The organism is Pseudonocardia lutea (genome assembly GCF_042658055.1).
GTDB classification, from domain to species: Bacteria; Actinomycetota; Actinomycetes; order Mycobacteriales; family Pseudonocardiaceae; genus Pseudonocardia; species Pseudonocardia lutea.
Map to the genome: position 1 here is coordinate 56709 of NZ_JBHSQK010000019.1, position 102996 is coordinate 159704.

Sequence of the window (102996 nt, forward strand, 5' to 3'; positions counted from 1 at the left end):
TGCAGGTCGGCGACCGGTTGGAGGTGGAGGCCCCGTTCGGGACCTTCACCCTGCGCGAGGCGCGGACCTCCGATCTGATCTTCGTGGGCGGCGGGGCCGGCATGGCCCCGGTGCTCGGCCTGCTGCGGTCCATGGCCGAACGCGGGGTCGACCGCAAGGCGACCTTCTACTACGGCGCCCGCACCGCCCGCGACCTGTGCTTCGAGCCCGAGCTCCACGGGCTCGCCGAGAAGCTCCCGAACTTCCGCTACGTGCCCGCCCTGTCCGAGCCGGCGGAGGGCGAGCCGTGGGAGGGCCACACCGGTCTCATCACCGAGGTGGTCAAGACGTTGGAGACGAACCTGGAAGGAGCAGATGCCTACGTCTGCGGTCCGCCGCCCATGGTCGACGCGGCGATCGCGACGCTGACCGCACTGGGCGTGCGCGAGCAGAACATCTTCTACGACAAGTTCACCACGACCGGTGAGCAGGAAGGCCAGGACGGGCAGTGACCACCACAGAGAGCAATCCCTCCGCCCCGACCGAACGCAGCGTCCCGAAGCCCGTGTTCACGGACGCCGAGGCGGGCGCGAAGGAATTCCCCGACTCGAGCCCCGCCGCACGGCGCTACAACTACTTCAAGCCGGCGAAGCGCAAGCAGACCCACTACGAGGACGTGACGGTCGAGGTCCAGCCCGACCCGCGGCACTACCTCACCCAGGGCTGGATCTACGGCTTCGCCAACGGCGAGGGCGGCTACCCGCTGCACTGGACCAAGCTCAAGGCCTGGGGTGTGGACAACCCCGAGCCCCAGCGCGGGCCCGGCACGGGCGGCATGCCCGTCAAGGAGTGGCCGGCGCACGGCTGGCACGAGTTCCGCGACCCGAACGAGGAGTGGGAGCAGAGCCTCTACCGGTACAACGCCAACGTCGTCCGCCAGCTCACCCAGAACGTCGACAACGCCCGCAACAGCAAGGCGTTCGACCTGTGGACGCCGAACTGGATCCGCTTCGTCGAGCGCAACGTCGGCGCCTGGATGCACATCGAGCACATCCTCGGCCTCTACGTCTTCGCCGCGAACGAGCGGTCGGCGCCGACGAACATGCACAACACCGCGTTGGCGGCCAACAGCACGCGCAAGATCCGGTTCGCGCAGGACCTCGCGCTCTACAACCTGACGCTCACCGAGGAGATCGACGGCTTCGACGGCTCGGCCCACCTCGAGGCCTGGAACTCCGACTCGGAGTGGCAGGGTGCGCGCAAGGTCTGCGAGGCCCTGACGGCGGTGCAGGACGACTGGGGCGAGGCCGTCTTCGCCGCGAACGTCGTGTTCGAGCCGCTCATCGGTGAGCTCTTCCGGAGCAACCTGGTCATGCAGTCGGCTGCCGGGAACGGCGACTTCGTCACCCCGACGGTCATGGGTGCGGGCGAGTTCGACTACGCCCAGCGCGACCTGCGCTGGACGATCGCCTGCTTCGCACCGCTCACCCAGGACCGGGAGTTCGCCGACCACAACAAGGGCCTCATGCAGGGCTGGCTCTCCCACTGGGTGCCGCAGGCGCTCGAGGCCGCCCGCACCATGCAGCCGATGTGGTCACAGCCCGACGCCAAGCCCCCGAGGTTCGAGGACAGCCTCGACAAGGCCAAGAACCGCTTCGCCGGGATCTGCCGCGATCTCGGCCTGGAGACCCCCGAGGAGCTGAAGCAGTGACCGCCTTCAAGACCTCCGAGAGCCCCTTCAAGTCGGACAACTCCGCCTCGAACATGTGCGGGTTCACGCTGATGAACAACCAGATCGGCGCGATCATGGCGAACGTCCTCGACCGGCAGGAGAACGTCACCGTCCAGCACCTGCCCTCCATGATCCGTGTCGACGGGAAGGGCAGCTTCGAGGTCAACTACGCCGAGATGGACGAGGAGGCCGGCGAGGAGGAGGGCTGGTTCGACGCCGCCGAGTTCGAGGAGAACATGTCCACGCACTACGGCCGCATGGTCCACCTCGACGACAAGACGATCATGTTCGCCAACCCCGAGGACGCGGCCGAGTACATCGACTTCGACCTGAAGCCGATCCAGCAGTAGGACCGCCGCTCCTCACGCACCCGCCGGTGGCGGCGGTCGCGGCAGAGCCTCGCGCTCGCCCGCGCCGCCGCCACCGACGGACCGTTGATCCGCACCCGCGCCGCAGACCAACGCAGTTCTGATACTCCGGGAGGACCCCGATCATGGCCAAGGAACTCCGATTCGGCGAAGAGGGCCGCCGCCTGTTGCAGGCCGGCGTCGACCAGCTCGCCGAGGCCGTCAAGAGCACGCTCGGGCCCAAGGGCCGCAACGTCATCCTGGAGAAGATCACGGGTTCGCCCGAGGTCACGAACGACGGCGTCACCATCGCCCGCGAGATCCACCTGCGCGACCCGTTCGAGAACATGGGCGCCCAGCTGGTCAAGGAAGCCGCCGTCCAGACCAACGACACGGTCGGCGACGGCACCACCACCGCCACCGTGCTCGCCCAGGCGATCGTCCGCCAGGGCATGAAGGCCATCGCCAACGGCGGCAACCCCGTGCTGGTCAAGCGCGGGATCGACCTCGCCGTCCGCGCGCTCGTCGAGCACCTGCAGACCGTGTCGCACCCCGTCTCGACGGAGGACGACTACGCCCGCGTCGCCTCCATCTCCGCGAACGACGACGAGTCCATCGGCCGCGTCGTGGCCAAGGCCCTGCACACCGTCGGGGACGACGGCGTGGTCACCGTCGAGGACGCGCCGTTCCCGAGCATCTCGGTCGACTTCGTGGAGGACTTCCAGTTCGACAACGGCTACGTCACGCCGTACATGGTGACGAACCCCGGCACGCTCGAGGCGATCGTCGACGACCCCTACATCCTCTTCTCCGCGGAGAAGATCAAGGACGTCCAGTCCCTGATGCCGGTGCTGGACGCGATCATGCGCGGCGAGCGCCGGCCGCTCGTCGTGGTCGCCGAGACGGTCGAGGGCACCGCGCTGCAGATGCTGGTGCACAACCACGTCAACGGGAACTTCCAGGCCGTCGCGATCAAGGCGCCCGGCTTCGGCGAGAAGCGCATCCACCTGCTGGAGGACATGGCGGCGCTGTGCGGCGGGAAGGTGCACAGCAAGAGCTCGTCCTTCTCCCTCGACCAGATCCGCACCGAGCACCTCGGCCGGGCCTCGCAGGTCATCGTGACCAGCGAGAGCACGACGATCATCGGCGGCAAGGGCGACCGGTCGGCGCTGGAGACCCGGCTGGCGCAGCTGCGCGCCGAGCTGGCCCGGGCGACCATCGGCACGGACGAGGACTTCTTCTCCGAGCGCATCGCCCGGCTGTCCGGCAAGGCCGCGATCATCCGCGTCGGCGCCGCGACCAACGCCGAGGCCAAGGAGATCCGGCACCGCGTCGACGACTCGCTCCAGGCGACCCGCGCGGCCGTGGCGGAGGGCATCGTCGCCGGCGGCGGCGCGGCGCTGCTGCACGCCGAGCCGGTGCTGGACGAGCTGGACGTGTCCGGGGACTACGAGATCGGCGTCTCGATCGTGCGGGCGGCGCTCACGGAGCCGGCCCACCTGATCGCGACCAACGCGGGCTACGACGGCGACGACGTCGTCAAGCAGATGACCGCGCTGGACGTCGACTCCGGCTTCGACGCCCTGGAGGGCCGCTTCGGGAACATGGTCGAGATGGGCATCATCGACCCGCTGCGGGTGGTGCGCTCCGCGCTGCAGGCGGGTGCGTCGGTGGCCGGCCTGGTGCTCACCACGAACTCGCTGGTGGCCGAGGAGGTCACGCCCTGGAACAAGGCGCTGATGACCGAGTTCGGCCAGCTCGACGAGGGCATCCCGCAGCCCAGCCCGGACTCGTCCACGCCGCAGTCCCTGGGCCTCGGCCCGTCCGTGGGCTGACCCGGACGACCGCATCGGGGAACCCTGATGCGCGACAGCGACGGGCTGGAGCGCATCACGGTTCCCTGACGCGGACGAGCCGGGCTGAATCGCATCATGGTTCCCTGACGCGACGGGAGAGGCGCGGTGTACGAGGTCGGCGGGGAGCGCTACGTCGTCGTCGACGCCCACGTGCACGCGTGGGACGGCAGCCCGCACAACCAGGCGGGCCCGGCGGGCGAGCAGTTCGTCGCCGACCTCCACCACCGGCACCGCGTCCTCGACCGCACGCCGCGGCCGATCCCGTTCGACGAGTTCGCCGCGGTCGGCGAGCGCTCCCTGGTCACCGACCTGCTGGGCCGGGGGCACGTGGACCGGGCGGTGCTGCAGCCGCTCGGGCTGGGGTCGCTGTTCGTCCTCGGGTTCGCGCCCTCGGCCTGGTCCGCCGAGCTCGCGGAGGGGCTCGCCGGCCGGTTCGCCGTGACCGGCGAGCTCGACCCTGCCGACGAGGGCGGCCGCCGCGGCATCGCCGCCCGGGTGCGCCGGGAGGACCTGCGCGGGCTGTCCCTGACCTCCGGGACCCGCCCCGAGGTCCGCCTCGGACTCGACGACCCGGCCCTGCGCCGGGCGCTGGGGCGGGCCGAGCAGGCGGGCGCCGCCGTGGTGCACCTGGGGGTCGGGGCGGTCGCGCACCCGGCCGCCGGGGCCCCCGTCTGGAGCCACGGCGGCGTCCCGGACCGGCCCACCGGCTCCGGGCGGATCCGCGCACGCTGGCCGAGCTGGGCCGAACCGGTGCGTTCCGGGTCGGCCCTGCCCGTCCGGGAGCGCGACACCCGGCCGGCACCGGCCGGGCGCATCGACCCCGGGCAGGTCCGGGCGCTGGTCGCCGCGCTGCCGCGGGTGCGGTTCGTGCTGGGCGCGGGCTGGCTGCCGACGCCGGTGCTGACCCGGCTGGCCCAGCTGCCCGGGGTGCACGTGCTGCTCACCGACGTCCTCGCCGGACTGCGGACGCATCCGCGGGAGGCGGGGGAGGCGCTCGACGCGCTGCTGGCCGCGTTCGGCCCCGAGCGGCTGCTGTTCGGCAGCGGCTACCCGCTCGTACGGCCGGAGCGGCTCGTCGGGGAGACGGCCGCGGCCCTGCTGGCGCGCGGGCTCGGGCCCTCCGCGGTGCAGGCCGTGCTGGGGGCCAACGCGGCCCGGCTCTACCGGCTGCCGGTCCCGGAGGCGCTCGTCGCGCGGGACTCGGTCGCCCGCGCCCGCTGACGGCCCGGCACGTCGGGGAAGAGCCCCTCGACACAGGCGGACGGCCCGGAGCCCTGCCGGACCCCGGGCCGTCGTGCGGCGGTTCTCGGCCGGTCGTCAGCCGGCCGACCGGCCCTCGCCCGCGGCCAGCGCGGGCTCCCGTTCCGGCACGTAGTTGTCGGTGCCCGGGATGCGGGTCGGGTGGGAGATGTCGAGGCCGGCCGTCTCGGGCATCTTGACCAGCGGCACGATGGCCACGGCGGCGGAGAGCATCAGGTAGAAGGCCGGGATGTAGGTGTTGCCGGTGGCCGCGATCAGGCTCTCGTTGATCAGCGGTGCCGTGCCGCCGAAGGCCGCGGTCGAGGTGGCGTAGCCGATCGAGAAGCCGCCGTACCGGTTCCGCGTCGGGAACATGGCCGGCAGCGCCGAGCCGATCACACCGAGCATCATGACCAGCTGCAGGCCGAGGATCGCGATGCCGATCGTGACGGGCAGCCAGCTCTTCAGGCTGATCAGCCAGAACGCCGGGATCGCGAGCACCAGCGTGCTGATCGCCGAGCCGAGCAGCAGCGGCTTGCGGCCGATCCGGTCCGACAGCCGCCCGATCGGGGTGATGATCACCATCATGATCAGCATGACGCCGATGAGCACGAACAGCGCCTCGGTCTCGTCGATGTCGATCGTGTCGGTCAGATAGCTCGGCATGTACGTCAGCAGCGTGTAGTTGGCGACGTTGAGCAGCATGACGAAGCCGACGAGGTGCAGGATCTGCGGCCAGACGTTCCGGCAGACCTCGCGGAAGGGCGCCGAGGTGGTGGTGTGGTCCTGCTCGGCGGCGCGGAAGGCCGGGGTGTCCTCGAGCTTGGACCGCAGGTAGAAACCGACCAGGCCGAGCGGGCCGGCGACGAGGAACGGGATGCGCCAGCCCCAGCTGTTGAGGGCCTGCTCGGACAGGCCCAGCTGCACGGCGGTGGCCAGGATGGCGCCCAGCACGGTGCCGGCGAGGGTGCCGAACTCGAGGAACGACCCGAAGAAGCCCCGCCGCTTGTACGGCGCGTACTCGGCGATGAAGGTCGCGGCGCCGCCGTACTCGCCGCCGGTGGAGAAGCCCTGCACCAGTCGGAAGGTCAGCAGCAGGATCGGCGCGGCCAGACCGATGACGTTGAAGCTCGGGAGCAGGCCGATGAGGAAGGTCGCGCCCGCCATCAGCACGATCGTCACGGCCAGCACCTGGCGGCGGCCGTAGCGGTCCCCGAGCGGGCCCAGGATGATCCCGCCCAGCGGCCGGAGCACGAACGGGATCGCGATGCCGGCGAACACGAAGATCGACTGGGCGGTGGGGCTGAACTCGGGGAAGAAGTTCAACCCGATCTGTGTGGTCAGGTAGGCGTAGACGGCGTAGTCGAACCATTCGACGCCGTTCCCGATGGCCGCCCCGGCCACCGCCTTCTTCACGGTCGCCGGGTCGGCCTCCTGGACCTCGTGCCGGTTCCCGTGACCGTGCGCGTTGGATTCGCTCATCACGTCCCCCGTCTCGGTTGTCGGACCACGCTAGGTGAGCCCCGCGCTTCCCGCAGGGCGTGGCCGCCGGACGACCACCGCGTAAACCCGCTCTCCGGGGCCGGTGTCGAGGGATTTCGCCCGTCCTGAGAGGCCGGTCACGGGGCGACGCGGGGTCACGCCGGGTGAGGCGTGCACCACCGTCCGAGGGTCCGGAAGCCCCGGGTGGGGCCGGTCCACACGTACGTCCAACACGCTCGTCCGTCCGCGGTCGAGAGACGGACGCGGGTGTAACCCGGGCCCTCGTAGCGGTCGAGCCGGGGCAGCAGGGCGGCCGGGTCCCGCAGCGGGACGACGTGCCCGGGCACGCCGGGCCCGGGGTCGCGGAGCATGGCCGGGTGGCCGAGGCCGGTGTCGAGCAGCGTCCCGGGAACCGTGGCCGGCTCGGCGGGACCGGCGGCGGCGCCGGCGAGCAGGGGCCAGGCGCGCTCGCCGGGCTGGAGGGTGCCGTAGACGAACAGCCGAGCGGGCCAGGCGTCCGGGTCCGGCGCCCCGGCGAGGGTGGTCGCGTCCAGCCCGTCCGACGGCGCCCGCTCGCCGTGCAGCGCCCGGGCCGCGGTCTGCGGCAGGTCGGTGCAGCGGATCATCTCGCCGTCGACCAGCAGCGGCCGGCGGATGCCGGCCCGCCCGACGTACGCCAGGACGTCGTCGAGCAGGGTCCCGTCCTCGGTGCGCACCTCGCCGGTGTGCACGCGGGCCAGGCGGTAGCGGCCGGAGGCGCGGCCCTCGCAGCGGTCGAGCACCGCGACCTGCTCCGGGGTCGCGAACCACACGGAGTGCTCCTCGACCAGGCCCGGGGCGGCGGCCAGCACCGCCGGCCGCTGGTCGTCGACCACGCGCCGGCCGTGCGCCCACACGGCGGTCAGCCCGGTCGTCCGGGCCCTGAGGACGACGACGGGGCCAGCCAGCCCCAGCTCGCGGCGCAACCAGCCGATCTTGGCCGGGTTGCGGTTGGAGCCGTAGGTGAGCAGCGGGACGCGCGCGGCCAGCGGCGGTGCCTCCCGGTCGGCGAGCCAGGCGTCGAGGTCGGGGCCGTGCCCGGGACCGTGCTCCGGACCGCAGACGCGCCAGGAGGAGCGGGCGGACGGATCGGCGTCCAGCGCGAGCCCGCCGCCCTCGACGTGCACGAACGAGCGGTCCGGCACGACCCCCGGGTACGGCGCGTCGGGATACGCGGCGTCGGGGAAGTCGAGGGACATCCCCCGCAGTATGGATCCACAACGCGTTCCGCGGGCGGCTGCGGCCGCAGGAGGGATCCATGACGCGTTCCCGGGGGCGGCTCCGGCCGCAGTGGGGATCCCCTGCGCGCTCGGCAGGGCTCCCGAGGTGCGTCAGGGGGCCAGGGCGCGCTGCCGGCGGGTGCGGAGGAGGCGGGCGACCGCGCCGCGGGGCGAGGCGATCAGCGCCACGACGAAGCAGCCCGTGCACACCAGCCCCATCGCCCCGGCGATCGAGCTGTCGAAGGTGAGCGCGAGGACGTGTCCCGCCACCGCGCCCACCCACCCCACGGCGACGGCCACGGCCACCATCGCGGCCAGGCTGCGGGTCACGAGGAAGGCCGTCGCGGCGGGGACGATCAGCATCGTGACGACCAGGATCGCGCCCACGGCCTCGAAGGCCGAGACCGCGGTGATCGCCACCGCGACCAGCAGCAGCCGCGAGAGCAGCCGCGGCCGCAGCCCGGTGACCGCGCCGAAGTGCGGGTCGAAGGTCGTGGCCCGCAGCTCCTTCCACAGCGCCGTGACCAACACGAGGTCGAGCAGCACGACCCCGGCGAGGACCACGCCGGACCGCGCCAGGGCGACGCCGCCGATGGTCACGACGTCGAACGGGGTGAACGCGATCTCGCCGTAGATCGTGGAGTCCAGGTCGAGGTGGATGTCCGAGGCGTAGCGGGTGATCCCGAGGACGCCGAGCGAGAACAGCGCGGGGAAGACGAGCGCGATCGCCGCGTCCGAGGCCACCAGCCCGGTGGCGCGCACGGCGTCGATCCCGAGCACGCAGAGCACGGCGAACGCGGCGGCGCCCGCGACCACCGGCACCGGCGCCCGGGTCTCCGCGATGAGCCACACGGCCACGATCCCCGGCAGCACCGCGTGGCTGACGGCGTCGGCGAGCAGGGCCATCCGGCGCAGCACCAGGAACGGGCCGAGCAGCCCGCAGGCCGTCGCGGTCAGGCCCGCGACCAGCACGATCGTGAGGTCGTCGGCCGTCACCGGACGCCCCCGTCCAGCCCGGCGCGCTCCCGCAGCTCGGCGAGCGCCTCCGGGTCGAGGGTGCCGACGAGGTCGAGGGGGTCGGGCTCGCGGGCGTCCCGCAGCCTGATCTGCGGGCCGTGGTCGAGCCAGGCCCGCCAGAGCGCCAGGTGCTCCGCGACCTCGGCCCGCGCGGCCTCGCCGGCGCCGGTCAGCGTGCCCTCCGCGGTGAGCAGCCCGGCCGACACCAGCCGCCGGCGGGTCCGCGGGTCGGCGGAGGCCGGGTCCTGCAGGGCGGTGGCGCGGCGGGCGGCGCGGCGGCGCCGTCCGAGCCGCAGCCGCCGGGAAAGCACCCCGCGACCCGGGGCCAGGACCACCGCGAGCAGCGCGACGACCACCCCCACCAGCACGACGACGGGCCCGGTCGGCAGCTGCCCGCGCGTGGCGAGCAGCGCCCCCGTCACGCCGACGACCGCGCCCACCACCCCGGCCAGCACGAGCACCCGTGGGAAGCGGTCGGCCAGCTGCCGTGCGGTCACCGTCGGGACGGCGAGCATGGCGACCATGAGGATCGCGCCGACCAGCCGCACCCCGATCACCACGGCCGCGACGAGGAAGCCCGTGACCGCGATCTCCATCGCCCGCGTCGGCAGCCCGATCACGGCCGCGTAGGCCCGGTCGAACAGCGTGGCGGCGAGCGCGCGGCGCAGCAGCACGACCGCGGCCACGCCGACGGCGCCGACCGCGGCCATCACGGCGACGTCGCGTTCGAGCAGGCCCGCGGCCTGCCCGAACAGGAAGCTCTCCAGGCCGGCCTGCTGGGCGTTGCCGCCCGCGGTGATGTGGGTGAGCAGCACGATGCCGAGCGAGAAGAAGCCGGACAGCACCACGCCGATCGCGGTGTCCGGCCGCAGCCGGGACCGTTCGACGGCCACCATGAGCAGGGCCGCGACCAGCCCCGCGACCGCCGCGCCCGCGAGCAGCCCGGCGACCTCCTTGGTGCCGAGCACGAGGAAGGCCACGCAGACCCCGGGCAGCGTGGAGTGCGCGATCGCGTCGCCGACCAGCGAGCGGCCGCGGAGCACCGCGAACGAACCCAGGACCCCGCTCGTCACGCCGAGGACCAGCGCGCCCGCGACGACGACGGTGTCGGTGTAGGGCAGGCCCAGCAGCGCGCCCAGGGAGTCCAGGCTCAGCCGGTCCACACCGGCGTCCCCTCGGGCAGGCCGGCCCCGTAGGCGCGCCGCACGGCCTCCTCGGTGAGCACCTCCGCCGTCGGCCCGCAGCCCAGCGCGCGGACGTTGAGCAGCAGCACCCAGTCGAAGGCGCTACGGACCTGCGCGAGGTCGTGGTGCACGACGACGGTGGAGCCGCCCTCGTCGGACAGCGTGCGGAGCAGCTCGAGCAGGTCGGCCTGGGTGCGGGCGTCGACGCCCGCGAACGGCTCGTCCATCACCAGCACCTCCGCCCGCTGGGCCAGGGCGCGGGCGAGGAACACGCGCTGCCGCTGGCCGCCGGAGAGCTGGCCGATCTGCCGCCGGGCGAGCGGCGCCATGCCCACCCGGTCCAGGCACTCCTCGGCGATCCGCCGGTCGCCGCGGCCGATCCGGCGGAACCAGCCGGCCGCCCGGTAGCGGCCCATCGCAACGACCTCGGCCACGGTGATCGGGAAGTCCCAGTCCACGGACTCCGCCTGCGGGACGTACGCGAGGTTCTCCAGCGCCGCCCGGCCCTGCACGCCGGCGATCCGCACGGTGCCGGAGTCCGCCGGCACCAGCCCGAGAGCGGCCTTGAGCAGGGTGGACTTGCCCGCACCGTTCGGGCCGACGATCGCCGACAGGGCTCCCCGAGGGAAGCTCGCGTCGACCTGCCAGAGCGCGGGTGCCGCCCGGTAGGACACGGTCAGCGCGGAGATCTCCAGAGCGTGCATGCTCACCCTTCCCGGCCCGGCGCCCCGAGGGCGCTCGCGATCAGCTCGGCGTTCGTGCGGACCATGCCCGGGTAGGTCCCCTCGGGCGTCCCGGGCTCCCCGGCGGAGTCGGTGTACAGCTCCCCGCCGATGTGCGCCCCGAACCCCCGCTCGGCGGTCGCGGCGAGCAGCGCGTCGACCGTCCGGCGCGGGACCGAGGTCTCGATGAAGGCGGCGGGGACCCGGCGGGAGGCGAGCAGCTCGGCCACGCGCTCCACGTCGGCCGTCGTGGCCTCGGCGGCCGTGGAGATGCCCTGGATCGCGGCGACCTCGATGCCGTACCGGCGGCCGAAGTAGGCGAAGGCGTCGTGCGAGGTCACGAGCAGCCGCTGGGCCGGCGGGATCGCGGCGATCCGGGCGCGGACCTCCGTGTCGAGCGCGCTCAGCTCGGCCAGGTAGGAGTCGAGGTTGACCCGGTAGACGTCCGCGTGCTGCGGGTCGAGCGTGGCCAGCCGGTCGGCGATCGTGCGGGCGCAGTCCTCCCACAGCGCGACGTCGAACCAGACGTGCGGGTCCGGCTCGGGCGAGCCGGGGTGGGTCAGCAGCGCGGCGCGTGGGATCCCGTCGGTGACGGCGGCGGTGGGCTGTCGCGCGGCCAGGTCGGCCAGCAGGTCGCCCATCTTCCCCTCCAGGCCCAGCCCGCCGTAGAGGATCAGGTCGGCGTCCCGCAGCGAGCGGACGTCCCGCGCGCTCGCCTTGAACAGGTGCGGATCCACGCCGGGCCCCATCAGCCCCGTGACCTGCACCCGGTCGCCGCCGATCCGGCGCACCGCGTCGGTGATCATCGTGGTCGTGGTGGTGACCCGGACCTGCCGCGCGGCCACCGGCTCCCGGTCCGCGGTCACACTCCGGGCGGCGCAGCCACCGAGCAGGAGGACGCACAGGACGAGCAGAGGTATCGCCCGCCACCTGCGCCGATCCGTCATGTAGACCCGCCTACACCATCGATGGAGATCACTCTAAGGGCTCGGCGAGCATAGGGTGCGGTGACGGCCCGTGCCGTCTCGTTCTGAGAAGGTTCACGCGTGTGCTCCACCACCGGTCCCCGGGACCTGCCGCCGACGATCACCTGGGAGCGCGACCGGATCGTGCTGCTCGACCAGACCCGGCTGCCCGAGGTGCACCGGGTGGAGATCCGGGAGGTCGACGGGCTGGTCGACGCCATCCGGCGGCTCGTCGTGCGCGGGGCGCCCGCGCTGGGGGTCGCAGGGGCGTACGGGGTGGCGCTCGCCGCGCGCAGCGGGGGCGATCTGGCGGCCGACGCCGAGCGCATCGCCTCGGCCCGGCCCACCGCCGTGAACCTGCGGCGGGGCGTGGAGCGGGCGCTCGCGGCCCCCGATCCCCTGGCCGCGGCGCACGCCTTCCGGGACGAGGACGTCGCCGCCTGCCGGGCGATCGGCGCGCGCGGCGCCGCCCTGCTGGAGGAGCTGTGCGGGGAGCGCCCGCTGCGGCTGCACACGCACTGCAACGCGGGGGCGCTGGCCTGCGTGGAGTGGGGGACGGCGCTCGGGGTCGTGCGGTCGCTGCACGCCTCGGGCCGGGTGGAGCTGGTGGTCGCCGACGAGACGCGCCCGCTGCTGCAGGGCGCGCGGATCACCGCCGTCGAGCTGCAGGCGCTCGGCGTGCCGCACCGGGTCGTCGTCGACGGCGCGGCCGCGTCGGTGATCGCCCGCGGGCTGGTCGACGCCGTGGTGGTCGGGGCGGACCGGATCGCCGCGAACGGCGACGTCGCCAACAAGATCGGGACCTATCCCCTGGCCCTCGCGGCGGCGCGGGCCGGGATCCCGTTCGTCGTCGCGGCGCCGGAGACCACCGTCGACCCGGCGACCCCGGACGGGGCCGCCGTCGAGATCGAGGAGCGGGACCCGGGGGAGGTCGTGGCCGGGGCCGACGCCTGGAACCCGGCCTTCGACGTCACGCCGGCGGAGCTGGTCACGGCGATCGTGACCGACACCCGCACCTGGCGACCCTGAGGCCCCCGGTGAGGACCGCCGCCTTCCGGCTGATGCTGGTCGTGACCGTGCTCGGCTTCGGCGGGCACGCGCTGCTGCTGCCGGTGCTGCCGCTGTGGGTCAGCCGTGGCGGCGCGGGCGAGTTCGGCGCCGGGACGACGACCGGGGTGCTGATGGCCACCACCGTCGCCACCCAGCTCGCGGTGCCGGCCCTGCTCCGGCGGCTCGGCTACCGGGTGGTGCTCTGTGCCGGGCTGGTGCTGCTGGGAGCGCCGGCGCCGTTCCTGCTGCTCACCGCGGAGCTCGGGCCGGTGCTCCTGGTCTGCGCGATCCGCGGGATCGGCTTCGGCCTGCTCACCGTGGCCGGGAGCGCGCTGGTGGCCGAGCTGGTGCCGCCCGCCGAGCACGGGCGGGCGTCGGCGCGGTACGGGTACGCGATCGGGATCCCCCAGCTGATCCTGCTGCCCCTCGGGGTGGCGACCGTCGACCTGCTCGGGTTCCCGGGCGTGTTCCTCGCCGCCGGGATCGCGCCGCTGCTCGGGGCGGCGGCCACGCCCTTCCTGCGGGCCGCGCGCCCGCTGCCCGCGCGGCCGCGGGGCGACGACCCCGCGGAGCTCGGCGCCGCCGTCGTCCGGGGGTGGTGTGGGGGCACGGGGCCGATGGTGGCGATGCTCGCCTGCTCGCTGGCGCAGGGCGGGCTGGTCACCTTCCTGCCGCTGGCCGCGCCGGCCGCGACCGCCGTCGCCCCCGTCGCGCTGTTCGCGGTCGCCCTCGGCGGCGTCGTCGGGCGCGGTCTCGCGGGCGGGCTGGTCGACCGGCGCGGGCCCGGCCGGCTGCTGCTGCCGGGCACGCTGCTCGCGGCGGCGGGGATGGGTCTGGAGGTGCTGGCGGTCGGGGGCGCGCCCTGGCTGCTCGTCGTCGGCGGGCTCGCGGTGGGCGCCGGCTTCGGGTTCGTCCAGAACGACTCGCTGGTCTCGCTGTTCGCCGTCGCCGGGCCGGCCCGCTACGGGGCCGCGAGCGCGGCGTGGAACATCGGGTTCGACGCCGGCACGGGCGCCGGGTCGAGCGGCCTCGGCGCCATCGCCGAGCCCTTCGGCTTCCGCGCCGCCTTCGGCGCCGCCGCCCTCCTGCTCCTCGCCGTGCTGCCCCTCACCCGCCGCCCCAGGACCTGACCGCCCCAGGACCTGACCGCCCCAGGACCTGACCGCCCAGAACCTGGCTGCCGCAGAAGCCCGAACGGCACTCTCGCTCACCGGGAACGAGCGACAGTGCCGTTCGTGCCTCTCAAGGGGTCAGTGGCCCCGGGCGATCCACTCCTCGAGGTGCGGGGCCTCGGAGCCGATGGTGGTGGAGTCGCCGTGCCCGGTCCGGACGGTGGTGTCGCCGGGCAGGGGCAGCAGGGTGCCGCGGATCGAGTCGATGATCGTGTCGAAGCTCGAGTACGAGCGCCCGGTGGCCCCGGGCCCGCCGTTGAACAGGGTGTCGCCGGTGAACACCGTGGTCAGCTCGGGCGCGTAGAGGCAGGTCGAGCCGGGGGAGTGCCCCGGGGTGACCAGCGCGCGGAGCTCGATCCCACCGGCCTTGATCACCTGGCCGTCGGCGATCTCCCGGTCCGGGGTGCGGTTGGGGTGGGTCATCTCCCACAGCGGCGCCTCGGCCGGGTTGAGCAGGATCGGCGCGTTGAACGTGTCGGCCAGCCGCGGGGCCTGGTTGACGTGGTCGTCGTGGGCGTGCGTGCACACCACCGCCACCACGCGGCGTCCGGCGATGATCGCGCCGATGGCCTCCGGGTCGTGCGCGGCGTCGATCACGACGACCTCGTTCTCGTCGCCGACCACCCAGACGTTGTTGTCCACCTCCCACGTGCCCCCGTCCAGGGAGAACGTGCCGTGCGTGACGACGTGGTCGATCGGGCCCTTGTGCAGGCCCTCCGGCGCGGTCATCAGAGGACCACCACCGAGCGCAGCACGTCGCCGTGGTGCATCTTCTCGAAGGCGGTCTCGATGTCGTCCAGCCCGATCTCCTCGCTGACGAACTTGTCCAGCGGCAGCCGGCCCTGCAGGTGCAGGTCGACCAGCATCGGGAAGTCCCGGGAGGGCAGGCAGTCGCCGTACCAGGAGGACTTGAGCGAACCGCCGCGGCCGAAGTACTCGATCAGCGGGATCTCCGGCGCCTTCAGGTCCGGGGTCGGCACCCCCACCAGCACCACGGTGCCGGCCAGGTCGCGGGCGAAGAAGGCCTGCTTCCAGGTCTCCGGGCGGCCGACCGCGTCGACCACGACGTCCGCGCCGAAGCCGTCCGTGGCCTCCTTGATGGCCTCGACGGCGTCCGTCGACCTGGCGTTGACGGTGTGGGTGGCGCCGAAGCCCTTGGCCCACTCCAGCTTCCGGTCGTCGGTGTCCACGGCGATGATCGTGGTCGCGCCGGCCAGGGTGGCCCCGGCGATGGCCGCGTCGCCCACGCCGCCGCAGCCGATGACCGCGATGGAGTCGCCGCGGCCCACGCCGCCGGTGTTGATGGCCGCGCCGATGCCGGCCATGACCCCACAGCCCAGCAGGCCGGCCACCTGCGGCGTCACCGCCGGGTTGACCTTGGTGCACTGGCCGGCCGCGACGAGGGTCTTCTCCACGAACGCGCCGATGCCCAGCGCCGGCGACAGCTCCTGGCCGCTCGTCAGCGTCATCTTCTGCTTCGCGTTGTGCGTGTTGAAGCAGTACCAGGGCTTGCCCTTGCGACACGCCCGGCACTCGCCGCACACCGCGCGCCAGTTCAGGATCACGAAATCGCCCGGGGCGACCTCGGTCACGCCCTCACCGACCGACTCCACGACCCCTGCGGCCTCGTGCCCGAGCAGGAACGGGAACTCGTCGTTGATCCCGCCCTCCCGGTAGTGCAGGTCGGTGTGGCAGACCCCGCACGCCTGGATCTGCACGACCGCCTCGCCGGGACCCGGGTCCGGGACCACGATCGTCTCGACGGAGACCGGCTTGCCCTTCTCGAGGGAGACGACCCCACGGACCTCTTGCGCCATGCTTCTCACTCCTGTGTCGGTCCACGCCGCGCCGGATGCGCGCATCGTGACCCTTTCATGCGTCGCGCGCGTGCCGCCCCGGCATCCCTCGCCCCGGAGGCCCCCGTGGGCCGGGCCCGCTCAGCCTGCGAGGTCGAGCGCGCGCAGCCAGATGCCGTTCTTCGTCTGCACCATGTCCAGCCCGCGGGGGTCGGTGCACGCACCCTTCGGCCGGTGCGCGTCGAAGAGCCTCGCGTCGTCGAACACCGCACCGCAACCCCCGAATCGGCGGCAGCAGTGCGCGCGGTCCGCCCCGACCCACGACGAGCCGCAACAGGTCACCCGGATCAGGTCGGTGGACGCCACGGCCGCGAGGGTACGTGCCGGCACCGACAGAATCCGTCGCGGTGATCACCACCGTGTCGCGCGCAACCCGGAACACCCACGGGCCCGCGCTCCGGCCGATCCGTGCACGGGAGGGGGAACCGCGCATCCGGGGTAGCGTGCCCGCATGACGCGGACGGCCGCCGACCTGCTCCCGCCGGACCCGCCGCTGGGCACCGCGCTCGGCGTCGTGGCCGGGTCGGGCCGCCCCGGGCCCTCCCGGATCGTGGCGCCCGCCGGCACGGCCTACATCGACGTCGGGACGCTGGCCGCCGCCCAGGACGGCCCGCACCCCGGCCTCCTCGCCGAGCCCACGCTCGACGGCCTGCTCGCGGCCGGGCGACCCGCCTGGCGCGAGGTCCGCGAGTGGCTGGCCTCGTGGCTGGGCGATCCCGAGCGGCTGGCGCCGTACGCCCTGCCGCACGCCGGCGTCGTCCCGGTGCTGCCCTTCACCGTGGCCGACTACGTCGACTTCTTCGCCTGCGAGCAGCACGCGGCCAACGCGGCCGCCATCGCCAAGCCGGGCGCGGGGGTCCCCCCGAACTGGAAGCACCTCCCGGTCGGGTACCACGGCCGCGCCGGCACGGTGTACGTCAGCGGCAGTCCCGTCGTCCGGCCCGTGGGCCAGCGCGGTCCCGGCGACCTGGGCCCGACGAGGGCGCTGGACTTCGAGGCCGAGCTGGGCCTCGTGCTCGGCGGCACGACCACCGGGCCGGTGGCGCTGGAGGAGGCGCTCGACCACGTCTTCGGCGTGGTCCTGCTCAACGACTGGTCGGCGCGCGACATCCAGTCCTGGGAGTCCCGCCCGCTCGGCCCGCTGCTGGGCAAGTCCTTCGCCACCTCCGTCTCCGCCTGGGTCACCCCGCTCGACGAGCTGGCCGGGGCCTGGACCGAGCCGCCCGCCCGGGACCCGCAGCCGTTGCCGTACCTGCTGGGCAAGGCCGACCGCGGCCTCGACGTGACCTTCGAGGTGCGGCTCAACGGCGAGCGGATCTCGACCCCGCCGGGCGGGGACCTGTACTGGACGCCGGCCCAGCTCGTCACGCACCTGACCACGAACGGCGCCCCGATCCGGCCCGGCGACCTGCTCGGCTCCGGCACCGTGTCCGGGCCCCGCCGCGACCAGCGCGGCTGCCTGCTCGAGCTGACCTGGGGCGGCCGCGACGAGTTCGCCCTGTCGGACGGCACGACCCGGCACTACCTCCACGACGGCGACGAGGTCTCGATCGTCGCCAGCGCCCCGCGCCCGGACGGCGGCCGGTTCTCCCTCGGTGAGGTGCGCGGCACCGTCCTCCCCGCGTACTGACGCGGCTCCCCCGACGGGCGCAACGGGTAACGACACGCGGCGTATCAGCGAGCGTGTGGTGACGGTCATACCGACGGCCGGGATCACCCGGTCGCGCCCACGAGGACGGAGACCGGAGATGCCGGACTTCAAGAGCTCGCACGACAAGAGCCACCACGGCGACAAGCACCACGACAAGCACGAGCACCACGACAAGCACGACAAGCACGACGAGCACGACGAGCACCACGACCACGACTGGAAGCACGACGACCAGGACTGGAAGCACGACGACCAGGACTGGAAGCACGACGAGCACGACTGGAAGCACGACGACCACGACTGGAAGAACCGCGACCACGAGGACCACGGGCACCAGCACCACGAGCACTCCGGGCACGACCACGGCGGCGGCGTGGTCCACTGACCCCGCCACCGACGGCGCACGGGGCGCGGGTCNCACGACTGGAAGCACGACGACCACGACTGGAAGAACCGCGACCACGAGGACCACGGGCACCAGCACCACGAGCACTCCGGGCACGACCACGGCGGCGGCGTGGTCCACTGACCCCGCCACCGACGGCGCACGGGGCGCGGGTCTCCCGCGCCGCCGACGGCCGGGACGCCCACGCGCCCCGGCCGTCACGCACGTTCCCCGCGGGCCCTGCGCGGCCCGTTCCCGCCCCAGGAGGAGCCCGGTCGTGGCCACGCCGGAACCCGCCCGCAACCCCGTCGACGAGGCGCTCGACCTGCTCGGCGCCACCCTCGCCGGCGCGGAGGCCAACGACCGCGAGGACCTGGCCCGCCGACTGCGCGCGGCCCGCGACGAGCTGACGAGCGCCACGACCGCCGGGCGCCGGGTCGCCGCGATGCGCCGGGCCTCCCAGGAGCTCCTCCGGGCCCTCGACTCGCTCCGCTCCGACCTGCGCTACCGGCGCGCCGCGCTGTCCGACCCCGCCCGCGCCGCCCGGCTGCGCGCCGAGCTGGGCGCGCTGCGCACGCGCTCCGCGCGGCTGCGCGGCGTGTCGCGGGAGTGGTCGCAGATCCTCGGCGACGGCTTCGCCGGCCTGACCTCGGACGTCGAGTTCTCCCTGCGCACCCGCACGCGGGCGGTGGTCGTGGACACCGAGCGGGACATCGGCGAGCACGACCCGGGCAAGGAGCGGGCCGAGATCATGGGGCGGTTCCGCGGGCGGCTGGCCGCCGAGGCCGATCGGCTCCGCGTGGAGCTGGACTACGGCGTCCGGGTCGTCGCGGACCGGCTGACCGAGGGCACGGAGCTGACCGAGCGGCTCCCGATGCCGGCGATCCCGGTCCCGCCGGGCGCGGAGACCGTGGCCGCGATCGAGGAGCCGCCCGCGGGCGACGCGGGGCGGACCCCGATCCCCGCTCGCCTGCTCACCGTGGTCATGCCCTCGTACGGCGGGATCATGATGGCCTTCGTGCTCACCCGCTTCCTCGGCGTCGCCGTGCCGGTGTGGATGCTGGTCACCGGCGCGTGCCTGGGCGCGATCGGGCTCGGCGGCGCCGCGCTGAGCGGGGAGCGCAAGCGCGGCCTCGACCGTCGGCGGGCGGAGGTGCGCACCGCGGTGCGGAGCATGGTCGACGAGTTCCAGCTGACCGTCGGCAAGCAGGTCCGGGACGCCGCGCGCTCGGCCAACGCCGAGCTGCGCCGCGCGGTCACGGCCGCGCTCACCCGCCGGGACGACGAGCTCGACGCGCGCCTCGGGGCGGCGCTCTCCGCCGTCGAGGGGCTGGAGAAGGTGGCAGCGGACCTGAAGGACATCGACGAGGACCTGGCGACGATCGACGGGCTGCGCCGCCGCGCCGGCACCCTCATGCCGCACTTCCCGGGCTGACCACGGCCTCGACGACCGCGCGGAACACCGCGTCGTGCCGTCCGTGCCTCGGTCGGACCCTCGGCGTCGGCGGCGGGCTGACCACGAGCCGAGGGGCCGGCCCGGTGCCGTCAGGTGGGGCGGACCCGGGTCGAGGCCCGCACGACCAGCTCGGGGGCGAACACCACCTGGCGGTGCTCGTGGTCCGGGCCGCCGCGGGACTCCTCGAGCAGCAGCTCGGTGGCGGTCCGGCCGAGCAGGTGCCGGGGCTGGCTGACCGAGGTCAGCGGGACGGCCGCGGCCTCGGCGAACTCGATGTCGTCGTAGCCGACGATCGCGAGGTCGTCGGGCACCCGCAGGCCGTGCCGGACCATCTGCTGGAGCAGGCCGAGCGCGAGCAGGTCGTTGGCGCAGAAGGCCGCGGTGGGGCGGCGGGCGGCGGGCAGGCCGAGCAGGCGTTCCCCGGCGCGCCGGCCCTCGGCGACGTTGAGCGCCGCGGTCTCCAGCACGGTCGGCGGCGCGGCGCCCGCCCGCTCGAGCGCCCTGCGGGCACCGGCGAGGCGGTCGGTGACCTGGCCGATCGACATCGGCCCGCCGACGTAGGCGATCCGCCGGTGCCCGGTGTCGAGCAGGTGGGTGACCGCGAGATCGCCGCCGAGCTCGTCGTCGACCGTGGCCGAGCAGCGGTTCGGCCCCGCGCCCCGGTCGACCACCACCACCGGCGTGCCGCGGCGGGGGAGGAGGTCGAGCAGGGGGTCCTGCGGGTCGATCGGGGTGACCAGCACGCCCTCCACCCGCTGCTGTTCGAGCAGCTCCAGGTAGGCGGTCTGGCGACCGGCGTCCTCGTCGCTGTTGCAGAGGTAGACCGCCAGGCCGGCGGCGTCGGCCGCGTCCTGCACGCCCCGGGCGACGTCGGCGAAGAACGGGTTGGCCGCGTCGAGCACCACGTAGGCGAGCGTGCGGCTGCGGCCGGACCGCAGCTGGCGGGCGGACTCGTTGCGCACGAAGCCGAGCGCGTCGATGGCGGCGTGCACCCGCGCCCGGGTGCGCTCGCTGACCTGGGCGGGCCGGTTGAGCACGTTGGACACGGTGCCGAGGGAGACGCCGGCGGCCGCCGCCACGTCCTTCATGCTCGGGGCCCCGTTGGGTCCGGACACCGCGCCCTCCCGACCGCGCTCTGAAACGTCACAGGAACCCGTGCCCCACCGCGTGGTCGCGCTGGCCCCCGCCGCGTTCACCGTACGGCATCACGCCTCGGTCACGGGCGCGAACTCGCCCTTGACGGTGCCGTCGAGGGCACCCTACTGTCGCCCGCACCACGTTATGAAACCTTTCATAGCGCCTTTCACCAACGAGGCTGGAGGAGGATCCATGGCTGTTCCTGACAGCCGGGACCCGGAGCGGCCGCTGCTGCACGTGCGCTCCGTCGCGAAGTCCTTCGGGGCCGTCGCGGCGGTCCGGGACGTCTCGTTCCCGCTCCACGCGGGCGAGGTGCACGCGCTGGTCGGCGAGAACGGCGCCGGCAAGTCCACGATCGTGAAGATGCTGGCCGGGGTGCACCGTCCCGACGCCGGCACGCTCGAGCTGGACGGGGAGCCGGTCGCGCTGGACTCGCCCGCCGATGCGCTGGCCGCCGGCATCGCGGTGATCTACCAGGAGCCCACGCTCTTCCCCGACCTGTCCGTCGCGGAGAACATCGCGATGGGCCGCCAGCCGCTGAAGTCCCTGCGGCGCATCGACCGGGCCGCGGTCAACGCCCGGGCCGAGGCCCTCTTCGCCCGGCTCGGCGTGCCGATCGACCCGGAGCGCCCGGCGCGCGGGCTGTCCATCGCCGACCAGCAGATCGTCGAGATCGCCAAGGCCATCTCGCGCGACGCCCGGGTCATCGTGATGGACGAGCCGACGGCCGCGCTGACCGGCGTCGAGGTCGAGCGGCTGTTCACCGTGGCCCGCGGCCTCCAGGCCGACGGCGCCGCCCTGCTGTTCATCTCGCACCGCTTCGAGGAGATCACGGCGCTGTGCCAGCGCGTGACGATCATGCGGGACGGGACGCACGTCTCGACCGACCCGATCGCCGACCTGACCGTCGACGAGATGGTCAGACGGATGGTCGGCCGGCCGCTGGAGCAGCTGTTCGCGCACCGGGACACCACCCCGGGCGAGGTCGTGCTGAGTGTCGAGGGCCTCGGCCGCGCCGGCGTGTTCACCGACGTCGGCTTCGAGGTCCGGGCCGGTGAGGTGGTGGCGCTGGCGGGGCTGGTGGGCGCGGGCCGCTCCGAGGTCGTGCAGGCGGTGTTCGGGGTCGACCCGCGCGACACCGGCGAGGTCCGGGTCCACGGCCGGCGGCTGAAGCCGCACTCGCCCACGGCGGCGATGCGGGCCGGGATCGCGCTGGTGCCCGAGGACCGCCGCCAGCAGGGGCTCGTGCTCGAGGCCTCGATCGCCCGGAACGTCGCGTCCACCCGGCTGCGGGCGCTGTCCCGGTTCGGCCTGCTCACCGGCGGTGCCGAGCGGCGGCTGGCGGCGGACTGGACGGCCCGGCTGCGCACGAAGTACGAGCGGCTGACCGATCCGGTCGGGCGGCTGTCCGGCGGCAACCAGCAGAAGGTCGTGCTGGCGAAGTGGCTGTCCACCAGCCCCTCGGTGCTGATCGTCGACGAGCCCACCCGCGGCATCGACGTCGGCACCAAGGCCGAGGTGCACCGACTGCTCGCCGAGCTGGCCGCGGAAGGGGTGGCGGTGGTGATGGTGTCCTCGGAGCTGCCCGAGGTGCTGGGGATGGCCGACCGGGTCCTGGTGATGCGGGAGGGGCGGCTGGTCGCCGAGATCCCGCGCGCCGAGGCGACCGAGGAGACGGTGATGCGGGCGGCGACCGGCGCGGGGGTGGCGGCATGACGCTGCTGTCGGAGAACGGGGCCCCGGCCACGGACCGGCCCGCCGCGGACCGGGCCGCCCGCTCCCGCACGCGGACGCTGCTGCGGGCCCGCGAGCTGGGCATCGTGCTCGCCCTGGTCGCGCTCGTCGCCGTGACCGCCGTGGCGAACCCGCGCTTCCTGTCCGGGCAGAGCGTCCGGGACCTGCTGCTGGGCGCGTCGATCATGGTGGTGCTCGCCGTCGGCCAGGCGGTCGTGGTGATCACCCGCAACATCGACCTGTCCGTCGGCTCGGTGCTCGGGCTCTCCGCGTTCGCGGTGGGCACCCTGCTGCAGGCCGCGCCGGGCACGCCGGTGGTCGTCGCGCTGCTCGTCGGGATCGGCTTCGGCGCCGGCTGCGGCCTGGTCAACGGGGCGCTGGTCCGGTTCGGCAACGTACCCGCGCTGGTGGTCACGCTCGGCACCCTGTACATCTTCCGCGGCGTCGGCTTCTTCTGGGCCGGCGGCCAGCAGATCAACGCCGACGAGCTGCCGGGCCACTTCCTGGCCTTCGGCACCGCGTCGGTCCTCGGCGTGCCGTGGCTGATCCTCATCGGGCTGGTGGTGCTGGTCGCCGCCGGGATCGTGCTGCGCAGCTACCGGTCCGGGCGCGAGCTCTACGCGATGGGCTCCAACCCCGAGGCGGCCCGGCTGGCGGGCATCCCGACCGGCCGGCGCGCGCTGGCGGCGTTCGTGGTCAGCGGGGCCGCCGCCGGGCTGGCGGGCGTGTTGTTCGCGGCCCGGTTCGGCACGATCGACGCCGCCGCGGGCACCGGCTACGAGCTCGACGTCGTCGCCGCCGTCGTGGTCGGCGGGGTGGCGGTGTTCGGCGGCAGCGGCACCGTCTGGGGCGCGGCCCTGGGCGCGCTGCTGCTCACCACGATCGGCAGCGCGCTGCCGGTCCTGGGCATCGACCAGTTCTGGCAGCAGGCGATCGTGGGCGCGCTGATCCTGCTGGCCATCGGCATCGACCGGCTGCTCGCCCTGCGGGTGGCCGCCGTGCTGCGCCGCGACGCCGCGCGCAGCCGGACGGGAGGCACCTCGTGAAGCACGGCGCTCGCGACCTGTTCGGCCGGCTCACCGGCTGGGACGCGGCCGTCATCGGCCTCCTCGTCCTCTTCCTGGTGGTCGCCTCGCTGGTGGTGGACAACTTCGGGACCGGGCGCAACGTCTCGTTCCTGGTCCTCGACCTGGCCCCGATCGCGCTGATCGCGCTGCCGATGACCTTCATCGTGGCCACCGGCGAGATCGACCTCTCCGTCGCCAGCACGCTCGGCCTGTCCAGCGCGCTCATGGGCGCGATGTGGGAGGGCGGGCTGCCGATCGAGACGATCATCCCGGTGTGCCTGGTGGTCGGCGCCGTGCTCGGCGCCGTCAACGGCACCTTCGTGACGATCTTCGGGCTGCCCTCGCTGGCCGTCACGATCGGCACGCTGGCGCTCTACCGCGGGCTCGCGTTCGTGGTCCTCGGCGACCGCGCGGTCGCCCAGTTCCCCGCCGCGTACACCAGCTGGGTCACCGGCACGATCCCCGGCACCCCGATCCCGAACCTGCTGATCCCGCTGGTGGTCCTCGGCCTGGTGTTCGGCGTGGTCCTGCACGCCACGCCGACGGGCCGGCGGGTCTTCGCGACGGGGGCCAACGCGGAGGCGGCCCGGTTCGCCGGGACCCGCGTGACCACCCTGAAGTTCTGGCTCTACGTCGTGTCCGGTGCGGTGTGCGCGCTGGCCGGCGTGCTGTGGACGCTGCGCTACTCCTCGGCCCGCGCCGACAACGGCGCCGGCCTGGAGCTCGCCGTCGTCGCGGCGGTGCTGCTCGGCGGCGTCTCCATCTTCGGCGGCACCGGGACGCTCTGGGGCGTCCTCGCCGGCGTCGCCCTCCTGGCCTCGCTGCAGAACGCCCTGCGCCTGGCCGACGTCACCAACGAGGCGCTCTCCGTGGTCACCGGCGTGCTGCTGGTGGTCTCGGTGCTCGCGCCGAACGTCGTCGCGCGGATCCGCGCGGCGACCCGGCGGGCCGGCCCACCCTCCGCGGCACCGCCGCCCGCCCCGCAGACCCCTCCGTCACCGATGCCGGTCGCCCGGTCCTCCTGAGAGGAAGCACTCCATGTCCCTGCGCAGATTCGCGCCCGTCGCCCTCGGGCTCGTCCTGGCCGTGGGTCTCACGGCCTGCGGCGGCACGACGAAGGACTCGGCCGCCTCGGGCTCGGGCTCCACGGGCGGCTCCGCGGTCGCCGACCCGAACGCGGCGATGAAGGAGGGCGTCAAGATGGCCTTCCTGCCCAAGCAGCTCAACAACCCCTACAGCGACATCGAGGTCGGCGGCGGGCAGAACGCGCTGACCGAGCTCAAGGGCGAGTACAAGCTGGTCGGGCCGAACGACGCCAGCGCCTCCTCGCAGGTCAGCTACATCAACACGCTGATCCAGCAGCAGCAGGACGTCATCGGGATCGCCGCGAACGACGCCAACGCCGTCTGCCCCTCGCTGCAGCAGGCCCGGCAGGCCGGGATCAAGGTCGTCTCCTTCGACTCCGACGCGGCGAAGGAGTGCCGCGACGTGTTCGTCAACCAGGCGACCACCGAGGGCATCGGCCGGAAGCTGGTCGAGATGACCCGCAACCTGACCGGCGGCCAGGGCGAGATCGCCATCCTGTCGGCCACCCCGAACGCCACCAACCAGAACGCCTGGATCGCGGTCGTCGACGAGGAGCTCAAGAAGCCGGAGAACGCCGGCCTGAAGCTCGTCGCCACCGTGTACGGCAACGACGACGACCAGAAGTCCTTCCAGGAGGCCCAGGGCCTGCTGCAGACCTACCCGAACCTCAAGGCGATCGTCTCGCCGACCACCGTCGGCATCGCCGCGACCGCGCGGTACGTCAGCAGCTCCAGCTACAAGGGCAAGGTCGCGGTGACCGGGCTCGGGACGCCGAACCAGATGCGCGAGTACGTCAAGGACGGCACCGTCAGCCAGTTCGCGCTGTGGAACCCGGCCGACATCGGCTACCTCGCCGGGTACGCCGGCGTCGCCCTGTCCTCCGGCAAGATCACCGGCAAGGAGGGCGAGACCTTCTCCGCCGGCAAGCTCGGCGACTACACCATCGGCGCCGGCGGCGAGATCGTCCTCGGCCCGCCGACGGTGTTCGACTCCGCCAACATCGACCAGTTCGACTTCTGACGTGCCCGGCCGGGGCGGGCCCGTCGCCCGCCCCGGCCCGGGGGGAGGTGCGGCGATGCCGCGCTACTGCTTCCTGCTCCGGGTCCGGCCCGACCGCGTGGCCGAGTACCGCGAGCGCCACCGGGCGGTGTGGCCGGACATGCTCCGGGCCCTGCGCGACAGCGGCTGGCGCAACTACTCCCTGCACCTGCGCGAGTCCGACGGCCTGCTCGTCGGCTACGTCGAGGCCGACGACCTCGCCGCCGCGCAGGCCGCGATGGCCGCCACCGGGGTGAACGCCCGGTGGCAGGCCGCCATGGCCCCGTTCTTCGACGGTGCCCGACCCGACGAGACCTTCCAGGTCCTCGACGAGGTGTTCCACCTCGAGGACCAGCTGTCCGAAGTGGAGACCGTGTGATGCGAGACGTGGCGGAGGTCCGCCGGCTGCGGATCGAGACCCCCTCCTGGGCGTACGCCAACTCCGGCACCCGGTTCAAGGTGTTCGCGCAGGCCGGGGTGCCGCGCGACCCCTGGGAGAAGATCGCCGACGCGGCCGTCGTGCACCGGCTCACCGGCGCCGCGCCGACCGTGGCGCTGCACATCCCGTGGGACCGCGTCGACGACTACGCCGCGCTGGCCAAGCACGCCGCGGACCTGGGGCTCGGCATCGGCGCGATCAACGCCAACGTCTTCCAGGACGACGACTACAAGCTCGGCTCGGTCACCAACCCCGATCCGGCGGTGCGCCGCAAGGCGGTCGCGCACCTGCTCGAGTGCGTGGACATCATGGACGCGACCGGGTCGAAGGACCTCAAGCTCTGGTTCGCCGACGGCACCAACTACCCCGGCCAGGACTCGATCCGGGCCCGGCAGGACCGGTTGGGCGAGGCGCTGCACCAGGTGTACGACCGGCTCGGCCCGGACCAGCGGATGCTGCTGGAGTACAAGCTCTTCGAGCCCGCCTTCTACACCACGGACGTGCCGGACTGGGGCACCTCGTACGCGCACTGCCTCGAGCTGGGCGAGAAGGCCGCGGTGTGCATCGACACCGGCCACCACGCGCCCGGCACCAACATCGAGTTCATCGTCGCGTTCCTGCTGCGCGCGGGCCGGCTCGGTGCCTTCGACTTCAACTCCCGCTTCTACGCCGACGACGACCTGATGGTCGGCGCCGCGGACCCCTTCCAGCTGTTCCGGATCCTGCACGAGATCGTCTCCGCCGACGCCCTGGCCGACGCGGGCATCGCCTTCATGCTCGACCAGTGCCACAACATCGAGGCGAAGATCCCCGCGATCATCCGCTCGGTGCTCAACGTGCAGGAGGCCGCCGCCAAGGCGCTGCTCGTCGACGCCGACGCGCTCGCCGCCGCCCAGTCCGCCGGCGACGTGCTGGCCGCCAACGCGGTGCTGATGGACGCCTACTCCACCGACGTCCGGCCGCGGCTGCGCGAGCTGCGCGCCGAGCAGGGCCTCGACCCCGATCCCGTCGCCGCCTACCACGCCTCCGGCCACCAGCAGGAGATCGAGGCCGCCCGGGTGGGCGGCGTGCAGGCCGGCTGGGGCGCCTGACCCGCCCCGTCCCCCTCCCGCAGCCCCGTCCCGTCCGTGACCCGAGAGGACACCATGACCCCGCAGGCCGTCCGCGACCTGATCGCCCGCAGCAACCGGTTGGGCGCCGACCCGACCACGACCAACTACGCCGGGGGCAACACCTCGGCGAAGGGCACCGGGACCGACCCGGTGACCGGCGGCCCGGTGGACCTGCTGTGGGTCAAGGGCTCCGGCGGCGACCTCGGCACGCTCACCGAGACGGGCCTGGCCGTGCTGCGGCTGGACCGGCTGCGCGCGCTGGCCGACGTGTACCCGGGCGTCGAGCGCGAGGACGAGATGGTCGCCGCGTTCGACTACTGCCTGCACGGGCGGGGCGGGGCGGCGCCGTCGATCGACACCGCGATGCACGGGCTGGTCGAGGCGCCGCACGTCGACCACCTGCACCCCGACGCCGGCATCGCGATCGCCTGCGCGGCCGACGGCGAGGCGCTGACCAAGGAGATCTTCGGCGACCGGGTGGTCTGGGTGCCGTGGCGGCGCCCGGGCTTCCAGCTCGGTCTCGACATCGCGGCGGTGCGGGCGGCCGACCCGCAGGCCGTCGGCGTGATCCTCGGCGGACACGGCATCACCGCGTGGGGCGCGACCAGCGAGGAGTGCGAGCGGAACTCCCGGGAGATCATCGCGACGGCCCAGGCCGCCATCGGCTCCCGGGGTGCGGCGGAGCCCTTCGGCCCGGTGCGCCCCGGCTTCGAGCCGCTGCCCGGGGCCGAGCGCCGGTCCCGGGCGGCGGCGCTCGCCCCGGTGATCCGCGGGCTGGCCTCCACCGACCGCCGGCAGGTCGGGCACTGGACCGACTCCGACGTCGTGCTGGACTTCCTGTCCCGGGACAAGCTCGAGGCGCTGGCGGCGCTCGGCACCTCCTGCCCGGACCACTTCCTGCGCACGAAGGTCCGCCCGCTCGTGCTGGACCTGCCGCCCGCGGCCCCGCTGGAGGACGCGGTGGCCCGGCTGCGCGAGCTGCACGCGGCCTACCGGGAGGACTACCGCGCCTACTACGAGCGGCACGCCACCCCGGACTCGCCGGCGATGCGCGGCGCGGACCCGGCGATCGTGCTGGTCCCGGGCGTCGGCATGTTCTCCTTCGGCGCGAACGCGCAGACCGCGCGCGTGGCGGGGGAGTTCTACGTCAACGCGATCAACGTCATGCGCGGCGCCGAGGCGCTCTCCACCTACGCCCCGATCCCGGAGTCGGAGAAGTTCCGCATCGAGTACTGGGCGCTGGAGGAGGCCAAGCTCGCCCGGATGCCGAAGCCGAAGCCGCTGGCCGCGCGGATCGCACTGGTCACGGGCGGCGGGTCGGGCATCGGGCGGGCGATCGCGCACCGCCTGGCCGCGGAGGGGGCCTGCGTCGTCGTCGCCGACCGGGACGCCGGGGCCGCGGCGACCGTCGCGGCGGAGCTGGGCAGCGCCGACGTCGCGGTGCCGGTGACCGTCGACGTGACCGACCCCGGGGCGGTCGCCGCCGCCGTGGACGCCGCCGCCCTGGCCTTCGGCGGGGTGGACCTGGTCGTCAACAACGCCGGGCTGTCCGTCTCCAAGCCGCTGCTGGAGACCACCGACGCCGACTGGGACCTGCAGCACGACGTCATGGCGAAGGGCTCGTTCCTCGTCTCCCGGGCCGCGGCCCGGGTCATGATCGCGCAGGGGCTCGGCGGCGACCTCGTCTACATCGCCTCGAAGAACGGCGTGTTCGCCGGCCCCAACAACGTCGCCTACGGCGCGGCGAAGGCCGACCAGGCCCACCAGGTCCGGCTGCTCGCCGCCGAGCTCGGCGAGCACGGGATCCGGGTCAACGGGGTCAACCCGGACGGCGTCGTCCGCGGCTCGGGGATCTTCGCCGGCGGCTGGGGCGCCCAGCGCGCGGCCGTCTACGGCGTGGCCGAGGAGGACCTCGGCGCCTTCTACGCCCGGCGCACCCTGCTCAAGCGCGAGGTGCTGCCCGAGCACGTCGCCGCCGCGGTCTTCGTGCTGACCGCCGGGGAGCTGTCGCACACCACCGGCCTGCACGTGCCCGTCGACGCCGGCGTGGCCGCCGCCTTCCTCCGCTGAGAAAGGGAGAGACGATGACGTCCACCCTCGAGACCCCCTCCCTCACCCGGATCACCGCACGCCCCACGAAGGTCGGCCTGGTCGCGGGCGGCCTGGGCGCCTACTGGCCGCAGTTCCCCGAGCTGCTCCCGCAGCTGCGGCGCTCGGCCGCGCGGGTGTCCGAGCGGATGCGGGCCCTCGGCGACGTCGAGGTCGTCGACGTCGGGTTCGTCTCCGACGCGCAGGAGGGCGCGGCGGGCGCCGAGCGGCTCCGGGTGGCCGGCTGCGACCTGATCGTCGGCTTCCTCACCACCTACATGACGGCGTCGATGCTGGTCCCGGTCGCGCAGCGCAGCGGCGCACCCGTACTGCTGATCAACCTGCAGCCGACGGAGCGGATGGACCACGCGACGTTCGACACCGGGGCGTGGCTGGCCTACTGCGGCGCCTGCCCGCTGCCGGAGATGGCCAACGCCTTCCGCCGGGCCGGCGTCGGGTTCCGCAGCGTGTCCGGGCACCTGGAGGACGAGCGGGCCTGGGCCCGGATCGCACGCTGGGTCCGCGCCGCCGGCGTGCGCGGGGCGCTGCGGCACGGCCGGCACGGGCTCATGGGGCACCTCTACCCGGGGATGCTCGACGTCTCCACCGACCTCACCTCGGTGTCCGCCCAGCTCGGCGGGCACGTCGAGGTGCTCGAGCTCGACGACCTCCGGGTGCGCGTCGCGCGGGTGACCGACCGCGAGGTCGCCGAGCGGATGGACCTGGCCCGCGAGGTCTTCGAGATCGACCCGTCGGTGGTGGAGGAGGACTTCGCCTGGGGCGCGCGGGTGTCGGTGGGGCTGGACCGGCTCGTCGACGAGTTCGCGCTGGACTCGCTCGCCTACTACCACCGCGGGCTGGAGGGCGAGCAGCACGAGCGCCTGGGCGCCGGGATGATCCTCGGCGCCTCCCTGCTCACCGCCCGCGGGATCCCGGTCGCGGGGGAGTACGAGCTGCGCAACTCGCTGGCGATGCTGGTCATGGACCGGCTCGGCGCGGGCGGCTCGTTCACCGAGCTGCAGGCGCTGGACTTCACCGCCGGCGTCGTGGAGATGGGTCACGACGGGCCTGCCCACCTCGCCATCAGCGCGCGGCGGCCGCTGCTGCGCGGGCTGGGCGTCTACCACGGCAAGCGCGGGTGGGGCGTGTCCGTGGAGTTCGACGTCCGGCACGGGCCGGTCACCCTGTTCGGCGTCGGGCAGGAACGCGACGGCCGGTACGTCATGGTCGCCGCCGAGGGCACCGTCGTCGACGGACCGCTGCTGCGGATCGGCAACACCACCTCCCGGGTCGACTTCGGCTGCGACCCCGGCGAGTGGACGGACGCGTGGAGCGCCTCCGGCGTCGACCACCACTGGGCGCTCGGCACGGGGCACCGCACCGCCGAGCTCCGGGCCGTCGCCGAGCTGGTCGGGTGCGAGTTCCGCGAGGTGCGGCCGTGACCACCGCCCGGACCGAGGTCGCGGCCGTCGACCTCGGGGCCTCGAGCGGGCGCGTGATGCGCGGGACCGTCGAGGCCGGGCGGGTCGCGCTGACCGAGGTGCACCGCTTCCCGAACGGGCCGGTCCGCCTGGGGGACACGCTGCACTGGGACGTGCTGCGGCTCCACCGCGGCGTGCTCGACGGGCTGCGCGCGGCGGGGCCGGTCGCCGCGATCGGCCTCGACTCGTGGGCCGTGGACTACGGGCTGCTCGACGCCACCGGCGCGCTGCTCGGCAACCCGGTGCACTACCGCGACGCCCGCACGGACGGGGTCGCGCCGCGGGTGCACCGGACCCTGCCGCCGGCCGAGCTGTACGCCGCGAACGGGCTGCAGGAGCTGCCGTTCACCACGCTGTACCAGCTCGCGGCGGCCGCGGGGACCCCGCAGCTCGGCGCGGCCCGGCAGCTGCTGCTGATCCCGGACCTGCTCGGGTACTGGCTCACCGGCGCGCGCGTCGCCGAGGTGACCAACGCGTCGACCACCGGGCTGCTCGACGTCCGTGCCCGGACCTGGCACACCCGGCTCATGGGGCGCGCCGGGATCGACCCGGCGCTGTTCCCGCCGGTGGTCGAGCCGGGGACGACGATCGGGGCCCTGCTCCCGCACGTCGTCGAGGAGATCGGGTACGCCGCGCCGGTGCTCGCCGTCGGCTCGCACGACACGGCGTCGGCGGTCGTCGGCGTCCCGGCCACCGAGCCGGGGTTCGCGTACGTCTCCTGCGGGACCTGGTCGCTGGTCGGCGTGGAGCTCACCGCTCCGGTGCTCACCGAGGAGAGCCGCGCCGCCAACTTCACCAACGAGCTCGGGGTGGACGGCACGGTCCGCTACCTCCGCAACGTGATGGGGCTGTGGCTGCTGCAGGAGTGCCTGCGCACCTGGGAGAACCCGGACCTCGGCGAGCTGCTCGCCGGCGCGGCGCGCGAACCGGCCTTCGCCGCGGTCGTCGACGCCGACGATCCCGCCTTCCTCCCGCCCGGCGACATGCCGGCCCGGATCGCCGAGGCCTGCCGGCGGACCGGGCAGGAGCCTCCCGCGACGCGTGCCGGCGTGGTCCGGTGCGTGCTCGACAGCCTCGCGCTCGCGCACCGCCGCGCCGTTCGGGACGCCGCCGCGCTGTCCGGGCAGGAGGTCCGGGTCGTGCACGTCGTCGGGGGCGGGGCGCGCAACGAGCTGCTGTGCCGGCTCACCGCCGACGCCTGCGGCCTGCCCGTCGTCGCCGGGCCGGTCGAGGCCGCGGCCCTGGGCAACGTCCTGGTCCAGGCCCGCGGGCTGGGCGCGCTGTCCGGCACCCTGACCGAGCTGCGCGGCCTGCTGACCGGCCACACGCTGCGGACGTACGAGCCCGGCGGGGACGCCGCGGCCTGGGACGAGGCCGAGCGGCGGATCGCGCCCGAGGTCCCCGCGCTGCCGTAGTCCCGCGCTCAGGCCGGTCTGCGTGCCAGGCGGTACAGCGTGACGCCCTCCTGCGCGGTCGGCCGGCTGGTGACCGACCAGGCCGGCCGGGCGGCGGCCAGGAACTCCGGGGCCAGCGGGCGGCCGGGGTCGGTCAACCACACCTGCGGGGCGAGCCGGGGGAGGACCTCCCCCAGCTCGACGACGTTGCGGTGCCCGTAGAGCAGGTCCGCGCCGAGCACCAGGTCGACGGGCTCCAGCGCCGGATCGGACCAGGAGCGCGCCTCGGCCCGCAGCGTCAGCCCGTTGCGCCCCGCGCTGCGCCGGACCAGGTCGATCGCGGTCGTCGACAGGTCCGTGGCGAGCACCTCGGCGCCGGCCCGGGCCGCCGCCAGGGCCGGGAGCCCGAGCCCGCAGCCGATCTCGAGCACCCGGGTGCCGGGCGGGATCGCCTCGGCGGCCTGTGCCAACGCGATCCCGCTCGGCCACGGCTCGGCCCAGTGCGGGGGCAGCAGCTCGTCGCCCACCTCGTCGAACGGCACCTCCACCCCGGGCGCGGGTCGCAGCACGACGAGCTCGCCGCCGGGCAGCGACACCCGCTCCGGCACCAGTTCGATCACGCCGCGACGCTGCCCGCCGGCCCCGGCTCGCGCAAGTGGTGCCCCGGAGCCCGCCTACCGCACCACCCGCAGCGTGCGCGGCTGGATCACCTCGTCGATCAGGCCGTACTCCGCGGCCTCCTCGGCGGTGAGGATCCGGTCGCGCTCGATGTCGTCGTGCACCTGCTCGGTGGTCCGTCCGGTGTGCCGGGCGAGGACCGTCTCCATCTGCGCCCGGATCCGGGCGACCTCGGCGGCGTGGATCTCCAGGTCGGACACCTGCCCCTGGAACCCGCCGGTCGACGGCTGGTGGATCAGCACGCGGGCGTTGGGCACGGCAAGCCGGCGACCGGGAGACCCCGCGGCGAGCAGCACCGCGGCCGCCGAGGCGGCCTGCCCGAGGCACACCGTCCGGATGCTCGGCCGGATGAACTGCATGGTGTCGTAGACGGCCATCAGCGCGGTGAAGGAGCCCCCGGGCGAGTTGAGGTACAGCGAGATCTCGCGGTCCGGGTCGGCCGACTCCAGGTAGAGCAGCTGGGCCATCACGTCGTCGGCCGACGCGTCGTCGATCGGCACGCCGAGGAACACGATCCGCTCCTCGAACAGCTTGTCGTACGGGTTGGACTCCTTGACGCCGTAGCTCGTGCGCTCGACGAACGACGGCAGCGTGTACCGCATCTGCACGGTCAGGCCACCTCCCGGGCCCGGGCCACCACGTGGTCGACGAAGCCGTACTCGCGGGCCTCCTCGGCGGTGAACCAGCGGTCGCGGTCGAAGTCCGCGGTGATCCGTTCGACGGTCTGGCCGGTGTGCTCGGCTATCAGCCGGGCCATCTCCTGCTTGTTGCGCCGCAACAGCTCCGCGCGGATCCGGATGTCGGTCTCCGCGCCGCCGACCCCACCCAGGGGCTGGTGCATCAGCACCGTGGCGTGCGGCAGCACGTACCGCTTCCCGCGGGTCCCGGCCGACAGCAGGACCTGGCCCATGGACGCGGCGAGACCGATCCCGTAGGTCGCGACGTCGCACGGGATGAACCGCATGGTGTCGAGGATGGCGAGCCCGTCCTGCACCGAACCGCCGGGCGAGTTGATGTACAGGGAGATGTCGGCCTCGGGGTCCTCGGCCGCGAGCAGCAGCATCTGGCCGGCGATGCGGTTGGCGATGTCGGCGTCGACCTCCTGCCCGAGCACGACGATCCGGTGGGTGAGCAGCCGCTCGAACACCGAGTCGGCGAGCCCGGGCGCAGAGGCGGGGGCGCTCATCCGGGCCGGGGCCGGCGGGCCGGACAGCGGCGTGGCGGGCAGGGAGAACGGCGGGTTCGGGGACGGGATCGGGACGGGCACGGCTGCCTCCTCGCGGGACGACGACGCGGGTCCGACGTGCGGTGCGCCGGCGGGCGGGACCTGACGCGGCCGACGCTAGGCCCGGCCGGGCCCGCCGGAACGGCACTTCGCCCACGGCGAATCCGCGACCTGGGGGTTTCGCCCACCGTGAACGTCCACCGTGAACACCGGCCGGGGAACCCCCTGCTCAAGCCCGGCGCCGGCGCACGACCAGGACCGCACCCGCTCCCGCGCCGAGCAGGACGGCGGCGAACCCGGCAAGGGTCGTCGCGTCGGGCGCCACGATCGACTGTCCGCGCAACGCCTGCCAGGTCAGCAGCACCAGCAGGCCGGCGTAGGCCGCCGCGGCCACGCCCAGCAGCCCGCTGCGCACCGCGGCGGCCCGCAGCACCGTGACCCGCGCGGCCAGCAGCTCCAGCCCGAGGAGCAGGAGCGGCAGCACCTGCAACGCGTGCATGCCCACGAAGTGCGGGATCCGCAGGTCGCCCGCCACGGTGCTCCAGCCGAGCAGCGGCAGCCCGGCGCCGCCGTCGGGCAGCCCGACGGTGTGCGCGCCGGTGATCCCGGCCGCGCCGGTCGGCCCGGCGACGCCCGGCAGCGTCATCAGCACCCCCAGCCCCATCCCGACGACGGCGAGCACCGCGCCCGCGCGGACCGCCCGGCCGCGGGCGGGGTCGAGCCCGCGGACCCGGAACAGCTGGGCCGCGGCGTAGAGCGAGGCGAGCCAGACGGCGACGACGGACACCGCCATGATCGTGAAGAGCGTGGAGTTCAGCGGGGTCGTGCGGTTGAAGTGGCTGGTGGTGCCGCGGACGACCTGCAGGACGATGATCACCAGCTCCACCCCGAGCAGCAGGGCGGCGAGGGTGCCGGCGCGGTGCGTCCAGCGGGCCTCCGCCGGCCGGTGCTCCCGGACGAGGGCGACGAGCCAGGCCCACGTCACGGCGTAGGCCAGGGTGGAGAGGGCGAACTTGGTGGGCTTGGCCCAGATCGGCAGCCCGGTGAGCACCCGGTCGTCGGTGACGAGCCCGACGAGCCCGACCAGGGTCAGCGCGGCCATCGCGACCGCGAGGACCATCAGCGGCCGGTGCCAGCGGAAGGCGGCGCGGAGGGCGGCGCGGAGGGCGGCGCGGAGGGTCGGGGACGGGACGGGTCCTGGGCGGACGGCGACGGACATGGCGTCTCCGATGGTGGTGGGAACCGTTGGGCGGACACGTGCTCCTGCGCGAGCCGGCGCAGCGCGGCGAGCAGCCGTTCGCCGAGGACCGTGCCGACCAGCGCGGTCTCCACGCGGGTCGCGCGGTCCCCGACGGCGGTGACCGTGTCGAGGTCGGCCTCGGCGATCCGGTCGACGGCCTCGGCGTAGACGTCCGCGATGCCGGTGAGCCGGTCGCCGGTCACGCGCTGCATCGTGGCGAGGACGTCGATCGCGGCCCGGCGCGCGACCGGGTCCGGCGAGAGTTGCCAGCCGCGCTCCGCGATGATCGCGTCGATCCGCTCGGCGGCGGCGGCGTGCAGGGGGTCGTCGACGGCCGGCGCGGGCGCGTCGGCGGCGTCGATGGTGAGGCCGAGGGTGTGGTGCAGCGGGACGGCCGGATCGTCGACCGCGGCGAGGACCGCCCGCACCGAGGCGATGGACAGGCCGCCGACCTCGACCAGCGACCGGACGAGCGCGAGCCTGCGGACGTGCTCCTCGCCGTACCGCGCCTGGTTCGGCGAGGTCGTGACCTCCCCGCGGGGCAGGAGTCCCTCTCGGAGGTAGTACTTGATCGTCGCGACCGGGACCCCGGTCACGCGGCTCAGCTCGGCCATGCGCACGATCGATACTTTAGCTATCCGATAGCTCTGCTGTCCACTCGGGTGCCGAGCCGGCGCCGACCGGCCGGGCCGGGGATCGTTCGCGGCGGGTGATGCCCCGCCGGGGCCCTCCGGCGACCGTGGCCCGACCAGGCCGACGCCGAGGAGGAGCCATGCCCGAGACCGCGATCGCCGACCACGGCCTGGTCGGTGACCTGCACACCTCCGCCCTGGTGAGCACCGAGGGAACGGTCGACTGGTTCTGCCTCCCGCGCGTCGACTCGCCCAGTGTGTTCGGTGCCCTGCTCGACGACGAGCGTGGCGGCCACTTCCGGCTCGCTCCGGTGGACCCGCACGAGTCCCGGCAGATGTACTTCCCGGACTCGGCCGTGCTGGTCACGCGCTTCTTCACCGAGGCCGGCGTCGGCGAGGTCGTCGACTTCATGCCCGTGCTGGGCCGGCAGGACCGCGGGAGCCGGCTGGTCCGCATGGTGCGCTGCGTGCGCGGGAAGATGCGGTTCGCCGGGCACGTCGCGCCGCGCTTCGACTACGGCCGGCGCGCCCACCGCACCGAGCTAACCGACAGCGGCGCGGTGTTCGCCACGGACGCGCTCACGTTGACCGTGCACGTCGTCCGCGAGCCGGAGGACCCGCGGATCGCGCAGGTGAAGGTCGACGAGGGCGACGTCGGCTTCACCCTGGAGCTCGACGCCGGCGAGCTGCGCGGCGTCGTCCTCGAGGCGGCCGCCGACGGCCCGCCCCGCGAGATCCGGGTCGCCGAGATCGACCGGCTGTTCGACGACACCGTGGCCTTCTGGCACACCTGGCTCGCCCGCTCGACCTACCGCGGACGCTGGCGCGAGATGGTGAACCGCTCGGCGATCACGCTGAAGCTGCTGACCTACGACCCCTCGGGCGGGCTGGTCGCGGCGCCCACCGCCGCCCTGCCCGAGCAGGTCGGCGGCGAGCGCAACTGGGACTACCGCTACACCTGGGTGCGCGACGCGTCCTTCTCGGTGTTCTCACTGCTCAAGCTGGGTTTCATCGAGGAGGCGTCGCGCTTCGGCGGCTGGCTCGGCGACCGCGTGCGCGAGCGCGTCGGCGGCGAGGGCGGCCCGCTCAACATCATGTACCGCGTCGACGGCTCCTCGGACCTCAAGGAGGAGATCCTCGAGCACTGGCGCGGGTACCGCGGCTCCTCTCCCGTGCGGATCGGCAACGGCGCCGCCGAGCAGCTCCAGCTCGACATCTACGGCGAGGCCGCGGACAGCATCGCGGCGCTGGACCGGGCCGGGCTCCGCGCCCCGCACCGCGGGTGGACGGCGATGACCGAGGTCCTCGACTGGCTCTGCGAACACTGGGACCAGCCCGAGGAGGGCATCTGGGAGACGCGCGGCGGCCGGCAGTCCTTCACCTACGGCCGGGTGATGAGCTGGGTCGCGCTCGACCGCGGCATCCGGCAGGCCCTCGAGACGGGCCGCCCGGCGCCGCTGGAGCGGTGGCGCGAGGAACGCGACCGGATCTACCGGCAGGTCATGGAGCGCGGCTGGAACGCCCGCCGCGGCGCCTTCGTGCAGCACTACGACACGGAGGTCCTCGACTCCTCCCTGCTGCGCATGGCCACCGTCGGCTTCCTCACCCCGGACGACCCGATGTGGGCCTCGACGCTCGACGCGATGGAGGCCGAGCTCGTGACCGACAGCCTCGTGTACCGCTACGACCCGGCCGCCTCGCCGGACGGGCTGCAGGGCTCCGAGGGCACGTTCTCGTTGTGCTCCTTCGCGTGGGTCGACGCGCTGGCCCGGGCCGGCCGGCTCGACCAGGCCCGGCAGGCGTTCGAGAAGATGCTCACCTACGCCAACCACCTGGGCCTCTACTCCGAGGAGATCGCCCTGACCGGCGAGCAGATCGGCAACTTCCCGCAGGCGTTCACCCACCTCGCGCTGATCGACGCGGCCACCACGCTCGACGCCGCGCTGGACCGCCGCCGCTGAGCGGAGCGGACATCACCGCCGAGCGGAGCCGGACATCGTCGCCGAGCGGAGCGGACATCGCTCCTGAGGGGAGGACACCGTGTGCCTGTTCTTCGGACTGCTGCTGTTCGGGCCGCGGGTGGTCGACGTGCTGTGGTGGCTGGTCGACCCCGTGCGCTGGAACGCGACCTTCGACTCCGTCCTGTGGCCGATCCTCGGCATCGTGTTCCTTCCGCTCACGACGTTGGTCTACGTCCTCGTCGCGCCGGGCGGGATCCACGGCTTCGACGCCGTCTGGCTGGCCCTGGCCTTCCTCGTCGACCTGTCGGGCTACGCCGGCAGCCGGCGCTACGGCCGCCGGCGGAGGGTGCCCGCCTGAGGGGCGTCCTCCTGGGTGATTCACCTGCGCGAGGTGATGCGCCCGGCCGCTGTCGGCCGGACGATGGACGGCGCCTGGGGCAGGCTCGGGGGAGGCGCGGCCGCGGCGTGGGGCGGTCGCGCGGGAGGGGGATCCACGTGCTGCTCGTCCTGCTGGCGGTCGCGCTCGGCCTGCCGGTGCTGCTCATGCTCGCCGTCCTGATGCTCGCGAGGCTCGAGGCGACCCTGCTCGCGCCCGTCCCGCGCCCGACCGCGCCCGGAGCGGCACGGGATCCCCGGGCGCGGGCCGCGGCGGTCGCCCGGCCCCGGGCCCGTCCCGCCCGTGAGGTGCCGCGCCCGGCGCCCGGCCCGACGCTCGCGTCCTGCCGCCCGGCGCGGCTGCGGGTCCGGCGGTCCTGACCGGCGGCGGTGGAGCCGCCTACCCGTCCTTCGTCGTGGCCCGCTGCACGGCGCCGAGCAGCAGCTTGGCCACCACGCCGACTGCGAGCAGCCCGGTGACCATCTGCGTCGTGACGACGACCCGGGCGACCTGGGTGACCGGGGTGATGTCGCCGAACCCGACCGTCGCGAAGACGGTGACGGCGAAGTAGAGCGCGTCCGTGCGGCCCATGGGCTGTGTGAAGGAGGCGGGCGCGGCCGTGGACATGACGGTGTAGACGGACGCGTAGAGCAGCAGGAGCGCGGGCAGGCCGATCATCGCGGTCTCGGCCGCCCGCAGCCGGGGCACGTCCGACCGGAGGATGGCCCGGGTCTGCCCGACGACGGCGATCGCGAGGGCGGCCAGACCGACCACGAACCAGACCAGGGTTCCCGGATTGATCCCCCGGTCGAGCGGAGCCCGGTAGTACACGACGAACAGCAGCACGGTGGTCAGCGCCGACCGGGCCACGGAGGTCGCAACCTGGCGTCGCCGGGACCTCCGCCGCTCCGGGCGCCCGTTCACGCGGCCCGTCCGGCCGGTCCCCGTCCGCCTCCCACCCGGTCCCCCTTCCGCGCCGGCCCCCGGCCAGTCTCGCGGGCGGGCCCGGGCGGCGGGTCACCCGCCGGAGGTGGCCCCGCGCCGGGGGGACCGGTCCCGCGACGACCGGGCGGGCGGGTGCTCCGCGCGCTCGCGGATCGTCCGGTTGACCGCCCGCCCGAACGCGGTGACCACGCCCTGCACCGTGACCGGCTTGAGCCGGGAGAGCGCCGCGGCCAGCCGGGAACGCTGGTCGGCGGGCCGGCCCGCGTCCCGGTACGGCTGCAGGACCTCCTCCTGGAACAGCGTCATCAGGTCGTCGGCCAGCGCGGAGGTGTGCCGGTCGATGATCTCCCGGGAGCGGCGCCAGAACTCGGCGGGCAGGCCGAAGTCCAGCGCGTCGAGCCCCGCGCTCAGCGCGATCGGGCCCTGCACGCGGTAGTGGCCGCCGTCGACCGGTTCGACGGCGCCGTACGCGACCAGCTTGTCGACGGCCTCCTCGTCGAGCGGCCGCCCGGCCCGTTCCTCCAGCCCTGCGCGGTCGACCTCGTCGAGCTGCTCGGGGGCCCACGGCGTGAGCAGGGCGAGCTGCAGGGCGAGGTCCTCGGGCCCGGCCGAGTGCGGGAGCCGCTCGAGGTGCCGCTCGATCGCGGTCAGGGTGAAGCCGAGCTCGGACAGCTCCGTGACCAGCAGCAACCGTGCGACGTGGTCGGGCCCGTACAGCCCGGTGCGCCCGCGCAGCCGTGGCGGGGGCAGCAGCCCACGACCGGCGTAGTAGCGGATCGTCCGCACCGTGGTGCCGGTGCGCGCGGCCAGCTGGTCGACCGTGAGGAGCTCGGGACCGGGTTCGGCAGGCGCTGGTGCAGCCATGGCGGCAGGTTACGGCACGGGTTGACCTATGTGACAGTTCTGCTGTAACAATTCTGCTGTCACGATCGGACGCGGGGCGGCGCCACCGCCTGCGCGCCGCTGCTGGACAGACTTCTTCACGAGAGGGTTCGCATGAGCGAGATCGCCCCATCGATCCCACAGGCGTACGTCTACGACGCGATCCGCACCCCGCGGGGACGCGGCAAGGCCTCCGGTTCGCTGCACGAGGTGAAGCCGGTCTCCCTGGTGATCGGCCTGATCCAGGAGATCCGCGCCCGCTACCCCGAGCTGGACCCCGCCACGATCGACGACGTCGTGCTCGGCGTCGTGTCCCCGATCGGCGACCAGGGCGGCGACATCGCCAAGACCGCCGCGATCGCGGCCGGCCTGCCGCACACCGTCGCCGGCGTGCAGCTCAACCGCTTCTGCGCCTCGGGCCTGGAGGCGGTGAACACCGCCGCGCAGAAGATCCGCTCGGGCATGGAGGAGATGGTCCTCGCCGGCGGCGTCGAGGCGATGAGCCGCGTGCCGATGGGCTCGGACGGCGGCGCCTGGGCCATGGACCCGGACACCAGCTACGAGACCGGCTTCGTGCCGCAGGGCATCGGCGCCGACCTGATCGCGACGATCGAGGGCTTCTCCCGCGAGGACGTCGACGCGTTCGCGGTGGAGTCGCAGACCCGCGCCGCCAAGGCCTGGGCCAACGGCTACTTCGCCCGGTCGGTCGTGCCGGTGAAGGACCGCAACGGGCTGACCGTGCTGGACCGCGACGAGCACGTCCGGGGCGGCGCGACGCTGGAGAGCCTGGCGGGCCTCAAGCCCTCGTTCGAGATGATGGGCGCCGACGGCGGCTTCGACGCCGTCGCGCTCCAGCGCTACCACTGGGTCGAGAAGATCGACCACGTGCACCACGCCGGCAACAGCTCCGGCATCGTCGACGGCGCGTCGCTCTGCCTGATCGGCACCGAGGCCGCCGGCAAGGCCGCCGGGATCACCCCGCGCGCCCGGATCGTCGCCACCGCGCTCTCCGGCGCCGACCCGACGATCATGCTGACCGGGCCCGCCCCGGCCAGCCGCAAGGCCCTCGCCAAGGCCGGTCTCACGGTCGACGACATCGACCTGTACGAGATCAACGAGGCCTTCGCCGCGGTGGCCCTGCGCTACATGCGGGACATGGACATCCCGCACGACAGGACCAACGTCAACGGCGGCGCCATCGCCATGGGCCACCCGCTGGGTGCCACCGGCGCCATGATCCTCGGCACCCTGCTCGACGAGCTGGAGCGCCGGGACCTGCAGCGCGGCCTCGCCACGCTGTGTGTCGGCGGCGGCATGGGTATCGCGACCATCATCGAGCGAGTCTGAGGGGATCGACGGCAGTGACCGACCAGAAGGCCGTGCGCTGGGAGTCCGACGCCGACGGCGTCGCGATCGTCACGCTCGACGACCCGAACGCCAGCGCCAACACCATGAACGACGCCTACAAGCAGGCGATGGGCGAGGTGATCACCGAGCTCGAGGCCGCGCGGGACGAGATCACCGGCGTCGTGGTCACCTCGGCGAAGAAGACCTTCTTCGCCGGCGGCAACCTCGACGACCTCATCGCCGCCGGGCCGAACGACGGTCCGGCCGTGTTCGAGAACGTCACCGAGGTCAAGGCGCAGCTGCGGCGCCTGGAGAAGCTGGGCCGCCCCGTCGTCGCTGCGATGAACGGCACCGCCCTCGGCGGCGGCCTGGAGATCGGCCTCGCCTGCCACCACCGGATCGGGCTCGACGCGAAGGGCGTGGTCTTCGGCCTGCCCGAGGTCACGCTGGGCCTGCTGCCCGGGGGCGGCGGCGTCACCCGCATCACCCGGCTGCTCGGCATCGCGGGCGGGTTCATGAACGTGCTCGCGCAGGGCCAGCGACTCACGCCGGGGAAGGCGCTGGAGCTGGGGGTCGTCCACGAGCTCGCCTCCTCGAAGGAGGAGATGCTCGAGAAGGCCAAGGCCTGGATCGCCGCGAACCCCGAGGCGAGGCAGCCCTGGGACACCCCGGGCTACAAGATCCCCGGCGGCACCCCGTCGAACCCGAAGCTCGCCGCGATCCTGCCGGCCTTCCCGGCGAACCTGCGCAAGCAGCTCAAGGGCGCCCCGATGCCGGCCCCGCGCAACATCCTCTCGGCGGCCGTCGAGGGCGCCCAGGTGGACTTCGACACCGCGCTGCGGATCGAGAGCCGCTACTTCGTGGACCTGGTCGTCGGCCAGGTGTCGAAGAACATGACCAAGGCGTTCTTCTTCGACCTGAACGCCATCAACGGCGGCAGGTCCCGCCCGGACGGGTACGAGAAGTACACGCCGCGCAAGGTCGCCGTGCTCGGCGCCGGGATGATGGGCGCGGGCATCGCCTACGTCTGCGCCCAGGCCGGGTGGGAGGTCGTCCTCAAGGACGTCGCGCTGGAGAACGCGCAGAAGGGGAAGGCCTACTCCGAGGGCCTGGTCGCGAAGGGCGTCGAGCGGGGCAAGGTCACGCAGGAGAAGGGCGAGGCCCTGCTCGCCCGGATCACCCCGACCGCCGACTACGCCGACCTGGCCGGCTGCGACCTCGTGATCGAGGCCGTCTTCGAGTCGGTGGCGCTCAAGCAGGAGGTCTTCCGCGAGGCGATGAAGGTCGTCGAGCCGGACGCCCTGCTCTGCTCGAACACCTCGACGCTGCCGATCACCGAGCTCGCCCGGGGCGTCGACCGCCCGGCGGACTTCATCGGCCTGCACTTCTTCTCGCCGGTCGACAAGATGCCGCTGGTCGAGATCATCAAGGGCGAGCAGACCTCGGACGCCGCCCTGGCCAAGGCCTTCGACGTCACGCTCGGCATCCGGAAGACCCCGATCGTCGTCAACGACTCCCGCGGGTTCTTCACCAGCCGCGTGATCGGGACCTTCGTCAACGAGGGCATCTCGATGCTCGCCGAGGGCATCGACCCGCAGACGATCGAGCAGGCGTCGTCCCAGGCCGGCTACCCCGCGCCCGTCCTCCAGCTGATGGACGAGCTCACCCTCACCCTGCCGCAGAAGATCCGCAAGGAGACCCAGGCGGCGGTCGAGGCGGCCGGGCAGACCTGGACCCCGCACCCGGCCGACGCGATCGTGGACCGGATGGTCGACGAGTTCGGGCGCAAGGGGAAGAGCTCCGGCGCCGGGTTCTACGAGTACGAGAACGGCCGGCGCGTCCGGCTCTGGCCGGGCCTGCGGGAGACCTTCGGCGCCACGAACCACGACGTGGACCTGCACGAGCTCGGGGAGCGCATGCTGGTGATCGAGTCGCTCGAGACGGTGCGCTGCTTCGACGAGGGCGTGCTCGAGACCGTGCCCGACGCCAACATCGGCTCGATCTTCGGCATCGGGTACCCGGCCTGGACCGGCGGCGTGATGCAGTACATCGAGGGCTACCCGGGCGGCGTCGCCGGCTTCGTGAAGCGGGCGGACGAGTTCGCGGCCAAGTACGGCCCGCGCTTCGAGGTCCCCGAGAGCCTGCGCAAACGGGCCCAGGAGACCGCCGCGGCCTGATCGCGGCCTGATCGCGGCCTGATCGCGGCCCGGTCGCGACCCGGCCGGGAGCACCGGCGAACGGCACTTCCGCGCACACCTGGTGAGCGCGGAAGTGCCGTTCGTGCATCGGGCTCAGCGTGCTTTCAGGCAAATCGGGCACCCTGGGTACGTGGCCGACTGGGTGTTCTCGATCGTCGACCGTCTCGGAGCCGCCGGGGTGGGGCTCCTGATCTTCCTCGAGAACGTGATCCCCCCGATCCCGTCCGAGGTGATCCTGCCGCTCGCGGGCTTCCGGGCCCGCGTCGGTGCGATCGACGCCCTGTGGGTCTGGCCGGCCGCGACCGCGGGTTCGGTGCTCGGGGCGCTGGTGCTCTACGGGCTCGGCGCGTGGCTGGGCTACGAGAGGCTCTCCGAGCTGGCGGGCCGGCGCTGGTTCGTCCTGTCGAGCCGGAAGGACCTCGAGCGCGGGTACGCGCTGTTCGAGAAGTACGGCGGCCCCGTCGTGCTGCTGGCCCGCTGCGTGCCGCTGATCCGCAGCGTGGTGTCCGTCCCGGCCGGCCTCGCCCGCATGCCGCTGTGGCGGTTCACCCTCCTCACGGCCATCGGCAGCGGGATCTGGAACGCCGTGTTCCTCGGCCTCGGCTGGCTGCTGGGGGAGAACTGGGAGCAGGTCGAGGGCTTTCTCGCGCCGGTGTCCAAGGCCATGCTGGTCCTGGTCGCCCTGGGTGTCGTCTGGCTGGTGGTGCGGCGGCTGCGCAGCCGCGGCGGGCGACGGCGAGGTGGGGCACACCGGGCGCGGTGAGGTTGCCTCCGCGGGCACTTCGGGACACGATCGCTGCTCCGGACGCGGAGGTGACGGGTGACCACGGAGCAGGACTGGGCGGAGGACCGGCGGCGCTTCGCCACCCCCGCGGAGCAGGGCGCGGGCCCGCTCGCCCTCGAGTTCGTCGCGCTCGCCTCGGCCCTGCTCGAGGCGACCACGGTCGCGGACGTCCTGGAGCGGGTCGTGCGGGCGGCCAAGGCCGTCGTGCCCGGGGCCGACCTGGTGAGCGTGACCGTCCGGGACCCGGACGACGGCTTCCGCACGCCGGTCGAGACGGACCTGCTGGCCTCCCGCCTGGACGAGCTGCAGTACCGGCTCGACGAGGGCCCGTGCGTCGCCGCCACCCGCCGCCGGGGAGGGGGCGCGGTCCACGAGGCCGACCTGGCCGCCGCGGAGCAGTTCCCCCGGTTCGGCCCGGCCGCGGTGGAGCTCGGCGTCCGCTGTGTGCTCGCCGTCGGCCTGTTCCCCGACGGCGACGCCCCGCGGATGGGTGCGCTCAACCTGTACTCGCGCCGGGTCGGCGGGATCAGTGCGGCCGAGCGGGACGTGGCACTGGTGCTCGCCGCCCACGCGTCGACCGCGCTGGCCGCCACCCGGGCGTGCGCGGCGGCCGACCTGGAGACCGCGCAGCTGCGCCAGGCGCTGCAGAGCCGGGACGTCATCGGCCAGGCGAAGGGCATCCTCATGGAGCGCCGCGGCATCTCCGCGGAGGAGGCCTTCGACATCCTGCGACGCACCTCGCAGAGCCTGAACGTCAAGCTCGCGCAGGTCGCCGAGACCCTCGCGACGCGCCGGGCCGAGCTGTGACCCGGCCCGTCGCCGGCAGGTGACCCGCGACCACCGCCGCCGGGTGCGGGGTCGGCGCGACGGGGGCGCGAGGTCGGCGCGGGTGTGACAGATCGACCCCGATCTCCGAGCACGTCGACCGGATCCGGTTCCGCCTTCCCGACGAGGAACCCGGGCGCCGGCACCCGGGTCGAGGTGCCGCGTCCCCGCCGTCCCTGCTGCCCTTGACACCAGTACTGCACTGGCTGCATGGTTACCTACATGAGTAACGAACCAATGGACTGGGACCGGGTGGGGCGGTCGCCGTGAAGGACGACGGGCGTCCCCTCTTCCTGCAGATCGCGGAGCAGATCGAGGCGTCGGTCATCGACGGTTCGCTGCCGGAGGAGGGCCAGGTCCCGTCGACCAACGAGCTGGCCGCGTTCCACCGGATCAACCCGGCGACGGCGGCGAAGGGCGTGAACCAGCTCGTCGCCGACGGGGTGCTGTACAAGCGGAGGGGGATCGGGATGTTCGTCAGCACCGGCGCGCGTACCCGGCTGCTGGAGCGGCGCCGCGAGGAGTTCGCGAAGCAGTACGTCGCGCCGCTGCTGGCGGAGGCCCGAAGGCTCGGCATGGACGCCGAGCAGATCAAGAAGATGATCGACGTCTGGGGGGACGACGAATGACCGCGGTACGGATGCGCGGGGTCGTGAAGCGCTACGGCAGCTTCACCGCGCTCGACGACGTGAGTCTCGAGCTCAGGGAGAACACCGTGCACGGCCTGCTCGGCCGCAACGGTGCCGGCAAGACCACCGTCATGCAGATCCTGACGGGGCAGGGGTTCGCGACGGCGGGCGAGGTCGAGGTCTTCGGCCTGCACCCCTACGAGAACCCGGTCGTGCTCGACCGGGTCTGCTTCATCCGCGAGGCGCAGAAGTACCCGGACAACTTCCGGGTGCGCGACGCGCTGAGCACGGCGTCGTTCCTCTACCCGAACTGGGACGCCGGCTTCGCCGCCTCGCTGGTCGACGAGTTCCACCTGCGGCCGAAGCAGGGGATCAAGAAGCTCTCGCGCGGCCAGCTCTCGGCCGTCGGGGTGATCATCGGGCTCGCCTCGCGGGCCCCGCTGACCTTCTTCGACGAGCCCTACCTGGGCCTCGACGCGGTCGCGCGCCAGCTGTTCTACGACCGGCTGCTCGCCGACTACGCCGAGCACCCACGCACGATCGTGCTGAGCACGCATCTGATCGACGAGGTCTCGGACCTGATCGAGCACGTCGTCGTCATCGACAGGGGCCGGATCCTCATGGACGAGGACGCCGACGTGCTGCGCGGGCGGGCCGTCACGGTCACCGGGCCGGCGGCCGCGGTGAAGGCCTTCGCCGCCGGCCACACCGAGCTGCACCGCGAGGAGCTGGGGGGCTTCCTGCGGGTGACGCTCGAGGGCGCCGACCCGGACACCCGGCTGCGGTCCGAGGGGCTGGAGTTCGAGCCCGTCTCGCTGCAGCAGCTCGTGGTCCGCACGACCCGGCTCGCGACGGAGCCCCGCCGCGAGAACCACGACGGCCGGGAGGTGGCCGCGCGATGACCGTCCCGACCGCCCGCGCACCCGGCTCGGCCCCGTCCGCCCTCGACACGCCGGGTCGGCGCCGCCGCCCGCTCGCCGTCGCCCGGATGCAGCTGGTGAACCTGCCGGTGCAGCTGGGCATGCCCTGGCTGATCCTCTTCCTCGCCTTCGCGGTCAACCTCGTGATCTTCGCGCTGGTGCCGGACCCGCCGGCGGGCGAGCCGAAGGTCACGGGCGGGCTGCTGTCGATCTACATCTTCGTGGTCGTGGCCCACCTGGTCACGATGACCCAGGTCTTCCCGTTCGCCCTCGGGCTCTCGGTGACCCGGCGGGACTTCTTCACCGGCACGGCGCTGTTCGTGGTGGCGCAGTCGCTGGTGCAGGGCCTGCTGCTGACCCTGCTGCTCGGCCTCGAGGAGCTCACCGGCGGCTGGGGGATGGGGCTGCACTTCTTCGGGGTGCCGTTCCTGGTGCAGGAGAACTGGCTGCTGCAGTGGCTGGTCTACACCGTGCCCTTCCTGATGTTCTCCTTCGTGAGCATCCTGGCCGGCACGGTCCACAAGCGGTTCGGCCAGCTCGGGATGTGGGTCGCGTCCCTCGGCCTGCTGCTGCTCGGGGGGCTCGCCGCGGTGCTGGTCACCTGGCAGCAGGCCTGGCCGGCCGTGGGTCGGTTCTTCACCGGGACGCCCACCGTGGTCCTGTTCGCCGGCTACCCGGCGATCGTCGCCGCCCTCGCGGCAGGCGCCGCCTACCTGTTCCTGCGCCGCGCCACGGTGTAGCCCGAGCACGGCGGTGGGGGACCGCCGCCGAGGGGGGAGCCGTCGTCCCGGATCGGGGGGTCCGGGACGACGGCCGTTCTCAGCCCCGCACGACGAGGTCGGGTTCCGGGGCGGTGGCGAAGTACCGGCGCTCCTGGGCGAGGAAGCGGGCGCGGTGCGGGGCGTAGCCCGGCCAGTCGGCGCGGGCGCGCAGCCGGCGCTCCCGTTCCGCCGGCGGGCAGTCCACCCGGATCGCCGTGCTCGTGAAGGGCCGCAGTGCCGCCGCGCCGGAACCGCAGCCCTCCAGCAGCACGACGGGCACGCAGGGCTGGGTCCGCGGGTGCGACGAGCGCTCGTCGCGCTCCCAGACCCACGGCCACCAGCGCGGCGCGGCCGTGGAAGAGCGGCTCGGCGACCCACTCGCGGGCCAGCGGGATCGCGGCGGCGAGCCCCTCCCAGCCGGGGTAGAGCTCCTCGATCGAGAGCACCGGGGCGTCGAGAGCCCGGCCGAGTCGCCCGGCGAGCACGCTCTTGCCCGAGCCGGACCAGCCGTCGACGGTGACGAGCCGGCACCCGCCCGGCCCGGGAGGGCGCTCCCGGACGAGGTCGGGCAGGGCGCCGGCCGCGGTGCTCACCGCGCCAGACTGCTCCCACCCGCGGTGGCCGCGCTCACGGCGTCCCGACGTCCCCGCCGGTCGGGGCGCCGGCACGGGTTGTTCACCGCGAATTGGGTCGACCCCGCGGCGCCCACCCACCAGACTCGCCGCCGTGACCGTCACGCTGCGCGCCCTCGACGAGCCGTTGCTCGTCGCCCTGCTCGACGCCGCCGTCGCGGGTGCCGAGCCGGGCGAGGTGATGCCGCCGGTGGTCGGTGCCCCGGGCTGGACCGACGCCGCGCGCGCCGCCTTCCTCACCTTCCACCGCAGCCGCTCGGTCGGCGCGGTCGCGCCGGTGGAGCGCACCTGGGCGGTCCTCGACGGCGACACGGTCGTCGGGGCGGGCCGCCTCGAACCGGTCGCCGACGGGCTGGAGGTCGGCCTCTGGCTCGCCCGTGGCGCGCGCGGTCGCGGGATCGGGCGCGCCGCCGTCCGCGAGCTGGTCGCCCGAGCGGGAGGCCGGCCCGTCGTCGCCGAGACGACCGCGGACAACGCGGCCGCCGTCGCGGTGCTGCGCGAGCTCGGCGCGGTGCTGGTCGAGAGCGGCGACGCGGTGCACGCCGTCCTGCCCGGTGGGCGGGTCCCCGCCGGCACGGCCGGGCGGACGAAGGCCTGAACGTGGTGCCGACGCCGCCGGCAGGGTAGGCCTGTCCCATGAGGGCAGCGTCATGAGAGCAGCGTTCTACGACCGCACCGGCCCTGCGCGGGAGGTCCTGCGGGTCGGCGAGGTCGACACCCCCGGGCCCGGGCCGGGGCAGGTCCGCGTCCGGGTCCGGCTGTCGGCGGTCAACCCGACGGACGTGAAGACCCGGGACGGCACGACCGCCCGGCCCTTCGACGGAGTCCGGATCCCGCACCAGGACGGCGTCGGGGAGATCGACGCCGTCGGCGACGGCGTGGACCCGGGCCGCGTCGGGCAGCGGGTGTGGCTCTGGCTCGCCTCCCCGGGCGGCCCGGGCGGGGCCCCGCTGGCGGAGTGGGGCACGGCGGCCGAGTGCTGCGTGGTGCCGCAGGAGCAGGCCGTCCCGCTTCCCGAGTCGGCGTCGGACGAGCTCGGCGCGTGTCTCGGGGTGCCGGCCATGACCGCGTACCACTGCCTGTTCGCCGGCGGCTCCCCGCACGGCACGAACGTGCTGGTCGCGGGCGGTGCGGGCGCCGTCGGCCACTTCGCGGTCGAGATCGGCGGCTGGGCCGGCGCCACGGTCGTCACGACGGTCTCCGGCCCGGAGAAGGCGGAGCTGGCGAAGCAGGCCGGCGCCGATCTCGTCGTCAACTACCGGGAACCCGACGCGGAGCAGCAGATCCGTGCGCTGGTCCCGCAGGTGGACCGGGTGGTCGAGGTGGCGCTCGGCGCGAACCTCGACCTCGACCTGGCGTTGCTGGCGAACGGCGGCACCGTCGTCACCTACGCCGCCGCCCCCCAGGATCCCACGATCCCGGTGCGCCGGCTGATGACGGCCAACGCCGCGCTGCGGTTCGTGCTGCTCTACGGCGTGCCGCGGGCGGAGCTGGCCGCCGCCGCGCGCGAGCTCACGGTCGCGGTGGCGGAGGGGGCGTTGAGCCCGCTGCCGGTGCACCGCTTCGCGCTCGACGACATCGCGGCCGCCCACGAGGCCGTCGAGTCCGGGACCACGGGGAAGGTGCTGGTCGACATCGGGTGATCCTCGGCGGTCGCACGAACCCCGACGTGTCGGGCGGAGCGGGTCGGGTACAGCCCGGCATGCTCCGGATCGTCGAGGTGCTCGTGTGGTGGGCGGTGCTCACCGGTGTCTGGGTCGCGACCGTGTCCACCGTGACCACGCCCGATCTCGTCGTCGGCGCGGTGTGCGCGGTGCCCTGCGCGGTCGTCGCCCTGCTCGCCCGGCGGGCGCTCCGCTCGCGCTGGCGGGTGCACCCGGCGGCGCTGCGCCGGCTGCCCGCGGTGGTGGTCGGCGCGGTGACCGACACCGTCCGCGTGCTCCTGGGCCGGACCGACCACCCCCGAGTGCGGGAGGTGGTGCTTCCCGAGGTCGGCGGCGGCCGGGACCCCGCCGCCCAGGAGACGTATCGCGCGCTCGCGACGATCGCGGTCGCCGCGACGCCGGGCAGCGTGGTGCTCGACGAGCGGGGCCGGCGCGCGCTCGTCGTGCACGCGCTCGGCAGCGGCCGCCCGGACGCGTCGGAGGTGGTGCGGTCGTGATCGTCTGGTACGTCGCCGGGCTGGCGCTGCTCGCCGGCGGGCTCCTCCCCGCGGCCTGGCTCGGCATGCGGGGCGGCCCCGTGGAACGGCTGGTCGGGCTCGAGCTGGTCGCCGCGGTGACGACGTTGCTGCTGCTCGTGCTCGCCCAGGCGGGCGGGCAGTCCTCGCTGCTCGTCGTGCCGCTGGTGCTGGTGGTGCTCTCCTTCGCCGGGACGCTGGTCTTCACCCGGCTGCTCCGGCAGGACCCGTGAACGTGACGCAGGTGGTCTCGGCGGTGTCGACCGGGGCCGGGGTGCTGGTCGTGGTGCTCGCCGCCGTGCGGGCGCTCCTCACGCGGGACGTCCTGGTCCGGCTGCACCTGATCACACCGGTGACCTCCGTCGGCGGCCCGCTCGTCGGCCTCGGCCTGGCGATCTCGAACGGCTGGACGACGTCGACCGCCCAGATCCTCGTCACCGTGTGCCTGCTCGCCCTCACGGGGCCGGTGCTGGGCAGCGCCACCGGCCGCCTGCTGGCGCGGACCGCCGGGGCCGGCGCGGAGGGGGACCGATGAGTGGCGTGGCACTGGCGACCGTGCTGGTCGCCCTGACGCTCGTCGCCGTGTCCGGTGCCGCGGTGGTGGTGACCATGGACCCCGCCCGCCAGGCGGTGACCCTGTCGGTGTTCGGGCTGGCGCTCGCCGTGCTGTTCTTCGTGCTCCAGGCCCCGACGTGGCGCTCGCCCAGATCACCGTCGGCGCCGCCGTCGTCCCCCTGATGGTGATGCTGGCCCTGCGCCGGGCGCGGCGGCATCGATGACCCGCCGCGCCCGCCTGGTCGTCTTCGCCGTCGCGGCGGCGGCCGTCGGCGTGCTCCTGGTGGTCACGGTCGTCGGCATGCCGCCCTTCGGCAACACCTTCCACCCCTACCGGGACGCGGCCGTGGCCGCCGCGCTCGCCCACGGCACCGCCAACGTCGTGTCCGGTGTCAACTACGACCTGCGCGCCCTGGACACCCTCGGGGAGGAGACGATCCTGCTCGGATCGGTCGTCGGCGCGGCGGTGCTGCTGCGGCCCGGCCGCGAGGAGCGCGAACGGACGGAGGTGCCCGAGGGCGGACCGCCGCTGCAGGCGGTCCGGCTGGTCGGGTACCTGCTGCTGCCGGTCACCCTGGTGCTCGGCCTCGACCTCGTCGCCCACGGGCACCTCACCCCGGGCGGCGGGTTCCAGGGCGGCGTGGTGCTCGGCACCGGGCTGCACCTGCTCTACCTGGCCGGCGGGTTCCGGGCGCTGGAGCGGCTGCGGACCTTCTCGCCGTTCGAGGTGGGGGAGGCGGTCGGGACCACGGCCTTCGTCGCGGTCGGCCTCGCCGGGCTCGTGGCCGCCGGCTCCTTCCTCGCGAACGTGCTGCCCCTCGGCACGTTCGGGTCCCTGGCGTCCGGCGGCATCGTGTCGCTGCTGAACGTGGCCGTCGGCCTGGAGGTGGCCTCCGGGGTGGTCGTGCTGCTCGGCCACTTTCTCGACCAGGCGCTGCGGGTGGAGCGCCGGTGAGCCTCCTGCACGTGTACGCCTACCTCGTCGCGGCCTGGCTGTTGCTCGCCGGCGCCTTCGGCATCGCGCGCAGCCGGAACCTGGTGCACGCGGTGGTGTGCCTGTCGATCGCCCAGTCCGGGACGTACGTGCTGCTCATCGCGATCGGTTACCAGTCGGGAGCGTCCCCTCCGGTGTTCGACGGCACCACCCCGCCGGACGTCGCGGCCCGCAGCCCCGTCGTCGATCCGGTGGTGCACGCCATGACGCTGACCGACGTCGTCGTCGCGGCCACCGTGACCGCGCTGCTGCTCGCGCTGGCCGTCCAGGTGGCGAAGCGGCACGGCACGCTCGATCCCGACGAGCTGACCTCGCTGCGGGGTTGACCATGGCGCCGTCCGACCCCGTGTCCGCGCTGGCCCCGCTCGCGGTCGGTGTCCCGGTCGTCGGGGCGTGCCTGCTCCTCTCGGTCGGGCGGTGGGTGCCCCGCCCCCTGGCCGACGGGACCGCGGTCGCGGTCGCCGCCGTGGTCCTGGCCCTCGACGTGCTGCTGCTCGTGCGCACTGCGGGGGATCCGGCGGGACACCTCGCGACCTGGATCGGGGGCTGGGGCCCCGGTGGCCCCGCGCTCGGCATCGCCCTGGTGGCCGACCCGCTCGCGGCCGGGGCGGCCGTGATCGCGGCGGCCCTCACGGTCGCCGCCCTGGTCTACACCTGGCGCTACCTCGACTCCGCCCGCGCGCACTTCCAGGCCCTCGTCCTGCTCTTCCTGGCCGGCACGACGGGGTTCGTGCTCAGCGGCGACCTGTTCGACATGTTCGTGTTCTTCGAGCTCATGGGCGCGGTCGCCTACGCGCTGACCGGGTTCAAGGTCGAGGACCCGACCGCGGTGCAGGGGGCGCTCGCCTTCGGCGTCGTGAACTCCTTCGGAGCGTACCTCACACTCACCGGCATCGGGGTGCTGTACGCGGCGACCGGGCAGCTCGGCCTGGCCCCGCTCGCGGTCGCGCTGGCGGGCAGGTCGCCGTCGGCCCTGGTCGTCGGCGGGTTCGTGCTCGTCCTGACCGGGTTCTGCGTGAAGGCCGCGCTCGTCCCCTTCCACTTCTGGCTCGACGACGCCCACGCCGTCGCGCCCACGCCGGTGTGCGTCCTGTTCTCCGGGATCATGGTCGAGCTGGGGCTCTACGGGGTGTTCCGGGTGACGACCGTGGTATTCGGGCCGGTGCTGCCGGCGGCGGACCTGCACCGGACCTTCCTGGTGCTGGGCACGGCCACCGCGCTGCTCGGGGCCCTGCTGTGCTTCCTGCAGCGCCACCTCAAGCGCCTGCTGGCGTACTCGACGATCGCGCACGTCGGGCTGTTCGCGATCGCGCTCGGCACCCTCGGCCCGGCGGGCACCTCCGGGGCCGCGCTCTACATGGTCGGCCACGCCGGGGTCAAGGCGTCGCTCTTCCTGATCGCCGGGGTGATCCTCGACCGCTACGGCAGCGTCGACGAGATCGACCTGCACGGCCGGGGCCGCCGCGCCCGGGTGCTGCCGTGGCTGATGCTGCTGGCCGGGCTGGCCCTCGCCGGTCTGCCGCCCTTCGGGGTCGGGCTCGGCAAGACCGTCGCCGAGGAGGCGGTCGCCGAGACCGGGGTGCCGTGGGCCCCCGCGCTGTTCGTGCTCGTGTCCGCCGTGACGGGCGCGGCGGTGCTCCGGGCCGCGTGCCGCATCTACTTCGGCGCGGGCGCCGCGCCGGACAAGCGAACCGGGGAGGAGGACACGAGCGGCCGCGAGGAGGCCGAGGTGGGGGGCCTGCTGACGCGGGCACCGCTGACGATGCTCGGGCCGATCGTCGCGCTGCTCGCGGGCGGGCTCCTGCTCGGCGTGCTGCCGGCGGTACCGCAGGCCTTCGCCGGGGCCGCCGACCACTTCCTGGACCGAGCGGGTTATCTCGGCGCCGCGCTCGGCGTCCCCGCCCACCCGGCACCGCCGTCCCACCCCTCCGGCTGGACGACCTCCGGGGTGGTGCTCGGGATCGTCTCGGCGCTGCTCGCGGTGCTGCTCGCGGCCGCCGCGCTGTTCCGCCACCGGATCCCGCTGCCGGCGTCGGGTCCGGCGGTGCGGCCCCTCACGGCCGCCGTCGCGCGGCTGCGGGCCCTGCACTCCGGCCACATCGGCGACTACGTCGCCTGGCTGCTCGTCGGGGTCGCCGTGCTCGGCGCGCTGGTCGGGCTGCCCCTGCTCGCCCGGTGAACGGGGCGTGCAACGGGCCGGGTGGCCGGGTAGCCCTTCCGTATGCCGGACGAGCCCATCCCCGATCCCGACGCCCGGCCCGTCACCGTCGTCGGCCTGCTGGCCGACCCGAACCTGCCCGGTGAGCTGGCCGCCCGCCTCGCCGAGGGCCTGCCGCAGGTCCTCGCCGCGCGACTGGACGCGCCGCGCACCTGGCGGGTCGAGACCGTGGTCGAGCCGTTCGAGGCGAACGACCGCGGGGAGCGCGCCCTCGACCGCGCACGCGAGCGGGTCCGCCGCACCCGGTGGGACGTCGCGGTGTGCCTGACGGACGTGCCGGCCAAGTCCAGCGGCGTCCCGGTCGTCGCGCAGGTCGGGGAGCAGGACCGCGTCGCGGTCGTGTCCGTGCCCGCCCTCGGCGGGGTGCGGCTGCTGCCGCGGGCCCGGGACGCCGTCGTCGACCTGGTGGGGCGGCTGCTCGGGATCGACGCCGCCCCGGCGGCGCGCCGTCCCACGCGCCGGGCGGCCCTGCTCCACGAACCCGGTACGGAGGCGGAGGACCCCGACGAGACCGTGCTGACCCGGCGCGGCACGCTGCGGCTGCTCGCCGGGATGGTCCGCACCAACCGGCCGTGGCGCCTGACGGTCGGGCTCGGCGCCGCCCTCGCCGGCGCCGCCGCGGGCTCGGCCTTCGGGCTGCTCTACTCGAACCTCTGGCAGCTCGCCACCAACCTCGACGCCTGGCGGCTCGCCCTCGCGTTCGTCGGCTCCGTCGCGATCTTCGTGGCCTGGCTGATCGCGGGGCACCGGCTGTGGGAGCGCGGGCCCCACGAGCTCGGCGTGGACCGGCTGCTCAACGTGGGGACGGTCCTCACGCTCACGGCCGGGACCGGGCTGTTCTCGCTGGCCCTGCTGGTGCTCAACTCGATCGTCGCGGCGGTGATCATTCCGGCGGAGTACCTGGGTCGGACCCTGGGCCATCCCGCCGCGCTGTCCGACTACGTCCGGATCGTGGTCCTCGCGACGGTCATGGGTGTCGTCGCCGGGGCGGTCGGCTCGGGCCTGGAGGACGACGAGACCGTCCGGCAGGTCGCCTACGGCCACCGGCAGCGCGAGCGCCGCAACCTGGCGGCGCAGCTCCAGACCCACGGCGAGTGACTCAGCCGCCGACGACGGTGGCGGTGCCGTCGACCGCGACGACCAGCCCGGTCCGGCCGCGCGCGGCGAGCCAGGCCGCGGCGTCGGTACCGAGGGCATAGGCCGCGGTGGCGTCGACGTCGGCGACCGTGAGCGACGGGGCGATCACGGTGACCGAGCCGACGCCGGCCGGCGGCCGCCCGGTGCGCGCGTCCACCACGTGGGCGCCGCGGTGGGCCGCGCCCGAGGTCGCGACGGCGCCGGTGCGGACCGGGACCGCCGCGACCAGCCGCCGCGGGTCGCGCGGGTCCTCGATCCCGATCCGCCACGGCGCGTCGTCGGGGTGGAGCGTGCGGCAGGTCAGGTCGCCGCCCGCGGAGAGGCAGAAGTCGGTGTCGGCCAGCGCGACCAGGGCCGCGGCCGCCCGCTCCACGGCCCAGCCCTTGACCACGCCGGACGGGTCGAGGCGGCCCTCCCGCCGGACGTCGAACGCGCCGGCGGAGTCCCGGCGGGCCGCCTCGCCGATCGCCAGCACCTCCGCGACCTCGGGCGGGCAGTCCTCCGGGGCGAGCTCGTCGCGGTCCAGCCGGGAGACGACCGAGTCGGTGCGGTAGGTGCTGAAGACCCGGTCGGCTTCGCGGAGGACGGCGAGCGCGCCGGCCCAGGCGTCGCGGGCCCGGACGTCGACGGTGTGCCGGCCGCGCAGGGCGAGGCTGACCGGCATCCCCATGACGTGGTCGACATACCGGACCGGCCGGGGTGCGGCGGTGGGCAGGGCGGGTGCGCTCATGCGAGGCCCGCCTGGTCGAGGGCGCTCTGGAGGGACCGGACGTAGCCCTCGGAGGTCACCGTGGCCCCGCTGACCATGTCGATGTCCGCGCTCTGCGCGCTGATCGTCTCCTGCGTGAGGACGGGCAGGGCAGAGGCGTTGATCTGCTGGTCCTTGCCGTTGCCGTCGGGGTACTGCGGCACGGCGACGTCCGTGATCCTCCCGTCGGCCACGGTGATCGTCACCTGGACGGGGCCCCAGCGGGTCTGCGCGACGGAGCCGGTGACGGTGGAGCCGGTGCCGGCGCCCGGCGCGGCGACGACGGTGTCCGTGGTCGGCGTGGCCGAGGCACCGGTGGAGGTCCTGTAGCCGAACAGCAGCACGACCACGACGACGGTGCCGAGGAACCAGGTCAGGATGCGGCGCACGGGATCACCATCCGAAGCTCTCGTGGTGGACGCGGTTCTCCGGCACCCGGGCCGCGGCCAGGGTCCGGCGGACCGAGGCGGACCAGGCCTCGGGGCCGCAGAGGTACACGTCGCGCCGGGCGACGTCGGGGATCAGGCCGAGCAGGACGGTCAGGTCGTCGGCCGGCCCGGCGCCGTCACCGAGCCAGGAGTCGGGCGCGCGACGCGGGCCGGGCAGCCAGTGCACCCGCAGGCCCCGCTCCCGGGCGAGGACGTCGAACTCCGCGGCGAACAGCGGCGCGCCGGTATCGCGCTGCAGCAGCACGGCGTCGCCCGGGGCGTAGGGCAGCGCCTCGGCCAGGGCGCGCAGCGGCGCGACGCCGACACCGGCGCCGATGAGCGCGATGCGGTCGCGGGTGCGGGGTCGGGCGGTGAGCCGGCCGTACGGACCCTCGACCAGCGCCCGGGTGCCGGGCCGCAGGCTGCGGACGAGCCGGCTGCCGTCGCCCAGGGCCTTGACCGTGAGGCGCAGGCTGCGCCCGTCCGGCGCGGCGGAGAGCGAGTACGGGTGGGCCCGGGTCCAGCCCGGACCGGTGAGGAAACGCCAGGTCAGGAACTGCCCGGCGGCGACCGGGAGACGGTCCATGTGCCGGCCGGTCAGGTACACCGACACGACGTCCGGCGCCTCGGGGACCACCGAGGTCACCCGCAGGTCGTGCCGGAGCGAGCGGACGACGGGCAGCCCGACGCGCCAGATCAGCACGGCCGCCGCCGCGGCGGCCCACAGGGTCCACCAGAAGACCGCCGCGGCCGTCGAGGAGAGGAACTCCTGGCCGGTCCACAGCTGGTGCGGCAGGGCGAGCCCGACACCGAGGTAGGCGTACAGGTGCAGCAGGTGCCAGGACTCGTGGCGCAGCCGGCTGCGGGCCGCCCGCACACTCGTCACCACGACGAGAACGAGGCCGACGGTGCCGGCCAGGGCCAGCAGCATGCCCGGGTAGTCGACGGTCAGGTCCCAGAACGTGCCCGGCACGGCGGTGATCCGGCCGGCGGCGTAGCCCCAGGTGATCAGCACGAGATGCGCCAGCATCAGCGTGAACGAGGTGAAGCCGGCGAGCCGGTGCGCGCGGGCGAGCCGGTCCTGCCCGACGGCGCGTTCCAGCGGCGGGATGCGCGCCATGAGCAGCACCTGGACCAGCAGCAGGTCCGAGGCGAGCAGCCCGGTCCAGCGGCCCAGGGAGGTCAGGCCGTCGGCCCAGGAGCCGAGGTCCTGGATCCCGCCGCCGGCGAGCCAGAGGGAGGTGACGACCACGAGGCTCGCCGCCGCGAGCACGCCGGCCAGGGAGCGGATCACCGCGTCGGTACGAGCCGGGCGGGTGTCGACCCGGGTGCCGTGCCGCGCGGTGGGAGGTTCGAGGGTGATGCTCACGTCTGCGGTCCGGTGGCGGCGTCCGGCGTGCCGACGGTGCCGCCCTGCGGGCCGCCGTCGCCGAGGCCCTGCCCGCCGAGGCCCTGCCCGTCGAGGCCCTGCCCGTCGAAGCGGTGCCGCTCGCCGCCGAAACCCCCGGTCGCGCCGGTGATTCCCGCGGTGTCGCCGGGCCCGGCGGTGGCGTGCCCGAGCGCGTAGCCGCCCGCCCCGCCCGCGAGCAGCAGGCCGGCGGTCGTGGCGACCAGCACGACGGTCCGGCGGACGGCCCGGCGTCCGCCCGGAGGTCCCGCCGGGACCGGGTGCGTGGTCGGGGTGATGTCGTGGACGGGAGGCGCGGCCCGGACGTCCGTGGGGTCGTCGAACGCGGGCGTGGCGGGGTCCGCGTGCTCGGGGCGGTCGTCGGGGTGCGCGAGGACGGGACGCGGGGAGGAGAAGGGTTCCCAGCGGGACCCGCTGGGGGACAGGTCGTTGCTCACGGTGCTCCTTCGGCATCGGTGACGGCCAGGTTCCGGGCCGACCGTGGGCGCCGTCGGTGGACGGGCTGTGAGCGGGCTGTGCGTGTCAGGAGGGCGAACCGGGTGACGCCGACGAGAGGCGGCCACTCCCGTGGCCGCCCCCGGCACTCAGCGGCCGGTCACCCCGTCGATCGCCTGCCGCAGGAGATCGGCGTGACCGTTGTGGCGGGCGTACTCGCCGATCAGGTGTAGGTAGACCATGCGCAGCGACATCGCCCGCCCGCGGAAGTCGACCTCGTGGTCGAGCGGCACGCCCGCGGCGGCCGCGTCGGCGAGCCGCCACTCCTCCCGCAGCTCCTCGACCTCCTGCGCCGCGCGGGCGGGGTCGGCGGCGTGGAAGTCGGTGTCGTCGCCCGGGCCGCCGTGCAGCGGCGGCACGTCCTCGCCGCCGGCCCGCTGCCGCAGCCACACCCGCTCGACCTTGGCGAGATGCCGGACGAGCCCGAGCAACGACAGCGTCGACGGCGACACCGGGCGCGCCGCGAGCTGCTCGGCGGTCAGCCCGGCGCAGATGCGCAGCAGCGTCACCCGCTGGTGGGCGAGGTAGCCCTCGAGGATCGCGCGCTCGTCACCGGTCAGCGGCCCGTCGGAGAGCGGCCCGGCGGGCGGCGCCGGCGCGGGGGAGGTCCAGGTCACCTCGGGATCCTCGCGCACCGGGCGCCGCGCGGGGAGCGGGACTCACGCCGTCAGCCCGTGCCGCAGCGTCGCGAGGGCGCGGCCGAGCAGCCGGGAGACGTGCATCTGCGACAGCCCGACCACCTCGCCGATCTCGGACTGGGTCTTGTTGCCGAAGAAGCGCAGCAGCACGATCCGCCGCTCCCGCTCGGGAAGCGCGGCCAGCAGCGGCCACACGCTGCGCCGGAACTCCACCCCGTCCAGGTCTGCGTCCGCGTCGCCGAGCCGCTCCGCGAGGGGCGGCTCGCCGGGCTCGGTGGACATGTCGAGGCTGGCGCTGTGCCGCTCGGCGCGCACGGTGATCGCGTCGATCACCTCCTCGACGTCGACCCCCAGGTGCTCGGCGAGCTCGCTGGGCCGCGGCGCCCGGCCCAGCCGCTGGGTGAGCGGCCCGGTGGCCTTGTCGATCGCCACCACCAGCTCCTTCACCGGCCGCGACACCCGCACCGACCACGTGCGGTCCCGCAGGTGCCGCAGGATCTCCCCGCGCACGCACGGGACGACGTAGCCGAGCGCGTCGCCGCGGGCCGCGTCGGGATCCCAGTGGTCGATCGCGTGGATCAGCCCGATCACGCCCGCCTGCGTGAGGTCCTCACGGGCGGCGTCGTCGCCGTAGCGCCGCGCGATGTGCTGCACGACCGGCAGGAACGCGAGGATCAGCGCGGACCGCAGGCCCGCCCGGCGCGGATCGTCGCAGGGCAGCCCGGCGTACTCCGCGAGGGTCGGCACGTGCCGGGCGTAGTCGCTGGGGACGGTCACCGTGCGCAGCCTCCTGCCGTTCACGGGGGGTGGTTCCGGCGTGCGCCGGAGGTGAGGCCGGACGTGGACGCCCGGATCCGCCGCTGCCTGCCCAACGACGGGAGGCCTCGTCCTTCGGGAGCGAGGGTGCCGGCCGGTTGCCCGGGCGGAGCGGCGCCAAACCACCGGTACGGGATTCGCCTCGCCACGCGCCGGGCGGCGGCGGCCCGTGGGCCGCAGCGGGTTTGGCCGGCCCCGCCGGGGGCATGCCGCGGCGATCAGGGCGGGCCATCAGGGCGCGGCCGTCGGCCGCGGCCGAGCGAGGGTGCGGGCCGGGACGAGGTGGTGCGGGATGCGGGTGGTGCGTGAACGGCTGGGTGGGCGGCGTCCGGCCGCCCTGGACGTCGAGATCGCCGGGGTGTTCCAGCTCGCCGGTCTGCGCCACGAGCTCGGCCGGCTGGCCCGGGAGCGCGGGTTCGCGCCCGACCGGGAGGCGGGGTTGATGATCGCGGTGGACGAGGTCGTCGGGCAGGCCCTGGACCGGGACGCCGGACCGGTGCGCGTCCGGTGGTGCTCCGGCCACGACGCGGTGCGGATCCGGATCGACGCGAACGGCGGGCTGCCGTGGGCGTCGCCGGGCACGGACACCGGCGGCGGCCTCCGGGTCGCCGCCGAGCTCGCGCAGGTCACCGTCCTCCACTCGACCCTGGGCACGACGGTCCGGCTGGGCTTCCCCGTCGACGGCGGCGGAGGGGCGGCGTGACCGGTCACGCCTGCGTCGTGGCCCGGTCGGCCGAGGAGCGGTTCGAGGTCCTGGCCGACGTCCTCGGCGGGGTGGTCGCCGCCGGCCGGCGGACCCTCGACCTCGGCGGGACACCCTGACCCTGACGGCACCTGTCAGGGTTGCCCGGCACCGTGGTCGGCATGATCGACGGGGCACCACTGCAGGGGCGGATCGCGCTGGTCGCCGGGGCGACCCGGGGAGCGGGTCGGGGGATCGCGCTCGAGCTCGCGGCCGCCGGGGCCACGGTCTACGCGACCGGGCGCAGCACGCGCGGCAGGCCGTCGGAGTACGGCCGGGCCGAGACGATCGAGGAGACCGCGGAGCTGGCGGCGGGCCTGCCGGGGCGGGTCGTCCCGGCCGTCGTCGACCACCTCGACCCGGCGCAGGTGGAGGAGCTGTGTGCGCGGATCGACGCCGAGCAGGGCCGGCTCGACGTGGTGGTCAACGACATCTTCGGCGGCGACCCGCTCACCGAGTGGTTCCGGCCCGTCTGGGAGCACTCGCTCGGCGACGGCCTGCACCTGCTGCGGCTCGCGATCGACACCCATCTCGTGACGGCCCGGTACGCCTTCCCGCTCCTGGTCCGCGAGCCGGGCGGGCTGGCCGTCGAGGTCACGGACGGCACCGCCGAGTACAACGCCGAGAACTACCGGCTGACCGTCTACTACGACCTGGCCAAGGTCGCGCCGATCCGGTTGGCCCGCAGCTGGGCGCACGAGCTGCGCGAGCACGGCGGCACGGCCGTGGCCGTCACCCCCGGCTGGCTGCGGTCGGAGGCGATGCTCGACCACTACGGCGTGACCGAGGAGACGTGGCGGGACGCGCTGACCACGGTGCCGCACTTCGCCATCTCGGAGACGCCGCGGTTCGTCGGGCGGGGGATCGCGGCGCTCGCCGCGGACCCGGACCGGGCGCGCTGGACCGGGCGCTCGACCTCGAGCGGGGAGCTCGCGCAGGTCTACGGCGTCGACGATCTCGACGGCTCACGCCCCGATGCCTGGCGCTACGTGGTGGAGGTGCAGGACGCGGGCAAGCCGGCCGACACCACCGGGTACCGGTGAGCCTCAGTCCAGCACCCCGCGCCGGGCCAGCCGGCCGATCACCAACGCGCTGAGCAGCGGTACCGCGGCCAGCACCGCCCAGGCGACCACGGGAGGGGCGACGGCGGGGTCGAGCAGCGCGCCGGCGCCCGTGCTGCCGACGAGCACCGCGAGCCCGCCCGCCGAGGACAGCACGCCGAAGTGGGCGCCGAGCCGGCGCTCCCCGGCCAGCCGGGGCACGAGGTCCTGCGCGAGGGGGACGGCGAGCATCTGGCCCGCGGTGAGCAGCACGACGAACGCCACCGCGGGCCAGAGTGCCGGGGGCAGGGCGGCGACCGCGACCGCCACCAGCGCGAACGCGGCCGCCATGAGCACGAACCCGAGGACCAGCGGCCGGAGCCCGCCGCGCCGCCGCGCCCATCGGGTGACGGGGAGCTGCCCGACGATCACCATCACCGAGGCCAGCACGAACAGCCAGCCCAACGCCGCCTGCCCCCCGGTCGCGCGGGTGAGCTCGGCGGGCAGGGCCAGGTAGAGCTGGTTGTAGCAGAGCAGGTGGCCCGAGTAGCCCGCGGCGAAGGCGAGGAAGCGCCGGTTGGCCAGCACCTCCGCCCAGCCGGCGAGGAGCGGTTCGCCGGCGTGCGGGGCGGGCCGGCGCGGCAGCCACGCCGCGTGCGCGGCCAGGATCAGCACGAACGCCCCGGCGGCGACCAGGCAGGCCAGCCGGAAGTCGACGAGCAGCAGCGCGGTGCCGACCAGGGGCCCGACCACGGACCCGACCTGCCCGGAGACGGCGAACATCGCGAAGACGTCCGCCCGCGCCACCCCGCCGACCTCCTCCTGTTCGCCGGCCTCGCGGGCCAGCGACGACTCGACGGCCGGGGAGAACAGGGCGGCCGCGAAGCCGGTGAGCAGCGCCCCGGCCAGCACGCCGGGCAGCGCCGTCGCGACGCCGAGGAGCACGAACCCCGCGACGCGCAGAGCGCAGCCCGTCAGGATCACCGGTCTCGCCCCCCACCGGTCGGCCAGGGCGCCCCCCACCACGAACAGGCCCTGCTGGCTGAACGTGCGCAGCCCGAGCACGAGCCCGACGACCCCGCCGGCGAGCGCGAGGTCCTCAGCGAGATGCGTCGCCAGGTACGGCAGCACCATGAAGAAGCCGACGTTGAACGCCAGCTGGGTCACCACGAGCAGCCGCATGACGGGGGGCAGGCGGCCGAAGTCGGCCAGTGCGGCGAACCGGCGCAGGCCGGCCCGTGCGGGGGGAGGGCCCTCGGGCCGGCTTCCGGGCATAACCGCCCATTACTAGCATCTGCACCTGCGGCGCGACAGCGTGATCCAGAGGATCTTGCTCACCGCATTCATGCAGGTGCGTGCACATGATTGACAGGCTGTTCCGATGGACGGACGATCTCGGGCGGCCCGGCGGTGCCGGCCGTGACCCCGCCCCCGGCCCCGGAACCCGGCTCGAGACCAGGAAGGCCCCGATGCCCCGCGCCACCCCGTCCCGCCCCCGTCCACGTGCCCGACGGCGCGCTGCCCGCGCCCTCGCCGTCGTCGCCCTGGTGGCTCTCGTCGCGGCCTGCGGCTCCGGCGGGCCCGCCGGCGCCCCGGTGCCCGACGGCGAGCTCCGCCTCGCCGCGCAGTTCGCCCCGCGCTCGGGCTACGCGATGGACACCGACGACGCGTACGTGGTCGCGCAGCTGGGCTCGGCCGAGGCGCTGGTGAGGGCCGGGTCGGACGGCACCCCGCAGCCGGGGCTCGCCACCTCGTGGGCGCAGACCGTCGACCCCCGCACCTGGCGGTTCGCGCTGCGGCCGGGCGTCACCTTCCACGACGGCACCCCGCTCACGCCCGCGGCCGTGGTCGGCGCCCTCACGTGGGTCGCCGGCGTCGCCGCGCCGCCCCGGGCCGTGAAGGGGGTCGGGCTGCAGGCCGCCGAGGACGGCCCGTCCGCCGTCACCGTCACGACCACGAGGCCGGACCCGATCCTGCCCCTGCGGCTGAGCAGCGTGAACACCGCGATCCTCGCCCCGGCGGCCTACACCGGCGGGCCGCCGTCCGTGGTCGGCACCGGCACCGGGCCGATGCGGCTGGTCGCGGCGGACGGGAACCAGGAGGCCACCCTCGAGCGCAACGACGCCTACTGGGGCGGCCGGCCGCAGCTCGCGAAGGTGAGCGTGCGGTACGTGGCCGACCCGGCGGCCCGCGCGCTGGCGCTGCGGGCCGGGGACGTCGACCTCGCGCAGGGCCTGCCCGAGTCCGCGCTGCTCGGGTTCACCGCGGACGGCGGCTACTCCGACCAGGCCGTCGCCGCGCCGCGCACGGTCTCGCTGATGCTCAACCAGTCCGCCGCGCCCTTCTCCGACAGCCGGGTCCGCCGGGCGGTCGCGAAGGCGATCGACCGCACCGCGCTGGCCGAGCAGGCCCTCGCCGGGTCGGCGCTGCCGGCGTCGGAGCTCTACGGCCCGGCCGTGGCGTGGGGCAGCCAGGACCCGCCGCCCGCGCCCGACCCGCAGGGTGCGCGGGACCTGCTCGCCCAGGCCGGGTACGGCCCGGACCGGCCGCTCACGGTCCGGCTGCAGACCTACCCCAACCGGCCCGAGCTGCCCACGCTCGCCGCCGCCGTCCAGGGGATGCTCCGCGAGATCGGCGTCGACGCGCAGATCCGGATCGGGGAGTACGGGCCGGCCGAGCCGGACCTGCTGGCCGGCCGCTACGACATGTACCTGCTCTCCCGCAACTACCTGACCGACGTCCCGGACACCGGGTCGACGCTGGTCAGCGACTACACCTGCGAGGGCTCGTACAACATCAACCGGTACTGCTCGCCGGAGTTCGACGCCCTGCTGGCCCCGCTGGCCACCACCGCCGACCCGGCGCAGCGGCAGGAGGTCTTCCGGGCCGCCGCGGCCCGGCTGAACGCCGACGTCGTCGGCGTGCCGCTGGTGCACTCCCAGGAGAACGCGGTCACGAAGGGCGTCTCCGGGTTCACCGTCGACCCGCTGGCGAAGTCGCTGATCACCCCCGAGCTGACCCGCACCGGTTGAGTGGGCGGCACCCTCGCGCGCCGGCTCGCGGCCCTGCCGGCGGTCCTGCTGGCCGCGTCGCTGCTGATCTTCCTGCTGCCGCGGCTGGCCGGCGTCGACACCGTCCGCGCGGTGCTGCGCAGCCGCGTCGCGGAGGCCGAGCCGGACCCGGTGGCCGCCGCACGGGTCGCCACCGAGCTGGGCCTGGAACGTTCGTGGATCGAGCAGTACCTGCGCTGGCTCGGCCACGCACTGACCGGCGATCTCGGGCTCTCCTTCGCCACCCGCACCGCGATCGCCCCGCAGCTGTTCGCGGCGCTGGGGGTGTCGGCGGTGCTCGCGGCCCTCGCGCTGCTGGTCGCCGCGGTGGTCGGGATCCCGCTCGGGGTGCGGGCGGCCCGACGCCCGGGCGGCCGGCTGGACCGGGTCGTGACCGCCTGCTCGATGCTGGGCGTGGCCGTGCCCGAGTTCGTGCTGGCGCCGGTGCTGGTCCTGGCGTTCGCCGTCGCGGTGCCGCTGCTGCCGGCCACCGGCTGGGGCACGCCCGGGCAGGCGGTGCTGCCCGTGCTGACGCTGGCCGCCTTCCCGGTCGCGCTGGCCGCCCAGCTCGCCCGGGCGGAGACGATGGACGCCCTCTCCCGCCCGCACGTCGCCGTCGCCCTCGCCAAGGGGATAGGCGGGTCGCAGCTGCTGTGGCGGCACGGCGCGCGGCTCGCGCTGACCGGCGTCACCGCGCTCTCCGGCATGTTCTTCGCCGGCCTGCTCGGCGGCGCGGTCGTGGTCGAGGTCGCCTTCGGGATCCCCGGGCTGGGCCGGCTGCTCCACGACGCCGTGATCGCCCAGGACCTGCCGATGCTGCAGGCCGGGCTGCTGGCCGTGGTCGCGGTGGCGCTGCTGGCGGGCCTCGCGGCCGAGCTGCTGCAGCTCGTCCTGGACCCGGTCGCCCGGGCGGAGGTGGAGGTGTGAGGCGCGATCCCGTCCTCACCGCCGTCGCGGTGCTCGCCTCGGCGCTGGTGATCGCCGCGCTGGTGCCGGTCGACGGGCTCACCACGGACCTCGCCGACCGCTTCGCCGGACCCTCCCCCGCGCACCCGCTGGGTACGGACAACCTGGGCCGCGACGTCCTCGCCCGGCTGCTCGCCGGCACCCGTCTCTCCGTGTGGTTCACCCTGGTCGCGGTGCTGCTCTGCGCCGCCGCCGGCACGCTGGTCGGGGTCCTCGCGGGGTACGCGGGCGGGCTCGCGGGCCAGCTCCTGCAACGGGCGCTCGACGTCCTGGTCGCGATCCCGACCGTGATCGTCGGCCTGGTCGTCGCGGCGGTCCGCGAACCCGGGCCCGGCACCCTGCTGATCGCCGTGCTGCTCACCGGCTGGACGCCGTTCGCCCGGCTCGGCTACCAGCTCACCGTGCGGGAACGGGCCCGCGAGTACGTGGAGGGGGCGGTGGCGCTGGGCGCCGGGCCCGGGCGGATCGCGGTGCGGCACATCCTCCCGAACGCCGTGCGCCCGTTGACCGCGCACGCCTGCCTGCGGTTCGCGAACGTGCTGCTCTCGCTCGCCGCGTTGTCCTTCCTCGGGCTGGGCGCCCAGCCGCCGACCCCGGAGTGGGGCGCGATGCTGGCCGAGGGCCGGCAGTACCTGTTCGCCGCCCCGCAGCTCGTGCTGGTGCCCGCGACGGCGGTCGTGGCCGTGTCGCTGGCCGTCACCCTGCTCGGCCGGCAGCTGGAGTCGCGGTGGTCCGGCCGATAGGGTGCTCCTGCCATTTACTTGCGAAAGGGGTCCCGGGTGGCGGTCACGAGTGCGAGCGGGCGGCGGCGGGGCGAGGTCCGGCCGGAGTGGAAGGAGACGCTCGGCGGCGTCGGCGTCGTCCCCCCGGTGGTGACCGACCTGCGCGCGGGCCTCGCGGCCGAGGGCGCGGCGATCGTCGCGGACTACGCCACGGATCCCGAGCGGCTGGTCGACGCGGCCGCGAAGGCGCTCGGCGGGAGCCTCCGCGAGCTGTTCGGCATCCGGCCGCAGGGCGGGTCGGACGCGCCCCCGCTCGGGCTGCACTCGGACGGCGCGAACGTCGTCGTCGACGTGCACGGCCGATCGGTCCGGCTGCGGGACCCGGACGAGGACTGGCTGCTCATGCTGTGCGGGCGGGCGGCCGACGTCGGCGGCGACTCCGTGCTGGTCGACGGCTACGCCCTGGTCGAGGCGTTGCGGGCCGCGGCCGAGCCGGAACTGCGCGAGGTGCACGACTTCCTCGTCGGCACGGACGTCGACTACTTCGGCACCTGGGTGAACCCGGCTCGAGGGGTGCCGGGGACCCCGCTCGTGCGGCGGCTGGTCGAGTACACCCGGGCCGGCCGCCGCGTGGTCCGGGCGAGCGACCACGCCGCCCCGGTCCCGCGCGAGCCGCAGTGGGAGCGGCACCTCGGGCTGATCGAGCGGTACGCGGACGTGCTGGCCACCGCGATGGAGGTGGCCCCGCGCTTCCGGCTCGACGCGGGCGACCTGTTCGTGCTGGACAACTACCGGTTCCTGCACGGGCGGGACGGCTACGAGGGCGAGCGGGTGCTGCACGTGCTCACGGTGCGCACCACCGAGGCGGCGTAGGCCTCCCGGGGCGACGGCCCTGGCGATCTCCCGGGAGATGGGGCACCGCCGCGGCGGGTGAGGCACGGTCAGCGGGCGCTGCGGACCGTCACGTCGCCCAGCAGCGACCACACCCGCAGCCGGACGACGGGTGCGCCGGGCACCCGCGGCACGGGCGCCAGCTCCACCTTCTGGTCGCCGAGCAGGCCGAAGCCGCCGATCTCGACCTCGACGCCCTCCGGCACGGTGAGCTGCACGTCGCCGATCAGCGACCAGGTATCGACCACGATGGGCTCGGCGGCCCGACCCTGCTCGACCACCGCCCCCCGCAGGTCCAGGTCGACGTCGCCGAGCAGGAGCAGCACCGTGGTGCGCCGGCGCAGCGACCACCGGCCCTTGCGCCTGAGGTCGCCCAGCACGCCGACCAGCACGGACCGCCCGGGCCGGGTCGCGCCGACCACCGGCGTGGGCAGGTCGGTGAGCAGGCGCTCGATCGCCACCCCGTCGTCGGCCGCCCAGACCCGCCCGACCCGGTCGGTGAACTCGTCGAGGGTCAGCCGGCCCTCGCCCACCGCGCGTTCCAGCCGCTGCTGCGCGTCGCGGCGGCGGGGTTCCAGGTCGTCGGGCACGGCGGCGGTCACGACCCGACCGTACCGACGGTCGTCGGGGCGTCCAGTTGATTCGCGCGCCGGAACCCGGTGGCGGCGGCCCGACGACCCGGCCACGTGGACCCGGCCCGTCCACCGGATCCCCGGCCGCGCCGACTCCCCCTTCCGGCGGGCCGCGACCACCGAGCGCCTGCACGGAGCGCTCGACCAGCTCGTCGGGCCGGGGCGATGGCGGCCGCGGTTGGGACTCGGCACCTTCCCGATCCGGTTCCCCACCCCGACGACCCGGGCGACGCCGGTTGGCACGTCGAGGGCAGCTTCACCGGGCCCGCCGGCGAGGTCCGGCTGAACGTGCGCTCACGGGGTCGCGCCTTGCTGATGCTGTTCCTGTTCTCCGAGGTTGGCGAGGCGGACGCGCCCACGAAGGTCCGGGTGGGGTCGCACCGCGCGGCGGCCCGGCTGCTCGCGCCCCACGGGGAGGAGGGCGCCGAGTTCTTCGCGTTCGCCGCTGAGGCGGTGCCGGCCACCGAGGGCCTGCCCGTCGCGCTCGCGACCGGCCTGCCCGGCGACGTCTACCTCGTCCACCCGTTCCTCGTGCACTCCGGGCAGCTGCACCGCGGGCACCCGGCCGCGGTTCATGGCCCAGCCGCCGCTCGATCCGACGGGGCTCCTGGACCTGCACGCGACCCGGCCGACCCCGGTCGAGGAGCCGGTGCTGGCAGCCGTCGGGTGAGCCTCGGCCTCCGGGCCCGGACCCGGTCCGCCGGCCGACCTCAGAACGCGGCCGTCGACCACCGCACCCCGCCGTTCGACGGGGCGGCGCCGGACCCGGCCGCGAGCAGGGCCGCCACCGTGGCCGCGCGGTCGAGGGAGAGCCGTGGGTCGCCGGGGTCGGCGAGGAGGGCCCGGTACAGGCCCGCGTAGTGCGCGGTCTTGCGGTCGACCGTCCCGTCGTTGCCGAGGTGCGCGCGGATCTCGCCGTCCTGCAGCAGCAGGCCGGTCATCGCGGTGTGGTCCAGGAGCAGTTCGTGCCCGCCGGACCAGCGCAGCGTGGTCCGCTTGCTGCTCGACCCGGTGCACCAGTTCGTGACGAGCGAGGCCCGCCCGCCCGGGAAGCGCACCTCGGTCACGGCCCGCATCCCCTCCGGATCCGCGTGCTGCACGACGACGCTCATCTCGCCGACGAAGTCCGCCAGCATGCTCAGCTGGTTGGCCCCGGAGTCGATCCACCCGGAGACGTACGACGCCCGGCGCTCGGGCGGGAAGAGCACAGAGGGATCGCTGAAGTCGGCGAGCACGACCTGCGGCGGGCCCCAGCCGTGCTCCTCGACCGTCGCGAGGGCCCAGCGGACCTCGGGCGAGTACGCGAAGTGGTTCACCACCCGGAGCCGGTCGAGGTGGGCGGCGTGGTCGCGGCGGAAGGCGGCGAGCAGGCCGGGGTCGCCGGTGAGCGGCTTCTCGGACAGCACCGTCGTGCCCGGCGCGGCCGCGAGGGCCTCGGCCGCCAGCCCGAGGTGGGTCTCGGTCGGGGTGGCGAGGACCAGCAGGTCCGGCGCGGCGCCGGTCGAGAGCGCCGCCCCGAGCGTGGGGAACCACGCGGCCGGACCGACGAGCTCCTCCGCCGGCCGGACGGGGTTCACCAGGGCCACCACCTCGACCTGCGGGAACGAGCGCAGCACCCCGAGGTGCACGCGCCCGATCACCCCCGCCCCGACCACGCCGACGGTGCGGCGGCCACGCTCGTTCGTCACCCGGAGGTCCGTCCTTCCTGCCGACCGGTGCCCGGACGGAACCTAGATCGACGGCCCGGCCGCCGTCGTCCGAGTTCGCCGGCGACCGGGACGTGAGGGCTGCCGGAACATGATCGAACCGCCCTGAGGTCCCGCTCGCCTTCCGGGCGTGCGGCCGCCGCCCGGCCGGCTCAGCCCGCGAGCCGGACCGCGGCGGTCGCGGTGCGCCACCGCTCGTCGAGTCGCGTGGAGCCGGCCGTGCCGGCGCGGTGGCAGTCCTCGATCGTGCCGATCAGCCGGTAGAGCGCCTCGGCGACGAAGCCCGGGGGCAGGCTCGCGACGGCGGTGCTCGCCTCCGAGACGGCCTGCGAGACCCGCGGCGACCGTGGCGAGTGCCGCAGCGCGGCGACCGCGAAGTAGACCGCCCGGAGGGCGCGCCGCAGCTCCCGTTCGGACGCCGGCCCCCGCCGACTGCGCTCCGCCCGGCCCTGCTGGTGGATCCGCGCGTCCATCTGCACACACCTCCCGGTCCGCACCGCTCGTCAACGTCGATTGACGTTCGTCAACCTAACATTGACGAGCGTGGCGTCAAGTTAGCATTGACGCGTGTCGGCTGACGGTGGCCTCGAACGGGTGCAGAAGGCCCTCGACGCCCTCGCCGGCGCCGGGAGCCCGCTCGAGGCCCTGGCCGCGGCGAGGGACCTGCGGCTCGCCGCCGAGGAGGTCGAGCGCCGCCGCGCCGCCGAGGCCCGCGCGGCCGGCGCCAGCTGGTCCCGGATCGGCGCCCTCTACGGCACCACGAAACAGAACGTCCAGCAGCGCTTCGGCGCCGCCCGGAAGCGGGCCGCGGAGAAGCCGGCCTGATCCGCTCACGCCCGGGCGGCGAGCGCCTTCGCGAGGCGGTCGGGGTCGGGTTGGGCGGGAGCGGGGACCCCGCTGCGGTGGGCGGCCTGCACCGCCCGGACCCGCGCCACGACGGCGGGGTCGGTGTAGACGTCCTCGGGGCGGGCGAGCATGCCGCGCACCGAGGTGGCGGTGCGGAAGAGGGCGGGGTCGAACAGCGCGGCCGCGGAGAGCTCGTCGAACCCCACCCGGCCTGCCGACGGGGCCGGCGCGGGTGGTGCCGCCGGGGCGGCGGGCCTGCCGTCGAGCACGCCCCGCTCGTGCAGCACGCGGCGGACCCGGGTGAGGCGCGCCGCGTCCGTACGTGCCTGGTCGACGTAGAAGGGCTCGACGCCCTCGGTGATCGCGGCGTCGTGCGCCAGGGCGCGGGCGAGCGGGTCGCGGGGGTGCGCGGCGAGCACCTCGACCAGGTCGAGCGCGGTGCGCAGGGCCACCCCGAGCCCGCGGGCGAGCGTGGGGTTGGTGGTGCACACGCCGTCGCCGACGGCGTGCAGCCCGAGGGCGACCGGGCCGGTGTCGTCGACCAGGCGGTGCAGCGTGTTGTGCAGGCCGCCCATGGGGAAGACGTCGCTGACCGGTTCCAGCACGTCGAGCCAGCCCCGCAGGCCGGGCACGGTGTCGAAGACGGCGGTGAACACGGCCGGGTCGCGCACGACCCGGAACCGGTGGTCCTCGGCCAGCGGACACAATCCCAGCAGGACGATGCCGTTGTCGGCGCCCCACATCCCGGCGACGAACTCGTCGAGCGGCAGGATCGTGCGGTTGTCCGCGCGCCCGGGCAGCCCGTTCGTGCCGCGGAGGCGGTAGTGCCGGCTGTAGTAGGCCAGGCCGCAGTCGGCGACGACCACGCGGCGGGGCCGCGCGCCCGCCTCGGCCAGCCAGGCGTCGACCCGGGACCGCCGGCCCGAGGCGTCGACGACGACGTCCGCGGCCAGGTCGCCGTCGTCGAGGTGGACCCCGGTGACGCGCGGGGGAGCCCCGCCCTCGGTCCGCAGCCCGCGGACGGTCGCGCCGCCGCGCAGCGTGATCCCGGGTTCCGTCCGCGCGATCGCGTCCAGGACACGGTCGAGGGTGGACCGGCGGGTGAGGAGCATGGTGTAGCGGTCGTCGCCCGGCTCGGGGGCGAGGTCGCGGAGCGTGGGCGGTCGCTGGGCGGCGAGCCGGGACTCGACGGCACCGTCGCGGAGCAGCCCGGCGTGGACGTCGGGGAGATGCTCGCGCAGCAGCAGCCGGTAGCGGGCGAGGAGGACGTGCGGCTGCACGATCTGCGGCGCCGTCGGCCGGAACGCGCGCCCGGCGGCGTCCTCGACGGTGGCGGCGGGTTCCAGCCGCTCGCGCTCCAGCACGGTGACCCGATGCCCGGCACGCGCGGTGAGCAGCGCGGTCATCAGCCCGGCCGCCCCCGCGCCCACGATCACGACGTGCACGCCGCACCTCCCGGAGAGTCGTCCCCTCAGTGGAGCAGCACCTTGAGCCCGATGACCACCCCGCCCAGCGCCGCGCTGCCCAGGCCCCACGCGACCGCCTGCAGCCGGGTGGCCCCGGCACGGCGGGCGGCGAAGTGCCCGAAACCGCCCAACATCAGGGTTGCGAGGCCGAGCGCGACGAGGACCGCCAGGGGGAGGCGCCCGGTGAGCAGCGCGAGCACGACCAGGACGACGAGCGGCGTCAGCCCGGCCTCGACGACCGGGAGCCCGCGGCGCAACACCGCCAGCACCCGCGCGCGTCGCCCTGCCGCGTGCACGGCGGCGGCCAGCAAGTCCGCGTACCGCTCGGCGGCCCAGTACACGACGACCGTCACCACCACCGTGAGGACGAGCTTGCCGAGGTCGCGGTACGCGCTGCCGATCGCGATCCCCGCGGCGCCGATCACCGTGCCGTAGATCGCGTGGGCGAGGTCCCGCTCGGTGCCCCACCGGTGCCGGCTCAGCGCGGTCCGGCGCAGCAGCCGGTGCAGCCGGTCCGGAGGCGCCGTGCGGTCCGGGCCCGTCCCGGCGGTCACCCCTGCATCCCGGTCGGCGGTGGAAGCCATCGTCCGACGATGGACCCGCCGCGCGGTGCGGGCCGTCACCCCGCACGGGTGAGCGAGGCACCCCACACCGCAGGGGAGGGGGACCGGCGAGCGGTGGACCGCCCCGCGGCCCGGGTGCGGCTCAGGGCCCCCCGCTCCTCCGGCGTCGCCGATGGACGATCACCCAAGCCACCCCCGCCAGGACCAGGCCGCCGAGGAACACGCCCGCCTCGGCCGCCACCAGGCCGACGACGATGCACAGCACGGCGAGCGTGATCAGCGCCGGCAGTATCCAGCGGGGCCGCCGGGGCGGCTCCAGCCCGCGCCCCAGCCGCCGGTCGAGCTCCGGGTCCTCGGCGCGGAGCCGGCGCTCGATCGCGGTGAGGAGGCGCTCCTCGTCGCCGCTCAGCACGGCACTCGCCCCGTGCCGGGCGTTCCCGTCCGTTCGTCCCCCACAGACACCGCGCGACCTCCCCCGCTCGCCGTCGCGTCGGACGATGGGCGGCCCGCCGCCTCCGCGCCTCGCCCCGCCGGGGTGAAGGCGGGCGGGCGCGCGGACGGTAGGAGTGAGGGAGCCGGCCGAGGGGCCTCGCCGCCCGGCCGGTGCCGCGCCGACGCCGTGTCGCGCGGCATCGACGGAACGGATGGTGATCGGCGATGTGCGTACCCCGGGCAGCGGTCCGCAGGGTCGGCGGAGTCCGCTGACCATGGCCCGCACCGAGTACTACCACCACCCGGCCCCGCCGCGGCCCACCGTCGTCGCCCCCAGCGTCTTCGCCGTGGTGCGCGACGACGCCGACCGGGTCCTGCTCGTGCGCCGGGTCGACGACGGGCTCTGGGAGCTCCCCGGCGGGCGTGTCGAGATCGGGGAGTCCGTGGTCGACGCGGCCGAGCGGGAGGTGGCCGAGGAGAGCGGGGTCCTGGTGAAGGTCCTGCGGGTGGCCGGCGTCGACAGCGACCCGGGCCACGTCATCGTCGACGCCCGCTCCGGCGAGGTGCGCCAGCAGTTCGCCCTGTGCGTCCACGCCCGGCCGGTGTCCGGGGACCCGCGGCCCGACGGCGACGAGACCTGCGAGGCGGCCTGGACCTCGGTCGACCGGCTCGAGGAGCTGGCGATGCACCCCGCCGTGCGCCGGCGGCTCCGGCACGCCCTGACCGAACCCGACCACGCGCACGTCGGTTGAGGTGCGCGCGGGACGCCGGTGACCGTGGTGTGAGGGAACAACGGTCCCGGGACCCTGTCGCCGGGACCCCGGCGCCGTGGAGACTGAGCGCCGTGACGGGTGACCAGGCTCCCGCGGTCGAGCAGCTGCTGCGCGTGGAGTCGCGCCGGGCGGGGCCCGCGATGGTGGTGACGGTCGCGGGCGAGGTGGACATGTTCACCTCCCCGCGGGTGGAGGAGGCGGTCGGCCGCGCGCTGGCCGACCCCGCCGTCGACGTGATCGTGGTCGACCTGACGCACGTCGAGTTCCTCGACCACGCCGGCCTGAGCGCGCTGGTCCACGCCCACCGGGCGGCCGAGCGGCGGCGCGAGCCGCTCCGCGTCGTCGTCGACCACAACCGGCCGGTGGTCCGCCCCCTCGAGATCACCGGGCTGGAGCGGGTGCTGGCCCTGTACTACGACGTGGCGGAAGCGCTGCGCGGGGCGCCGGAGCGGGACGAGAGCGGAGGCTGAGCCCGCCGCGACGGCGGGGCCGCTGGTCGTGCGGGGGCGGGAGGCGTCACACTCACGGGTAGTGCCAGCGCATCGGGACCAGTCGGAGGACCGCGCGGGCCCGCCCCCGGGAGCGGGCCCGGCCCGTGGTACGCCCCCGAGCTCCGGCGGGGGAGTACCGCGCTGGCAGATGCGCCTGCCCGCGGTCCTGGAGACGCTCGGCCTGATCCGCTCCGGGCTGCGTCGGTGGCTGACGCTGCTGGAGTGGCCGGACGACCCGGCGCTCGACATCGTGCTGGCGGTCAACGAGGCGGTCAGCAACTCCGTGGAGCACGCCTTCCCACCCGCCGGCTCGCCCGACGGCGTCGTGGAGGTGACCGCCGAGGTCGAGCGGGTCGACGGTGGGCGGCGGATGCGGATCCAGGTCCGCGACACCGGCCGCTGGCTCCCGCGCCCCACCCCCGAGGCGTACGTCAACCGCCGCCGGGGCCTCCCGATGATGTCGGCCGTGATGGCCGAGGTCCGGATCCACCGGGGCGGGTCGGCGGGGGCACCGGGCGACGGGACCGTCGTCCACCTGCGCAGTCCCACGGTGCCCGTGCCCTGAGGGACCTGCCCGGCGCCCTCACCGCACCCGCTGTGGGCGGAAGCCCTGGCTACAGGGCGGTCGCGGTGCGGACCAGGCTCGCGACGGCACGGGAGCGGCTGTGCGGGGGCCAGGCGATCAGGGTGGTGACGGGGTGGGCGTCCACCACCGGGACGGCGACGAGGCCGTCACGCAGACCGTTGCGCACCGACTCGGGCAGAAGGGTGGTGGCGCGGCCGAGGCCGATCAGCTGCAGCAGCTGCGCGTGGTCGTGGACCTCCGGGCCGGCCCCCGGCTCGTACCGGCCCGTCACGTCCGGCCAGCGGGCCATCGGGAGGTCGGGCAGCGTGGTGAGCTCGGCCGTCGTCAGCTCGGTGCGCGTGCTCAGCGGGTGCCCGGCGGGGAGCACGGCGACCTGCGTCTCGGTGGCCAGCGCCGCGGTGTCGAAGCCGCGGACGTCGTCGAAGGGCAGGTGCAGCAGCGCGACGCCCGCGCGCCCGTCGCGCAGCATGCGCGCCTGCTCGCCGATCCCGCAGAGCAGCACCTCGACGGGCGCGGAGTCCGGTTCGGCGGCGTAGCGGTCCAGCAGCTTGGCCAGCAGCTCGGCCGACGCGGCCGCCTTGGTCACGAGCACGAGCCCGCCGTGCTCCCCGCCCGCGCGGCGGGTGCGGCGTTCCGCCGCCTCCACCGCGTCCAACGCCGCCCGGGCCTCCCGCAGCAGCACCGCGCCCGCGCGCGTCAGCGCGACGCCGCGGCTGTTGCGCTCCAGCAGCGTGACCCCGAGCCGGCGTTCGAGCTGCCGGATCGCCCGGGACAGCGGCGGCTGCGCGATCCCGAGCCGCTGGGCGGCCCGCCCGAAGTGCAGCTCCTCGGCCACCGCGACGAAGTAGCGCAGCTCCCGCGTCTCCACCTCGGCGAGGATACCGTCGCGGTATCGCCGGCGACCCGATCGGTGTTGGCCGCGCGGACGGGGCCGGGCAGACGATCGACACATGAGCGAACGGACGGTCGCCCTGGTCACGGGGGCGAACAAGGGGATCGGTCACGCGATCGCGGCGGGGCTCGGTGCGCTCGGCTGGCGGGTCGGGGTCGGAGCGCGCGACGAGGCCCGGCGGGAGGAGGCCGTCGAGAAGCTGCGGGCGGGCGGGACGGACGCCTTCGGCGTGCCGCTGGACGTGACGGACGACGCGAGCGTCGCGGCCGCGGCGGCCCGGCTGGAGGCCGAGGGACGGCTGGACGTGCTGGTCAACAACGCCGGCATCACCGGCGGGATGCCGCAGGAGCCGACCGTGGTCGATCCCGCGACCATCCGCACGGTCGTCGAGACCAACGTGATCGGCGTGGTCCGGGTGACCAACGCGATGCTGCCACTGCTGCGCCGCTCGCCCGCGCCGCGGATCGTGGTGATGTCCAGCGGTGTCGGGTCGCTGACCCGCCAGCAGGACCCGGCCGGGGAGACGGGGCCGATCTCGGGGGCGTACTCGCCGTCGAAGACCTTCCTCAACGGCATGGTCGTGCAGTACGCCAAGGAGCTCGCCGGGACCCCGATGAAGATCAACCTGGCGTGCCCCGGCTACGTCGCGACCGACCTCAACGGCTTCCGCGGGCACCGCACACCGGAACAGGGCGCCACCGCCGCGATCCGGCTCGCGACACTGCCGGACGACGGCCCCACCGGCGGCTTCTTCGACGAGGACGGCCCCGTCCCCTGGTGACCCGACGGGCCCGGCCGGCAGCGCCGCCGACGCGATCGGGCCTACCGGCCGGGCCGTTCCCGGCTCACACTCGTGGGGCGACGAGCGGGAGGTGCTCCATGGCGGTGTGCGTGGCGGAGCCGGGGGTCCCCACCCCGGTCCGGATCCCCGAGCGGACCCCCGCGCCGACGGTTCCGGCGCCGACGGTTCTCGGGACGGCCCGGGCGATCGTGGAGCGCGGGTGGTTGCAGCACGCCTGGTGCGTCGACGACCGTCCCTCGCGGCTGGCCGGGCTGCTCGCCGGGCCGCCGAGGCCGGAGGAGGTGGAGCGGGCCTGCCTCGTCGCCGCGATCACCGTGGCGGCGCACCACGGCGGGCGGCTGGTGAACGTCGAGCGCGACGCGATGCCGTGGATCGCGCTCGCCTGGCGGTGCCTGCCCGGCGCCGGCGGGCGGCCGGTGCCGCGGGGACCGCGGGCGACGGCCCTGATCCGTGAGCTCACGGTGTGGAACGACGCGCCGCACCGGACGCAGGGCGAGGTCGTCGCCCTGCTGGACCGGGCGGACCGGCTCGCCCGGGTCGGCTGAGCGGCGTCCGGCCACGCGCTCAGCTCAGACGGCGAGCAGCCGGCCGAAGGAGCCGAGGGCGCGGACCGCGGTCGCGTCGGCGGCGTCGACCACGCCGAGGAAGGCCGCGTAGCCGTGGATGAGGCCGGGTCCGGGCACGTGCTCGACCGGCACCCCCGCCGCCGCGAGGTGCTCGGCGTAGGCGGCGCCCTCGTCGCGCAGCGGGTCGAACTCCGCCGTGGCGACGACGGCCGGGGCCACCCCCTGCACGTCGGCCGCCAGCAGGTCGACCTCGACGACCCCGGCCCCGCCGCCGGGCAGGTACTGCGCGAGGAACCAGGCCATGTCGGCGTGGGTGAGGAAGTAGCCCTCACCGTTGTCCCGCACGGACGGCGAGCTCATCGACGGGTCGGTGGCCGGGTAGAACAGCAGCTGCCCGGCCAGCGGGAGCCCGGCGTCGCGCGCCCGCAGCGCGAGGCCGGCGGCCAGCGAGGCGCCGGCGCTGTCCCCGGCGGCCCCCACCGGCCGGTCCGGGTGCCGGGCGAGCGTCCAGCGCAGCGCGGTGACGGCGTCGTCGAGCCCGGCGGGGAAGGGGTGCTCCGGCGCGAGCCGGTAGTCGACGGACACCACGACCGCGCCGAGCGCGTTCGCCACCCGGCGGCACAGCGGGTCGTGCGTGTCCAGGTCGCCGACCACCCAGCCGCCCCCGTGCAGGTAGACCACGGCGGACCCGCGGTCCTGCGCGGGCGTGTAGACCCGCACCGGCACCCCGTCGGCCGTCGTGTCCTCCACCCCGGCGACCGGCTCCGGCACGAACCCGGGTCCGCGGCGGGAGAGCGCCAGCGTGCGGTACCGCTCGCGCGCGGCCGGGGCGTCGCCGCCGGTGAGGCGCTCGAAGCCCGCGGCGGCGAGCGCGTCGAGGACGGTGCGGAACTGCGGGTCGAGCGGCACGGGCGGGCTCCGGGTGTGGTTGCGGTCGCGGACCCCGCCAGTGGATCACGGCGGAGGGCGGCCCGCCGGACGTGCCACGCCGGCTAACGCCCATGGTCGTCGGTGCGACGTGCAGGTCAGCACCGACCACCGGGAGGCACGCGTGCCCGACGCCGAGCCGATCGCCGAACCGCCGCGTACGGCCGAGCTCCCGGTCGTGCCCGACGAGCGGTCCGTGCCGCCGCCGATCGTCCTGCGGCTGCTCGGGATGACGACCTACCTCGGGCTCGCCGGGTTCGTCGTGGCCGAGACCGTGCAGGTCGCGACCTCGGGCTGGACCGGGTTCGCCGCGGCGAGCCTGCTCAACGCCCTGGTCTGGCTGGCCGGCGTCAACTCGCTGATCATCGGTTGCGGGCACCTGCTGTTCCCCGACCCGATCGCCGAGTCCATCGGCTGGCCGGCCGGCAACCCCTTCCAGTGGGAGGTCGGGCTGGCCGGGGTGCTGATCGGGGTGCTCGGCATCCTCGCGGGCAGCGGGTTCGACCGGCAGTTCCAGCTCGCCGCCCTGCTCGCCTTCGCGATCTTCTACCTCGGTGCCGCGGTCGGCCACGTGGTGCAGGTCGTCCGGCACGGCAACCGCGAGGCGGGCAACGCCGGGTTCGTTCTCTGGTACGACGTGCTCGCCCCGTTGCTGGTGATCGGCCTGTACGTGGCCTCCTGACCGCCCCCGGGAACGGACAAACCCGGCGCTAGACTGCCGGCGTGCACGCACTGCCGAGGTCCCGCCGAATCCTGACCGGTCTCGCCGCGGCGGTCCTCGCCGTCGGCCTGGCCGGCTGCGGGGGAGGCTCGTCGAGCACCGCGTGCGGCCTCGACGGCTGCACGGTCACCTTCCCGCGCAGCGGCGACGCGTCGGTCTCCGTCCTCGGTGTCGAGGCCCGCCTGGTCGGCGTGCAGAACGACGTCGCGGAGATCCAGGTCGCGGGTCAGCAGGTCCGGGTGCCGGTCGGCGGGCAGACCGAGGCGGGCGGGTTCACCGTGGGCGTCGACCGCGTGACCGACACCGAGGTCGTCGTGCGGGTGCGACCCTAGGGGCCCTGGACGAACCCGGCCGCGTACTCCGGCCCGGGCTCGATCGGCGTGATCACGGCCCCCCGGTCAGGGGAGCACGCCGAGCTCGCGGGACCGGCGGACGGCCTCCTGCCGGGAGTCCGCGGACCTCGGGCTACGAGCACTACGCCGCCCAGTCCGCCGCGCTCGAGCAGGTCGGCGACGCCGGCAAGGCCATGGGCGAGGCCTACCTCGCCAACCACGTCTGGGGCACCCCGGACCAGTGCGTCGAGAAGACGCGGCGCATCGCGGAGGCCTTCCGGCCCGAGGAGTTCATGCTGGTCATGCGGTACGGCGACATGCCACGGGAGGTCGCGGAGAGGAACGTCGCCCTGTTCTCCCGGGAGGTCCTGCCCGCGGTGCAGGCCATCCCGCTCGAGGAGCCGGTCGCCTACGACGACGCCCTCACGGCCTGACGACGTCGGTCCGGCCGGTCGCGCGGGAGCGACCGGCCGGACCGGCCTCATCCCGGGCCACCTTCTACCTGCACTTCGAGAGCAAGCTCGCGCTGCTCACCTTCGTCGGGGCGCAGCACGAGACCTGGGCGCCGGCCACGCCGAACCTCATGGACGGCGTCGGGCCGGTGGCCCGCGAGCAGGTCGAGGCCATGGTGCGGGAGGGCTTCCGGCACTGGACCGAGCACGCCTCGCTGATCGGCGCGTTCCTGCAGGCCGAGGCCGTGGAGGTCGGCCTGCGCGGACGGACCCTGCCGCACCTGCACGAGGTCGTCGAGACGGCCTTCCCGCGGTACCTCGGCCAGTTCGCCGGCCCGGAACGCGACCTGGCCCGCACCGAGATGGTCATGCTCGTCCTGCTGACCTACCGCTACATGTTCTACGAGGTCACGAGCCGGGCCCTCGGCCGAGGACCTCGACCTGCAGATCCGGGCGATGACGGACCTCGTCTGGCGGGTCGTGACGGCCCGCGCGCCCTCCCCCGGACCCTGAGCCGGACGGCCGGAAGACCCCTGGCTGCCGACCGCACGGTCTGGGACCGTACGGCGGGGCGGTCTTCCGAACGGACGGTGGACGATGGGGTACGACACGCTGCGGGACCACGGCCGGGCGCGCCTGCGGGTCGGCCTCGCCGCACTGACGGCGCTGGCCCTGGCCGGGCTGGTGGGGGCGTGTGGGGGGACCACGGTCGCGACCGGCTCCGGGACCGTCCGCACGGAGAACCGGCCGGTGCCGGGCTTCGACGCGGTGGAGTTCGCGAGCGCGGGGACGCTCACGATCGAGCAGACCGGGACGAACTCGCTCGAGATCCGGGCCGACGACGGCATCCTGCCGTCGCTCACCAGCGAGGTGCAGGGCACGACGCTGAAGCTGGGCGTCCGGGAGGGCACGATCCCGTCGAACGCCGACATCAGCTACCGGGTCACCGTCGGGCGGCTCACCGGCCTGACCGTGTCGGGCGCCGGGGCGGTCACGGTGAACGGCGTCGACGGCTCCGAGCTCGCGGTCACGCACGGCGGCGCGGCCCGGGTCGTGATGTCGGGCCGGGTGACCCGGCAGACGGTCGACCTGACCGGCGTCGGCCAGTACGACGCCGCGAACCTGAGCTCCGAGGAGGCCGACGTGACGGTCGGCGGAGCGGGCTCGGCGGTCGTCGACGTGAGCCGCACCCTGCAGGCGCGGATCACCGGCGTCGGCAGCATCGAGTACGAGGGGTCACCGCAGGTGACCCAGGAGGTCACGGGGATGGGGCGAGTCTCGAAGCGGTAGCCGACCGTTCACGGACGCGCCCCTGGTGCCTCTCTGTGCTCTGCGTCACACTCGTCGCCTCCGAACCGGGAGGGGGACGACATGACGGCAACCGACACAGAGAGCGGCACCTACGTGGTCGAGGGGCGCCTCCTCGAGGTCTGTACCTGCAAGGCGGTCTGCCCCTGCTGGGTGGGCCTCGATCCGGACGGCGGCGTGTGCGACGGCTCCGTGGTCTGGTACGTGGACCGCGGCACCGTGCAGGGGGTCGACGTGTCCGACCGCGGCCTCGCGCTGCTCGCCTACATCCCCGGCAACGTCCTGGCCGGGAACTGGACCGCGATGGTCTACGTCGACGACCGGTGCTCCGAGGAGCAGGAGAAGGCGCTGCTCGACGTCTTCACCGGCGGGCTGGGCGGGCCGATCGCGGACCTCGCCGCCCTGATCGGCGAGGTCGTCGGCGTGGAGCGGGCACCCTTCGCCGCGACGGTGCAGGAGGGCAAGGGCACGCTCAAGATCGGCGACGTCGTGGAGGCCGAGTTCCAGCAGCTGGTGGGCGCGACCGGGCAGCCGACCACCCTGTCCGACTCGGTGTTCTCCACCATCCCGGGCTCGCCCGCCTATCCGGGCACCGCGTCGGTGTACCGCCGCAGCGGGAAGAAGCTCGGCCGGCCGGACATCGACATCTCCGGCTACAACTCCGTGCAGGGCCACTTCCGGTTCACGGGCTGATGCCGGCGGTCGCGGTCCGGACCCGGCTCCGCGACCCGGCGATCGGGCTGTGGGCGGCCGCGGGTGCGTGCTGGCTGCTCAGTGGCTGGCTCGTGCTCGCGGGCGGTCACCAGCACGGTCCCGCGGCGCCCCGGCTCGGTCCCTTCCTGCTGGCCTGGCCGGTGATGGTCGGCGCGATGATGCTGCCGACCGTCGTGCCGCTGGTCCGGCTGTTCGCCCACGTCCGGGCCCGGGCGCCGCGACCGGGCGGGGCCCTGACGGCGCTGGTCGCCGGCTATCTCGCGGTGTGGACGGCCATCGCGGCCCTGGCCTTCCTGGTCGCGCTGGGCGTCGCCGCGGCCGCCGGCGCGGTCCCGTGGCTCGCCGCCCGGCCCGAGGTCCCGCTCGGGCTGGCCATGCTGCTCGCGGGGGCGTTCCAGTTCAGCCGGCTCAAGGAGGCGTGCCTGCGCGCCTGCCGCAGCCCGGCCACCGTCCTGCGCCGCGAGTACCGGCGGGGCCCGGCCGGCGCCGCCCGGCTCGGCGTGCGGCACGGCGTGTCCTGCGTGGGCTGCTGCTGGGCGCTGATGCTGGTCATGGTGGTGACCGGCGCGGCGAACCTGTTGTGGATGCTCGGCCTGACCGCGGTGATGGTGCTGGAGAAGACCAGCCGGCAGGGGCCCCGGCTGGTGCCGGTGATCGGCACCGGCCTGCTCGTCCTCGGCGGGGCGCTGCTGATCGCCGGGGTGGCGCGACCGGGGTGACGCGACCCGACGGCGGTCGCTCAGACGAGGTCGCTGCGGCTGAGCACCCCGACGAGCCGGCGGCGCTCGGTCACCGGCAGGACCCGGAAGCCCCGGTCGACGACCAGGTGCCGGGCCTCGGCGAGCGGGGTGTCCGGCCGGACGACGGTGGGGGAGCGGGTCATCGCGGCGCCGACCGTCCGCGGGGGCCCGCCGCGGCTGCCGTCGAGCGGGTCCCGCAGGAGATCGGCCTCGCTCACCACGCCGACCAGCGAGCCGTCCTCCTCGACCACGGGCAGCAGGCTGAACCGCCGGGTCAGGAGCACCTCGACCGCGCGTGAACACGGCGTGGTGGGCCGGACGACGACCAGGTCGCGGTCGGTCATCACCTCGCCGACCGTCCGGGCGTCCGGCCGCCGCGCCCGCGGCAGGCGCGGGGGGACGGGATCGGGCAGCACGGTCCGGCCGAACAGCCGGGTCAGCAGTCCCGGCTTCGCACGCGGCCCGCGGAGCAGGTCGCTGCGGGTGACCACGCCGACCAGCAGCCCCCGCTCCACGATCGGCATCACCCGCAGCTCGCCGTAGGTCCGCAGCCGGTGCGCGACCACGGCGGCGCTCGTGGCGGGCGACATCGTCAGCACGTCCCGGGTCATGATCGAGCCCACCGTGGCGGTCGGGTCCGCGCCGTCCTCGCGATGCCGCAGCACGTCGACCAGGCTGACGATCCCGACCAGCCGGTCCACGCCCCGGACCACCGGCAACGCGCTGAACCCGGCCCGGAGCATCCGCTGCGCCGCCAGGTCCACGGGGTCCTCGGCCTGCACGGTGACGAGCCGCCGGGTCATGACGTCGCGCACGCGGACGGGCATCCGTCCGACCCTAATGGTTCCGCGCGGCCCGGCACGATCCACGACGACGGGCGGCCGGTCACGCGCCGCCAGCTCGATCCGGAACTGCAGCACCTGCCAGGCACAAGCTACGTGTCAGGAGATTCCTGGCAGGTCCCGCGGCCGGACGGCGGTTGACGGGGCCCGGGAGGCGCAGGACCCTGGCCGTCCCGCTCGGCAGGTCGGCGGGTCCTGTCGCGGTCCACCCGCCGGTACCCGGGGCGAGGGGCGTCCGCGGGCCGCGCCGATCCGGGGAGGTGCCGGCATGTCCGTCACCGACGTCGAGGCCCTGCGCCAGGGTGTGGAGAAGATCGCTCCCGTGCTCCGGGAGAACGCGTCGCTCGGCGACCGGGAGTGCCGGCTCCCGGACGCGTCCGTGCAGGCCATGCGGGAGGTGGGGCTCTACCGCATGTGGGTCCCCCGCTCGCTCGGCGGGTACGAGATCGACCCGGTGAGCGCGTTCGACCTGATCGAGGAGATCGCCCGGGTCGACGCCGCCGCGGCGTGGAACCTGTACATGTCCGTGAGTCCGAGCATCTTCACGATGTGGCTGCCCGAGGAGGGCGCCCGCGAGATGTTCGCCGATCCCGGCGCCCGCCTGGCGGGCACGCTCTTCCCGCCGCTCACGGCCGTGCCCGCGGACGGCGGCTACCGCGTATCCGGCCGGGCCCCGTTCGTCAGCGCGTGCCATGCCGCCGAGTGGATGGGCTTCGCCGCGATCGTGACCGACGACGGTGCGCCCCGCACCACGGAGGAGGGAGAGCCCGTCGAGGTGCTCGTGTTCGTCTCGCGGGCCGACGGGCGGATCCTCGACAACTGGGACGTGCTGGGCATGCGGGGGACCGGGAGCCACGACGTCGTGCTCGACGACGTCCTGGTGCCGGAGCGGCGCGCAGCACTGTTGATGCCCTTCGGCGAGACCCCGCCCGGCCCGGCGTTCCAGGGGCCGCTGTACCGGATGGTGTTCTGGCAGACCGCGGGAGTGATGGCGGCGGTCGCAGTCGGAATCGCCCGCGCCGCGATCTCGGAGTTGGTGGACCTGGCCGCGGTGAAGACACCGGCCTTCACCGGGATCCCGTTGCGGGAGCGCCCCCAGGCCCAGATCGCGATCGGCAGGGCCGACGGGCTGCGGTGTGCGGCGCGTGCCTACCTGCGCGAGGTGCTCGCCGAGGGCTATTCGGCCTGCGAGGCCGGGCGCCCCTTCGACACCGACCACCGCCGGTCCATCCAACTGGCGGCCACTCACGGGGTCGAGGCCGCCGCCACCGCCGTGCGGCTCGTGCACGAGGCCGCGGGCACGTCGGCCATCCGCAACTCCCGCCCGTTCGCGGCGCACTTCCGGGACGTCCACACCATCACCCAGCACGCTTTCGTCTCCGCGAACCGCTACCAGTCGGTCGGCCAGCTGATGCTCGGGGTCCCGCCCGAGTGGCCCCTGTTCGCCTTCTGACGAAGGGCCGGGGGCGCCTGGCTCGCCGACGTGCCGGGGCCCGGCGCTCAGGTCCCGACGAGCAGGCCCCAACGCGACGCCAGTCGCGCGGCCTCGACGCGGTTGCGGCACCCCGTCTTGGCGAGGATGTGCTCGACGTGGGTCGCGACGGTACGGCTGCCGATCCCGTGGGTGGAGGCGATCTCCGCGTTGCTCAGCCCCTGCGCGATCCCGTCGAGGACGTGCAGCTCACGCGGGGTGAGCCCGGCCGGGGGCGGCACCTCGCGGTGGAGCAGGACCACGCCGGACGGGGCGGCGTACAGCTCGACGGCGATCACCGCGTCGTCCCGGACGAGGTGCAGGGCCCGTACCGCCGGCAGGCTTCCCGCGCGCACCTGCTCCACGACGCCTGACAGCGGCGACGGCGGGACGAGGAGGTCCGGGCGCGGCCCCGGCGAGAGCGGGGTGATCTCCCCGTGCGCCCCGACGACGAACCCGTCGGCCTCCCCCGCGACGAGCGGCCCGGTGGGGGACCGGGGCGGGGGGACCGGGTCCAGCGCGGCCGCGAGCTCGGGCCCGAGCAGGTCGAGCAGGGCGACGGTGTCGTCGTCGGGGTGACGCGCGTCGAGCGTGCTCGCGTTCAGCATGCCGACGTAGCGGCCGTCGGCGGCGAACAGACACTGCGTGACGCCGTCCCGGAAGCCGAACGGGGTGATGACCCGGTCGAAGATCTCGCCGCGGCGCCGGCGCGGGGCCAGGTCCCGGACCCGGACGGGCACGCGCTCCTCGCGGACGAGGGTGAACAGCGGATCGGCGTGCATGCGCCCGTCGAGCAGATCGGTCACGGCGGCCGGGTACGACGAGGCCAGGGTGCGGTGCCGGCGTGCCGCGGGGTCCCAGGGGGAGAGCGCCACGCAGTCGGCCGGCAGGACCGGCCGCAGGCCCTCGAGGGCGGCGGCCGCGGCGCCGGGCGTGCGACTGCCGTGGCGGCGGAGGAAGGACCGCAGCTCCCGGGCGGCGGTGAGGGCGGTCACACGGCGCACGCTACCGCGGCCGGGAGGTCGTGGACCAGGAACGACGGGGTCGGGCGGATCCGTCGACCGACCGATGCGCGGTGCCGTGCCCGCCCCTACCGTCCTGCCTCCCCGACCCACGGAGGCAGTCCATGAAGCCCGACGAGTACGCCGACCTCGACGCGACCGCGCTCGCCGCCCTGATCCGCTCCGGCGAGGTCACGGCCGAGGAGGTGCAGGCCGCCGCCGCCGACGCACTCGACGCCGTGCAGCCCGACCTGAACGCACTGGTCGGCGAGCGCTTCGGCACGCCGCTCGACCACGACCGGGGCGGACCGTTCGCCGGTGTCCCGTTCGCCGTCAAGGACCTCATCGTGCATGCCGCGGGTGTTCCGCAGCGCGCCGGCAGCCGACTCCTCGGCGCGGGCGTCCCGATGCCGTCGGACACCCACCTCATGGCGCGCTTCCGGCGCGCCGGCCTCGCCACCCTCGGTGTCACGGCGACGCCCGAGCTCGGCTTCAACGCCAGCACCGAGCCCGTCGCGACCGGCCCGGTGCGCAACCCGTGGGACCTCGGCCGGAGCTCGGGCGGGTCCAGCGGCGGCTCCGCGGCCCTGGTCGCCGCGCGGGCGCTGCCCCTGGCTCATGCGAACGACGGCGGCGGATCCATCCGCATCCCCGCGGCGGCGTGCGGGCTGGTGGGGCTGAAGCCGAGCCGCGGGCGGACCTCCCCAGGACCGGACTACGCCGATCCGCTGCTCGGCCTCGGCGTCGAGTTCGCGGTGACGCGGACGGTGCGGGACTGCGCGGGCCTGCTCGACGCCGTGCACGGGCACGAGCCGGGTGACCGGTACCTGCTCCCGGACCCGGTCCGGCCCTACACCGAGGAGGTCCGCACCGGCAGCCAACCACTGCGGATCGCCCTGCACACCACCCCGTTCTCCGGCGAGGGCGGTGTGGATCCCCGATGTGCGGCGGCGACGGAGGCCGCGGGTCGGACGCTGGAGGAGCTGGGCCACACCGTCGAGCCCGCCGCACCCGCGCTCGACGCCGCCGCCTTCGACGACGCCAACCTCGTGGCGTGGACGAGCTTCCTCGCCGACGGGGTGGACACCTTGGCCGCGGCGCTCGGCGTCCGCCCCGGACCCGAGCACCTCGAGGCCACCACCCTCGCGTGCGCCGAGCACGGGCGAAGCCTGCGCGCGTCGGACCTCTTCGCCGCCGACCGGGTGTTCAACGCGACCACGCGTGCGGTCGCGGCCTTCCACCAGCGGTTCGACCTGATCCTCACCCCGACCATGAACGTGCCCAACACGCCGCTCGGCCACCTCGACGCGGACGACCGGTCGCTGGACGCCCGAGGCTGGTACGACCGCATCTTCTCGACGGCCGGGTTCACCGCCCTGTCCAACGTCACCGGCAACCCGGCGATCTCCCTCCCGCTCGGCCGCACCGAGGAGGGCTGGCCGATCGGCGTGCAGCTGATCGCCCCGTACGCCGCCGAGGGAACGCTGGTCGCGGTCGCCGCCGACCTGGAGCGGGCCCTGCCGTGGGACGGTCACCGGCCCACGACCATCGTCGGCTGACCGGGGTTTCGCGCTGCCGGCGAGTGGGACATCAGGGCTGTTCTCCGCGCCTCCGACAGCCCTGGTGTCCCACTCCCCGTCGCGCCGGGCTCTCACGCCGTTCCGGCAGGTCCCCTAGCCTGGGCGGCGTGGCGAGCGGGGGTGGGACCACGCACGCGTGGAGCGGTGACCGGCCGTTCACGGCCGTGGTCACCGGGGCGGCGCGCGGGATCGGTCGCGCGCTGGCCGAGGAGCTGCACGGGCGCGGCGCCGCGCTGGTGCTCGTGGACGTCGACCCCGCGGTGCGGGACGTGGCCGCGCGGCTCGGCGGCACCGCGGAGGTCGTGGACGTGTCCGACCCGGAGGCCGTGGAGTGGCTCGCGGGGCGCTCGTCGGGAGCCCGGTTCGTCTGCCTGAACGCCGGGATCGTCGGGCCGTCGGTCGGGGCACCGTGGGAGGTGCCGGCCGCCGAGTGGGACCGCGTCTTCGCGGTGAACGTCTCGGGTGTGGTCAACGGCCTGCGGGCCTTCGTCCCGCGGCTGCTCGCCGCGGCCGAACCCGCACACGTGCTCGTCACCGCGTCCCTCGCCGGGATGGCGGTGCTCCCCGGCGGCGGGGCGTACGGGCCGTCGAAGCACGCGGTCGCCGCGCTCGTCGCGCACGCGGCGATGGCGCTCGAGGGCACGCCGGTCGGGATCAGCATGATCTGTCCGGCGTTGGTCGCGACCGGGATGTCGCCGGTGGGCGCGGACCCCGCCGACGTCGCCCGGGAGGCCCTCCGGGCGGTCGACGACGGGGTGTTCGCCGTGGTCCCGCCGGAGTGGCGCTCCGCCGTGGTGGACCAGATCGCCGGTGTGGCCCGCGGCGAGCCCCCCGTCCTTCCCGCGCCGAGCGGCTGACGCCGTGGCGACGAGGCTCAGTGAGGCTCAGTCCGGCCGGTGCTCGTCGCCCACCCTGATCTCGTCGCCGACCACCACGACCGGGAGCCGGCGGAGCGGCTCCTCCGCCGGCCCGCCCACGACGGCCCCGTCCGCGATGCGGAACCGGCTCCCGTGGCAGAAGCAGTTGACCGTGCCCGCGGCGACGGCCCGCACCGTGCAGCCACGGTGCGGGCACGTCGCCGAGAACGCGAGGAAGGTGCCCTCGACGGGCTGGGTCACCACCACGCCGCGGTCCACCAGGACCGTCCCGCCCCCGACGGGCACCCGGTCCGTGGTCGTCACCGCTTCGGACATGCCAGGGTCAGCGGTAGACGAGGCTGCCGTCGTCGAGGTCGGCCTTCGGCAGGAGCTCCTGTTCCTCCTCGTGCTCGAGCATGTGCGTCCACGGCTCGCGGTCGCCCTGCTTGAACAGGACGTGCTGGGAGCGCAGGACGTAGCCGCTGTTGAAGTTCTCCGGGTCCGACCACGGCCGGATCTCCATGTCGGCGTCCTCCGGGCGCAGCGTGGGGACCACCACGGTGTCGCCCCGGTCCTGCATGCGCTCGAGGATCCGCATGACGAGATCGGCGACGAGGTCGACGCGCAAGGTCCAGCTGTGCCGGAAGTAACCGAACATGTAGGCCATGTTCGGCACGCCGCTGATCATCACGCCGCGCCAGGTGATCCGGTCCGTGAAGTCGACGGCCTCGCCGTCGACCGTGAACGCGACGTCGCCGAAGGCCGACAGGTTGAAGCCGGTGGCGGTGACCACGACGTCGGCCTCGATCTCCTCGCCCGAGGAGACCCGGATGCCCGTCTCCGTGAACGCCTCGATCGTGTCGGTGACGATCGACGCCTTCCCCTCGCGCAGGGCGGCGAAGAAGTCGCCGTCCGGTGTGATCGCGATGCGCTGCTGCCACGGGCGGTAGCGCGGGGTGAGGTGCTTCTCGATGTCGAAGTCCTCCGGCAGCAGGGGGCGCAGCGAGTCCATGAGGAAGGTGTGCACCTCCTCGGGCGTCTCCAGCGACGCCCGGGCCAGCCAGTTGAACTGCGACATGTACTGGCGGCGCATGATCTCGTGGATCCAGTCCTCCGGGATGTCCAGCGCGCGGAGCTGCACGGCGAGCTCGTGGGTCACCGGCGGGGCGAAGTAGTACGAGGGCGAGCGCTGCAGCATCGTCACGTGCGCCGCCTTCTGCGCGATCGCCGGGATCAGCGTCGAGGCGGTCGAGCCCGACCCGATGACGACGACGCGCTTGCCGGTGTAGTCGAGGTCCTCGGGCCAGTCCTGCGGGTGCACGACCGTGCCGCGGAAGCGGTCCATGCCCTCCCACCGTGGCTGGTAGGGCTGCTCGTGGTTGTAGTAGCCCTGGCACATCCAGAGGAAGTCGGTGGTGAGGCGCAGCCGCTCGTCGGTGTCGGTCCGGGTGACCTCGACAGTCCACCGCCGCTCCTCGCCGGACCAGCTCGCCGAGGTGACCCGGTGCCGGTAGCGGATGTGCGGCTCGAGCCCGTCCTCCTCGATGACCTCGTCGAGGTACTCGAGGATCTCCCCGCCCGCGGCGATGGAGGGGCCCCGCCACGGCTTGAACCGGTAGCCGTAGGTGAACAGGTCGCTGTCGGAGCGCACGCCCGGGTACCGGTGGGTCCACCACGTGCCGCCGCGGGCCTCCTGCGCGTCGAGGAGGACGAAGGTCCGGTCGGGGAAGTGTTCCTGCAGGTGGTGGGCGGCGCCGATCCCGGAGACGCCGGCGCCGACGATCAGGACGTCGACGTGGCCGGCGTCCTGGACGGACGAGGCGGTGCTGTTCCGGGGAGCGCTCGTGGGTGCAGACGTCATCGGCTCGACCTCCGGTGCGCGGGGATGTGATCCACCTCATGCTAATGCGGATTCCGGGGCGCGATGCCCGCCGAACGGGGCCGTGAAACTAGGGCGTTGTCACCGGCGGCCCGGGGGTGCACCCTCCGTGGACCACACCGACGGGAGGCCCGCCGTGGGTGACCCCTGGGGTTTTCTGAAGACCGAACGCCGGCCCACTCCGCGACGCCCGGTGGACGTGCGGCTGCGCGACTGGCGCGAGGTGTACGAGCCGCTGCCGGATGCCGCGCTGCGGGAGCAGGCCGGCCGCTGCATGGACTGCGGGGTCCCGTTCTGCCACGCGGGCTGCCCGCTGGGCAACCTCATCCCCGAGTGGAACGACCTGGTCCACCGGGGCCGCTGGCGCGAGGCGAGCGAGCGGCTGCACGCCACGAACAACTTCCCCGAGTTCACCGGCGTGCTCTGCCCGGCGCCCTGCGAGGAGTCGTGCGTGCTGGCGATCAACGCCGACGCGGTGACGATCAAGCAGGTCGAGCTGCAGATCGTCGACCACGCGTGGGAGCAGGGATGGGTGCGGCCGCTCCCGCCGGCGCGGCGGACGGGACGCACGGTCACGGTCGTCGGATCCGGGCCGGCCGGGCTGGCCGCCGCCCAGCAGCTGACGCGCGCGGGGCACGAGGTCCTGGTCTGCGAGCGCGCGGACCGGATCGGCGGCCTCCTCCGGTACGGAATCCCCGCGTTCAAGATGGAGAAGCGCCGGCTGGACCGGCGGCTGGCGCAGATGCTCGCCGAGGGCACCGCCTTCCGGGCCGGGGTGGACGTGGGCGTCGACGTCAGCGTCGAGCGGCTGCGGGAGCGGTCCGACGCCGTCGTGCTGGCCTGCGGCGCCACCGCCCCGCGCGAGCTGCCCGTCCCGGGCCGCGACCTGGCCGGGGTGCACCTCGCGATGGACTACCTGACCTGGGCGGACCGGGTGCAGGAGGGCGACCTCGCGGAGTCGCCGATCAGCGCCGAGGGCAGGGACGTCGTCATCATCGGCGGGGGCGACACCGGCACGGACTGCCTGGGCACCGTGCACCGCCAGGCCGCTCGGTCGGTGGCGCACGTCGACATCCGGCCCCGCCCGCCGCAGCGGCGTACCGCCGACATGCCCTGGCCGACCTATCCGTCCGTGCTGCGGACCTCGCCCGCCCACGAGGAGGGCGGGGTGCGGCTGTTCTCGGTCGACACCGTCGAGTTCCACGGGGACGCCGACGGCGGGCTGCGGGCGGTCACGCTCGTGGAGGGCTTCCGCGACGAGACCAAGCACTTCCACCCCGCCGGGCCGACCACGGAGGTTCCCGCCCAGCTCGCGCTGATCGCCCTGGGGTTCACCGGCGCCGAGCGGGGCGCGCTCCTCGCGCAGCTGCACCTGGAGCTCGACGCGCACGGCACGGTCGCCCGGGACGACGACTTCATGTCCTGCGAGGACGGCGTGTTCGTCGCCGGGGACATGGGCCGCGGCCAGTCGCTGATCGTGTGGGCGATCGCCGAGGGCCGCGCCGCGGCCGCCGCGGTGGACGCCTACCTCACCGGGCGCGACGTGCTGCCGCGACCGATCGAGCCGCTCGACCGCCCGATCGCCTGATCAGCCCCGGCGGCGCCGCCGCAGCCACAGGACCGCCCCGAGCGCGACGACGGCGAGCCCGGCGACGACGGCGACGGCCGCGGCGAGGTTCCCTTCCGCACAGTCGTTCACGGGGTCGTCGTGGGTGAGCGCGCAGATCATGCGGCCGCCGCGGTCGGTGCCGTACCGGGCGACCAGCTCGGACCGCAAGTCCCGCCACTCGCGGCGGGTCTCGGTGACGGCGCCGGCGACCGCCTTGGCGAAGTTGTCCCCGACCCTCCCGCGCGGGGTCGTCGGGTCGGTGGCCGCGCCCGTGACGGGGTCGATCTGCCCGCGGTCCTTGTTGAGCGCGGCGTGCGTGACGCGGAGCTGACACTCCCCGACGCCGGGCACCTCGTCGCGGGCCACGAAGCATCCGGTGCTGAGCTCCGCGGGCGGGTCGGGCGCGGCGGCGCCGCGCAGGTCGAGCAGGGGGCTGGGGGCGGGCAGACCGAGCCCCGGCGGGTTCTCGTCCCCGATCGGGCGGGCCGGGTCGGGCTCGTCGGCCCAGTTGCTGTGCGCGTAGAAGTCCTGCACGCCGTGCAGGGCGCGCCCGAACGCGTCGAGCGTCGCGCACTTGGCGCGGTCCTCGCGCTGCTCGCGGGACCGGCAACCCCGGGTCAGGTCGACCTCGGCGGGCTGCACCTCGCCGTCCGGACCGAGCAGGCCCCGCGCGCTGTCCAGGCCCTCCCCGAACCGCATGCGCACATGGTTCAGGCAGTCGACGAGTGCCGCGGTGGCCTGACCGCGGGTGTGCGGGTAGACGCCCGCCAGGTAGTCCGCGTCGTCGCAGTGCGCGGCAGGGTCGGACAGCTCGTCCCTGTCCGGGGCGCCGACGGCCCCGAACTCGCGGTCGTGCCCGGCCAGCTGGTCCATGGTCACCGGTTGGAAGCAGTCCGGATCGGCCGCGGCACCGGCGCAGCTCAGGGCGGCCCGGGTGAGGCGCTCGTGCTCCCGGCTCTGGCCGCCGGCGTCGATCGTGCCGAAGCCCGCGGCGGAGCCGGGCGCCGCGGCGAGGCCCAGCACGACGAGCAGGCCGAGCAGCACCGTGAGACGTCGTCGCACCGCGGTGCCTCCCCCTCGGTCGGGCCGCCGTGCGGATGGTGCCGCGGGAGAGAGCGCGCGAGCGTCATCCCGGCGGGGTGATCGCGCCGCCCAGCCCGTCGTCCACGGTGAGCCGGCGCCCGGCCTCCCGGGCGGTGCCGGGCCGGGTGAGCACCCAGAACACGCCGAGGAGGATCCAGGCCGCGGAGATCGCGGGGTAGGTTCCCGCACCGCCCTCCGGGTACGGGACGATGTTGCGGAAGAGCGTGTACCCGAGCAGGACCAGCGCGAGCGCCGGGATCACGACCTCCCAGGCCGCCACCTCCCGGCGCCCGGAGAAGAACAGCAGCCGGGCCGCGCCGATCGTGGCGAGCGCGTAGACCACCAGCAGGATCAGCGTGCCGATCGTCGCCGAGGCCTGGAACAGCGTGAACGGCGCCGCGCCGAGCACGAACCACGCGAGGGCGATCTCCAGGTACATCCCCCCGACCACGACGAGCGTCGCCCGGACCGGGGTGCCGCGCGCCGCGGACACCTCGGCCAGCCCGGCCGGCCCGACCCCGTCGCGGGTGAGCGCGAACAGCAACCGGGACGCGCCGACCGCGCAGGCGAGCGCGCAGCCGAACGCGCTGACCGCCGCGCCGATCGTGACGAGGTGCCCGACCCAGCCGGCGACGTACTGCGCGCCGAGGTCGCCGAGCAGCGACGACGACGCGGTGAACGCCGCCACCCCCGCCTCGTCCGTCCCGAAGCCCATCACCTCGACCGTGGTCACGAACACGAAGTAGGCGCCGCCGAAGAGGGCCGTGCCGAGGATCGCCCGCGGGATGCTGCGGCGCGGGTCGCGCGCCTCCTCGCCCAGGGTCGCGGCCGCCTCGAACCCGGCGAAGGACAGGAACCCGAACACCACGCCGAGGAACAGCGCCGACACGCCGGTGCCGGGCGGCACGGTGAACACCGACGCGTCGAGGGTGTGGCCGCCCGGCGCCGTCCCGCCCGCCAGCCGGACGAGGACCACCACGCACACCGCGAGGATCAGCGCGACGGTCACGCCCTCGATGGTCAGCAGCACCCGCGTCCCGCCGCGCACCCGGACGACCGCGAGGGCCAGTACGCCGAGCAGGGCGAGCGCCGCCAGGGCGAACCCCGCCCACGCGGGCTGGCCGGGCCAGATCCCGGTCACCCGGAGGGCGTCGGCACCGAAGATGCCCGCCGCCGTCGACGTGACCACGCCGTAGAAGAGGTACGTCCCCAGCAGCGACCACCCCGCGACCACGCCGGCGCGCGGACCGAGGGTGGCGCCGACGAACCCGTAGACGCTGCCCGCGTGGTGGAAGCGCTGGCACAGCCGCACGAACGTGTAGGCGACCAGCAGCACGCCGAGCGTGGCCAGGGCGAAGGCCAGCGGGACCGCGCGGCCGACCGAGCTCGCGGTGCCCTGCGGGTTGATGTTGGCCGCCATCGACGGCGCCATGAGGGCCAGGGAGAGGCCGATCGCCTCCCACACGCCGAGCCCGCGACGGAGCCGGGTACCGGGGGTCGAGCTCTGCACCATGGCGCTCACCTCTTCCGACCCCGGAAGCTCGGCCCGAGCGGGCCGGGGGTTACGCGCCGGCGGTCCGGTCGCGGGCGCAGACTGTCGCCCATGCCCGACAGCCCCGCGGCGAGCGGTCCCTCCCCGCAGCCGTCCCGCGCGAGCCGGCGCCGCTGGCGCCGGATGCTGGCCGACGAGCGCGAGGAGGCCAAGGTCTACCGCGACCTGGCCAGCCGGCGCAGCGGCGACGAGCGGGAGATCCTCCTCGGCCTCGCCGACGCCGAGGAGCGGCACGTCGCGCACTGGGCGCGCCTGCTGGGCGACGACGCGGAGCCGGCGGGGCGCGGCTCGCTGCGGATGCGGCTGCTCGCCTGGCTGGGGCGGCGGTTCGGCTCGGTGTTCGTGCTGGCGCTCGCCCAACGGGCGGAGACCCGTTCGACCTACCGCCGGGACGTCGACGCCACCCCCGCCATGGCGGCCGACGAGCGGATCCACGAGGAGGTCGTCCGCGGCCTGGCCGTCCGCGGCCGGGCCCGGGTCTCGGGCACCTTCCGGGCCGCGGTCTTCGGCGCCAACGACGGCCTGGTCAGCAACCTCTCGCTGGTGCTCGGAGTGATCGGCGGCGGGGCGAGCCGGGCGACGGTCCTGCTCACCGGCCTCGCCGGGCTGCTCGCGGGGGCGTTGTCGATGGGGGCGGGGGAGTACGTGTCGGTGCGCTCGCAGCGCGAGCTGCTGGCGGCGTCGGCCCCGGACGTCAGCGACGCCTCCCGGGTCCTGCCGCAGCTCGACGTGGACGCCAACGAGCTCGCCCTCGTCTACCGGGCGCGCGGCCTGTCGGCCGAGGAGGCCCGCAGCCGGGCCGAGGAGGTGCTGCGCAGCAGCGACCCCGCGCTCGCCGTGGCCGCGACGAACCCGGTCCCGGAGGGGCACGACGTGGTCGGCAGCAGTCTCGGCGCCGCCACGTCGAGCTTCCTGTTCTTCGCCTCCGGCGCTCTGGTCCCGATCCTGCCGTTCCTCGTCGGCCTGTCGGGAGGCCTCGCGGTGGCGGTCTCGGGTGTCCTCGTCGGCATCGCGCTGATGCTGACCGGGGCGGTGGTGGGCGTGCTCTCGGGCGGGCCGCCGCTACGCCGCGCGCTGCGACAGCTCGCGATCGGGGGTGGCGCCGCCCTGGTCACCTATGCCCTGGGCGTGCTGTTCGGCGCCACGGTCGGGTGATCGGCCTCGTGCGCGAGGTCCTTCGGAGTGTCCGATTCCGCACGAGTGCCCCGAACGAGGAGAGGGCAAGATCTCGTCCCCGATCCCGCGGTCGGGTGTCTGGTCCTCCGTAGCGGAACCTGATGTCCCGGCTCAGCCGGACCCGGGCACCGACGGGGCCGGGGCGTCCGGCTCGCTCGTCCGGCTCAGGCGCCTCCGGAACACGTGGTAGGTCCAGCCCTGGTAGACGAGGACGACGGGCAGGAACACCGCGAGGACCACGGTCATGACCCACAGTGCGTAGGACGACGAGGCCGTGGCGGCGAGGGTGAGGTCGGTGTCCGGCCCGAGGCTGGACACCAGCACCCGCGGGTACAGCTCGGAGAACAGGGACACCACGAGCCCCGCCGCGGTGGCGGCGGTGGCCACGAAGGCGGCCCCCTCCTGGCGCAGGTGCACGAGCACCGCGGCGGCGATCGCGACGAGCACCGTCCCGAGCTCGACCACCGACAGCAGCACGCCCCCGGTGTCCACGCGGGTGGAGACGACCCAGGCGAAGACGACCACCGCCGTCAGCGGGCCGAGCACGGTCGCGAGGCGCAGCGCCCGCCGGTGCACGGAGCCCGTCGTGCGCAGGGCCAGGAAGACCGCGCCGTGGAGCAGGCAGACGGCGGTGACCGCGATCCCGGTCAGCACGGCGTACGGGCGGAACAGATCGCCGAACCCGCCGACGAACTCCTCCTGGGCGTCGATCGGGACCCCGCCCAGGTAGCCGCCGAGCACGATGCCCAGGCCGAGCGGTGCGACGACGCTCCCGGCCGTCAGCGCGACGCTCCACACCTGCCGGGCCCGCTCGGTCCGCGCGTGGTCCCGGAACTCGAAGGACACCCCGCGCAGGATCAGCGCCACCAGCACCACGAGGTAGAGCGGGTAGAAGGCGGACAGGGCGGTGGCGTACCAGGCCGGGAAGGCGGCGAACGTGCCCGCCACCGCGACGATCAGCCACACCTCGTTGCCGTCCCAGAACGGCCCGATCGTGCGGATCGCCAGGTCGCGGTCGGCCTCGTCGCGGCCGACCGCGCGGTGCAGCGCGCCGACGCCGAAGTCGAAGCCCTCGAGGACCAGGAACCCGGTCCAGACCACGACGATCACGGCGAACCAGAACTCGGCGAGCGTCATCGGACCTCCTGCTCCGTGTGGTCGGGCGGCGTCAGTAGCTGGGCGTGCGGACCGGCGGCGGCTCCACCTCGGCCGGGGCCGCCCCGACCTCGAGCCCGCGGCGGGCGTAGCGCGCCATGAGCAGCCAGTCGACGATCGCGAGCACCGCGTAGAGCACGAGATAGATCACCAGGCTGGTCACGATCGTGGCGATGCCCACGGACGGCGACACCGCGTCGCGGGTCAGCTGCAGCCCCTGCACGATCCACGGCTGCCTGCCGTTCTCGGTGAGGAGCCAGCCCGCGGTGTTGATCACGAAGGGCAGCGGCAGGCTCCACAGCGCCACCCGCAGGAACCACGGCGAGGACTCCAGCCGTTTCCACCGCCACAGGCCCCACAGCGAGATCAGCAGCACGAGGCTGCCGAGGTAGGCCATGACCCGCATCGACCAGTACTGGACGAACACGTTGGGCACGTAGTCGCCCGGCCCGTACTGCTGCTCGTACTGGGCCTGCAGCTCGTTGAGGCCGACCACCTGGCCGTCCCACGAGTTGGTGGCCAGGATGGACAGCAGGTGCGGCACCGCGATGAGCTTCGTCGGGGTCTGGTCGTTCTTGCCGCCGCCGATCTGGAACAGCGAGAACGAGCACGGCTGGCAGGTCTCCCACTGCGCCTCGGCCGCCGCGATCTTCATCGGCTGGTACACGCCCTCGGTGACCCCGAGCTCGCTGCCGACCAGCAGGTTGACCATGGTGGCGGGCGCGAGCACCACCAGGGCGAGGCGGGCCGAGCGCCGGAAGTCCGACTTCGGGTCCCGGCGCAGGTGCCAGGCCGACACGGCAAGCACGACGACGGCCGCCGTGATCAGCGAGGCGAGCAGGACGTGCAGGTAGCTGCGCAGGAAGACCGGGTTGGTGAGCACGGCGCCGATGTCGGTGAGCTGCGCCCGGCCGTTCGCCGGGTTGATCGCGTAGCCGACCGGGTTCTGCATCCACGAGTTCGCGGCCATGATGAAGGCGGCCGAGAGCACCCCGCCCAGCGCCACCATCCAGATCGTCGCGAGGTGCACGCGCGGGCTCAGCCGGTTCCAGCCGAAGATCCACAGTCCGAGGAAGACGGACTCGAGGAAGAAGGCGGCCAGGCCCTCCATCGCGAGCGGGGCCCCGAACACGTCGCCCACGAACCGCGAGTAGCCCGACCAGTTCATGCCGAACTGGAACTCCTGGACCAGCCCGGTCACCACGCCCACCGCCACGTTGATGACCAGCAGGACGCCGAAGAACCTGGTCAGCCTCAGGTACTCGGCGTCCCGGGTGCGGTGCCAGCGCGTCTGCAGGAACGCGGTGATCAACCCCAGCCCGATCGTGAGCGGCACGAACAGGAAGTGGTAGATCGACGTGCCGGCGAACTGGAGCCGGGCCAGGTCGACGGTGGACACGTCAGCTCCCCGTCGTGCACAGGTCGGTGTCCGACCGGCTGTCCCGGTCGTCGGCCTCGGTCATCGCCGCCTCCTACCGGTTCGCTGGCGGAGCCCTCACCGTCGTGCCGCCCCCGTGCGCCCGCCTCACCCGCCGCGGGGGAGAGACGGCAGTTCGCGGTACACCGCGCAACGGGTCACCTGGGCCGGGTGATGCCCGGCCCAGGAAGGTCGCGGACGGTCGGGACCGGATCCCCCGGCCCGAGCCGTCGACAGGAGCACGTCATGACAGCCGAGACCACAGCCGGCGACGGCGTGGACGCCCTGGTGATCTTCGGTGCCACCGGGGACCTGGCCAAGCTGGAGACCTTCCCCGCCCTCGTCGGGCTCGTGGACCGCGGAGTGCTCACCGTCCCGGTGATCGGGGTGGCGAAGAGCGGGTGGAACGTGGACCGCTTCCGGGAGTACGCGGCGCAGTCCCTGCGCCTCAACGGCATGGACCCGGACTCGGCGCCCGCGCGCACGATGCTCGGCCTGCTGCGCTATGTCGACGGCGACCTCGCCGACAGCGCCACCTACGAGGCGATGTCGCGGGAGATGGGGCCGGACTGCCGGCGGGTGCTGTACTACCTGGAGGTGCCGCCGGCGCTCTTCGCCCGGATCGCCGAGGGTATCTCGGGGGCGGGCCGCGCCGAGGGCGCGCGCGTGATGGTGGAGAAGCCCTTCGGCACGGACCTGACCAGCGCGATCGCCCTCAATGCGACGATGCACCGGTACTTCCCGGAGGACGCGATCTACCGGGTGGACCACTGGCTGGGCCTCGACCCGCTCAACGACGTCCTCGTCGCGCGCTTCGCCAACTCGATGATCGAGCCGCTGCTGAACCGCGACCACGTGGAGAGCATCCAGATCACGATGGCCGAGGCGTTCGACGTGGCCGACCGCGGCCACTTCTACGACCGCACCGGCGCCATCCGCGACGTCGTGCAGAACCACATGCTTCAGGTGCTCGCCACGGTGGTCGCGGACCCGCCGGACGGCTCCGGCGAGGACTCCTGGCTCGACGCCAAGGCCCGGCTCGTCTCCGCGATCCGTCCGCTGACCCCCGTCGACACCGTCCGCGGCCAGTACGACGGCTACCGGGAGGTCCCGGGCGTGGACCCGCTCTCGACCGTGGAGAGCTACGTCGCCGTGCGCCTCGCCGTGCAGACCTGGCGCTGGGCGGGCGTGCCGGTCCTCATCCGCGCGGGCAAGACGATGCCCGTCACCGCCACGGAGGTGAGCATCCGGTTCCGCGGCGTGCCGCTGGACCTCTTCGGGGTGAACACCGGCCACCTCACCAACGCCCTGCGGTTCCGCATCTGGCCCGACACCCGGATCAGCCTGAGCCTCGCCGGCAAGAAGCCCGGCGCGGGTCGCGAGGTGCAGATGCAGGACCTGGTGTTCACCGAGGGCGCCGGCACGGACATGCGCCCCTACGACCGGCTCATCGGGGCCGCGCTCACGGGCACGCGGGTGCTCTTCGCCCGGCAGGACACCGTGGAGGCCGCGTGGCGGGTGGTCGACCCGGTGCTCGGCGACGCGGTGCCCGTGCACGGCTACCAGCGCGGCACGTGGGGGCCGAAGGAGGCCGACGCCCTGCTGCCGGACGGGGACGCCTGGCACGACCCGGTCGTCTGACCCGGTCCTCGAGCGCACGCCGGAGGAGGCGCGATGTCCGCACCCGAGCCCCGGGACGCCGTTCCCCTGCCACCCGCCGACGGGCCACCGGCCACCCACCGGGTCGTGATCGTGGGCGGCGGGTTCGCCGGGCTGTTCGCCGCCCGCGCCCTGCGCCGCGGCGACGTGGCCGTCACGGTGGTCGACCGGTCGCAGCACCACCTGTTCCAGCCGCTGCTCTACCAGGTCGCGACCGGGATCCTCTCGGAGGGGCAGATCGCCGCGCCGCTGCGGGAGGTCCTCAAGCGGCACCGCAACGTCGACTGCGTGCTCGCTGACGTCGTCGACGTCGACCCGGCGGCCCGGGTCGTCGTCGCGCTGCGGCCCGGCGGGGAGCGCCTCGAGCTGCCCTACGACGACCTGGTCGTCGCCGCGGGGGTCCGGCAGTCGTACTTCGGGCACGACGAGTTCGCGCGGTGGGCGCCCGGGATGAAGACCCTGGCGGACGCCCTGGCGATCCGGCGGCGGGTGTTCGGCGCCTTCGAGCTGGCCGACACCGCCACCGACCCCGAGGAGCGCCGCCGCCGGCTCACGTTCGCGGTGGTGGGCGCCGGGCCGACCGGTGTGGAGCTCGCGGGTCAGATCCGCGAGCTCGCGACGCACACCCTGCGCACCGAGTTCCGCCGCATCCGCCCGGAGGACGCGCGGGTCCTCCTGTTCGACGGCGGGCCGGCGCCGCTGGCGTCCTTCGGCCCGGCGTTGTCGGCCCGCGCGGCCCGGACCCTGCAGGAGCTGGGCGTGGAGCTGCACACGAGGTCGATCGTCACGGAGGTCGACGAGCACGGGCTGCAGGTGCGCGACCACGCCGGGCGGACCAGCCGCGTGGAGGCGGGCACCGTGCTGTGGGCGGCCGGGGTCGAGGCACCGCCGGTCGCCGCGGCCCTCGCCGCCGCCACCGGGGCGCAGCACGACCACGCCGGGCGCATCCGGGTCGAGCCGGACCTGACGATCCCCGGCCACCCCGAGATCGCGGTGGTCGGGGACCTGATGAGCCGCGACGACCTCCCGGGCGTCGCCGAGGTGGCCATGCAGTCCGGGCTGTACGCCGGGCGCCGCATCCGGCACCGCCTCGCGGGCACCCGGGTCCGGCCGTTCCGCTACCACGACCTCGGCGCGGCGGCCTACCTCTCGCGCGGCAACGCGGTGGTCTCGGCGGGCCCGGTGAAGCTCGCCGGGCTGCCCGGCTGGCTGATCTGGCTGCTCATCCACATCGCCTTCCTGACCGGGTACCGCAACCGGGTCGGGGCCCTGCTGACCTGGGCGGTCGCCTTCGCCCGGGAGGCGCGCCGGGAGCGGGCCTTCACCACGCACCAGATCGAGACCCGCCGGGACGTCTACGACCCGCCCGCCGCGGCCACCCCGGGACCACCCGCCGCGGATCGGCCCCGGGAGTCGCCTGCGGGCGCGGGTCCTGACCGGTAGCACCCGACCGTCGATGCGTCCGGACCGGAGGCTCCTGCAGCACGTCCCCGCCCTGCGCGGCTACGTCGGTGCCGGCGCCGCGATCGCGGTGCTGTCCGCGGTGCTGGTGATCGCGCAGGCGGGCCTGCTCGCCGACGTCGTCGCCCGGGCCTTCCTCGGCGGGGCGGGCCTCGCCGAGCTCGCGCCGCTGCTCGGCCTGCTCGCCGCCGCCGTCGCCGGGCGTGCGGTGCTCGGCTGGGCGGGCGAGGTCGCCGCCCAGCGCGCCGCCGCGACGGCGACCACGCAGCTGCGCGCCGCGCTGCTCGACCAGGTGCTGCGCCTCGGCCCCCGGCACCCGGGGCTGCCCGGCACCGGCCGGCTGGCCACCGTCGCGGGCCACGGCGTCGACGCGCTCGACGCCTACATCGGCCGCTACCTGCCGCAGCTGCTCGTGGCGGCCGTCGTGCCGCTCGTCGTCGGCGTCCGGATCCTCACCGCGGACTGGGTGTCGGCGCTCCTGGTCGGCATCACCCTGCCGCTGATCCCGCTGTTCATGGTGCTGATCGGGTTGTACACGCGGGACCGGACTGACCGGCAGTGGCGGGCGCTCGCCGGGCTCGGGCACCACTTCCTCGACGTCGTCGCGGGGCTGGACGTGCTCACCGCGTTCGGGCGGGCCCGCCGCCAGCAGCGCCGGATCGCGGCGATGGCCGAGCGGTACCGCATCGAGACGATGCGCGGCCTGCGCGTGGCGTTCCTGTCCGCGCTGGTCCTGGAGGTGCTGGCCACGCTGTCGGTGGCGTTGGTCGCGGTGTCGGTGGGGCTGCGGCTCGTCGAGGGCCGGCTGGACCTGGCCACCGGCCTGCTGGTGATCGTGCTGGCGCCCGAGGTGTACCTGCCGCTGCGGGCCGTCGCCGCGCGCTTCCACGACAGCGCCGAGGGGGCCGCCGCGGCAGAGGAGGCCTTCGCGGTGCTGGACCGCGACCCACCGGCGGGCGCCGGTCCGGCGCCCGACCCCGCCCGCGTCCCGGTCAGCGTGGAGCAGGTCCGCGTCGAGGGCCGCGCCGGCCCGGTCCTCGACGGGCTCTCGGTCACGATCGCCCCCGGCGAGGTGCTCGGGATCCGGGGCCCGAACGGCGCGGGCAAGTCGACCCTGCTCGACCTCCTGCTCGGCTGGCGGACCCCGGACCGGGGGAGGGTCGCCGTCGGCGGGACCGACCTCGCGACGGTCGACCGGGACCGCTGGCTGCGGCAGGTCGCGTGGGTCCCGCAGCGTCCGGTGCTCCTGGCCGGCACCGTCGCCGACAACCTCCGGCTCGGCGCGCCGGGGGCGGACCCGGACCGGCTCGCGGCCGTCGCGGCGCTGGTCGTGCCGGAGCTGGCGCCGGACGCCCCCGTGCACGAGCGGGGGCAGGGGCTGTCCACCGGCCAGGTGCGCCGGATCGCGCTGGGCCGGGCCCTGCTCGCGGACCGGCCCCTCGTGCTGCTCGACGAACCCACCGAGGGCGTCGACGCCGACACCGAGGCGACGCTGCTGGCCGCGCTCCCGGCGGCGCTGGCCGGGCGCACCGCGGTGGTCGTGAGCCACCGGTCCGCCGTCCTCGGGCTGTGCGACCGGGTCCTCGCCCTGCCCGGTCCCGACCGTCCGGAGCGGGACCCCACGCCGCCCGAACCGGCCCCGGCAGCCGTCGCCGCGCCGGTGGGCGCCGCGGCGACACCGGCCGCCGGGGTGGTGGACCCGCCGCTGCGGCGCGGGGACCTGCGGGACCTCGCCGCCGTCGTCCGGCCGCACCGGGCCCGGCTGGTGCTCGCGGTGCTCGCCGGGAGCGGGGCCCTCGGCAGCGCCGTGGCGCTCACGGCGACCTCGGCCTGGCTCATCTCGGCCGCGGCGCTGCGACCGCCGGTGCTCACGCTGCTGGTCGCGATCGTCGCGGTGCGGACGTTCGGGCTGGCCAAGGGTGTGCTGCGCTACGTCGAGCGGCTGGCCACGCACGACGCCGCGTTGCGGGGGCTGGCCGTGCTGCGCGTGCGGCTCTGGGCCGCGCTGGTCCGGCTCGGCCCCGCGACGACGGCGCGGCTGCGCTCCGGTGACCTGCTCGCGCGCCTGGTGGGCGACGTCGAGGCCCAGCAGGACGTGCTGGTCCGCGGCGTGGTGCCGGCGGCGTCGGCGGCCGTGGTCGGGCTCGGCACCGTGCTCGGGCTGGCGGTGCTGGTCCCGGGCGCCGGGCTCGCGCTGGGTGCCGGGCTGGTCTGCGCGGGGCTCGTCGCCCCGGCGGTCACCGTCGGGCTCGCCCGGCGCTCGGCCCGGCGCACGGCCGCGGCCCGGGCCGCGGTCTCCGGGGCCGTCGTCGAGC

The 102996-nt window shown here is 74.9% G+C and carries 108 protein-coding genes (1 of these 108 cut by a window edge); 66 read left to right on the forward strand and 42 right to left on the reverse strand.

What is annotated here, in order from left to right:
* The 5 genes from ACFQH9_RS10165 to ACFQH9_RS10185 all read left to right on the forward strand — a co-directional run.
* A protein-coding gene (locus ACFQH9_RS10165; protein ID WP_379565695.1) for an NADH:ubiquinone reductase (Na(+)-transporting) subunit F crosses the window boundary here: on the forward strand, nt 1–491 show its 3' portion. The gene continues 565 nt to the left of window position 1, outside the view; only the last 491 of its 1056 coding nucleotides appear in the window; its start codon lies beyond the left edge, outside the window; the stop codon is at nt 489–491.
* A complete protein-coding gene (locus tag ACFQH9_RS10170; protein ID WP_379565696.1) occupies nt 488–1690 on the forward strand; it encodes a ferritin family protein in 1203 nt (400 codons plus the stop codon). Before ACFQH9_RS10165 ends, ACFQH9_RS10170 begins: the two co-directional genes overlap by 4 nt.
* Complete coding sequence (mimD, locus tag ACFQH9_RS10175) at nt 1687–2061, forward strand: propane 2-monooxygenase effector subunit MimD (RefSeq protein WP_379565697.1); 375 nt, start codon at nt 1687–1689, stop codon at nt 2059–2061. The genes ACFQH9_RS10170 and mimD overlap by 4 nt, the downstream gene beginning before the upstream one ends.
* A 143-nt stretch (nt 2062–2204) precedes the next feature.
* Nucleotides 2205–3893, forward strand: a complete 1689-nt coding sequence (groL, locus tag ACFQH9_RS10180; protein ID WP_379565698.1) for a chaperonin GroEL — start codon at nt 2205–2207, stop codon at nt 3891–3893.
* A 126-nt stretch (nt 3894–4019) separates the two neighbouring features.
* Nucleotides 4020–5135, forward strand: coding sequence for an amidohydrolase family protein (locus tag ACFQH9_RS10185; protein WP_379565699.1), 1116 nt, complete (start codon nt 4020–4022; stop codon nt 5133–5135).
* Between the two features lie 96 nt (nt 5136–5231).
* Here the strand turns inward: ACFQH9_RS10185 and ACFQH9_RS10190 are convergent, their stop codons facing one another.
* From ACFQH9_RS10190 to ACFQH9_RS10215, 6 genes are all read right to left on the reverse strand, one after another.
* Entirely contained in the window at nt 5232–6635 is a 1404-nt protein-coding gene (locus ACFQH9_RS10190; protein WP_379565700.1) for an MFS transporter, read from the reverse strand.
* A 155-nt stretch (nt 6636–6790) separates the two neighbouring features.
* Nucleotides 6791–7873 (reverse strand): gamma-glutamylcyclotransferase, encoded by a 1083-nt coding sequence (locus ACFQH9_RS10195; RefSeq protein WP_379565701.1) that lies wholly within the window; start codon nt 7871–7873, stop codon nt 6791–6793.
* A 132-nt stretch (nt 7874–8005) separates the two neighbouring features.
* Nucleotides 8006–8890 (reverse strand): metal ABC transporter permease, encoded by an 885-nt coding sequence (locus ACFQH9_RS10200; RefSeq protein ID WP_379565702.1) that lies wholly within the window; start codon nt 8888–8890, stop codon nt 8006–8008.
* Nucleotides 8887–10074 (reverse strand): iron chelate uptake ABC transporter family permease subunit, encoded by a 1188-nt coding sequence (locus ACFQH9_RS10205; RefSeq protein WP_379565703.1) that lies wholly within the window; start codon nt 10072–10074, stop codon nt 8887–8889. Before ACFQH9_RS10205 ends, ACFQH9_RS10200 begins: the two co-directional genes overlap by 4 nt.
* Nucleotides 10062–10799, reverse strand: coding sequence for a metal ABC transporter ATP-binding protein (locus ACFQH9_RS10210; RefSeq protein ID WP_379565704.1), 738 nt, complete (start codon nt 10797–10799; stop codon nt 10062–10064). Before ACFQH9_RS10210 ends, ACFQH9_RS10205 begins: the two co-directional genes overlap by 13 nt.
* Before the next feature lie 2 nt (nt 10800–10801).
* On the reverse strand, nt 10802–11764 hold the full coding sequence (locus tag ACFQH9_RS10215) for a metal ABC transporter solute-binding protein, Zn/Mn family (protein ID WP_379565705.1): 963 nt from the start codon (nt 11762–11764) through the stop codon (nt 10802–10804).
* Between the two features lie 126 nt (nt 11765–11890).
* Here ACFQH9_RS10215 and mtnA point away from each other — a divergent pair, with 126 nt between their 5' ends.
* Nucleotides 11891–12811 carry an S-methyl-5-thioribose-1-phosphate isomerase gene (gene mtnA, locus ACFQH9_RS10220; protein WP_379565806.1) on the forward strand — a complete coding sequence of 307 codons (921 nt, stop codon included), beginning with the start codon at nt 11891–11893 and terminating at the stop codon, nt 12809–12811.
* A gap of 8 nt (nt 12812–12819) precedes the next feature.
* Nucleotides 12820–13962, forward strand: a complete 1143-nt coding sequence (locus ACFQH9_RS10225; RefSeq protein ID WP_379565706.1) for an MFS transporter — start codon at nt 12820–12822, stop codon at nt 13960–13962.
* Nucleotides 13963–14082: 120 nt separating this feature from the next.
* On the opposite strand, the gene ACFQH9_RS10230 is transcribed toward ACFQH9_RS10225, so the two are convergent.
* The 3 genes from ACFQH9_RS10230 to ACFQH9_RS10240 all read right to left on the reverse strand — a co-directional run bounded on the left by ACFQH9_RS10230 (nt 14083) and on the right by ACFQH9_RS10240 (nt 16166).
* Entirely contained in the window at nt 14083–14733 is a 651-nt protein-coding gene (locus ACFQH9_RS10230; RefSeq protein WP_379565707.1) for an MBL fold metallo-hydrolase, read from the reverse strand.
* The gene (locus tag ACFQH9_RS10235; protein WP_379565708.1) at nt 14733–15821 is read right to left on the reverse strand and encodes an S-(hydroxymethyl)mycothiol dehydrogenase; all 1089 of its coding nucleotides are present in this window, start codon (nt 15819–15821) and stop codon (nt 14733–14735) included. The genes ACFQH9_RS10230 and ACFQH9_RS10235 overlap by 1 nt, the downstream gene beginning before the upstream one ends.
* Nucleotides 15822–15941: 120 nt before the next feature.
* Nucleotides 15942–16166 carry an FDXHR family putative zinc-binding protein gene (locus ACFQH9_RS10240; RefSeq protein WP_379565709.1) on the reverse strand — a complete coding sequence of 75 codons (225 nt, stop codon included), beginning with the start codon at nt 16164–16166 and terminating at the stop codon, nt 15942–15944.
* Nucleotides 16167–16311: 145 nt separating this feature from the next.
* Here ACFQH9_RS10240 and ACFQH9_RS10245 point away from each other — a divergent pair, with 145 nt between their 5' ends.
* From ACFQH9_RS10245 to ACFQH9_RS10255, 3 genes are all read left to right on the forward strand, one after another.
* Nucleotides 16312–17490 (forward strand): fumarylacetoacetate hydrolase family protein, encoded by a 1179-nt coding sequence (locus ACFQH9_RS10245; RefSeq protein ID WP_379565710.1) that lies wholly within the window; start codon nt 16312–16314, stop codon nt 17488–17490.
* Nucleotides 17491–17608: 118 nt separating this feature from the next.
* Nucleotides 17609–17896 carry a hypothetical protein gene (locus ACFQH9_RS10250; RefSeq protein WP_379565711.1) on the forward strand — a complete coding sequence of 96 codons (288 nt, stop codon included), beginning with the start codon at nt 17609–17611 and terminating at the stop codon, nt 17894–17896.
* Nucleotides 17897–18173: 277 nt separating this feature from the next.
* Entirely contained in the window at nt 18174–19331 is a 1158-nt protein-coding gene (locus ACFQH9_RS10255; protein ID WP_379565712.1) for a coiled-coil domain-containing protein, read from the forward strand.
* A gap of 110 nt (nt 19332–19441) precedes the next feature.
* Here the strand turns inward: ACFQH9_RS10255 and ACFQH9_RS10260 are convergent, their stop codons facing one another.
* Nucleotides 19442–20440 carry a LacI family DNA-binding transcriptional regulator gene (locus ACFQH9_RS10260; RefSeq protein ID WP_379565807.1) on the reverse strand — a complete coding sequence of 333 codons (999 nt, stop codon included), beginning with the start codon at nt 20438–20440 and terminating at the stop codon, nt 19442–19444.
* A gap of 241 nt (nt 20441–20681) precedes the next feature.
* On the opposite strand from ACFQH9_RS10260, the gene ACFQH9_RS10265 reads away from it, so the two are divergent.
* From ACFQH9_RS10265 to ACFQH9_RS10305, 9 genes are read left to right on the forward strand one after another with little or no spacing between them, the layout of a single operon-like run.
* The gene (locus ACFQH9_RS10265) at nt 20682–22205 is read left to right on the forward strand and encodes a sugar ABC transporter ATP-binding protein (RefSeq protein ID WP_379565713.1); all 1524 of its coding nucleotides are present in this window, start codon (nt 20682–20684) and stop codon (nt 22203–22205) included.
* On the forward strand, nt 22202–23269 hold the full coding sequence (locus tag ACFQH9_RS10270; RefSeq protein WP_379565714.1) for an ABC transporter permease: 1068 nt from the start codon (nt 22202–22204) through the stop codon (nt 23267–23269). The genes ACFQH9_RS10265 and ACFQH9_RS10270 overlap by 4 nt, the downstream gene beginning before the upstream one ends.
* Nucleotides 23266–24315: an ABC transporter permease gene (locus ACFQH9_RS10275; RefSeq protein ID WP_379565715.1), complete on the forward strand. Its 1050-nt coding sequence runs from the start codon at nt 23266–23268 to the stop codon at nt 24313–24315. Before ACFQH9_RS10270 ends, ACFQH9_RS10275 begins: the two co-directional genes overlap by 4 nt.
* A gap of 13 nt (nt 24316–24328) precedes the next feature.
* A complete protein-coding gene (rhaS, locus tag ACFQH9_RS10280) occupies nt 24329–25396 on the forward strand; it encodes a rhamnose ABC transporter substrate-binding protein (RefSeq protein ID WP_379565716.1) in 1068 nt (355 codons plus the stop codon).
* Nucleotides 25397–25451: 55 nt separating this feature from the next.
* Nucleotides 25452–25793 carry an L-rhamnose mutarotase gene (locus ACFQH9_RS10285; protein ID WP_379565717.1) on the forward strand — a complete coding sequence of 114 codons (342 nt, stop codon included), beginning with the start codon at nt 25452–25454 and terminating at the stop codon, nt 25791–25793.
* Nucleotides 25793–26944, forward strand: coding sequence for an L-rhamnose isomerase (rhaI, locus tag ACFQH9_RS10290; RefSeq protein ID WP_379565718.1), 1152 nt, complete (start codon nt 25793–25795; stop codon nt 26942–26944). Before ACFQH9_RS10285 ends, rhaI begins: the two co-directional genes overlap by 1 nt.
* A gap of 54 nt (nt 26945–26998) precedes the next feature.
* Entirely contained in the window at nt 26999–29035 is a 2037-nt protein-coding gene (locus ACFQH9_RS10295) for a bifunctional aldolase/short-chain dehydrogenase (protein ID WP_379565808.1), read from the forward strand.
* Between the two features lie 14 nt (nt 29036–29049).
* A complete protein-coding gene (locus ACFQH9_RS10300; RefSeq protein ID WP_379565719.1) occupies nt 29050–30495 on the forward strand; it encodes an arabinose isomerase in 1446 nt (481 codons plus the stop codon).
* 56 nt (nt 30496–30551) lie between these two features.
* A complete protein-coding gene (locus tag ACFQH9_RS10305; RefSeq protein ID WP_379565809.1) occupies nt 30552–31949 on the forward strand; it encodes a rhamnulokinase in 1398 nt (465 codons plus the stop codon).
* Nucleotides 31950–31957: 8 nt separating this feature from the next.
* Here ACFQH9_RS10305 and ACFQH9_RS10310 read toward each other — a convergent pair whose 3' ends face one another.
* From ACFQH9_RS10310 to ACFQH9_RS10330, 5 genes are all read right to left on the reverse strand, one after another.
* The gene (locus ACFQH9_RS10310) at nt 31958–32548 is read right to left on the reverse strand and encodes a class I SAM-dependent methyltransferase (RefSeq protein ID WP_379565720.1); all 591 of its coding nucleotides are present in this window, start codon (nt 32546–32548) and stop codon (nt 31958–31960) included.
* Between the two features lie 54 nt (nt 32549–32602).
* Nucleotides 32603–33208 (reverse strand): ATP-dependent Clp protease proteolytic subunit, encoded by a 606-nt coding sequence (locus ACFQH9_RS10315; RefSeq protein ID WP_379565810.1) that lies wholly within the window; start codon nt 33206–33208, stop codon nt 32603–32605.
* Between the two features lie 8 nt (nt 33209–33216).
* Nucleotides 33217–33792 (reverse strand): ClpP family protease, encoded by a 576-nt coding sequence (locus ACFQH9_RS10320; protein ID WP_379565811.1) that lies wholly within the window; start codon nt 33790–33792, stop codon nt 33217–33219.
* Nucleotides 33793–34060: 268 nt separating this feature from the next.
* A complete protein-coding gene (locus tag ACFQH9_RS10325) occupies nt 34061–35050 on the reverse strand; it encodes a hypothetical protein (protein ID WP_379565721.1) in 990 nt (329 codons plus the stop codon).
* Nucleotides 34951–35685, reverse strand: a complete 735-nt coding sequence (locus tag ACFQH9_RS10330) for a MerR family transcriptional regulator (RefSeq protein WP_379565722.1) — start codon at nt 35683–35685, stop codon at nt 34951–34953. Before ACFQH9_RS10330 ends, ACFQH9_RS10325 begins: the two co-directional genes overlap by 100 nt.
* Nucleotides 35686–35843: 158 nt before the next feature.
* Between ACFQH9_RS10330 and ACFQH9_RS10335 the strand changes: the two genes are divergently transcribed.
* The 3 genes from ACFQH9_RS10335 to ACFQH9_RS10345 all read left to right on the forward strand — a co-directional run bounded on the left by ACFQH9_RS10335 (nt 35844) and on the right by ACFQH9_RS10345 (nt 38420).
* Nucleotides 35844–37664: a glycoside hydrolase family 15 protein gene (locus ACFQH9_RS10335; RefSeq protein WP_379565723.1), complete on the forward strand. Its 1821-nt coding sequence runs from the start codon at nt 35844–35846 to the stop codon at nt 37662–37664.
* 79 nt (nt 37665–37743) lie between these two features.
* Complete coding sequence (locus ACFQH9_RS10340) at nt 37744–38022, forward strand: hypothetical protein (RefSeq protein ID WP_379565724.1); 279 nt, start codon at nt 37744–37746, stop codon at nt 38020–38022.
* 137 nt (nt 38023–38159) lie between these two features.
* Nucleotides 38160–38420 (forward strand): hypothetical protein, encoded by a 261-nt coding sequence (locus tag ACFQH9_RS10345; RefSeq protein WP_379565725.1) that lies wholly within the window; start codon nt 38160–38162, stop codon nt 38418–38420.
* A 19-nt stretch (nt 38421–38439) separates the two neighbouring features.
* On the opposite strand, the gene ACFQH9_RS10350 is transcribed toward ACFQH9_RS10345, so the two are convergent.
* Nucleotides 38440–38910: a potassium channel family protein gene (locus tag ACFQH9_RS10350; protein WP_379565726.1), complete on the reverse strand. Its 471-nt coding sequence runs from the start codon at nt 38908–38910 to the stop codon at nt 38440–38442.
* A gap of 147 nt (nt 38911–39057) precedes the next feature.
* The gene (locus ACFQH9_RS10355; RefSeq protein WP_379565727.1) at nt 39058–39849 is read right to left on the reverse strand and encodes a MerR family transcriptional regulator; all 792 of its coding nucleotides are present in this window, start codon (nt 39847–39849) and stop codon (nt 39058–39060) included.
* Between the two features lie 132 nt (nt 39850–39981).
* On the opposite strand from ACFQH9_RS10355, the gene ACFQH9_RS10360 reads away from it, so the two are divergent.
* The 7 genes from ACFQH9_RS10360 to ACFQH9_RS10390 all read left to right on the forward strand — a co-directional run bounded on the left by ACFQH9_RS10360 (nt 39982) and on the right by ACFQH9_RS10390 (nt 47310).
* Nucleotides 39982–41214: an acetyl-CoA C-acetyltransferase gene (locus ACFQH9_RS10360; RefSeq protein WP_379565728.1), complete on the forward strand. Its 1233-nt coding sequence runs from the start codon at nt 39982–39984 to the stop codon at nt 41212–41214.
* A gap of 14 nt (nt 41215–41228) precedes the next feature.
* Nucleotides 41229–43391, forward strand: a complete 2163-nt coding sequence (locus ACFQH9_RS10365) for a 3-hydroxyacyl-CoA dehydrogenase NAD-binding domain-containing protein (RefSeq protein ID WP_379565729.1) — start codon at nt 41229–41231, stop codon at nt 43389–43391.
* Nucleotides 43392–43542: 151 nt separating this feature from the next.
* Nucleotides 43543–44175, forward strand: coding sequence for a DedA family protein (locus tag ACFQH9_RS10370; protein WP_379565730.1), 633 nt, complete (start codon nt 43543–43545; stop codon nt 44173–44175).
* Between the two features lie 57 nt (nt 44176–44232).
* Nucleotides 44233–45003 carry an ANTAR domain-containing protein gene (locus ACFQH9_RS10375; protein WP_379565731.1) on the forward strand — a complete coding sequence of 257 codons (771 nt, stop codon included), beginning with the start codon at nt 44233–44235 and terminating at the stop codon, nt 45001–45003.
* 284 nt (nt 45004–45287) lie between these two features.
* The gene (locus tag ACFQH9_RS10380; RefSeq protein ID WP_379565732.1) at nt 45288–45650 is read left to right on the forward strand and encodes a GntR family transcriptional regulator; all 363 of its coding nucleotides are present in this window, start codon (nt 45288–45290) and stop codon (nt 45648–45650) included.
* A complete protein-coding gene (locus ACFQH9_RS10385) occupies nt 45647–46552 on the forward strand; it encodes an ABC transporter ATP-binding protein (RefSeq protein WP_379565733.1) in 906 nt (301 codons plus the stop codon). Before ACFQH9_RS10380 ends, ACFQH9_RS10385 begins: the two co-directional genes overlap by 4 nt.
* The gene (locus ACFQH9_RS10390) at nt 46549–47310 is read left to right on the forward strand and encodes a hypothetical protein (RefSeq protein ID WP_379565734.1); all 762 of its coding nucleotides are present in this window, start codon (nt 46549–46551) and stop codon (nt 47308–47310) included. The genes ACFQH9_RS10385 and ACFQH9_RS10390 overlap by 4 nt, the downstream gene beginning before the upstream one ends.
* Nucleotides 47311–47389: 79 nt before the next feature.
* On the opposite strand, the gene ACFQH9_RS10395 is transcribed toward ACFQH9_RS10390, so the two are convergent.
* Entirely contained in the window at nt 47390–47611 is a 222-nt protein-coding gene (locus ACFQH9_RS10395; RefSeq protein WP_379565735.1) for a nucleoside/nucleotide kinase family protein, read from the reverse strand.
* A gap of 446 nt (nt 47612–48057) precedes the next feature.
* Between ACFQH9_RS10395 and ACFQH9_RS10400 the strand changes: the two genes are divergently transcribed.
* From ACFQH9_RS10400 to ACFQH9_RS10445, 10 genes are read left to right on the forward strand one after another with little or no spacing between them, the layout of a single operon-like run.
* Nucleotides 48058–48561 carry a GNAT family N-acetyltransferase gene (locus ACFQH9_RS10400; RefSeq protein ID WP_379565736.1) on the forward strand — a complete coding sequence of 168 codons (504 nt, stop codon included), beginning with the start codon at nt 48058–48060 and terminating at the stop codon, nt 48559–48561.
* Between the two features lie 52 nt (nt 48562–48613).
* Nucleotides 48614–49606: an NADPH:quinone reductase gene (locus ACFQH9_RS10405; protein WP_379565737.1), complete on the forward strand. Its 993-nt coding sequence runs from the start codon at nt 48614–48616 to the stop codon at nt 49604–49606.
* A 59-nt stretch (nt 49607–49665) separates the two neighbouring features.
* The gene (locus ACFQH9_RS10410) at nt 49666–50124 is read left to right on the forward strand and encodes a Na+/H+ antiporter subunit E (RefSeq protein ID WP_379565738.1); all 459 of its coding nucleotides are present in this window, start codon (nt 49666–49668) and stop codon (nt 50122–50124) included.
* On the forward strand, nt 50121–50375 hold the full coding sequence (locus ACFQH9_RS10415) for a monovalent cation/H+ antiporter complex subunit F (RefSeq protein WP_379565739.1): 255 nt from the start codon (nt 50121–50123) through the stop codon (nt 50373–50375). Before ACFQH9_RS10410 ends, ACFQH9_RS10415 begins: the two co-directional genes overlap by 4 nt.
* 2 nt (nt 50376–50377) lie before the next feature.
* A complete protein-coding gene (locus ACFQH9_RS10420; protein ID WP_379565740.1) occupies nt 50378–50677 on the forward strand; it encodes a monovalent cation/H(+) antiporter subunit G in 300 nt (99 codons plus the stop codon).
* Nucleotides 50674–50880 (forward strand): hypothetical protein, encoded by a 207-nt coding sequence (locus ACFQH9_RS10425; RefSeq protein WP_379565741.1) that lies wholly within the window; start codon nt 50674–50676, stop codon nt 50878–50880. Before ACFQH9_RS10420 ends, ACFQH9_RS10425 begins: the two co-directional genes overlap by 4 nt.
* A 37-nt stretch (nt 50881–50917) precedes the next feature.
* The gene (locus ACFQH9_RS10430; protein ID WP_379565742.1) at nt 50918–51652 is read left to right on the forward strand and encodes an MnhB domain-containing protein; all 735 of its coding nucleotides are present in this window, start codon (nt 50918–50920) and stop codon (nt 51650–51652) included.
* The gene (locus tag ACFQH9_RS10435; protein WP_379565743.1) at nt 51649–52017 is read left to right on the forward strand and encodes a cation:proton antiporter subunit C; all 369 of its coding nucleotides are present in this window, start codon (nt 51649–51651) and stop codon (nt 52015–52017) included. Before ACFQH9_RS10430 ends, ACFQH9_RS10435 begins: the two co-directional genes overlap by 4 nt.
* Nucleotides 52018–52019: 2 nt before the next feature.
* Nucleotides 52020–53870, forward strand: a complete 1851-nt coding sequence (locus ACFQH9_RS10440; RefSeq protein ID WP_379565744.1) for a complex I subunit 5 family protein — start codon at nt 52020–52022, stop codon at nt 53868–53870.
* Nucleotides 53871–53912: 42 nt separating this feature from the next.
* On the forward strand, nt 53913–55007 hold the full coding sequence (locus ACFQH9_RS10445; RefSeq protein WP_379565745.1) for a hypothetical protein: 1095 nt from the start codon (nt 53913–53915) through the stop codon (nt 55005–55007).
* 1 nt (nt 55008) lies between these two features.
* Here the strand turns inward: ACFQH9_RS10445 and ACFQH9_RS10450 are convergent, their stop codons facing one another.
* The 6 genes from ACFQH9_RS10450 to ACFQH9_RS10475 form a co-directional block, all read right to left on the reverse strand.
* Nucleotides 55009–55776 carry an FAD:protein FMN transferase gene (locus ACFQH9_RS10450; protein ID WP_379565746.1) on the reverse strand — a complete coding sequence of 256 codons (768 nt, stop codon included), beginning with the start codon at nt 55774–55776 and terminating at the stop codon, nt 55009–55011.
* Nucleotides 55773–56183, reverse strand: coding sequence for an FMN-binding protein (locus tag ACFQH9_RS10455; RefSeq protein ID WP_379565748.1), 411 nt, complete (start codon nt 56181–56183; stop codon nt 55773–55775). Before ACFQH9_RS10455 ends, ACFQH9_RS10450 begins: the two co-directional genes overlap by 4 nt.
* 4 nt (nt 56184–56187) lie before the next feature.
* The gene (locus ACFQH9_RS10460; protein ID WP_379565749.1) at nt 56188–57591 is read right to left on the reverse strand and encodes a ferredoxin reductase family protein; all 1404 of its coding nucleotides are present in this window, start codon (nt 57589–57591) and stop codon (nt 56188–56190) included.
* Complete coding sequence (locus tag ACFQH9_RS10465; protein ID WP_379565750.1) at nt 57588–58067, reverse strand: hypothetical protein; 480 nt, start codon at nt 58065–58067, stop codon at nt 57588–57590. Before ACFQH9_RS10465 ends, ACFQH9_RS10460 begins: the two co-directional genes overlap by 4 nt.
* Before the next feature lie 147 nt (nt 58068–58214).
* Nucleotides 58215–58742 (reverse strand): DinB family protein, encoded by a 528-nt coding sequence (locus tag ACFQH9_RS10470; protein WP_379565751.1) that lies wholly within the window; start codon nt 58740–58742, stop codon nt 58215–58217.
* A gap of 42 nt (nt 58743–58784) precedes the next feature.
* The gene (locus tag ACFQH9_RS10475) at nt 58785–59540 is read right to left on the reverse strand and encodes a sigma-70 family RNA polymerase sigma factor (RefSeq protein ID WP_379565752.1); all 756 of its coding nucleotides are present in this window, start codon (nt 59538–59540) and stop codon (nt 58785–58787) included.
* 331 nt (nt 59541–59871) lie between these two features.
* Between ACFQH9_RS10475 and ACFQH9_RS10480 the strand changes: the two genes are divergently transcribed.
* Genes ACFQH9_RS10480 through ACFQH9_RS10490 form a run of 3 tightly spaced genes read left to right on the forward strand, consistent with a single transcriptional unit; the run spans nt 59872 to nt 61364 of the window.
* Nucleotides 59872–60282 carry a hypothetical protein gene (locus tag ACFQH9_RS10480; protein ID WP_379565753.1) on the forward strand — a complete coding sequence of 137 codons (411 nt, stop codon included), beginning with the start codon at nt 59872–59874 and terminating at the stop codon, nt 60280–60282.
* Nucleotides 60279–60401, forward strand: a complete 123-nt coding sequence (locus ACFQH9_RS10485; protein WP_379565754.1) for a hypothetical protein — start codon at nt 60279–60281, stop codon at nt 60399–60401. The genes ACFQH9_RS10480 and ACFQH9_RS10485 overlap by 4 nt, the downstream gene beginning before the upstream one ends.
* Nucleotides 60402–60443: 42 nt before the next feature.
* Entirely contained in the window at nt 60444–61364 is a 921-nt protein-coding gene (locus ACFQH9_RS10490; RefSeq protein WP_379565755.1) for an SDR family oxidoreductase, read from the forward strand.
* A gap of 3 nt (nt 61365–61367) precedes the next feature.
* Here the strand turns inward: ACFQH9_RS10490 and ACFQH9_RS10495 are convergent, their stop codons facing one another.
* Nucleotides 61368–62636, reverse strand: a complete 1269-nt coding sequence (locus ACFQH9_RS10495; RefSeq protein WP_379565756.1) for an MFS transporter — start codon at nt 62634–62636, stop codon at nt 61368–61370.
* Nucleotides 62637–62908: 272 nt separating this feature from the next.
* On the opposite strand from ACFQH9_RS10495, the gene ACFQH9_RS10500 reads away from it, so the two are divergent.
* From ACFQH9_RS10500 to ACFQH9_RS10515, 4 genes are read left to right on the forward strand one after another with little or no spacing between them, the layout of a single operon-like run.
* Nucleotides 62909–64393, forward strand: a complete 1485-nt coding sequence (locus ACFQH9_RS10500; protein WP_379565757.1) for an ABC transporter substrate-binding protein — start codon at nt 62909–62911, stop codon at nt 64391–64393.
* Nucleotides 64394–65338: an ABC transporter permease gene (locus tag ACFQH9_RS10505; RefSeq protein WP_379565758.1), complete on the forward strand. Its 945-nt coding sequence runs from the start codon at nt 64394–64396 to the stop codon at nt 65336–65338.
* Nucleotides 65335–66120, forward strand: a complete 786-nt coding sequence (locus ACFQH9_RS10510; protein WP_379565760.1) for an ABC transporter permease — start codon at nt 65335–65337, stop codon at nt 66118–66120. The genes ACFQH9_RS10505 and ACFQH9_RS10510 overlap by 4 nt, the downstream gene beginning before the upstream one ends.
* 36 nt (nt 66121–66156) lie before the next feature.
* The gene (locus ACFQH9_RS10515; RefSeq protein ID WP_379565761.1) at nt 66157–66972 is read left to right on the forward strand and encodes a TauD/TfdA family dioxygenase; all 816 of its coding nucleotides are present in this window, start codon (nt 66157–66159) and stop codon (nt 66970–66972) included.
* 68 nt (nt 66973–67040) lie between these two features.
* Here the strand turns inward: ACFQH9_RS10515 and ACFQH9_RS10520 are convergent, their stop codons facing one another.
* The 4 genes from ACFQH9_RS10520 to ACFQH9_RS10535 all read right to left on the reverse strand — a co-directional run bounded on the left by ACFQH9_RS10520 (nt 67041) and on the right by ACFQH9_RS10535 (nt 69801).
* Nucleotides 67041–67592 (reverse strand): DUF1707 SHOCT-like domain-containing protein, encoded by a 552-nt coding sequence (locus ACFQH9_RS10520; protein ID WP_379565762.1) that lies wholly within the window; start codon nt 67590–67592, stop codon nt 67041–67043.
* A gap of 324 nt (nt 67593–67916) precedes the next feature.
* Nucleotides 67917–68174 (reverse strand): hypothetical protein, encoded by a 258-nt coding sequence (locus ACFQH9_RS10525; protein ID WP_379565763.1) that lies wholly within the window; start codon nt 68172–68174, stop codon nt 67917–67919.
* A 158-nt stretch (nt 68175–68332) separates the two neighbouring features.
* A complete protein-coding gene (locus ACFQH9_RS10530) occupies nt 68333–69310 on the reverse strand; it encodes a Gfo/Idh/MocA family oxidoreductase (RefSeq protein WP_379565764.1) in 978 nt (325 codons plus the stop codon).
* A gap of 170 nt (nt 69311–69480) precedes the next feature.
* Nucleotides 69481–69801 carry a hypothetical protein gene (locus ACFQH9_RS10535; RefSeq protein WP_379565765.1) on the reverse strand — a complete coding sequence of 107 codons (321 nt, stop codon included), beginning with the start codon at nt 69799–69801 and terminating at the stop codon, nt 69481–69483.
* A 94-nt stretch (nt 69802–69895) separates the two neighbouring features.
* On the opposite strand from ACFQH9_RS10535, the gene ACFQH9_RS10540 reads away from it, so the two are divergent.
* Nucleotides 69896–70153 (forward strand): hypothetical protein, encoded by a 258-nt coding sequence (locus tag ACFQH9_RS10540; protein WP_379565766.1) that lies wholly within the window; start codon nt 69896–69898, stop codon nt 70151–70153.
* Nucleotides 70154–70158: 5 nt separating this feature from the next.
* On the opposite strand, the gene ACFQH9_RS10545 is transcribed toward ACFQH9_RS10540, so the two are convergent.
* From ACFQH9_RS10545 to ACFQH9_RS10555, 3 genes are all read right to left on the reverse strand, one after another.
* The gene (locus ACFQH9_RS10545; protein ID WP_379565767.1) at nt 70159–71619 is read right to left on the reverse strand and encodes an FAD-dependent oxidoreductase; all 1461 of its coding nucleotides are present in this window, start codon (nt 71617–71619) and stop codon (nt 70159–70161) included.
* Nucleotides 71620–71645: 26 nt separating this feature from the next.
* Nucleotides 71646–72224 carry a hypothetical protein gene (locus tag ACFQH9_RS10550; RefSeq protein ID WP_379565769.1) on the reverse strand — a complete coding sequence of 193 codons (579 nt, stop codon included), beginning with the start codon at nt 72222–72224 and terminating at the stop codon, nt 71646–71648.
* Between the two features lie 121 nt (nt 72225–72345).
* A complete protein-coding gene (locus tag ACFQH9_RS10555; protein WP_379565770.1) occupies nt 72346–72615 on the reverse strand; it encodes a DUF3040 domain-containing protein in 270 nt (89 codons plus the stop codon).
* Nucleotides 72616–72910: 295 nt separating this feature from the next.
* Between ACFQH9_RS10555 and ACFQH9_RS10560 the strand changes: the two genes are divergently transcribed.
* The 3 genes from ACFQH9_RS10560 to ACFQH9_RS10570 all read left to right on the forward strand — a co-directional run bounded on the left by ACFQH9_RS10560 (nt 72911) and on the right by ACFQH9_RS10570 (nt 74464).
* Nucleotides 72911–73387, forward strand: coding sequence for an NUDIX domain-containing protein (locus tag ACFQH9_RS10560; RefSeq protein ID WP_379565771.1), 477 nt, complete (start codon nt 72911–72913; stop codon nt 73385–73387).
* Between the two features lie 92 nt (nt 73388–73479).
* Complete coding sequence (locus ACFQH9_RS10565; RefSeq protein WP_379565772.1) at nt 73480–73878, forward strand: STAS domain-containing protein; 399 nt, start codon at nt 73480–73482, stop codon at nt 73876–73878.
* Between the two features lie 169 nt (nt 73879–74047).
* On the forward strand, nt 74048–74464 hold the full coding sequence (locus ACFQH9_RS10570) for an ATP-binding protein (RefSeq protein WP_379565773.1): 417 nt from the start codon (nt 74048–74050) through the stop codon (nt 74462–74464).
* A gap of 49 nt (nt 74465–74513) precedes the next feature.
* Here the strand turns inward: ACFQH9_RS10570 and ACFQH9_RS10575 are convergent, their stop codons facing one another.
* The gene (locus ACFQH9_RS10575; RefSeq protein ID WP_379565774.1) at nt 74514–75353 is read right to left on the reverse strand and encodes a LysR family transcriptional regulator; all 840 of its coding nucleotides are present in this window, start codon (nt 75351–75353) and stop codon (nt 74514–74516) included.
* A gap of 82 nt (nt 75354–75435) precedes the next feature.
* Here ACFQH9_RS10575 and ACFQH9_RS10580 point away from each other — a divergent pair, with 82 nt between their 5' ends.
* Together ACFQH9_RS10580 and ACFQH9_RS10585 are read left to right on the forward strand one after the other, a co-directional pair.
* Nucleotides 75436–76158: an SDR family oxidoreductase gene (locus ACFQH9_RS10580; protein WP_379565775.1), complete on the forward strand. Its 723-nt coding sequence runs from the start codon at nt 75436–75438 to the stop codon at nt 76156–76158.
* Between the two features lie 98 nt (nt 76159–76256).
* On the forward strand, nt 76257–76724 hold the full coding sequence (locus ACFQH9_RS10585; RefSeq protein ID WP_379565776.1) for a DUF6197 family protein: 468 nt from the start codon (nt 76257–76259) through the stop codon (nt 76722–76724).
* A 24-nt stretch (nt 76725–76748) separates the two neighbouring features.
* Here ACFQH9_RS10585 and ACFQH9_RS10590 read toward each other — a convergent pair whose 3' ends face one another.
* Nucleotides 76749–77654: an alpha/beta hydrolase gene (locus tag ACFQH9_RS10590; RefSeq protein WP_379565777.1), complete on the reverse strand. Its 906-nt coding sequence runs from the start codon at nt 77652–77654 to the stop codon at nt 76749–76751.
* A 142-nt stretch (nt 77655–77796) separates the two neighbouring features.
* Between ACFQH9_RS10590 and ACFQH9_RS10595 the strand changes: the two genes are divergently transcribed.
* The 6 genes from ACFQH9_RS10595 to ACFQH9_RS10620 all read left to right on the forward strand — a co-directional run bounded on the left by ACFQH9_RS10595 (nt 77797) and on the right by ACFQH9_RS10620 (nt 81918).
* Nucleotides 77797–78354 carry a DUF6790 family protein gene (locus ACFQH9_RS10595; protein WP_379565778.1) on the forward strand — a complete coding sequence of 186 codons (558 nt, stop codon included), beginning with the start codon at nt 77797–77799 and terminating at the stop codon, nt 78352–78354.
* 41 nt (nt 78355–78395) lie between these two features.
* On the forward strand, nt 78396–78725 hold the full coding sequence (locus tag ACFQH9_RS10600) for a hypothetical protein (protein ID WP_379565779.1): 330 nt from the start codon (nt 78396–78398) through the stop codon (nt 78723–78725).
* Between the two features lie 194 nt (nt 78726–78919).
* Entirely contained in the window at nt 78920–79159 is a 240-nt protein-coding gene (locus ACFQH9_RS10605; protein WP_379565780.1) for a hypothetical protein, read from the forward strand.
* Nucleotides 79160–79774: 615 nt separating this feature from the next.
* Nucleotides 79775–80467: a GIN domain-containing protein gene (locus tag ACFQH9_RS10610; protein WP_379565781.1), complete on the forward strand. Its 693-nt coding sequence runs from the start codon at nt 79775–79777 to the stop codon at nt 80465–80467.
* An 81-nt stretch (nt 80468–80548) separates the two neighbouring features.
* Nucleotides 80549–81178 carry a DUF1326 domain-containing protein gene (locus tag ACFQH9_RS10615; protein WP_379565782.1) on the forward strand — a complete coding sequence of 210 codons (630 nt, stop codon included), beginning with the start codon at nt 80549–80551 and terminating at the stop codon, nt 81176–81178.
* Nucleotides 81178–81918 (forward strand): DUF2182 domain-containing protein, encoded by a 741-nt coding sequence (locus tag ACFQH9_RS10620; RefSeq protein ID WP_379565783.1) that lies wholly within the window; start codon nt 81178–81180, stop codon nt 81916–81918. Before ACFQH9_RS10615 ends, ACFQH9_RS10620 begins: the two co-directional genes overlap by 1 nt.
* A 20-nt stretch (nt 81919–81938) precedes the next feature.
* Here the strand turns inward: ACFQH9_RS10620 and ACFQH9_RS10625 are convergent, their stop codons facing one another.
* Nucleotides 81939–82766: a CBS domain-containing protein gene (locus ACFQH9_RS10625; RefSeq protein ID WP_379565784.1), complete on the reverse strand. Its 828-nt coding sequence runs from the start codon at nt 82764–82766 to the stop codon at nt 81939–81941.
* 283 nt (nt 82767–83049) lie between these two features.
* Here ACFQH9_RS10625 and ACFQH9_RS10630 point away from each other — a divergent pair, with 283 nt between their 5' ends.
* The gene (locus tag ACFQH9_RS10630; protein ID WP_379565785.1) at nt 83050–84234 is read left to right on the forward strand and encodes an acyl-CoA dehydrogenase family protein; all 1185 of its coding nucleotides are present in this window, start codon (nt 83050–83052) and stop codon (nt 84232–84234) included.
* A gap of 47 nt (nt 84235–84281) precedes the next feature.
* On the opposite strand, the gene ACFQH9_RS10635 is transcribed toward ACFQH9_RS10630, so the two are convergent.
* A complete protein-coding gene (locus tag ACFQH9_RS10635) occupies nt 84282–85247 on the reverse strand; it encodes a helix-turn-helix transcriptional regulator (protein WP_379565786.1) in 966 nt (321 codons plus the stop codon).
* Nucleotides 85248–85378: 131 nt separating this feature from the next.
* Between ACFQH9_RS10635 and ACFQH9_RS10640 the strand changes: the two genes are divergently transcribed.
* Both ACFQH9_RS10640 and ACFQH9_RS10645 read left to right on the forward strand, forming a co-directional pair.
* Nucleotides 85379–86812, forward strand: coding sequence for an amidase (locus ACFQH9_RS10640; protein ID WP_379565787.1), 1434 nt, complete (start codon nt 85379–85381; stop codon nt 86810–86812).
* 128 nt (nt 86813–86940) lie between these two features.
* Nucleotides 86941–87690 (forward strand): SDR family NAD(P)-dependent oxidoreductase, encoded by a 750-nt coding sequence (locus ACFQH9_RS10645; protein ID WP_379565788.1) that lies wholly within the window; start codon nt 86941–86943, stop codon nt 87688–87690.
* 27 nt (nt 87691–87717) lie between these two features.
* On the opposite strand, the gene ACFQH9_RS10650 is transcribed toward ACFQH9_RS10645, so the two are convergent.
* Both ACFQH9_RS10650 and ACFQH9_RS10655 read right to left on the reverse strand, forming a co-directional pair.
* Nucleotides 87718–88026, reverse strand: a complete 309-nt coding sequence (locus tag ACFQH9_RS10650; protein WP_379565789.1) for a Rieske (2Fe-2S) protein — start codon at nt 88024–88026, stop codon at nt 87718–87720.
* A 7-nt stretch (nt 88027–88033) separates the two neighbouring features.
* Nucleotides 88034–89551, reverse strand: a complete 1518-nt coding sequence (locus tag ACFQH9_RS10655) for a flavin-containing monooxygenase (protein ID WP_379565790.1) — start codon at nt 89549–89551, stop codon at nt 88034–88036.
* 154 nt (nt 89552–89705) lie between these two features.
* Between ACFQH9_RS10655 and ACFQH9_RS10660 the strand changes: the two genes are divergently transcribed.
* Nucleotides 89706–91157, forward strand: coding sequence for a glutamate synthase subunit beta (locus ACFQH9_RS10660; RefSeq protein WP_379565791.1), 1452 nt, complete (start codon nt 89706–89708; stop codon nt 91155–91157).
* Here the strand turns inward: ACFQH9_RS10660 and ACFQH9_RS10665 are convergent, their stop codons facing one another.
* The gene (locus ACFQH9_RS10665) at nt 91158–92240 is read right to left on the reverse strand and encodes a hypothetical protein (RefSeq protein ID WP_379565792.1); all 1083 of its coding nucleotides are present in this window, start codon (nt 92238–92240) and stop codon (nt 91158–91160) included.
* Nucleotides 92241–92304: 64 nt separating this feature from the next.
* A complete protein-coding gene (locus ACFQH9_RS10670) occupies nt 92305–93774 on the reverse strand; it encodes an APC family permease (RefSeq protein WP_379565793.1) in 1470 nt (489 codons plus the stop codon).
* A gap of 90 nt (nt 93775–93864) precedes the next feature.
* On the opposite strand from ACFQH9_RS10670, the gene ACFQH9_RS10675 reads away from it, so the two are divergent.
* Nucleotides 93865–94968: a VIT1/CCC1 transporter family protein gene (locus tag ACFQH9_RS10675; RefSeq protein WP_379565794.1), complete on the forward strand. Its 1104-nt coding sequence runs from the start codon at nt 93865–93867 to the stop codon at nt 94966–94968.
* 132 nt (nt 94969–95100) lie between these two features.
* Here ACFQH9_RS10675 and cydB read toward each other — a convergent pair whose 3' ends face one another.
* The gene (cydB, locus tag ACFQH9_RS10680; protein WP_379565795.1) at nt 95101–96126 is read right to left on the reverse strand and encodes a cytochrome d ubiquinol oxidase subunit II; all 1026 of its coding nucleotides are present in this window, start codon (nt 96124–96126) and stop codon (nt 95101–95103) included.
* Between the two features lie 31 nt (nt 96127–96157).
* Nucleotides 96158–97543, reverse strand: a complete 1386-nt coding sequence (locus ACFQH9_RS10685; protein ID WP_379565796.1) for a cytochrome ubiquinol oxidase subunit I — start codon at nt 97541–97543, stop codon at nt 96158–96160.
* A gap of 264 nt (nt 97544–97807) precedes the next feature.
* Between ACFQH9_RS10685 and zwf the strand changes: the two genes are divergently transcribed.
* From zwf to cydD, 3 genes are all read left to right on the forward strand, one after another.
* Entirely contained in the window at nt 97808–99202 is a 1395-nt protein-coding gene (zwf, locus tag ACFQH9_RS10690; RefSeq protein ID WP_379565797.1) for a glucose-6-phosphate dehydrogenase, read from the forward strand.
* A gap of 33 nt (nt 99203–99235) precedes the next feature.
* Nucleotides 99236–100663 (forward strand): NAD(P)/FAD-dependent oxidoreductase, encoded by a 1428-nt coding sequence (locus ACFQH9_RS10695; RefSeq protein ID WP_379565798.1) that lies wholly within the window; start codon nt 99236–99238, stop codon nt 100661–100663.
* Nucleotides 100664–100676: 13 nt separating this feature from the next.
* The coding region (gene cydD / locus ACFQH9_RS10700) for a thiol reductant ABC exporter subunit CydD (protein WP_379565799.1) at nt 100677–102996 on the forward strand (2320 nt) is incomplete at its 3' end.

Coding starts and splice junctions, on each gene's coding strand:
- groL (WP_379565698.1), top strand. CDS start 2,205: ATGGCCAAGGAACTCCGATTCGGCGAAGAGGGCCGCCGCCTGTTGCAG.
- ACFQH9_RS10190 (WP_379565700.1), bottom strand. CDS start 6,635: ATGAGCGAATCCAACGCGCACGGTCACGGGAACCGGCACGAGGTCCAG.
- ACFQH9_RS10195 (WP_379565701.1), bottom strand. CDS start 7,873: ATGTCCCTCGACTTCCCCGACGCCGCGTATCCCGACGCGCCGTACCCG.
- ACFQH9_RS10210 (WP_379565704.1), bottom strand. CDS start 10,799: ATGCACGCTCTGGAGATCTCCGCGCTGACCGTGTCCTACCGGGCGGCA.
- ACFQH9_RS10215 (WP_379565705.1), bottom strand. CDS start 11,764: ATGACGGATCGGCGCAGGTGGCGGGCGATACCTCTGCTCGTCCTGTGC.
- ACFQH9_RS10230 (WP_379565707.1), bottom strand. CDS start 14,733: ATGACCGCGCCGGAGGGCCTGCACAAGGGCCCGATCGACCACGTCGTC.
- ACFQH9_RS10235 (WP_379565708.1), bottom strand. CDS start 15,821: ATGGCGCAAGAGGTCCGTGGGGTCGTCTCCCTCGAGAAGGGCAAGCCG.
- ACFQH9_RS10245 (WP_379565710.1), top strand. CDS start 16,312: ATGACGCGGACGGCCGCCGACCTGCTCCCGCCGGACCCGCCGCTGGGC.
- ACFQH9_RS10250 (WP_379565711.1), top strand. CDS start 17,609: ATGCCGGACTTCAAGAGCTCGCACGACAAGAGCCACCACGGCGACAAG.
- ACFQH9_RS10260 (WP_379565807.1), bottom strand. CDS start 20,440: ATGAAGGACGTGGCGGCGGCCGCCGGCGTCTCCCTCGGCACCGTGTCC.
- ACFQH9_RS10265 (WP_379565713.1), top strand. CDS start 20,682: ATGGCTGTTCCTGACAGCCGGGACCCGGAGCGGCCGCTGCTGCACGTG.
- ACFQH9_RS10270 (WP_379565714.1), top strand. CDS start 22,202: ATGACGCTGCTGTCGGAGAACGGGGCCCCGGCCACGGACCGGCCCGCC.
- rhaS (WP_379565716.1), top strand. CDS start 24,329: ATGTCCCTGCGCAGATTCGCGCCCGTCGCCCTCGGGCTCGTCCTGGCC.
- ACFQH9_RS10285 (WP_379565717.1), top strand. CDS start 25,452: ATGCCGCGCTACTGCTTCCTGCTCCGGGTCCGGCCCGACCGCGTGGCC.
- rhaI (WP_379565718.1), top strand. CDS start 25,793: ATGCGAGACGTGGCGGAGGTCCGCCGGCTGCGGATCGAGACCCCCTCC.
- ACFQH9_RS10295 (WP_379565808.1), top strand. CDS start 26,999: ATGACCCCGCAGGCCGTCCGCGACCTGATCGCCCGCAGCAACCGGTTG.
- ACFQH9_RS10300 (WP_379565719.1), top strand. CDS start 29,050: ATGACGTCCACCCTCGAGACCCCCTCCCTCACCCGGATCACCGCACGC.
- ACFQH9_RS10305 (WP_379565809.1), top strand. CDS start 30,552: ATGCGCGGGACCGTCGAGGCCGGGCGGGTCGCGCTGACCGAGGTGCAC.
- ACFQH9_RS10315 (WP_379565810.1), bottom strand. CDS start 33,208: ATGCGGTACACGCTGCCGTCGTTCGTCGAGCGCACGAGCTACGGCGTC.
- ACFQH9_RS10320 (WP_379565811.1), bottom strand. CDS start 33,792: ATGAGCGCCCCCGCCTCTGCGCCCGGGCTCGCCGACTCGGTGTTCGAG.
- ACFQH9_RS10325 (WP_379565721.1), bottom strand. CDS start 35,050: ATGTCCGTCGCCGTCCGCCCAGGACCCGTCCCGTCCCCGACCCTCCGC.
- ACFQH9_RS10330 (WP_379565722.1), bottom strand. CDS start 35,685: ATGGCCGAGCTGAGCCGCGTGACCGGGGTCCCGGTCGCGACGATCAAG.
- ACFQH9_RS10335 (WP_379565723.1), top strand. CDS start 35,844: ATGCCCGAGACCGCGATCGCCGACCACGGCCTGGTCGGTGACCTGCAC.
- ACFQH9_RS10355 (WP_379565727.1), bottom strand. CDS start 39,849: ATGGCTGCACCAGCGCCTGCCGAACCCGGTCCCGAGCTCCTCACGGTC.
- ACFQH9_RS10360 (WP_379565728.1), top strand. CDS start 39,982: ATGAGCGAGATCGCCCCATCGATCCCACAGGCGTACGTCTACGACGCG.
- ACFQH9_RS10385 (WP_379565733.1), top strand. CDS start 45,647: ATGACCGCGGTACGGATGCGCGGGGTCGTGAAGCGCTACGGCAGCTTC.
- ACFQH9_RS10390 (WP_379565734.1), top strand. CDS start 46,549: ATGACCGTCCCGACCGCCCGCGCACCCGGCTCGGCCCCGTCCGCCCTC.
- ACFQH9_RS10405 (WP_379565737.1), top strand. CDS start 48,614: ATGAGAGCAGCGTTCTACGACCGCACCGGCCCTGCGCGGGAGGTCCTG.
- ACFQH9_RS10410 (WP_379565738.1), top strand. CDS start 49,666: ATGCTCCGGATCGTCGAGGTGCTCGTGTGGTGGGCGGTGCTCACCGGT.
- ACFQH9_RS10425 (WP_379565741.1), top strand. CDS start 50,674: ATGAGTGGCGTGGCACTGGCGACCGTGCTGGTCGCCCTGACGCTCGTC.
- ACFQH9_RS10430 (WP_379565742.1), top strand. CDS start 50,918: ATGACCCGCCGCGCCCGCCTGGTCGTCTTCGCCGTCGCGGCGGCGGCC.
- ACFQH9_RS10440 (WP_379565744.1), top strand. CDS start 52,020: ATGGCGCCGTCCGACCCCGTGTCCGCGCTGGCCCCGCTCGCGGTCGGT.
- ACFQH9_RS10445 (WP_379565745.1), top strand. CDS start 53,913: ATGCCGGACGAGCCCATCCCCGATCCCGACGCCCGGCCCGTCACCGTC.
- ACFQH9_RS10450 (WP_379565746.1), bottom strand. CDS start 55,776: ATGAGCGCACCCGCCCTGCCCACCGCCGCACCCCGGCCGGTCCGGTAT.
- ACFQH9_RS10480 (WP_379565753.1), top strand. CDS start 59,872: ATGCGGGTGGTGCGTGAACGGCTGGGTGGGCGGCGTCCGGCCGCCCTG.
- ACFQH9_RS10490 (WP_379565755.1), top strand. CDS start 60,444: ATGATCGACGGGGCACCACTGCAGGGGCGGATCGCGCTGGTCGCCGGG.
- ACFQH9_RS10495 (WP_379565756.1), bottom strand. CDS start 62,636: ATGCCCGGAAGCCGGCCCGAGGGCCCTCCCCCCGCACGGGCCGGCCTG.
- ACFQH9_RS10535 (WP_379565765.1), bottom strand. CDS start 69,801: ATGGACGCGCGGATCCACCAGCAGGGCCGGGCGGAGCGCAGTCGGCGG.
- ACFQH9_RS10550 (WP_379565769.1), bottom strand. CDS start 72,224: ATGGCTTCCACCGCCGACCGGGATGCAGGGGTGACCGCCGGGACGGGC.
- ACFQH9_RS10560 (WP_379565771.1), top strand. CDS start 72,911: ATGGCCCGCACCGAGTACTACCACCACCCGGCCCCGCCGCGGCCCACC.
- ACFQH9_RS10570 (WP_379565773.1), top strand. CDS start 74,048: ATGCGCCTGCCCGCGGTCCTGGAGACGCTCGGCCTGATCCGCTCCGGG.
- ACFQH9_RS10580 (WP_379565775.1), top strand. CDS start 75,436: ATGAGCGAACGGACGGTCGCCCTGGTCACGGGGGCGAACAAGGGGATC.
- ACFQH9_RS10585 (WP_379565776.1), top strand. CDS start 76,257: ATGGCGGTGTGCGTGGCGGAGCCGGGGGTCCCCACCCCGGTCCGGATC.
- ACFQH9_RS10605 (WP_379565780.1), top strand. CDS start 78,920: ATGGGCGAGGCCTACCTCGCCAACCACGTCTGGGGCACCCCGGACCAG.
- ACFQH9_RS10610 (WP_379565781.1), top strand. CDS start 79,775: ATGGGGTACGACACGCTGCGGGACCACGGCCGGGCGCGCCTGCGGGTC.
- ACFQH9_RS10615 (WP_379565782.1), top strand. CDS start 80,549: ATGACGGCAACCGACACAGAGAGCGGCACCTACGTGGTCGAGGGGCGC.
- ACFQH9_RS10620 (WP_379565783.1), top strand. CDS start 81,178: ATGCCGGCGGTCGCGGTCCGGACCCGGCTCCGCGACCCGGCGATCGGG.
- ACFQH9_RS10625 (WP_379565784.1), bottom strand. CDS start 82,766: ATGCCCGTCCGCGTGCGCGACGTCATGACCCGGCGGCTCGTCACCGTG.
- ACFQH9_RS10630 (WP_379565785.1), top strand. CDS start 83,050: ATGTCCGTCACCGACGTCGAGGCCCTGCGCCAGGGTGTGGAGAAGATC.
- ACFQH9_RS10640 (WP_379565787.1), top strand. CDS start 85,379: ATGAAGCCCGACGAGTACGCCGACCTCGACGCGACCGCGCTCGCCGCC.
- ACFQH9_RS10650 (WP_379565789.1), bottom strand. CDS start 88,026: ATGTCCGAAGCGGTGACGACCACGGACCGGGTGCCCGTCGGGGGCGGG.
- ACFQH9_RS10655 (WP_379565790.1), bottom strand. CDS start 89,551: ATGACGTCTGCACCCACGAGCGCTCCCCGGAACAGCACCGCCTCGTCC.
- ACFQH9_RS10670 (WP_379565793.1), bottom strand. CDS start 93,774: ATGGTGCAGAGCTCGACCCCCGGTACCCGGCTCCGTCGCGGGCTCGGC.
- ACFQH9_RS10675 (WP_379565794.1), top strand. CDS start 93,865: ATGCCCGACAGCCCCGCGGCGAGCGGTCCCTCCCCGCAGCCGTCCCGC.
- cydB (WP_379565795.1), bottom strand. CDS start 96,126: ATGACGCTCGCCGAGTTCTGGTTCGCCGTGATCGTCGTGGTCTGGACC.
- zwf (WP_379565797.1), top strand. CDS start 97,808: ATGACAGCCGAGACCACAGCCGGCGACGGCGTGGACGCCCTGGTGATC.
- ACFQH9_RS10695 (WP_379565798.1), top strand. CDS start 99,236: ATGTCCGCACCCGAGCCCCGGGACGCCGTTCCCCTGCCACCCGCCGAC.